Genomic DNA, 115,343 nt, shown 5'->3' with positions numbered 1-115,343 from the left:
GGGATCGCCTGCAGATCCGGCGCGGGCTGGTGGCGCTGGAGCGGGCGCTGCAACTGGGCGGAGCGCAGGGCGCCTACACGCTGCAGGCCGCGATTGCCGCCTGCCATGCGCGCGCATTGCGGGCCCAGGACACCGACTGGCCGCGTATCGCCGCGCTGTATGAAACGCTGGCCGAAGTGATGCCTTCCCCGGTGGTGGAACTGAACCGGGCGGTCGCGCTGGGCAGGGCGACCGGACCTGCCGCCGGCCTGGCGTTGGTGGAAACGCTGGGCGATGAACCGCTGCTGCGCGGCTACCCGCAGTTGCCGGCGGTGCGCGGGGATCTGCTGGAACAGCTGGGCCGTCTTCAGGAAGCGCGCCACGAGTTCGAACGCGCCGCCACGTTGACCAACAACGCACGCGAACGCACGCTGATGCTGGCGCGCGCGCAGACCTGCGCAGAGCGCTCGGCCTGACGCGATTGGGACGGCGGGCCAGCCGGCCCGTCGCGCCGCCGCGGTTGCGCCTGCCCCTCGCCATTTGGCCGCCCGGCGCCCGCTCGGCCACGGACGTCGCCCTGCGCTATCACGTCCACTTTGCGGCCGCTGCGGCATAGTGAGGGCTGCCAATCACGGACAGGCCATGGATACCTACAAGCTGGCATTGACCCTGGTGGGGCTGGCTTTGTTGGGCGCGGCCTGGTTGCCGCATCTGCTCAAGCGGCAACCGTTGACCTTTCCGATGCTGTATGTGGCGGTAGGCGCGGCCCTGTACGCATTGCCGCTGCCGTTGCCGCCGGCCGATCCGATGCGGTTCCCGGTGGTTGCCGAACACCTGACCGAGCTGGCGGTGCTGGTGGCGCTGGTCGGCGCCGGTCTACGTATCGACACCGTATTCGGTTGGCGGCGCTGGCGTCTGACCTGGCGGTTGCTGGCCATCACGATGCCGCTGACGATTGCCGCGGGGGCCGTGCTGGGCCAGCAACTGCTGGGCTATGGCGTGGCCGCCGCAATGCTGCTGGGCGCGGTGCTGGCGCCGACCGATCCGGTGCTGGCGTCGGATGTGCAGGTGCACGCGCCCGGCAAGGGCGGCGAAGACCCGGTGCGCTTCGCGTTGACGTCCGAGGCCGGCCTCAACGACGGACTGGCGTTTCCGTTCGTCTGGCTGGCCGTCGCGCTGGCGGCCGCGGCAACCGGCGGCGAGCCGATGCAATGGCAACGCTGGCTGCTGCTGGATGCGCTGTGGCGGGTCGTTGCCGGGGCAGGCATCGGCTGGCTGGTCGGCTACGCGCTGATGCACCTGATTTTCCGCAGCCAGCGCAGTCCGCGCATTTCCGCCGGCAGCGACGGCCTGACCGCGCTGGCGATCACCCTGTTCGTGTATGGCGTGGCCGAACTGTGCGGCGGCTATGGCTTCCTGGCCGTCTTCGTCGCCGCGGTGGTGGTGCGCCAGCACGAGCGCAACCACGAGTACCACACCACGTTGAACCTGTTCGCCGAGCAGTGCGAACGGCTGCTGATGGCGTTGCTGCTGATTCTGTTCGGTGGCGTGCTGGTCAGCGGCCAACTCGGCATGCCGACGTTGCGCGAATGGGGATTCGCACTGGCCTTCGTGCTGCTGGTGCGGCCGCTGGCGGGCTGGCTGGGCATGGCGGGTTCAGGCCTGCGCCAGGGCGATCAATGGGCCATTGCGGTGTTCGGCGTGCGCGGTATCGGTTCGCTGTACTACCTGGCATTCGCCATCAACCACGCGGATTTCCCCGAGGCCGAGAGGCTCTGGTCGGTGGTGTGCCTGGTCGTCCTGCTGTCGATCCTGCTGCATGGCATCAGCGCCAAGCCGGCGATGGGCTGGCTGGACCGCCGCCGCCAGCGCAGGCAACGCGCGTCGGGCTGAGCGCGACCGGCGATCCGGCGTTCCAGCCGCAACCGCCTACTTGGCTTCGCGGAACCAGGCTTCCACGGTGCCCTTGACCTTCAGCGTCATCGGATTGCCGCGGCGGTCCTTGGACTTGCCGACCGGCACCCGGATCCAGCCCTCGCTGATGCAGTACTCCTCCACGTTGTCGCGCTCCACGCCGTTGAAACGGATGCCGATGCCGCGCTCGAGCATTTCGGCGTCATGGAAGGGGCTGCGCGGGTCGGTGGCCAGGCGGTCGGGAGGGGTCTCGCTCATCGTCGGATTTCAGGTCATGCGGCGCACCGCGTGGACGACTAGGATAAACGGCGCAGCGGTCCGGTCCAAACCCGGTGCAGGCATGCGCCGCTTCCCTTGCCGGGCGCAAACCGGCAGGATCCGCGCAACCGCCGCGCGAGAACGACGATGCAACTGCCCGATGACGATTTCGAAAGCGACGATGGCTACGACGAGCCCGGCGACGATGAGGACGGCGCGGACGCCGACGATCAGCAGGCGCTGATCTGGAATCTGCTGCTGCTGATCAACCCGGGCGACGAGGAAACCGCGCTGCGCCAGTTCGCCGCCTATCGCGATGCGCTGGCCGATGGCGAGGCCGAAGATCCGGTGTGGATCCTGAAGGATGCCATCGATTGGACCTCCGGTTTCTATGTGGACTGGAAGGACACCGAATCGCTGATCGACAGCCTCAACCAGCTGGCCGCGCGCTGGAACATCGTCATCGACTGGGGCGGCGACCCCAGCGATGAGGACTTCCTGGACGATGTCGACGTGCCGATGCTGATGGCCAGGGCCTACGACCGGTTGCGCGAGCATGGCTATACGCTGTGGACCTGGAACACCGATGGCGACGCGTACGCCGGCTGGATCGCGCTCAGCCGCGACGACGAAGGCATGCAGCAGCTGGCGGTCATGCTGGGCATAGAGATACGCCCCGGCAGCGACGCGTTCTGAGGTGGGGGGCGCCATCCCGGTCCTACGCAGGGTTGGCAGAGGGCGGAGGGAAAATCCGCCCGCTACGGGCTCTCTCCGCGCCCCTGCGCCTTGGCCCGGCGGATGATGGCGCGGACAAGCTCGCGGTCGCGGTGCCGCGATATCGGCACCGCTCCCAGCGCGATGGCCTGTTCGCGCAGCGGCGCCGGCACGTCATAGTGCGCGCCGCTGGTCTTGTTCTGGAACGCGCGCCTTGGAATGCCCAGCCGCGCAGCGAAGGCATGCAGTTCCTCCAGCGTATCGGCCATCAGATGCGCCCAGCGCTGGCCGCGCCACAGCACCACCGCATCGTCGACATAGACGCTCATCGCCCAGCCTTCGCCGGAGCCACCCGCACCATGCGCTGCATCAGGTGCTCCATGACGGCGTCCATGTCGCCGCACTTGCCCATGTGGGTCGGCGAGGTCTGGATGATCGAACTGCGCCTGGCGGTCAGCCAGTGGAAACGCGCGCGCTGCGGCAGCAGGCCGATCGGCCCGGCCTCGGCGCCGCCGCGGCAGATGCGCGGAATGCTGTCCAGGTGGCGTTGCAGCGATTCCAGATCCAGTTGCGGATCCAGCGCCAGCAGCCGTGCCGGGTCCGCTTCGATGCGCGCTTGCAGATAGCCGCTGCGCTCGCAGGAAAGGATGATGCCGACGTTGACGAACTCCTCGCGTTCGACCCGCGGCACAACCCGGATCACTGCGTAGTCGTAGCTGTCATGCGCGTGCACGGATGGCCTCCTCGACGAAGGTCTTGCGCTGCGCCAGCCGGCGCTGCAGGTAGGCGCGGTAGGCCTGCCGCTGCGTTGGCGGGTCGGCGAAGGCGTCGGGCCCCTGCAGCCAACTGTCGGGTATCGCCTCGACGATGGCGGCGACTACCGGCTCGGGCAGCTTTGCCGCCAGCTCGGGATCCGCTTCGGCCAGCCGTCCGGCCCACGGCAGCAGTACATGGTCGCGGATCAGCGCAAAGGCGCGGTCGGCGCCGTCGATACTGCCGTCCCAGCCATGATGGAAGTACAGCGCCGCGCCGTGATCGATCAGCTGCAGCTGGCGGTGCCACACCAGCAGGTTGGTGTTGCGCGGGGTGCGGTCGACATTGCTGACCAGCGCATCGAACCAGACGATGCGCGAGGCCAGATCCGCGTCCACCGGCTCGGCCACGGGGTCGAAGTTGATCGCGCCGGGAAGATAGTCCAGCGCCAGGTTGAGTCCTGCGCTGGCGCGGATCAGATCCTGGATTTCCGGATCGCCTTCGGTACGCGCCAGCTCGGGATCCAGCTCGACGAAGACGATCTCGGGAATGGGCAGACCCAGCGCACGGGCGATCTCGCCGGCCACCAGTTCGGCAATCAACGCCTTCGGCCCCTGGCCTGCGCCGCGGAACTTGAGCACGTACATGCCGTCGTCATCGGCTTCGATGACGGCGGGCATCGACCCGCCTTCGCGCAACGGGGTGACATAGCGGGTGGCGGCAACGGTACGGATCGGCATACGGCAAGGATAAGCCCTGCCCATCGAACCGGCTAACCGGATGCGAACTCAGGGCGGCGGCATCGCGCCGGACGGATTCACCGGCAGGGCGGCGGCGGGCGGCATTTGCACGTCGGCATCGGCCAGGCTGGGCCCCAGCGCCAATGGCAGGCCATCCTGCGTGATGGCATCGGCGGCAGCATGGGTCATCACCACGATGCTGATGCGGCGGTTGATCGGATTGGCCGGATTGCTCTTGTCGAACAGCACCGACGAAGACAGCCCGACCACTCGCGAAACCCTGTCTTCCTGCAGACCGCCGTCGACCAGCGCACGGCGCGCGGCGTTGGCGCGGTCGGCGCTGAGTTCCCAGTTGGAGTAGCCGCGCTTGCCGGTGTAGTGGCTGATGTCGGTATGTCCGGTGATGCTGATCGTGTTGGGCACCTGTCCGACGAAGCCGGCCAGCTCGTGCAGGATCTCGGAGGTGTAAGGCTTGAGCGCCGCGCTGCCCAGGTCGAACATCGGCCGGTTGTGCTTGTCGACAATCTGGATGCGCAGGCCTTCCGGGGTCAGGTCCAGCAGCAACTGGTCCTTGAAAGGTTCCAGCGCCTGGCTTTTGCTGATGGCTTCCTCCAGCGCCTGCATCAGCGATTCCAGCGCCCTGCTGTCGTCGGCCGCATCGGATGCGGCAGCGCCGGCCTTGCCGTGCGGGTCCTCGCCGCTGCCGCGCGGGATGTCCATGGTGCCGCCCAGCGCGATCATCGACGTGCTGGCGCCGCCCGGGCCCAGCGCGCCGGTCGCCGGGGTCATGTTCTTGCCGGCCACCGGGCTGGGGTTGCGGAAGTACTCGGAAATGGCCGCGCGCTCCTGCCTGGAGGTGGCCGCGACCAGCCACATCACCAGGAAGAACGCCATCATCGCGGTGACGAAGTCGGCGAACGCGACCTTCCACGCGCCACCGTGATGGCCGCCGCCGGCGACCTTGCGCACCCGGCGGACGACGACGACGGTTGGTTTGTCGGCCATGGTTTCCTACCGAATGACTTTCAGGTGATTCTCGAAATCGCTGAACTGCGGGCGCACCGCCGTCGGCAATGTCTTGCGCGCGAATTCCAGCGCCACCTTCGGGTTGTAGCCGCGCAGACAGGCCAGCAACGCGGTCTTGACCGACTCGTAGATGCGGCCGTCCTGCTCGGCCTGGGCCTCCACCGCCGCCGACAGCGGACCGACAAAGCCGTAGGCCAGCAGGATACCCAGGAAGGTGCCGACCAGTGCGCCGGCCACGTGCGCGCCAACCGCTTCGATCGGGCCGCCGATCGAACCCATCGTGATGACGATGCCCAGCACCGCGGCAACGATGCCGAAACCCGGCAGCGCATCGGAGACCTTGGCCAGCGCATGCGCCGGCGCCATCATCTCGTGGTGGTGCTTTTCCAGTTCCAGCTCCAGCAGCGGTTCCAGCTCATGCGGCTCGATATTGTTGCCGACCATCAGGCGCAGGCAGTCGGTCATGAAGTCCATCAGGTGGTGATCGGCCAGCACCTTGGGGTACTTGTTGAACACGTCGCTGCCGGCGGGCGCATCGATATGCGATTCCAGCGCGATGAAACCTTCCCGGCGCGCCTTGTTCAACACTTCATAGACCAGGGTCAGCACGTCCAGATAATCGCTGGACTTGTAGCGCACGCCCTTGAGCGTGGCGGGAATGGCCGCAAAGGTCGCCTTGACCGTCTTCATCGGCGTGCCGATCAGGAACGCGCCCAGTGCCGCGCCGCCGATGATCAGCAATTCGTAAGGCTGCCATAGCGCGCCGAGCTTGCCGTGCGCGGCGACGTAACCGCCCAGCACGCTGACGATCACGACAATGAAACCCACGATGATGAGCATGACAGCGGACGAAGCAGGGAGATATCCCGGTTTCGGCAGCCGCAACCGATACTTGAGCGCTGCCGGCGCAAGCCGCCGGCCAGGTCGGTTCAGTCGGCGTTCGCGGCCTCGGCGCCACCACGTTGCAGCGGGTCGGGCAGGCGCTGGCCGCGTTCGGTGAAGGCCAGCGACACCGAGTTCAGGCAGTGGCGCTCATGGGTCGGCGGCGGCCCGTCGGGGAAAACATGACCCAGATGGCTGTCGCAGCGCGCACAGACGATTTCGGTGCGGACCATGCCGTGACTGGTGTCGCGGATGGTTTTCACATGCGCCGGATCGTACGGCGCGAAGAAACTCGGCCAGCCGGTGCCGGAATCGAATTTGGCGCTGGAACGGAACAGCGGCAGCCCGCACAGGCGGCAGGTGTAGACCCCGTCCAGCTTGTTGTCGAGGAACACGCCGCAGAACGGCGCTTCGGTGCCGTGCTGCAGCAGCACCCGGCGTTCTTCGTCGCTGAGCTGCGCGGCCAGCGCCTGGCGCTGGGCCTGGCTGGGTGGGGTCAGATCGAAAGCATGCATGGCGGGCTCCAGAGGGACGGCCCGGAGGATACAGTAGCCGCTCGCGGCGGGACGCACCCGCCGGCTCTTCCCCAGATGGAGAGCCTCCTGCACGGCCGGCCGATGCGCGCCGTGCAGGAGCAGGTGTCAGCTGTCCTTGGCGCCGAACTCGTTGCGCATCCAGTCGTCCAGCATGCGCTTCTCGTAACGCAGCGGATCGGTGTCGTTGATGCTGGCATTCATCAGGAAGCTGCTGTCGCGCAATTTGCGTTCGCCCTCGGACAGCACGTTGCCGTTGGCGTCCGACAGCCTGAAGTTCAGCGTCATCCGCGGCGGGTACAGATCCTTGACGATGCGCACGTCGTTGTGGACCCGCGGGCCGGCGACCGGCAGATAGGTACCGGCGCGGCTGATGTCGGTGATGGTGACCTGCAACTGCTGCCCGGCATCCAGGCGCTTGGCGGCCTGGGTCTGGATGTACTTGGCCAGATCCACCACCCAGTTGCCGCGCTGCGCCTCCCAGCGGTTGCCGCTGTAGCGCAGCTCGGAGAACTCGGCCGGATCGGTCCATTGCACGCTGACCGGGCCGCTGGCCGGCAATTCGCGCGGGATATCGGGATCGGTGACATTGCGGCTCTTGGCCTGCGCCGCGGCGCTGAGCGCCATGGCCAGCGCCAGAGCCACCATCAGGGATAAGCGTTTCATCGGTGTCTCCTCACGTTGCCTGAAGCCCGACTCCGATTCTGCGCCCGCGCCATACGCCCGGCAACGCGTTGCGGGCCTGGCGGCCGCAACGCGTTGGGCGGCATTCATCCGGCAGCGCTGCTGCGCAACCGCTCTACATCGCGCAGCGGCGGCGCGCCGAACATGCGGCTGTATTCGCGGCTGAACTGCGAAGGGCTTTCGTAGCCGACCCGGTGGCTGGCGGTGGCCGCGTCCAGCACTTCGCTGAGCATCAGCCGGCGCGCTTCCTGCAAGCGCAGCTGCTTCTGGTACTGCAACGGGCTCATTGCGGTGATGGCCTTGAAATGATGGTGCAGCGCCGAAGGACTCATATGCACTTCGCGGGCGATGTGCTCGATCCGCAGCGGCTGGTGGAAGTTGCGCCGCAGCCAGCCGATGGCCTTGGCCACGCGATGGCCCTGGCTGTCGGCGATGCTGATGTGGCGCAGCATGCCGCCCTGTCCGCTGCGCAGCAGGCGGTACAGGATTTCGCGGATGACCAGCGGCGCAAGCAGCGCAATGTCCTGCGGCGCTCCCAGCAGGCGGGTCAGACGCAGCGCCGCGTCCAGCAGCTCGGGGTCGCACTGGCTGACGGACAGGCCGCGGGAGGGCGGAGGCAGCGGTGCCGACGCAGTCTCGGCCTGGGTGACCAGGCTGGCGATGTCGCCGGGCGACAGCCTCAGCACGAAACACAGGTAAGGCATCTCCGGGCTGGCAACGGTGACCCGGCCGGTGACCGGCAGATCCACCGATGCGACCAGATAGCGCGAAGCATCGTATTCGTAGATCTCGTTGCCCAGCATGGCCTGCTTGGCGCCCTGCACGATCAGGCACAGCGAAGGCTCCTGCACGCCGCGCATGGGTTCGCTGGGGGCGCCTATGCGCGCGAACCGCAGGCCCTCGATGGGCGTCTCGTGGATGCCGTCGCCGTCGGTGAATCGTTCAATCAGCGCCGCCAGTTCGGCGCGCTTGGCCGATAAGCCTTGATCGTCGGTGCTCATGGATTCCTCGGATAATCCGCCTTGGGGGTGGGGTTGTCCCTGATGGCGAGTCTACGCCAGCAGATTGCAGCCAAAAGCGGGGAACCGGGGGCCGTGCAGGATCGGGCAAGAACCGAGGAGGAACCGGATATCGGCGAAGACCGCGCCGTCCGCAGACTGGCCACATGCCGGCCTTCCGTGCCGGCCTCATCCCGCGAGAAATCATCATGTCCGGAATCGAAGAAAAAGTCGTCGTCGTCACCGGTGCCAGCAGCGGCATCGGCGAAGCCACCGCACGCCTGCTGGCGCAGCGCGGTGCGCGCGTCGTACTGGCCGCGCGCCGCACCGACCGCCTGCAGAAGCTGGCCGCGGACATCCAGGCCCAGGGCGGACAGGCCCGCTACAGCGCGGTCGATGTGACCCGGCTGGAAGACGTGCAGGATCTCATCGCATTCGCGCAGGAGCAGTTCGGCCGCGTCGATGTCGTCGTCAACAACGCCGGGGTGATGCCGCTGTCGGTGCTGGATGCGCTGAAGATCGACGAGTGGAACCGGATGATCGACGTCAACATCCGCGGCGTGCTGCATGGCATCGCCGCCGGCCTTCCGCTGATGAAGGCGCAAGGCGGCGGCCATTTCGTCAATCTGTCCTCGATAGGCGGCCACGCGGTCTATCCCACCGCCGCCGTCTACTGCGCGACCAAGTACGCGGTACTGGCCATTTCCGAAGGCCTGCGCCAGGAAAGCCGGGACATCCGCGTCACCGTGATTTCGCCGGGCGTCACCGCATCCGAGCTGGCCGACAGCATCACCGACCCGGCTGCCAGGCAGGGCATGGAAGAATTCCGCAAGACCGCCATCCCGGCCGAAGCGATCGCCCGCGCGATTGCCTATGCCATCGAGCAGCCGGATGAGGTGGACGTCAGCGAAATCATCGTCCGCCCGACCGCCAGCGCCTACTGAACCGGCAAGCCGCTGCGGGCGTGCCGTCACCGCGAACGAGGTGTCACGATGAAATCCAGCAAGCTACCCAGCCTGAAGAAATGGCGGATCGCCGCCACCGTGGTGGCGATCGCAGCCGGCAGCGCCCACGCCCAGGCGCCTGAAAGCGAGCGCATTCAGCGCGGCGAGGCCATCGTCGCCACGCTCAATGCCGGCCAGCCGCAGCCGACGCTGGAAGCGCTGCGCGGGGAATTCCCCTTCCTGGCCGATGCCATTGCCGGTTATGCGCTGGGTGAGGTGTGGGGCCGTCCGGTGCTGGATCCCCGCACCCGCCAGCTGGTCACGGTGTCGGCGTTCGCCGCGCAGGGCAATCTGGCGTATCTGAAGATCCACGCCGGCTATGCGCTGAACCTGGGCGTCAGCGAGGACGAGCTGAAGGAAGTGGTCTACCTGACGACGGTGCATGCCGGGTTTCCGCGCGCGATCGACGCGGCGCAGGCATTGAGCGAGCTGTTCGCCGAGCGTAGACGGGACAGCGCGCGACAATGAGGCTCCGGCGCGCTGCGTCGGCGTAGCGGAGGGCGAGTCGCATCACCCTGGCAGAAGCTGGAGCGCAACGGAGGCCCCACAACAGAGCATTCCATCGCCCGCGCTTGCGCTGCATGCGCAGGCGGAGGTGCAATAGCCCACTCCCCCGTTCGGATCCCGCATCATGGAACATCGTTATCTTGGCGCCTCCGGCTTCCGCGTTCCCGTCCTCTCTCTCGGCACCGGCACGTTCGGCGGCCAGGGCGCGCTGTTCAGCGCCTGGGGCAGCACCGATGTGGCCGAAGCGCGCCGGCTGGTCGATCTGTGCCTGGATGCCGGCCTCAACATGTTCGACAGCGCCGATGTCTATTCCAAGGGTGCGGCCGAATCGATTCTGGGCGAGGCCATCAAGGGCAGGCCGCGCGATTCGCTGATCGTTTCGACCAAGGCGACCTTCCGCTTCGGCGATGGCGAGAACCAGGTCGGCTCCTCCCGCTACCATCTGATCGATGCGGTGGATGCGGCGCTGAGGCGGCTAGGCACCGACTACATCGATCTGTTCCAGCTGCACGGTTTCGACGCGCGCACGCCGGTCGAGGAAGTGCTGTCCACGCTCAACGATCTGGTGCGCGCCGGCAAGCTGCGCTACCTGGGCGTATCCAACTTCTCCGGCTGGCACCTGATGAAGTCGCTGGCGGTGGCCGACCGCTACGGCTGGTCGCGCTATGTCGCGCACCAGGCCTACTACTCGCTGATCGGCCGCGACTACGAATGGGAGCTGATGCCGCTGGCCGCCGACCAGGGCGTCGGCGCGGTGGTATGGAGCCCGCTGGGCTGGGGCCGCCTGACCGGCAAGATCCGCCGCGGCCAGCCGCTGCCGGAAACCAGTCGCCTGCATTCGGCCGCCAGCATCGAATCCGGCCCGCCGGTGAATGAAGAGCATCTCTATCGCGTCGTCGATGCGTTGGACGAAATCGCCGCCGAGACCGGCAGGACGCTGCCGCAGATCGCATTGAACTGGCTGCTGCAGCGTCCCACCGTGTCGACCGTGGTGATCGGCGCGCGCAACGAGGAGCAACTGAAGCAGAACCTGGGTGCGGTGGGTTGGAACCTGACGCCCGGGCAGGTGGCCAGGCTGGACGCCGCCAGCGCGGTCACCAAACCGTATCCGTACTGGCATCAGGCCGGCTTCAAGTACCGCAATCCCACGCCGGTGTGATGTTCGAATCGCCGCCGATCCTCATCGGCTACCACTTACTACCGGAAACTTCCGATGCCGCAGTCCGTCAAAATCGATTTCGTTTCCGATGTGGTCTGCCCCTGGTGCGCCGTCGGCCTGAGTGCGCTGGAACAGGCCATCGCGCGGGTCGGCGATGACCTGCAGGTGGAGCTGCACTTCCAGCCGTTCGAGCTCAACCCGCAGATGGCGGCCGAAGGCGAGGATGTCACCGAACATCTGACCCGCAAGTACGGCATCGCCGAAGCTCAGGTCGCTCAGAACGGCGAAGCCATTCGCGTCCGCGGCCTGGCATTGGGGTTCGTCTTCGATATGGACCGCCGGCGCCGCATCTACAACACCTTCGATGCCCATCGCCTGCTGCATTGGGCCGGCGAGCAGGGCGCTGCCCGGCAGCGTGCGTTGAAGCATGCCCTGCTGCGCGCGTATTTCACCGAAGGCGAAGATGTGTCTTCGCACCAGGTGCTGGCGGCGGTGGCCGAACATGCCGGGCTCGATGGCGCCCGCGCCCGTGCCGTCCTGGCCGCGGACGACTACGCCGACGCGGTGCGCGCGCAGGAGGCTTTCTATCGCCAGCAAGGCATTCAGGCGGTGCCGTCGGTGATCTTCAACGGCCGTCACCTGGTGCAGGGCGGGCAGCCGGTCGAAGTATTCGAACAGGCATTGCGGCAGCTGTCGGGTATCGCCGCATCCGCCTGATGCCGAGCCGGGCCGCTTGCTTGTAGGAGCGACGTGAGTCGCGACCGCATTCCGCTAGCGGTCAATGATGGCTAGCGTGGCGCAGTCGCGACTTACGTCGCTCCTACAAGGACAGATTGGAATGCGGAGATCCGAGCAGGCCGGGCCAAGTTCCCCGCGCAGCGGCCATGCACGGCGGGGTGCGTCGGCAGCTGAAGCGGATCCGTGGGTGTTCTTATCCGATACGGCGATAGCGGGTTTCCACCGCCTTGGCTTCTTCGCCCGCGGGCGTGATGTTGAACATGGTGATGACCAGCGTGTCGTCGTCCGGTTGTTCAAGCCGCGTGCGCCAGCCCCAGGGCGGACCGCCCTGGCCGTCGCCATAGCTGCCCAGCACATTCAGGCGCGGGTCGTCGCCGGAACCCGCGCAGAACATCAGTTGCGTGCCGGTGCCGAAGCTCTCCACCCACGCGGTCTGCCACGCGTTCTCGTCCAGGTGGAAACCGTATAGCGCGATGCCCTCGATCGGTTCGTCGTTGAAACGGCTCTCATACTCGTGCAGCAGGAAGCGCCCGCCCAGCACGGAACGGATGCGGCCGCGCTGCGGCGCCTCGCAGGCCGGTTCGTCGGGCGTGAACCATAACCGGAAGCTGCCGGACCAGTCGCCCGCCATGCGTGCCAGATCGCGATGGCGGCCTTCCGCCAGCGATGCCTCGAATGCCTGTTTGCCCATCGCCAATCGCTCCGTAGCCGATGCGCCGATGATGGCATGCCCGGGAAGACAGCGGACAGCAGCCCGTCGGACTGCCCCGGGACCTGTTCAACCCCTGTCGCATGCGCAGCCAGGCGAGGCTGGCTGCGCGCAGAGCGTAGGTAATGGCAGAGCGCGCAGGTGTACCTGCGGGGACATCGGCACCCGGGGCACGGCGCGCCGGATGGCAAGCGCAGCGGGGCCTTGGACGGATCCTCAGCCGTGCCGGGCCAGCAGCACCGATTCGCGGCCCATGTCCATCACCACCGCGGTGGGGATGCCGTGATGCTCATGCAGCGTGGCGGCCAACAGCTTGGCGTTCTCGCGGGCATCGCCCAGGTGCTCGAACCACGAGCGGCCATGCTCGCCCTCATACAGCTGCCAGCCGCTGGTCCGGGCGGCGATGGTAAACAGAAGACGTGACATGGTTTTCCCTCTCCTACGGTACGAGGCCCAGGAACGGGAGCTCGCGCGGTGGGGATAGCCTGACCGCATGTGCCGGAAATCACATTAGGGAGAGCCCGCATCATCGTGTAGGAAAAATCCTACGGCGCGTTCAGTTCAGCAGCGGTTCCAGCGCCTTCCATACGTGATCGCGCAGCTTCGGCTGCGCGCTGGCCACCGGGTGCAGGTTGTCGGCCTGGAAGGCATCGCGGTCCAGCGCCACCGGTTCCAGCAGAAACGGCAGCAGCGCGACCTGGCGCTGCTTGGCCAGGGCCGTGAAGTTTTCCTCGAACCCGCGGGTGTAGTCCGGACCATAGTTGGGCGGGATGCGCATGCCGATCAGCAGCACGCGCGCCTTGGCCGATTGCGCGGCCTGGATCATCCTGTCCAGATTGGCCCGGCTCTGTTGCAGCGAAAGCCCGCGCAGGCCGTCGTTGGCGCCCAGTTCGATCACCACTACCGCCGGGCGGTGCCGCTGCAGTTCGGCAGCGATACGCGATGCGCCGCCGGCCGTGGTTTCGCCGCTGATGCTGGCGTTGACCACGCGCCAGCCGGGCTTGGTCCGGCTTACGCGTTCGGCGGTCAACGCCACCCAGCCCTGCGAGGCCGACAGGCCGTAGGCGGCCGAGAGCGAATCGCCCATCACCAGAATGGTGCGGGCCGGCGCGGTGGCGGCGGCGGCAGCCGCAGCGGTCTGCGCCATGGCCGGCAGCGCGGCCAGCGCAAGCAGGACCAGCGCCAGCCAACCAATGGCACATTGCACGCGGGCGCGGTTGCCCCCATACCGAAGTTTATTAAAGAACATTTAATCCGTTCTCCCGATGATGATTGGGAAAATAACCAGAGGAACATCATGGCCGATTCAAGCGGGCTGCGCACTGAACTTCCCCAACCGCCGGTGAACCCGGCGCTGCAGGTGTCGGCATTGGGCAAACGCGTGCCGTTGCCCGGTGGCGAGTTGACCATCCTGGATGGCATCGGTTTCCGCATCGAGCATGGCGATACCGTTGCCATCGTCGGCGCCTCCGGCTCGGGCAAGAGCACGCTGCTGTCGTTGCTGGCGGGATTGGACGCGCCCAGCAGCGGTACGGTGGTACTGGATGGCGAAACCCTGTCTGCGCTGGACGAGGACGGACGCGCGCGGATACGCGGCGACAAGGTCGGCTTCGTGTTCCAGAGCTTCCAGCTGTTGCCGTCGCTGACCGCATTGGAGAACGTGATGCTGCCGCTGGAGCTGCGCGGCGATGCCGACGCGCAGACTCCGGCGCGGCAAATCCTGGACAAGGTGGGGTTGTCGCAACGGCTGGGGCACTATCCGCGCCAGCTGTCCGGCGGCGAACAGCAACGGGTGGCGCTGGCACGCGCCTTCGTGACCCGGCCGTCGCTGCTGTTTGCCGACGAACCGACCGGCAACCTGGATACCCACACCGGGCAGGCGATCATCGAGCTGCTGTTCGCGTTGAACGCCGAAAGCGGTACCACGCTGGTGCTGGTCACTCATGACGAACACCTGGCGGTACGCTGCCGGCATGTGTTGCGGTTGGACAGCGGTCGACTGGTACCGGCCGCGGATGTTCCCGCATGAGGATCCTGGCTCTGGCCTGGCGGCAACTGCGCCGCGATCTGGCGGCCGGCGACATCCGCATCCTGTTTGCCGCACTGGTGCTGGCGGTGGTGGCGGTGACCGCGGTGGGTTTCGTCACCGACCGCGCCGAGCGCGCGCTGGCCATCGAAGCCAACCGGTTGCTGGGCGGCGATGTGGTGATCCGCGGCGATGCGCCCATCGCCGGCGCAGTGCGCGATGCCGCCGGCGCGCCCGGATTGCGCGTGACCCAGACGCAGGAATTCCCCAGCATGATTCGCGCCGGCGAGGAACTACGGCTGGGCGATCTGCGCGCGCTGGGCGAAGGATTCCCGCTGCGAGGCAGTTTCCGCGTCATCGACAGCGATGCCGGCAGCGAACGCGATGCCGCCGGCGTTCCCGCGCCGGGTACGCTGTGGATGAGCCAGGCCGGCGCCGATACGCTGGGCGCCAGGCTGGGCGACAGCATCGGCATCGGCACGTCGCAGTTGCGGCTGACTGCGCTGGTGACGCAGGAGCCGGATGCGGCGCTGGACTATTTCAACGTCGCGCCCAAGGTATTCCTCAATCTGGCCGATCTGCCGGCCACCGGCCTGGTGCAGGAAGGCAGCCGCATCCGCTACCGGCTGGTGGTGGCCGGCGATGCCGATGCGGTGGAAACCTTCACCGCCACCGCGCGCGATGCGCTGGCGCGCGGGCAGCGGCTGGAAACGATCCAGGACGCGCGTCCGGAAGTGCGCTCGGCATTGGACCGCGCCGGCCGTTTCCTCGGACTGGCGGCGCTGGTGTCGGTGGTGCTGGCGGCGGTGGCCGTGGCCATGGCCGCGCGCCGGCACAGCGAGCGGCATCTGTCCGGCACTGCGGTGATGCGCTGCCTGGGCGCCAGCCAGCGCACGCTGGTCGGGATTCATGTTGGCGAACTGATCCTGCTGGGGCTTGCCGCCTGCACGGTCGGCGTGGCGATCGCGTTCGCGCTGCAGTGGGCGATCGGCGGCTGGTTGCAGCAGGCGATGAAGATTTCCATTCCCGCCGCCGGTTGGTTGCCGGCGCTGCAGGGCTACGGCGTGGGTCTGATCGTGCTGCTGGCATTCGGTGCGCCGCCGGTGCTGGCGCTGCGCCGGGTGCCGGCGTTGCGCGTGCTGCGGCGCGACCTGGACCCGACCGAACCCAGCGCCTGGCTGGTGGCGCTGGCGGGATTCGTCGGGCTGGCGGCGCTGCTGTGGTGGAAGGCCGGTTCGGCGGTGCTGGGCACCGCGATGCTGGCCGGCATTGCCATCACCCTGGCGGTATTGGCCGGGCTGGCTTGGTTGCTGATCGTGGCGGTGCGGCGCCTGCGTTCGCGCCTGCGCGGCAGCCTGCGCTACGGGCTGGCCAATGTCAGCCGCCGCGCCGGCACCAGCATCGCGCAGATTTCCGCGCTGGGGCTGGGGTTGATGGCATTGCTGCTGCTGACGTTCGTGCGCACCGATCTGCTGGACCGCTGGCAGCTGGCGTTGGCGGCCGACGCGCCCAACCGCTTCATCATCAATGTGCAGCAGGATCAGCTGCAGCCGGTGCGCGAGTTCATGCAGGCGCAGGGCCTGGGCGAGCCGGCGCTGTTCCCGATGATCCGCGGCCGTCTGATCGAACGGAACGGCCAACCGGTCAGCGCCGCCGACTACGAAGGCGAAGATCCACAGCGCCAGCGCCGCGCCGACCGCGAGTTCAACCTGTCGGTGGTCAGCGAACTGCGCGCGGACAATGTGGTGACCGCCGGCGAGTTCTGGGGCGATCGGGTGCCGTCCTCGCCGGAGCTGTCGGTGGAGGAGGGTTTTGCCGAATCGCTGGACTGGAAGCTGGGCGATCGTATCGCCTTCGATATCGCCGGGCAGACATTCGAAGGCCGCATCACCAGCCTGCGCAGCGTGGACTGGGAGAGCTTCCGGCCCAACTTCTTCGTGGTCGCCTCGCCGGGCTCGCTGGACGGCTATCCGGCCAGCTACATCACCGCGGTCAGCGTGCCGCCGGAACGCACCACGTTCACCCGCGAACTGGTCGGGCAATTCCCCAACCTTTCGGTCATCGATGTCGATGCGGTGCTGAAGCAGGTACGCAGCACCGCCGATCAGGTCTCGACCGTGGTGCAGGTGGTGTTCTGGTTTTCGCTGCTGGCCGGCGTGCTGGTGCTGTTGGCGGCGATCAGCGCCAGCCAGGACGAGCGCCTGCTGGAAGGCGGAGTGATGCGCGTGCTCGGCGGCAGCCGCCGGCAACTGCGGCTGGCGCAGGCTTCGGAGTTCGCCGCGATCGGTTTGCTGTCCGGACTGGTGGCGGCCATCGCAGCCTCGGTGCTGGCAGGCGTCATCGCCACCCGGGTCTTCGATCTGCCCTGGCAGGCCAATTGGCAGCTGGCCGCTGTCGGCGGCGGGCTGGGCACGCTGGCGGCGCTGGCCGCCGGCCTGTTCGCCACCCGCAAGGTGCTGGATGTGCCGCCATCGGTGACGTTGCGGGAGCTGCAGGGTTAAGGGTTCTCACCCTGTAGGAGCGACGTAAGTCGCGATGAAGCTTTCATGGGAAAGCCTCATCGCGACTTACCGGTGCCGGCATGCCGGCACCACTCCTACAGGGAAAAGCCCGGATGGCGAAACTTGACTGTTCGCCATCCGGCGCGTGCTGCGGCGCGCTCTTCATCGTGCGCACAACGGCTATCGGGGCGCCATCGCGACTTACGTCGCTCCTACGGGGGCGGAAAAAAAAAGAACCGCCCGTTGCCGGGCGGCTGGCAGGTTGGACATCTTCTGGGCGGTGTCGCGTTGCCGTCCCTGGCGCAACGTCGGCGGCGTCGGAAAGCCCGGCCCGGCCATCCATGGCCGGGCGTTCGCCAAGGCTGCGCGGCGGTGCCGGGCAAAGCGTGCCTTGTCTCACCCCTTGATGCAGACCACCTGGCGCAGCGTGTGCACCACTTCCACCAGATCGCTCTGCGCAGCCATCACCGCATCGATCGGCTTGTAGGCGGCCGGCGATTCGTCGATGACCGCCGCGTCCTTGCGGCACTCCACATGCGCGGTGGCTTCGCGGTGCTGCTGCAAGGTGATCTGCTGGCGCGCGGCGGTACGGCTCATCACGCGGCCGGCGCCGTGGCTGCAGCTGTGGAAGCTGTCCGCATTGCCCTTGCCGCGCACGATATAGCTGCGCGTGCCCATGCTGCCCGGGATGATGCCCAGCTCGCCTGCGCGCGCGCTGACCGCGCCCTTGCGGGTGACCAGCAGTTCCTCGCCGCCGTGCGTTTCCTTCTGCACGTAGTTGTGGTGGCAGTTGACCGCCAGCTTCTCCAACTGGAACTTCGGCAAGCGGTGGCGCATCTCCGCCAGCACCCGCGCCATCATCGCCTCGCGGTTGGCGCGGGCGTAGTCCTGCGCCCACGAAACCGCTTCCACATAGTCCTCGAACAGCGGCTCGCCTTCCATGAAGAAGGCCAGGTCCTTGTCCGGCAGGTGGAAACCCAGCACACGGTGCGCCAGTTGCTCGCGCGCCCGCTCGATGAAGTAAGTGCCGATCAGATTGCCGGTGCCGCGCGATCCGCTGTGCAGCATCACCCACACCGCATCGGTCTCGTCCAGACAGATCTCGATGAAGTGGTTGCCGCCGCCCAGCGTGCCGATCTGGCAGTCCAGCTTGTCGGTGCGGATGCGGCGGTGCCTGGCCTTGATCGCCTCCAGCCGCGGCACCAGTCCGGATTCGGCGATACGGGTCTGGATGCTGTCCGGCAGCTTGCGGTGTTCGCCGCCACGGCCGTTGCCGACCGGCACGCTGCGCTCGATGCTGTTGCGCAACTGCGCCAGGTTGTCGGGCAGGTCGCTGGCGCGCAGCGTGGTGCGCACCGCAGCCATGCCGCAACCTATGTCCACGCCAACCGCGGCCGGAATGATCGCACCGCGGGTCGGAATCACCGAACCCACGGTGGCGCCCTTGCCCAGGTGCACGTCCGGCATCACCGCCACCCACGGCCCGACGAAGGGAATGGAAGCGATATTGCGCAATTGCTCGTGCGCCTGCGCTTCCAGCGGCACGCCGCGCACCCAGCCCTTGATCGGCGTGGCGCTGCCTTCGGCGTGCAGCAGTTCGAAATTCTGTGCGTTCATGATGTTTTCTTCCGTTGCTGTCAAAACTGCCCCCTCTCCCGTTCACGCGGGGTGAGCGGGGAAGGGGCAGGTGCTATTGCTTCAAACTCACCAACTGCTTCAGCACGCCATCCAGGCCGCCGAACACGGTCAGCTTGTCGATCCTCTCGGTGATCTTCTCCAGCGCTTCCAGTTCCTTCAGGCGCATCAGTACCGGGCTTTCCTCGATCAACCTGGCGGTGTTGAGCAGCGAACGCGTGGCGTTGGCTTCCTCGCGGCGGCGGATCACGTTGGCCTGGGCCGTCTTCTCCGCCTGCACCACGCCGTTGAGGATGTCCTTCATCTCGCCCGGCAGGATCACGTCCTTCACGCCCACGCCCAGCACCTCCACACCCAGGCCGGCCAGCTGGCCACGCACGTAGGCGAAGATGTCGGCGTCCAGCGATGCCTTGTCGCCCAGCAGTTCGTCCAGCGTCTTGGCGGAAACCGCCTTGCGCAGGCCGTACTGCAGCTCGCGGTACAGGTGATCGCCGTACTTGGCCACCTGGGTACGCGCGGCGACCGGGTCGGTCACGCGCATGCTGGCGGCCAGGTTGACGCGCAGCGACACCTTGTCCCTGGTCAGCAATTCCTGGCCGGAGACTTCCAGCGACTGCACGCGCAGGTCGATCACTTCGGCGAATACGTTCTTCTGGAAATTCCAGAAAGCGTACGCACCCGCGCCCAGCGTGCGCACCAGCTTGCCGTCGATGAACAGCAGGCCGGCCGATTCCATCGGCACGTCCACCGCCACGGCGACCTTGGCCAGCGAACCGAGCTGACGCAGGCGCTTGACCACGGCCACCTCGACTTCCAGCGAGTCGGCCAGCGACACCATCCGCACGTCCACCTGCACCACGCCCCGCCAGTACAGCTTGCGGGTACCCGGCGCCAGCACGTCCTCAAGCTTGCCGTTCTTCGACACCAGGCCGACCTGCTGCATGCCGGTATCGGCCAGCGTGAAGTGCGCGGACAGGTCGGCGCCTATCAGCGCAATCAAGACGTCGGCGTCGTTGCCGGCGTATTCGGGCCTGGCGATGGCGTGCACAACCACGGCGATCCGGTTCAGCGGATCGAACAGCTTGTGGACGCCCGGCGCGAGCACGCGCTCGAAGCGACGGTTGCGAAATACCAGGCCGCGCTCGCCGTCGCCGATCACGACCCTCTTGGTCCAGAACATGGTTATCTCCTTGTTGGCTCTGGTGGTCCGATCCGTTGGCTGAAGCTGCCCGCGGCGGATCGGTTGCCGCGTAGCTCCCTCCCCTGCGAAGGCAGGGAAGGGTTGGGGGAGGGGTTGCGTGGTCGCAGGCGCATGCCTGATTCGACGGCACCCCTTCCCAACCTCCCCCTGCCTTCGCAAGGGGAGGGGTCGAAAAGGCGGAAACGCCCCTTGACGCCGATGCGGCGGCTATCGCGCGCCGTCCGCGGGGAGTCCGGCATGCCCGTCGATGCGGCGATACTCCACCGCGACGACTTCGATACCGTTCCGCCCGCATCCGGGACGCGGCTGCGGCCGCACCGCCGCTGCCTTGCTCCGTGCCGCACATTCCGTTGCGCGGATACGGAACGCCGCATGGGGCGTTTCCTGGTTGGGACTTTCGTCCCTGTGTCATGACGTGACAGGTCATGGTTTGGAGCGGGAGTCGAACCCGCGACCGACAGATTAGAAATCTGCTGCTCTACCCAACTGAGCTATCCAGTGGTGGACGAACCGGATTCGAACCGGCGCCAACGGCTTTCGCCGCTGCTCGACCGCTGAGCTTTCGTCCGCTCGCGAAACACCTTCTCCCACGTCTCGGCATACGCCACGGCAGCGCCGCGCGCACCGGACGGGCCCGCTCCGCGAAAGCGGGAACCCGCACCGCTGAAACGTGTTCGATCGATGCTCCGTATTGCCGGCTGTCGCCAACCGGCAATGCATGTAGGCGCAACGCGCCCTATCTCTTCGCCAATCCATTCGCGCCGCTCGCGTCGAAGCATCACAACGCGGCGCATTGCGCCCGTTGCCGCTGCGCCTCTGCTTCGGCAGGCGCTCAGGCACACCGGAGGCGGGAGAGCCTGCGACTCTGGCGCAATCGCGTGGTCGCTTTGCGACCACCCTGCGGGCCGGGTCTGCCGCCACGCAGGCCGGCGTCATCGCTCAGTCGCGTATCGGCATACGCTCCCTCGCTCTTCCTTGTCCTGCATGCCGGCAGTTCCCGGCGCGACTTCACCAGAATCGCGACCAGGCTCTCAGGGCGGAAACTGGATTCCGTTGATTGGACTGGCTGAACTCTTTCGATGCATGCGCATCCCTTGCGAACGCCAAAAAAAAACGCCCCCGGGACTTGCGACCCGAGGGCGTTCGCGTTGCCTCGGGAGATCGGGGTGGCCGATCTCCCAGGGAGTTCAGCCGTAGCAGGTGTCCAGGTACCGGTTGCGTTCGCCGCGCAGGCAGGACTGCCGCGCACGCGCATCCGCGCCGTGGCGTGGCCACAGGGCAAACAGGATCGCGGTGACGAAGTTCGGTTTCATGGATTGATTTCGATACTGGAAAAAAACCGCCCGCAGGGGCGAAGGCCGCGCACGATACGCGGGTTGTTTTGTTTGCGCAACTATTTTTTAACAACGGTATCGCGATCCCGACCAGCGGTCGGATTGCGTCGCCAAGCGCGCGGTGAGCTGCGTATGCGATGCCGCGGGTAGAATCGTCGCCAGCTTTTAACCCTGTGATGCGCCTTGGCCTCTTCCCATTCCGACCCCGCACTGGATTCGCTGTTGCTGCCGTTTACCAACGGCGCTCTTTGCTGGCCCGACGGACCGGTGCTGTTCCTGCGCGCGCGCGACGGCGCGGCGTTGCGGCAGTTTCCGCTTTCGCAACTGGTTTGCGAGCAGAGCTTCAAACCGTTTGCCGATGAACTCCAGCGCTCCGGCCTGCAGGTAGTGCCGGAAGCGAGTCCGGCCACCGCAACGCGCTATCCGCTGGTACTGGTATTGCCGCCCCGGCAGCGCGACGAAGCGCGTGCATTGTTGGCGCGCGCAGTTGCGCTGGCCGCTCCTGGCGGCATCGTCGTCGCCAGCATCGGCAACAACGAAGGCGCCAAGTCGGGCGAAAGCGATCTGAAGCAGCTTGCCGGCCTGGGAGGTTGCCTCAGCAAGAACCATTGCCGTGTGTTCTGGACGCGTCCGCTCGACGGCAGCCACGATGCGGCGCTGCTGGACAGGTGGTTGGCGCTGGACGCGCCGCGTCCGATCCTGGGCGGGCGCTTTATCAGCCGGCCGGGGGTATTCGCCTGGGATCGCATCGACCCGGCTTCGGCGCTGCTGGCTGAGCACCTGCCTGCCGATATCGCCGGCCATGGCGCCGATCTCGGTGCCGGTTACGGCTATCTGTCGGCTGAAGTGCTGGCGCGCTGCCCGAAGGTGCAGGCGCTGGACCTGTACGAAGCCGAAGCGCGCGCGCTGCAACTGGCAAGGCAGAATGTTTCCGGCCATGCCACGCTGGCGCAGGTGGACTACCGCTGGCACGACGTCACCAGCGGATTGCCGCAACGCTACGATTTCATCGTCAGCAATCCGCCGTTCCATACCCAGAGCCGCGCCGACCGCCCCGATATCGGCCGCCGGTTCATCGCGGTAGCCGCCGAATCGCTCAAGCCCGGTGGCCGCCTATGGCTGGTGGCCAATCGCCATCTTCCCTATGAGGAAACCCTCAACGCCGGTTTCGGGCAGGTGCGCGTCCTGGCCGAGCGCGACGGTTTCAAGGCGATCGAGGCGCTCAAGGCCAATCCGGCGGTCAACCGGAGGCCGGCGCGGTGAAGATCGTCAAGCACATCGCCAACCTGGGCTATGGCAGCCGCAAGCAGGTGGCGTCGATGTTCCGCGAGGGCCGGGTGACCGATGCCCAGGGCGAAGTGCTGTACGCCGACGATCCGGTCGATCACGACAACATCCGCGTCGATGGCGAGCCGCTGGACCCGCCGCCGGGCCTGCTGATTCTGCTGCACAAGCCGGTCGGCTATACCTGCTCGACCAAGGACCCCGGCCGCATCATCTACGACCTGCTGCCGCCGCGCTTCCGCCTGCGCTCGCCGCTGCTGTCGCCGGTGGGCCGGCTGGATCGCAATACCAGCGGCATGCTGCTGATGACCGACGACGGCGCGTTGCTGCACCGGATCGTTTCGCCCAAATCCAAACTGGCCAAGGTCTACGAAGCGACCCTGGCGCAGGACCTGCGCGGCGACGAGGCCGCGCTGTTCGCCAGCGGTACGCTGATGCTGGAGTCCGAGCAGACCCCGCTGGCGCCGGCGGGCCTTGAAGCCATCGACGCGCGCCACGCCCGGCTGACCCTGACCGAAGGCCGCTACCACCAGGTGCGGCGCATGTTCGCCGCCGTCGGCAACCATGTGGAGGCGCTGCACCGCAGCCGCATCGGCGGCCTGGAGCTGGGGGACCTGCCGGCGGGGCGGTGGCGGGAGCTGGATGAGGCGGATCTTCGCAATTTGTTCGCTGCCGGCTGATTGTTACGGTCGCGACTGACGTCGCTCCCACAGGATTGACGGACGTGTGGGAGCGACGTCAGTCGCGACGGTTTCAGAACATCCTGACAATGAAACGGGTCGATACCCGATAGAAGCTGATCGGGTCCCCACCGAAAATGCGCTGCATCGTCCGTAATCGAGATGCCTGCATGCAGGGCTACGCCGCGCCAAGGAAAGGCCGGGTTTCCGTCGCTGGCCAGATCTACCTGGTGACATTCATCACCGCAGCCCGTATCAGGCTGTTTGAAGAGCATGATATCGCGCGACAAGCCGCGCAGGCTCTGACCGATCGCCGCCTCTGGTACAGGTCGCGATTGCTGGCCTGGGTACTCATGCCCGACCATTGGCACGGCCTGATTGAACTGGGTGCCATGGACAGCCTTTCGATCGTCGTGCAAAAGCTGAAGAGCACCAGCGCGCGCCGTATCAGGGCGGAACATCCAGCCATCCAGGCGGTGTGGGAAAAGGGGTTTCATGATCGTGCCATCCGTACCGAAGCGGTAGTACGGCCTGCGGCCAGATACATCGTGGCAAACCCGCTCAGGGCGGGGCTGGCAGCCAGTATCGGCGACTACCCTTACTGGGATTCGATCTGGTTGTAGGCAGTCGGTGATCGAGTATGGGAATCGTACCGGCATGCCGGTACGGCTGAGTCGCGATAGACAACTCGGCCGCGGCGACTGGGTGCAGTGGTAAAGCGTCGCGACTTATGTCGCTCCCACAGGAAAGTCTGCGGCGCTCAATCGGCGAACAACTCGCGCCAGCCGCTATGGCCCAACTTGTCCAGCGTCTGCAGATTGCGTTCGATGATCGCGTCCGGGTCGGGGTAGGCCTCCACCGCGCGGTCGATGCTGGCTTCGCGCAGCAGGTGCAGGGTGGGGTAGGGCGAGCGGTTGCTGTAGTTGCCGATATCGTCCGGCGCGGTGCCGGCGAACCGGTAATCGGGATGGAAGCTGGCCACCTGGAGTACGCCCTGCAGATCCAGCGCCTCGATGGCGGCGTCGGCGTTGTCGAGAAAATCGTTGTAGTCCAGGAAATCGGTCAGCACGTCAGGATGCACCAGCAGCGTGGTATCCACCAGATCCGGGTCGGCATCGCGCAGCAGCACCAGCTCTTCGGCCAGTTCCTCCAACAGCGCCTCGGGCGTGGTGGCATCGCTCAGCACAAAGCGCACCTGCTGCTTCACGTACACCGCCTTGGCGAACGGGCACAGGTTCAGGCCGATCACCGCCCGCTCCAGCCAGCGGCGGGTGGCGGCGATGGGATCGATGTCGGTACCGGCAGTCACGGGCGCGGGCGGCAATGGGGCCACGTTCAATCGCGGAAGTTGTCGAATTGCAGCGGCAGCTCGAAGTCGCCCTTCTTCAGCAGGGCGATGGCCTCCTGCAAGTCGTCGCGCTTCTTGCCGTTCACCCGCAACTTGTCGCCGTTGATCTGGCTGTCCACTTTCAGCTTGGCCTCCTTCAGCGCGGCGGCGATCTTCTTGGCAATCTTCTGCTCCAGCCCCTGCTTGACGGTGATCTTCTGCCGCGCGCCGGCCAGATTGGTTTCCACCTCGCCTTCTTCCAGGCAGCGCACGTCGATACCGCGGGCGATCAGGCGCGCCCGCAGGATGTCGGACATCTGCTTGAGCTGGAAGTCGCTGGGCGCGGACTGGCTGATGATGTTCTCGTCCAACACGAACTTGGCGTCCACGCCCTTGAAGTCGAAGCGGGTGGACAGCTCACGGTTGGCCTGGTCGACCGCGTTGGTCAGTTCATGGCGGTCGACTTCTGAAACGACATCGAAAGAGGGCATGGCTCGGATCCGGGGGATGACTGGCGGCGATTTTACCGCGCTGCGCTGGTTTGCACCGGCCAGATTGCGATAATGGCGCATGAACCGCCGCCACCCCCATGTCTACGCCTCCATCCTGATGCTGCTGGCGGTACTGATGTTCGCATTGATGGATGCGGGCCTGAAGCTGCTTTCGCCGCGCTATCCGTCGTTGCAGTTGGCGGCCCTGCGCGGGCTGTCGTCGTTGCCGCTGGTGTCGGCCTGGGTGCTGGCGACGGTTCCGCTGCGCAGCCTTTTGCGCGTGCATTGGCCGTTGCACCTGCTGCGCGGGGCATTGGGTGTGGCGATGATGGTCGGGTTCGTCTACGGGCTGCGCACGATGCCGCTGTCCACCGCCTATGCCATCTTCTTCGTCTCGCCGTTACTGGTGACCGCGATGGCCGGACCGTTGCTGAAGGAAAAGATCGGCGGCGGACGCTGGGTCGCGATCGTCATTGGCCTGGCGGGCGTGCTGGTGATTCTGCGCCCGACCGGCGAAGGCATGATGACCGCCGGTGGCCTGGCGGTCCTGATCGCCGCGATCTGCTATGCCGTCGGCGCCATCACCGTGCGGATGCTGGCCCAGCGCGACAGTACCCAGGCGCTGGTGTTCTGGTTCATGGTCCTGTTGTCGCTGGGCGCCTGCCTGCTGGCGTTGCCGGGTTGGAAGCCGCTGGCCGGCAGCGACATCTGGGTCATTGCCGGGGTCGGGGTGGCGGGATCGCTGGCGCAGGTCGCGCTGACCGAAGCGTTCCGGCGTGGCGAGGCATCGTTGATTGCGCCGCTGGAATACACCGCGCTGCTTTGGGGCGTGATGCTGGATGTGGCGCTATGGGGCGTGTTGCCAGACGGGGTGACCTGGATCGGCGCGGGCATCATCGTTGCCAGCGGGTTCTATCTGCTGCGGCGCGAAAAGGTCCACGTCGAGGCGGAGCATCCGTGAGTTGCCGAAACGAGCCAGTCACCGGCTTTGCGGCATGATGGCGGCATGCCGCTGCTGCTGATTCCGCTGTTGTTGCTGATCCTGCTTGCGCTGTGGGTGGTGCTGTTGCCCTTGTCGCTGTGGCAACGCTACCGCTATGGCAAGGCGCGCCGGCTGGCGCGGCCGTGGCTGGTCTCGGTCAATGCATGGGTGCTGGCGCTGTCGGTGGCGATTTTCGTTGCCGTCAGCGCCATCGGCGGCTACTGGTGGCCCGGCAGCCTGCTGCATGCTGCCGGCGGGCTTGCGCTGGGCAGCGTGCTGGGGCTGATCGGGCTGTGGATCAGCCGGTTCGAAATCACCCCGCATGGCCTGTACTACCAACCCGACCCGTGGCTGGTACTGGCGCTGACCGCGGTGGTGGCCGGCCGCATCGTGCTGGGTTTTCTGCAGTTGTACTGGCATTGGCAAGGTGCCGACACGGCCATCGCCGGCCTGGATGGCCATGGCAGCCTGGTCGGTGTGGCCGGACTGTTGTTGGGCTACTACCTGGCCTATCAGTGGGGACTGAAACGGCGGCTGGCGCGCTGGGCGCGGCACTGGCGATAACCCGATTGACGGTAGCGCCTAGAACTCCTCGACGATCTCGATCACCAGCGATAGCTGATCTGCCGCGCGTTCGACCAGATCGTGCACGCGGCGCACGCCCTCGTCGTTGGGCGCTTCGATTTCGAGTTGGTGGTAGCCGGGCGAAGCGTCGTCGGGCAGGCCGGCCGAACTGGAGTCGTCGTCGTCCAGATGCGGCATCAGATCCGCAACCTCCTCGACATGCTCGATGCCTTCGATGGCCAGCAGCGCATTCATCAGGGCGCGGTTGTCGTCTTCGTTGGCGGTGACCCGCAGGCGCACGGTAGGCATGGCGATCTCCTCGTGAAAGGGACTCCAGCCTAGCCGCCCAGGCGCGAAGACCAGGTTATCGTCCAGCGGACGGCAAGCGCCAGTGGCGCGCGGCGCCGCATACGGCAACGGGCGGCGGATCTACTCCGCCGCCCGTCGATTAATAGATCCCGGGCCGGCAGCCCGGGCTGCGGATCAGAAGCGGGCGCCGATGCCCACGCCGACCGTCCACGGGTCCATCGTCAGTTCCTCGCCGGTTCCGACGCCGGCTTCGCGGAGCTTGGCGTCGCCCTTCATGTAGCGGGCATCGGCCCGGGCGAACCAGCGGCTGTTGATGTTGAAATCCACGCCGGCGGTGGCGATGGCGCCCTTGGCCGTTTCCAGGCCCACATGCGGGCCGTCGCCGCCGATGCGCTCGTTGCTGAAGTTGGACTCGTAATAGCCCAGGCCAACGAACGGACGCATCACCTTGTCCGGCGCGCCGAAGTGGTACTGGCCGCTCAGCGCGATCGGCTGCTGATCGACGGTGCCGATCTTGCCGCCATCGCCCTTGACGCGATGGTTGAACTTGTCGGCGGCGCCCCACAGCTCGATGGCGATGTTGTCGGTGGCGTACCAGCTGGCGCTGATGGTCGGCGCCACGTCGCCATCGATGTCCAGTCGCGAACCGGGCAGCGGGTCCGAATTCGGTTGCAGGATGGTGGCGCTGCCGACGACGGCAAAGCGCTTGCCGGCGGCTCTGTCGCCATCGCTGTCCTGCGCGAAGGCGGCTGGCGAAACGGCCAGGACGGAAACCAGGGCAATGCCGAGGGAACGAAGAGAAGTCATGGGGGAGCTCCTGATTGTGTTTTTAGTTCGAAGCCCGGAGAGGGCGAGCGCACCGTAACCATCGGCGCATGAACCCCGCCCCCCGGGTGAAGTGAACGGATCCCAACCCTCGGCATGATCAGTCGCCGGGTTCATCCTTCTTTCACTGATGTGGCGGCAACGGACACGAACGGCAAAGGTCTGCGCCCGGCTTGCCGCGGGCGGCAAACTGCAAGGTGAATGGGCGGAGCTTCCGTCGCCGCGCATCCGGGCGCCGCTGAAGGCCGCGGCATGGCCGCGGCGACTCGGGACTATGCGTGGCAGGAAAACGCCGGACAGCGCATGCGGTCCGGCGCGTTGCTGCTTACCACCGGTAGGCGGCGGAGAACTGGTACTGGCGGCCGGCGATGGGGCGCCCCATGAACACGCCGCCGGTGGCTGCGCCGGGCACGCGCACGTTGCCTTCGGTCAGGCCCAGTTCGTCGGTGACGTTGCTGCCGCTGAGGGTGAACTCCCAGTTGTCGCCGACATGCAGGTTGGCGCCGGCATCGAGCGTGTCGTACGCCGGCAGAACCTGGGTGTTGGCCAGGTCGGCGTAACGATCGCCGATATACGAGTAGGTGGCGAACAGTTTCAGATCGCCGAACGGCAAGGCCCAGTAGTAGCTGGGAGTGACCCGGTACTGCCGCTTCGGCTGGCGCATCACCTGGTTGCCGGTGAAGTTCTCGTAGTTCTTGTACTTGGCGTCCAGCCAGACACCGGTCATCGCCAGTTCGAAACCGCCGAACGGACGGATGGCGCCTTCCACTTCCAGCCCGTAGGCGCGCGAATCGCCCACGGTGGTGAAGTTGGTGCCGTCGTCGAGGAACGCCTGGAACGGCGAGTTCTTGAAGTCGTTGTAGAACGCGGTCAAATACAGGTCGTAGAGCGCGCTGCCGGACTTCAGGCCAAGTTCGTACTGATCCACTTCCTGCACCGCATCCTGGCCGTCGCGCAGGTTGTCGAACGCCGGGAACTTGTAGCCGGAATTGATCCGCGCGAACAGGCTGTTGTTGTCGTTGAGGGCGAAATTGAGGCCCGCCGTCCACGAGAGCTTGCTGTCGTTCTGATCGATGCGGCGCGAAGTATCCAGCGAGATCGAGGTCTCGTTGTCGTACAGCGTGTTGGGGTCGCCATCCAGATCGATGCTGGCCACGTCGTACACGGTGCCGTCGATCTCCTGCCGCTCGTAGCGTGCGCCCAGGTCCAGCCGCAGGCGCTCGTTGAGCTGCCACTCGTCGGCGACGAATAGCGCGGTGTTCTGACCGTCGTAGTTGGCCCGCAGCGAGAAGAACGAGGTGCCGACAAAACCGTTGCTGCTGACCACGCGACCGTCGTCCAGGACCAGATCGATGCGCCGGGCGTTGTTCTCGGCGGTCAGCAGCATGTTGTTGCCCAGGTACCAGGTATCGCGCGAGGAGTACCTGGCGTAGTAGGCGCCGAAGGTCAGCGTATTGCCTGCGAACAGTTCGCGGCTGAAGCGCAGATCGTTGGTGAACGAATTCAGTTCCTTGTCCACCACCCACCAGCCGGCGGTCAGCACCTGCTGGCCGGGGGCGACCGCGCCGCCGCCGTTGCTGAAGGTGGCGGTACCGGTGCTGCCGAAGCCGGCGATGTAGGCGTCCAGCGTCTGCGGCAGAGCGCCGGTGAACAGCGCATTGGTGGGCGCAGAACCGCTGAGCACGTTGAAGCGGTCGCTGATGGTCCAGTCGCCGACGTTCCAGTCCAGCGAGCCGCCGAACACGTCGATGTTGACGCCGCGGCCATCGGCCAGGTCGCGGGTGATGGTTTGGCCATCGGGTCCGACCGGCAGGGTGACGTGGCGGAAGTCCGGCCCCATCAGTGTGCCGGTCTGCGCGTCCAGGCCGGGGAAATCGGACAGGTCGTTGCCATTGTTGCTGGAAAGCAGCGGGATGGCGGTATAGAAGGCGTTGTTGTCGTCGGTGTGGCGCGCATACAGGTTGAATTCGCCGCTGTCCCAGCGCTTGGTCAGGGTGGCGCTGAACTGGCCGCCGTTGTCGGCGTAGAAGCCGGGGTCGCGTACGCCGTCGGTGATGCGGTAGAAGCCGCCGACGCTGTAGTACCAGCCATTGCCCATCGGGCCGCTGTTGAAGATGTCCACCCGGCGCAGGCTGTCGGAACCGACGGTCAGGCGCACGCTGCCCTCGGCCTCGTCCTGGCCGCGCTTCTGGATGAAGTTGACCGTGGCGCCGGCCTGGCCGTTGGAGAAGATCGGGCTGGAGCCGCCGCGCAGCACTTCCAGCCGCTCCACCGTGTCGTCGGTGCGGAACAGCGTGGAATTCTCGAGGAACGACAGCGTTGGCGGCGGAAACAGCGGCGAGCCATCCAGTTGCACGGTGACGAACGGGGCATCGCCTTCGGACGGCATGCCGCGCACGAAGATGTTGGCGCCGGTGCCGCCGCCGGTGGATTCGGCCCAGATGCCGGGCACGATCTTCAACAGGTCGGCGGTGCTCTGCGGCACCGCTTCCTGGATCTGCTCCGGGGTGGCAGTGGTGATCGAGAAGCTGGCATCGCGCTTGCGCACGCCCTTGAACTGGGCGGTGCCGCTGACCACGATGGCATCCAGCGTGGTCGCCTGGTCCTGGCTTGCCGGCGCGGCTGCGGGTGCCGTGTCCTGGGCATGGGCGGGCGCCAGCGCCAAGGCGATGGCCATCGACAGGGCATAGCGGATCGGTTTCGTCGGTTGCATGGTGTTCCCTCCACTCTGGTTTGACCGTTTGCTGCGGCTTTCTACGGCGGCTTCTGCGGCCGCGTGCGGCTGTGCGGTGAAACTGAATCCTGAAGACAGAATCGGGCGATACGCGCTGCGGGGTATTGCGGGGTATTGCCGGCGCGGGACCGGAAACATGCGCCGACTGAGGGCCGCGCTCAATCCGACTCCAGCGCCGCCAGGTAGCGCTGCCGCCATGCGCCGATGTCGTTCTTCTGCAGATGTTCCATCATCGTCCGCCAACGCTCCATGCGTTCGTCCCTGGGCATGGTCGAGGCCGTGGCGATGGCATCGGCCACGCCGTCCAGGTCGTGCGGATTGACGATCAGCGCCTCCTTCATCTCATCGGCGGCGCCGGCGAGGATCGACAGCACCAGCACGCCGGGGTCGTCCGGGTCCTGCGCTGCCACGAACTCCTTGGCGACCAGGTTCATGCCGTCGCGCAGCGGCGTGACCAGACCGATGCGCGCCATGCGGTAGAAACCGGTCAGCGTGGCGTGGGCGAAGTTGCGGTTGACGTAGCGCAACGGCGTCCAGTCCGGCGCGGCGTGGTTGCCGTTGATGTGGCCGGCCATCTGTTCCAACTGGTTGCGCAAGGTCTGATATTCGGCCACCTCGCCGCGCGAAATCGGCGCAATCTGCAGGTAGGTCAGGTTGCCCTTCTGTTCCGGATAGCGTTGCAGATAGCGCTCAAAGCCAAGAAAGCGTTCCGGTATGCCTTTCGAGTAGTCCAGCCGGTCCACGCCAATGGCCAGCTGCCGCGGCTCCAGGCTCTTGCGCAGAGCGCGCACCGCCGCCTTGCCGGTCGCCGCCTTGGCCTGGCTGGCGATCAGCTGCGTGTCGATGCTGATGGGAAACGCCCCGGTGCGAACACGGTGCCCGTCCGGGGCCTCCAGCAGATCGTCGCCGACGATGCGTCCGCCGCCGAACAGACGCACGTACGAGGCGAACCGATCGCAATCGCGCCGGGTCTGAAAGCCGACCAGGTCGTAGGCGTACAGCGACGAGAACAGCCGCGCGTGCTCGGGCATGGCCACCACCAGGTCGGCCGATGGCATCGGCACATGCAGGAAAAAGCCGATCCGGCAGCCGATGCCGCGCTCGCGCAGCATTGCCGCAAGCGGAATCAGATGGTAGTCGTGGATCCAGACCGTGTCGCTGTCGCGCAGCAGCGGCGCCAGCTTCTCGGCAAACAGCGCATTGACCCGGCGATAGCCTTCGCGTTTGCCGCGATCGTAGTCGACCAGATCCAGGCGGAAATGCAGCAGCGGCCACAGCGTGCGGTTGGCGAATCCGTTGTAATAGTCGTCATGGTCGCTGCGGCTCAGGTCCATGGTGACGAAGCGGATGTCGCCGTCGGTCTGCTCGTGCAGGGTGCCGCCGTTCCTGGCGATCTTTCCGCTCCAGCCGAACCACAGCCCGCCGCGTTCGCGCAAGGCCGCCAGCAGGCCTACGGCCAGCCCGCCGGCGCGGTTCTCGCCTGGTACTGCGACCCGGTTCGATACCACCACCAATCGGCTCATGAGGCCTCCTGCCAGGAGCGCGACAGCCGCATCGCGGCGATGATCAAACCCACATGCGAATAGGTCTGCGGAAAATTGCCCCAGGCTTCGCCATCGTCGAAATCCAGATCTTCCGACAGCAGGCCCAGGTGATTGCGGCGCTTGAGGATGCGCTCGAACAACTCGCGCGCCTCGTCCTTGCGGCCTATCGCCGCCAGCGCGTCGATATACCAGAACGTGCACAGCGTGAAGCTGGTTTCCGGCGCGCCGAAATCGTCCGGGGCGATATAGCGGAACAGCGCGTCGCCGCGCTTGAGCACGCGGCCGATGGCTTCGACGGTGGCGATGAAGCGCGGGTCTTCCGGTGCGATAAAACCCAGGTCGGCCAGCAGCAGCAGCGACGCATCCAGCCGCTCGCCGGCGAAAGTGTCGGTGAAATGGCCGTGCTTCTCGCTCCAGGACTCGGCGATGACCCGTTCGCGGATGCGGTCGGCGCGCTGGCGCCAGTGCGCGGCGCGATCGCCCAGTTGCAGCCGCGCGGCGATCTTGGCCAGGCGGTCGCAGGCGGCCCAGCACATCACGCTGGTATAGGTATGCACCTCGGCGCGGCCGCGGAATTCCCACAGCCCGGAGTCGGGCTGATCGTGCAGCGCGTAGGCGTGCTCACCCAACGGTTCCAGCCGGTGGAAGGCATTGGCATCGCCCGGATCGGCCAGGCGCTGATCGAAGAACAGCTGGGTCGAGGCCAGCACCACGCTGCCATAGACGTCGTGCTGCTTCTGCACCCAGGCCAGGTTGCCGCGCCGCACCGGCCCCATGCCGCGGTAGCCGGCCAGGCTTTGGACTTCGTGCTCATGCAGCTGTTCGGAAAAATCGATGCCGTACAGCGGCTGCAGCGAACCGTCGCTGGTGGCGATGTTGAAGATGTAGCGCAGGAACTCTTCCATGCTGCGGGTCGCCCCCAGCCGGTTCAAGGCCCGTACCACGAACGCGGCATCGCGCAGCCAGCAATAGCGGTAGTCCCAGTTGCGCGGCGTATTCGGCGCTTCCGGAATCGAGGTGGTCATTGCCGCGATGATCGCCCCACTGTCCTCGTACTGGCACAGCTTGAGCGTTATCGCGCTGCGGATGACCGCTTCCTGCCAGTCCAGCGGCACCGACAGGTAGCGTACCCATTCGCGCCAGTAGGCGGCGGTGCGTTCCTGCGCCTCGCGCACGAAGCCGGCCACGCCGCGGGTCAGCGATTCGTCCGCGCCCAGCACCAGGTGCACCGGATGGGTCAGTACGAACGGGGATTCGTCGCGAATGAAGCGCACCGGCACATCGCTGGTCAGGCGCAGGGTGAAGTCCGGCAGCAGCCAGCGGATATGGTTGCTGCCCCAGGTGGTTTCCGGCAGTCGTGCGCCCCAGTCGGCCAGCGGACGCGCGCGTACGCGGATGCGCGGGCTGCCGGCCAGCGGGCTCACCTGCCGGATCAGCATGACCGGGCGGTAGAAACGGTCGTGCTGGCGCCAGCGCGGGGCGAAATCGATGATTTCCACCGCACCGCCGTGGCGGTCGCGCAACACGGTGCGTAGGATGGCGGTGTTGTTGAGATAGTTCTGTTCGCTTCCGGCGAAGTCTTCCAGTTCGATGGCGAAATCGCCGCCGTCGTGATCGCGCGGCGACAGCAGGCTGCAGAATGCCGGGTCGCCATCGAACGCGGGCAGGCAGCTCCAGACCACTTTTCCGCAGGTATCGACCAGGGCGCCGAAGCTGCCGTTGCCGATGACGCCGAGGTCAAGGCTGGATTCGATCATCAGGTCTGCTCCGTTGGGGGACTGAAGGCCGACGCCGGATTTTCCGCATTCGCGCGTAGCCATGCGTGAACGGCGCCGGGGTCGGCCAGGCCGTAGTTGGCGTGGCTGTCGTCGCGCCGGCCGACCAGCACGCTCCACCCGCCGTTGGCATTGACCGCGGCGAATCCGTACTCGTCGGTGAGGTCGTCGCCCACGAACACCGGCGTGCGGCCGAGAAACGGCCGTTCCCGCATCAGTGTCCGCACCGCGCCTCCCTTGTCGACGTCGGCCGGGACCAGTTCGACGACATGGTCGCCGGGTTGCAGGCGATAACCGGCGATGTCGCCGATGCGGGCAGCGGCTAGCGCGCGCACCTGTTCGGCGGCATGCGGCGCGCCGCGCCAGTGCAGGGCCAGGTGGCTGCCCTTGTCCTCGACCATCACACCCTGGTGGCGCCGCGCCAGCGCCAACGCCTCGCGTTTGAAATGCGACAGGGCTTCGGGGACCGTACTGCCGGGAGAAGTTTCGCTACCGCGGAACTGATGGCCGTGCAGGCCGGCTGCGGGCAGCTGCAACGGCCAGAACAACCGGTCCAGCTCGTGCAGCGGACGGCCGCTGACCAGCGCCAACGCGCCTTGCAGGCGATCGCTCAGCGTCTCGATGACCGCAAGCGCCTGCGGCGGCAGGCGGACGCGGTCCGGCTGGGACGCGAATTCGAGCAGAGTGCCGTCCACGTCGAGGAACAATGCGCAGGCATCGTCCAGCAGTGGGGGCGGCGGACGGTACAGGGGGGTTCCGGCTGCCATCGCGGTATTGTGCCCCAATCGGCCGGACGGTTCGTGCAGACATCATCACATCCGTCATGCTAGGGGCTGTTGCCGTTTCCCGAGCAGGTCGCGCCGGATTTGCGCGCGTTCGGGGCAAGGAAGAGCGAGGAAGTGGACGTTGGTCCACGCCCGAGCGATGACACCGTCCCGGGCGCGCGCAAATCCGGCCCTTCGGGTTGGGTCTGGTAAGCCGCCAGCGGCCGCCGCGCGGCTTGACCCCTGCCTTCGCAGGGGCAGGCTCTGACGGCCAGTCAGGCGCTGCGCCGCGCAACGCCCACTGACGGCTTACCAGACCCAACGCGGCCTACTCGGGAAATGGAAACAGCCCCTTGGGCGCGCACCGCACAGAGAGCATCGGATGCATTCGCGGCCGCGGCTGCCATTGGGTATTGTGCGGACTGGTTCGCACAAGGGCACAGACATGAAACTGGCAAGCTTCGGCCTGGCGGTCTTCATCGGCGCGTTGCTGCCGTTGCAGGCGCTGATCAACGCATCGCTGGGTAAGCAGACCTTCGGCGCGGTGTTCGCCGCACTGGCGTCGTTTTCGATCGGCACGCTGGTGCTGCTGGCGTGGTGGCTGTTGTCGCGGCCGGGTTTCCAGTTCGAAGCGTTGGCGAAAGTGCCGTGGTGGGCATGGACCGGCGGCGCCATCGGCGCGGTCTATGTGGCCGCGGCGACGTTGCTGATTCCCCGCACCGGCGCCGCTTCGCTGATCTGCCTGATCGTGTTCGGCCAGCTGCTGGGTTCGCTGCTGCTGGATCACTACGGCGTGCTGCACGCACGGCAACCGGTGGACGCGATGCGGGTGATCGGGACGGTGCTGGTGGCGGCCGGTGCGCTGCTGGTGGTCCGGCCATGGCAGGCGGCGGCCGGTTGATGCGATGAGCAACTTGCTGTTGGGATTGCCGCCGCATATCGCGGCCGATTGCCGCGTCCTTGTCCTGGGCTCGATGCCCGGCGACGCATCGTTGTCGGTGCAGCAGTACTACGCGCATCCGCGCAACCGGTTCTGGCCGTTGCTGGCGCAGATCTGCCGCTTCGATCCGGCGCTGGCCTATCCGCAACGGTTGGCGGCGCTGCAGGCGGCCGGGTTCGGACTGTGGGACGTGATTGGCCAGTGCCGGCGCGCCGGCAGCCTGGACTCGGCCATCGTCCGCGGCAGCGAAGTGATCAATCCGATCGGCGCACGCCTGCCGGCATTGCCGCGGCTGCGCGCCATCGCACTGAACGGCGGCAAGGCCGCACAGGCATTCGCCAGGCACCTGCAACCGCAGTTGCCGGCGGACGCGCTGGCAGGCATCGACGTGTTTGCGCTGCCATCCACCAGTCCGGCCAATGCCGGCTTCAGCCTGGAGCGGCTGTGGCAACACTGGCGGGTGCTTGCCGACTATTGATTGCTTGCGGGTGTCGGCGAACCGGTCCGCAACCAGTGGCTTTTTCGGCGGGAGCGGCGGGTCGGCCGCTCCCGCACCATCTGCCGGTCGGAGCCGGCTCGATGGTCTACCCAAGCAACCGATCCTGGGACGGAAGTCATGCCCTCCTTCGGCACGGCACGTCGGCAGCGGGAAGATGGCATGCTGGCGTCCGTCCTTGTACCGGGAGCCGGGTCATGCGCCATCGCCTTTTCCGCCGCGCCGCCGTTGCCGCCGTTCCGCTGCTGCTGGCGGCGACCGCGCAGGCGCGCAATATCAGCTGCGACATCGAAAGCGACTACGATCTCACCATCAACGACAAGAGCGTCATCTTCACCCGCGACGGCGGCCAGCCGAAGTGGGTGGTGCTGCGACAGGGCAGGCTGTTCGTCGACGACCGCTGGGTGCAACTGGACGCCGCCGACCAGCGGCGTATCGCCGAGTTCGAGCGCGGCGCGCGCGCGGCCATGCCGCTGGCGCAGGAAATCGGCCGCGATGCCGCCGACATCGCTTTCACGGCACTGGGCGAAGTCGCGGCAGGGTTCAGCAGCCACCCGGACCGCACCCGCGCTTCGCTGGACAAGGCCCGCAAGACGGTGGATGCGCGGCTGGCCAGCTCGATTCGCGCCAATCGTTTCAGCAGCAAGGATCTGGGCGACGGCATCGGTGAGGCGGTGGCCGAAGTCGTGCCGCTGCTGATCGGCGACATCGTCGGCGGCGCGATCAGTGCCGCTTTCAGCGGCGACGCCGAGCGGCTCAAGAAGATGGAAAACCTGGACAAGGAAATCGAGGCGCGGGTCGAACCGCGCGCCAAGGCGCTGGAAAAGCGCGCCGAGCGCCTGTGCGAAGCGTTGTCGGGGCTTGATCGCCTGGACAATGCGCTGGCGTATCGTCTGCCCAACGGCGGCGCGCTGAACCTGCTGGAGAACAAGCCGGACGACCAAGACGCGCAGGACTAGGGCGCCGGACCAAAACGATACCAGTGCCCGATAGCATCGCTGGATCTGGCCGTTCTCCGCTCGCCCGTGGCCGTCAAGGTTGCGGGCGTTGTCGTTTTCAGCGAGCGATGTCCCGCGCCAGGACAAAAATAATTGCCGCCAGAGGTTGGCGCATAGCGCGCGTATGGCCACAATAGGGGTTCCCCTTATCGAATCGAATCGCTGGAGTTCCGAATGGCCGAAATCAAGGAAGCGCGTGTTCCCGACATCGGTGACTACAGCGACGTACCCGTCATCGAAGTGCTGGTCGCCGTCGGCGATACCGTCAGCAAGGACCAGGGCCTGATTACGCTGGAATCGGACAAGGCCACGCTGGAAGTGCCGGCGCCGTTCGCCGGCGTCGTCAAGGAACTGAAGGTCAAGCTGGGCGATGAACTTTCCGAAGGCGCGGTGGTTGCGCTGATCGAGACCGGCGAAGCCGCCGAAGCCAAGCCCGCCGCCGCGCCGGCGGCGCCAGCCGCACCGAAGCCCGAACCGGCGGCCCCCGCGGTCGAGCCCGACCGGGGAGTCGAGCCGGTGGCCGTCGCCGAACAGCCCGACAAGATCGCCCAGCGCGAAATCGAGCAGGCGCAGCCGGCCGCCTCGCGGGTGCTGGACAGCAAGCCCGGCATCGATCCGGAAGCCTCGCCGCCGCACAGCCCGCCGGTCGAATTCAACGCCGAGCGCGTGATGCCGGACAAGGTGCCGCACGCCAGCCCGGCGGTGCGGTTGTTCGCGCGCGAGCTGGGCGTGGACCTGAACCAGGTCAAGGGCAGCGAACGCGCCGGCCGCATCAGCAAGGAAGACGTGCAGCGCTACGTCAAGGCCGCGTTGGCCGGCGGTGCGGCGGCAGCAGCTTCGCCCGCTGCCGTTGCCGCGGGCGGAGGTCTCAATCTGTTGCCGTGGCCGAAGGTCGACTTCGCCAAGTTCGGCGAGATCGAAGTCAAGCCGCTGCCGCGCATCAAGAAGATCTCCGGCGCCAACCTGGCGCGCAACTGGGCGATGATTCCGCACGTCACCCAGCACGACAATGCCGACATCACCGATCTGGAAGCCTTGCGCGTGCAGCTCAACAAGGAAAACGAGAAGGCCGGCATCAAGCTGACCATGCTCGCGTTCCTGCTCAAGGCCAGCGTGGCGGCACTGAAGAAATTCCCCGACTTCAACGCCTCGCTGGACGCCGGCGGCGAGAACCTGACGCTGAAGAAGTACTTCCACATCGGCTTTGCCGCCGATACGCCCAACGGACTGGTAGTGCCGGTGATCCGCGATGTCGACAGGAAGGGCGTGATCGAACTGGCGCAGGAAACCGGCGAACTGGCCAAGAAAGCCCGCGACGGCAAGCTGGGGCCGGCGGAAATGTCCGGCGGCTGCTTCTCGATTTCCTCGCTGGGCGGCATCGGCGGCACCGCGTTCACCCCCATCGTCAATGCGCCGGAAGTGGCCATCCTGGGCGTGTCCAAATCGTCGATCCAGCCGGTCTGGGACGGCAAGCAGTTCGCCCCGCGCCTGTTGCTGCCGCTGTCGCTGAGCTACGACCACCGCGTCATCGATGGCGCCTCGGCCGCCCGTTTCACCGCTTATCTGGGCCAGGTGCTGGCCGATATGCGCCGCGTGCTGCTGTGAGGCGCCGCGTTGCCGCTGCGACCACGCTGCTGGCGGCAGCGGTACTGATCTCATCCGGCGCGCAGGCGCGCCAGTGCCAGGTCGATCTGGGCCGGGGCTGGCCGCCGGCCACCGACAACTACGGCAATGCGGTCGAGCAGCTGTTTCACGAGCAGGCGCAACCGGCGCTGTCGCTGGTCTGGCTGCCCAGCCGCGGCAAGGAAACCGGCCTCTCGCTGACCCCTGGCGTAGCCGGCGCGCAATGGATGCTGCGTCACAGCCAGGCCGAAGAACGCGTCTACAACTGGAGCAACAGCGGCAGTCGCGGCGGCGTCCAGCTGCGGGTCGAACAACCCGCACGGCAGCACGAAGCGCCTATCCCGGCGGAACTGGCCCAGCGGCTGGTCGCGCTGTGGCGGCAATCGCTGGAGCAGGCGGTGCCGGCGGAATTGGCGGCCGGCGTGCAGGAAGGCAATGTGCTTTCGTTCGTCGTCGACGGCGAGCGCTTCAGCGGCGCCATCCCCGGCTGCGGGCCGACCGAGCGCATGCTGGAGCAGGCCGCGCTGATGATCGAGGCCACGACGGACAAGCAAAGCAAGCGCGAGCGGCGCTGGCTCAAGCTGGAAGCGTCGCTGGAAAATTTGCAGCAATCGCTCGCCGACAGCAACGGCTGAGCGGCATCAGGAGAATCGAATGGCAGTGATAGAAGTCAAAGTCCCCGACATCGGCGATTACACCGATGTGCCCGTCATCGAAATCCTGGTCGCCGTCGGCGACACGGTGCAGAAGGATCAGGGCCTGGTGACGCTGGAATCGGACAAGGCCACGCTGGAAGTGCCTTCGTCTGTCGCGGGCGTGGTCAAGGAGCTGAAGGTCAAGCTGGGCGACACACTGTCCGAGGGCAGCGTGGTGGCGGTGCTGGAAAGCGAGGGCGCTGGCGCTGCGCCGGCGGCACCGGCCGCTCCCGCGCCGGCCGCGGCCGAAGCGGCCAAGCCGGCGCCGGTGACGCCTTCCCCGGCCGCGCCTGCCGCACCGCCCACCTCGGCGCCGAAGCCGGCGTTGGGCACCGGGAAAACCGCGGATATCGAATGCCGCATTGTCGTGCTGGGTTCCGGTCCCGGCGGCTATACCGCCGCGTTCCGCGCCGCCGATCTGGGCCTGGACACGGTGCTGGTGGAACGTTACGACACGCTGGGCGGGGTCTGCCTCAACGTCGGCTGCATTCCGTCCAAGGCGCTGCTGCATGCGGCGGCGTTGATCGAAGAAGCATCGCATTCGGCCGACATCGGCGTGGACTTCGGCAAGCCGAAGATCGATCTGGACAAGCTGCGCGATTTCAAGCAGAACAAGGTGGTTGGCCAGTTCACCAAGGGCCTGGCCGGCATGGCCAAGCAGCGCAAGGTGCGCACCGTGCAGGGCGTGGGCAAGTTCGTTTCGCCCAATGAGCTGGAAATCGCCGGTGCCGACGGCAAGACCCAGCTGCTGCGTTTCGAGCAATGCATCATCGCCGCCGGCAGCCAGGCGGTGAAACTGCCGAATTTCCCGTGGGACGATCCGCGGGTGATGGATTCGACCGACGCGCTGCAACTGCAGGACGTACCCAAGAAGCTGCTGGTGGTCGGCGGCGGCATCATCGGCCTGGAAATGGCCACCGTGTACCGCGCGCTGGGCAGCGAAGTGACCGTGGTCGAATTCATGGATCAGCTGATGCCGGGCGCCGACAAGGACCTGGTCAAACCGCTGGCCGACCGGCTGAAGAAGCAGGGCGTGGCCGTGCACCTGAAGACCAAGGCGGCCAAGGTGGAGGCATCGAAGAAGGGCATCGCGGTGTCGTTCGAAAGCGCGACCGAAGGTCAGAAGCCGGAACTGGAATCGGGTACCTGGGATCGCGTGCTGGTCGCGGTCGGGCGCTCTCCCAATGGCGGCAAGCTGGACGCCGACAAGGCCGGCGTGCAGGTGACCGACCGCGGTTTCATCCCGGTGGATCTGCAGATGCGCACCAACGTGCCGCACATCTTCGCCATCGGCGATCTGGTCGGCCAGCCGATGCTGGCGCACAAGGCCACCCACGAGGGCAAACTGGCGGCGGAAGTGGCGGCCGGGGAAAAGAAGGAATGGGTGGCGCGGGTGATCCCGTCGGTGGCCTATACCGATCCGGAAATCGCCTGGGTCGGGGTGACCGAGAACGAAGCCAAGGCCAAGGGCCTGAAGGTGGGCGTCGGCAAGTTCCCATGGGTGGCTTCGGCGCGCGCGGTCGGCATCGGCCGCGGCGAAGGCTTCACCAAGCTGATCTTCGACGAAGCCAGCCACCGCATCATCGGCGGCGCCATCGTCGGCGTGCACGCCGGCGATCTGATCAGCGAGATCGCGCTGGCCATCGAAATGGGCGCCGAAGCCGAGGACATCGGCCACACCATCCACCCGCATCCCACCCTCAGCGAATCGGTCGGCATGGCCGCCGAAGTCTACGACGGCACCATCACCGATCTGTATATCCCGAAGAAGAAATAAGTCTGCAGCGTAGCGCTGCAGGTGCTGTTATGACACCGGCCCGCATTGCGGGCCGGTGTCGTTTGTGGGGGCATATAGCGCTTCCATGTCGTGTAGGAGCGACGCAAGTCGCGACGGGGCTTTACCGGTAGAGTCTCATCGCGACTTGCGCCGCTCCCACAAGTATTGCCATTCCTTTTGCCTCACAACATCACCGCCGCGGCGGTCTGCTGAGCGCGCTGGGCCCGCCGCTGCTCGATCCGCTTCCACACCTTTTCGTGGAAATGGAATACCACCGTGTTGCAGGCCGGTTCCACCAGCGCCAGCGCGCCGCCGACCAGCCAGCTGCCGGTGAACAGCCAGCCCAGCAGAAAGGCGACCGTGAAGTGCAGTGCGGCAAAGCTGAGGGTCTTGTTCACGGCAGGACATCAAATGAGAGTTGTTCTCATTATGGGGATGGTCGGCCCCGAGTCCAATGCAAGTTTTCGGGCCAATCAATAGGTGTTGGCTATCGCTTCGGGCCGCAACCATAGCGGCAGCCCGAAGCGGGGGCTGGGCCTGGGAGGCTCAGAATGCCAGCGTGATGCCGGCCACCGGGCCCTTGAAGCGCTGATCCAGGCCCAGCAGGCCGTCGCTGCCGCTGCGTTCGACATCCAGCTTGAACCAGTCATAGCCGACGAAGGCGCCAAACCGGGGCGTGAAGCGGTACTCGGCAATCGCATTGGCGCGGGTGATATCGCCCTGGTAATCGCCGAAGTCGCCCCAGTCCGCATCCAGGTACTGGCCTTGCAGATTGAACAGCCACCGCTCGTTCGGAGTGGCGGTAAGGCGCACACCGACCACCGGCGCATAACCGTCGTCGCTGGAGCGCGCCTGGTAGCGGTCATCGCCGGCCTCGGCATAGACGCGGCCTTCCAGCTTGGCCCATTCGGCGCCGATCTGCAGGCCCAGGTTGAAGGTCGGCGTATCGACCACCGCAAAGTCGTACATCAGGCTGGCCAGTTGGAACTTGACCTTGCCCTTGGCGAAGCTGCCGGCGGGAATGGTGACGCCGTCGTAGGAAAGGTCGCTGCCCAGCGTGGCCCGTTGATCCTTGTCGTACTGGAAGTAGTCGAAGATCAGCCGGTTGCGCTGCCCGAAACGGAAAACGCCGTCCACGCGCGGCACCACTTCCTTGCTGCCGAAATCGAAATCCTCGGAAAAGCTGAAATCTTCGCCGGCAAATCCGGTGACGCCGCTGAGTTCGCCTTGTGCGTCGACATTCATTGCGCCCAGGCGCAGGGTGAAACGATCGTCCTGCTGGGCTTGCGCAGGTATCGCAATCGATGCCGCCAGGCCGGCGATGACGGAAAAAAACAAACGCATCGTGTGCATCTCCTTGTTTTGATGGCGGCAGCCCGCGAGCGATGTGCCGGGAATGCCGCAAACGGTAAGTGCGATTACCGTGCGGGACTTCCGGTGGAGATGAAGTGAACACGCGACGCGCATTGCGGTAGCCGATGCTGTCGGTGGCGCGACCTGGCGAACCGCAACGACTCGCCGCTTCCCGCCCCGAGGCGCGCAACGCGCCGGGAAGCGAACGATTACCTGGCAGGTAATTCCGCGGCCGTGCAGCCGCGGCGATCATGGCGGCCGGTGAAGGCGAACCGGCCATTGCGCAGGAGACCCAGCATGGCGAGCCATGAAAGCGAGCGTCACGTCATGATCGTGGCGGAAAGAACGAAGCCCCGGGCAGGGCCGCGGGGCTTCGGGAGGTCTGCAACGGAGCATCGGACGAGGAAGTTGATGGCAGACCTTGCAGAAACTGACAGGGCGGATTCGTCAAAGTTCCGGAAAATTCCCGATAAAAAAATGAACAGGGAAAACGCGTGCCCAGCCGGGCCGTCGAGCCTGTCCTTGCGACATCCTGGCCCCGGCGGGTGGCCGGATCCCGGTTTCTGCGACCTTTGGCGGTTGTCGCTGAAAACGGCGCCCTGCTATACTTTTGCGGCTCGGCGAGGCGCTTTCGGGCCTTGTACCCCGCCATTCCCAGGACTTACGTGTGCTGAATTCCGTCGCTGTGGGCCGGCGGCTGGCATTGCGCGCCGCAGCCTACCAGCTGCTGGCGGTGGGGCTGGTCGCGGCGCTGTTCCTGCTCCGGGGGCTGCCCCAGGCGCTGGCGGCGGCGCTGGGAGGCCTGGCGATGCTGGCCGGTGGCCTGGTGGCCGCCAGGCTGGCATTGGGGGGCGGGGTGATTCCCGCCGGTGCCGCCATGCTGCGGCTGCTGGCGGGCGTGGTTCTGAAATGGGCGGTGGTGTTTGCCGTGCTGTTGGTCGGCCTGGGGGCCTGGAAACTGCCGCCCCTGCCGCTGATGGCCGGCCTGCTCACCGGTCTTGCGGCACAGGTGCTGGCTGCGGCCAGGCGACAATAATTTCCTACTAACGAAGGTTCAGGACACATGGCGGGCGAGGCGGAACTGACTCCCACCAGCTACATCCAGCACCACCTCCACAACCTGACGTTCCAGGTGCAGGAAGGCGGTTTCTGGGCGATCCACGTGGACACCATCGTCACCTCGGTGCTGATGGGCCTGCTGGTCGTTTTCGGCTTCTGGCTGGCGACCCGCAAGGCCACCGCCGGGGTACCGGGCAAGTGGCAGGCCTTCGTCGAAATCCTGCTGGAATTCGTCGACAAGCAGGCCCGCGACACCTACCACGGGACCAGCAAACTGGTGACGCCGATCGCGATCACCTTGTTCTTCTGGATCCTGATGATGAACCTGCTGAAGATGATTCCGGCGGACTTCATCGCCCTGCCGCTGGAACTCATCGGCGTGCCGTACTGGAAGCCGGTGCCCACCGCCGACGTGAATGCCACGCTGGGCATGTCGATCAGCGTGTTCTTCCTGATGTTCTTCTTCGCGCTGCGTTCCAAGGGCCTGGGCGGTTTCGCCAAGGAATTCCTGACCGCGCCGTTCGGCAAGTGGATGCTGCCGTTCAACCTGATCCTGAACATCGTCGAGTGGCTGAGCAAGCCGATTTCGCTGGCGATGCGACTGTTCGGCAACATGTTCGGCGGCGAAATCGTGTTCCTGCTGATCTGGGTCCTGGGCGGCGCCGGCATCGTCGGCGCGCTGGCCGGCGGCGCGTTCGGCCTGGGCTGGATGCTGTTCCACCTGCTGGTCATCCCGCTGCAGGCGTTCATCTTCATGATGCTGTCGATCGTCTACCTGAGCCTGTCGGAAGACAGCCACTAAAGTTTCCGTTTCACCTTGTCCTACCCTTCAACATTCAATCCTTAAGCAATTCGTTCCGGAGAAAACCATGGAAATCGCACTGACCACCCTCGCTCAAGTCCAGGCTTCGACCGTTCTGGCCATCGGCATCATGATTGGCCTGGCCGCGCTGGGCGCCGGTCTGGGTCTGGCCATCATGGCCGGCAAGTTCCTGGAATCGGCCGCGCGCCAGCCGGAACTGATCCCGGTGCTGCAGGTCCGCATGTTCATCACCGCCGGCCTGATCGACGCCGCGTTCATCATCAGCGTCGCCGTCGGCCTGCTGTTCGCCTTCGCCAGCCCGTTCGTTGCTCCGTTCCTGGCGCAGCTGGGCGGCTGATGAAGCCTCGCGGAAGGGTCGCCATCGGCTGACCCTTCCCGGAGACGGAAGGGAGGGGCGCCGCATGCGCCCGTCCCTGGCAGCACCACACGTAGAGCGAATCCCATGAACATCGGTCTGACTCTTATCGCCCAGGCGCTGGCTTTTGCCGGTTTGATCTGGATTATCGCGACCAAAATCTGGCCGCCGCTGCTGAACGCCATCGAAGAGCGCCAGCAGAAAATCGCCGAAGGCCTGGCCGCTGCCGATCGCAGCCAGAAGGATCTGGCGCAGGCGCAGGAAAAGGTCAACGAGGCGTTGAAAGAGGCGCGCGCCAAGGCCAACGAAATCATCGATCAGGCGCATCTGCGCGCCAACCAGATCATCGATGCGGCCAAGAACGACGCCATCGCCGAAGCCAATCGCCAGAAGGCGCTGGCCGAAGCCGAGATCGAAGCCTCGACCACCCGCGCCCGCGAAGATCTGCGCAAGCAGGTGTCGGCGCTGGCGGTCAGCGGCGCCGAGAAGCTGCTCAAGCGCGAAATCGACGCCAACGCCCACAAGGCGCTGCTCGACGAGCTGGCCGCAGAGATCTGATCGATGAGCCAGGCCCTCACCGTTGCACGTCCCTACGCCCGCGCCGCCTTCGCGGTTGCGCGCGATGAAGGCAGCTTCGCCGCGTGGTCGGATGCGCTGGGCTTCGCCGCACAGGCCGCGGCCGACCCGCGCGTGGCCGCGCTGCTGCCCAATCCGCAACTGGCCCAGGCCGATGCGGTGGCGCTGCTGGCGCCGGCGGGCGCCAGCGAATCGTTCACCCGCTTCCTGACCGTGCTGGCCGACGGCCGCCGCCTGTCGCAGCTGCCGGAAATCGCCGGCCTCTACGAAGATCTGCGCGCCGAATCCGAGCGCCTGGTCAAGGCCAGGATCATTTCGGCCACGGCATTGCCGGCGGGCGAACTGGAGGCCATCAAGGCGGCGCTGAAAAAGCGCTTCGGCCGCGAAGTCGAGATCGACACCGCGATCGACGAGTCGCTGATCGGCGGCGCGGTGATCGATGCCGGCGAGGTGGTCATCGACGGCTCGTTGAAGGGCAAGTTGAACCGGCTGCAGACGGCGCTGGCGAATTGATGAAGCGGGGAATAGGGAATAGGGAATAGGGAATCGTAGAGGCACGGCATGCCGCTTTGACCATTCTCCATTCTCGATTCTCCATTCCCGAAAGACCTTTAAAGAATCCGCGCGCCGCAGGTTGCGGCGCACGAAACAGGAACCAGACAAATGGCTACCACGCTCAACCCCTCTGAAATCAGCGAACTGATCAAGACCCGCATCGAGAAGGTCAAGCTGGCTGCGGAAGCGCGCAACGAAGGCACCGTGACCAGCGTGTCCGACGGCATCGTGCGCATCTTCGGCCTGGCTGACGTGATGCAGGGCGAAATGATCGAACTGCCCAACGACACCTATGCGCTGGCGCTGAACCTGGAGCGCGACTCGGTGGGCGCCGTGGTGCTGGGCGACTACGAGCACCTGCGCGAAGGCGACGTGGCCAAGACCACCGGCCGCATCCTGGAAGTGCCGGTCGGCAACGAGCTGCTGGGCCGCGTGGTCAACGCGCTGGGCGAGCCGATCGACGGCAAGGGTCCGATCGACGCCAAGCTGACCGCGCCGGTGGAGCGCGTGGCCCCGGGCGTGATCTGGCGCAAGTCGGTCGACCAGCCGGTGCAGACCGGCTACAAGTCGGTCGACGCGATGATCCCGATCGGCCGCGGCCAGCGCGAGCTGATCATCGGCGACCGCCAGACCGGCAAGACCGCACTGGCCATCGACGCCATCATCAACCAGAAGGGCACCGGCATTAAGTGCGTGTACGTGGCGATCGGCCAGAAGGCTTCGTCCGTCGCCAACGTGGTGCGCAAGCTGGAAGAGAACGGCGCCCTGGCGCACACGATAGTGGTCGCCGCCACCGCCTCCGAATCGGCGGCGATGCAGTACATCTCCGCGTACTCGGGCTGCACCATGGGCGAGTACTTCCTGGACCGCGGCGAAGACGCGCTGATCGTCTACGACGATCTGTCCAAGCAGGCCGTGGCCTACCGCCAGATCTCGCTGCTGCTCAAGCGCCCGCCGGGCCGCGAAGCCTACCCGGGCGACGTGTTTTACCTGCACTCCCGCCTGCTGGAGCGCGCCGCGCGCGTGTCCGAGGAGTACGTGGAGAAGACCACCAATGGCCAGGTGAAGGGCAAGACCGGTTCGCTGACCGCGCTGCCGATCATCGAAACCCAGGCCGGCGACGTGTCCGCGTTCGTGCCGACCAACGTGATCTCGATCACCGACGGCCAGATCTTCCTGGAAACCGACCTGTTCAACGCCGGCATCCGCCCGGCCGTGAACGCCGGCATCTCGGTGTCGCGCGTCGGCGGCGCCGCCCAGACCAAGATCATCAAGAAGCTCTCCGGCGGCATCCGCATCTCGCTGGCGCAGTACCGCGAGCTGGCGGCGTTCGCGCAGTTCGCCTCGGACCTGGACGAAGCCACCCGCAAGCAGCTCGAACGCGGCCAGCGCGTGACCGAACTGATGAAGCAGAAGCAGTACGCGCCGATGTCCATCGCCAACCAGGCGCTGTCGATCTACGCGGTCAACGAGGGCTATCTGGACGACGTACCGGTCAACAAGATCCTGGCCTTCGAGGAAGGCTTGCACGCCCATTTCGCCAACACCCAGGGCGCGCTGATCGAGAAGATCAATGCCACCGGCGGCTGGGACAACGACATCGAAGCCGCCTTCAAGAACGGCATCGAAGAGTTCAAGCAGACTGGTAGCTGGTAAAAGGCGCCGGGACTCGGGATTCGGGACTCGGGACTCGCGCAAGCGGGATCCTGAAGATCCGAAACCCCTGTACCGGAAACGAGCAACAAAGGCGATTCGTGAGCGGGCTCTTCCGAGTCCCGAGTCCCGAGTCCCGAGCCCCGGATTAAAGAGATGGCAGGCGGACGCGAAATCAAAACCAAGATCAAGAGCGTGCAGAACACCCGCAAGGTGACGCGCGCGCTGGAGATGGTCTCGGCCTCCAAGATCCGCAAGGCGCAGGAGCGGATGAAGACCTCGCGCCCGTATGCGCGCGCGATGAAACAGGTGATCGGCCATCTGGCCCAGGCCCATACCGATTACCAGCATCCGTTCATGGTCGAGCGCCAGGACGTCAAGCGCGTCGGCTACATCATCATCTCTTCCGATCGCGGCCTGGCCGGCGGCCTGAACAACAACCTGTTCCGCAAGACGCTGGGCGAAGTGCGCGGCTGGCAGGACAAAGGCGCCGAAATCGACGTGGTCACCATCGGCCAGAAGGCCTCGGTGTTCTTCCGCCGGATCAAGGTCAACATGCTGGCCAGCGTTTCGCACCTGGGCGACGACCCCAAGCTGGACCAGCTGATCGGCGTGATCAAGGTGATGCTGGATGCCTACACCGAGGGCAAGCTGGACCGCGTGTATCTGGTCTATAACGACTTCGTCAACACGATGACCCAGCGAGCCGCCTTCGACCAGTTGCTGCCGCTGCCGGCCGCTGGGACCCAGGTCGCGCGCCACGACTGGGACTACATCTACGAACCCGATGCCGCGACCGTGCTTGAGCATGTGATCACGCGCTACATCGAATCGCTGGTGTACCAGGCGGTGCTGGAGAACATCGCGTCCGAGCACGCGGCGCGCATGGTGGCCATGAAGGCCGCCAGCGACAACGCCAGCAAGCTGATCGACACGTTGCAACTGGTCTACAACAAGGCCCGGCAGGCGGCGATCACCCAGGAAATCTCAGAAATCGTCGGCGGCGCGGCGGCGGTCTGAGGAGCGACAAAGGGTAAAGAGTGAACCGTAAAGAGTGAGAACCGGAGCCAGGTGCCCTTCTTCACCCTTCACCATTTGCCCTTTACTGAATGAACGCCGAGGTCGCGAAAGCGGGTGCGGCAACGGCAAACAAATTCAAGAACATCCGGAGTTACCAAAATGAGTCAGGGCAAGATCGTTCAGATCATCGGCGCAGTGGTCGACGTCGAATTCGCACGTACGGACGTGCCGAAGATTTACGACGCACTGAAGGTCGATGGCACCGCCATCACGCTGGAAGTGCAGCAGCAGCTGGGCGATGGCGTCGTGCGCACCATCGCGCTGGGTTCCACCGATGGCCTGAAGCGCAACCTGGTCGCCAGCAACACCGGCAAGGCCATCTCGGTGCCGGTCGGTGCGGGCACGCTGGGCCGCATCATGGACGTGCTCGGCACGCCCATCGACGAAGCCGGCCCGGTGCAGGCCACCGACCATTGGGAAATCCATCGTGCCGCGCCGAGCTACGAGGACCAGTCCTCGGCCAATGAGCTGCTGGAGACCGGCATCAAGGTCATCGACCTGATGTGCCCGTTTGCCAAGGGCGGCAAGGTCGGCCTGTTCGGCGGCGCCGGCGTCGGCAAGACCGTCAACATGATGGAGCTGATCAACAACATCGCCAAGGCGCACTCGGGTCTGTCCGTGTTCGCCGGCGTGGGCGAGCGTACCCGCGAGGGCAACGACTTCTACCACGAGATGAAGGACTCCAACGTCCTGGACAAGGTGGCGATGGTGTACGGCCAGATGAACGAACCGCCGGGCAACCGCCTGCGCGTGGCGCTGACCGGCCTGACCATGGCCGAGTACTTCCGCGACGAGAAGGACGCCTCGGGCAAGGGCAAGGACGTGCTGCTGTTCGTCGACAACATCTACCGCTACACGCTGGCCGGTACCGAAGTGTCGGCGCTGCTGGGCCGCATGCCGTCGGCGGTGGGCTACCAGCCGACCCTGGCCGAGGAAATGGGCGTGCTGCAGGAGCGCATCACCTCCACCAAGACCGGTTCGATCACCTCGATCCAGGCCGTGTACGTGCCCGCGGACGACCTGACCGACCCGTCGCCGGCGACCACGTTCGCCCACTTGGACGCCACCGTCGTGCTGAGCCGCAACATCGCCTCGCTGGGCATCTATCCGGCCGTGGACCCGCTGGACTCGACCAGCCGCCAGCTGGACCCGAACGTCATCGGCCACGAGCACTACGACACCGCCCGCCGCGTGCAGGCCACGCTGCAGAAGTACAAGGAACTGAAGGACATCATCGCCATCCTCGGCATGGATGAGCTGTCCGAAGAGGACAAGCAGGCCGTCTCGCGCGCGCGCAAGATCGAGCGCTTCTTCAGCCAGCCGTTCCACGTGGCCGAAGTGTTCACCGGCTCGCCCGGCAAGTACGTCTCGCTGAAGGACACCATCCGCGGCTTCAAGGCGATCGTCGACGGCGAATACGACCACCTGCCGGAGCAGGCGTTCTACATGGTCGGCGGCATCGAGGAAGCGGTCGAGAAGGCCAAGAAGATGGCCGAGAAAGCGTAAGAGCGAGTAACGAGGGTAGAGAAGTGAGGCGTGAGTAGAAGCCTTCATTCACTTCTCACTCCTCTCCACTCACTCCTCCTATCGCAACAAAGCGAGACAGATCCATGACCACCACCATCCGTTGCGACATCGTCAGCGCCGAGCAGGAGATCTTCCACGGTGAAGCCACCCTGGTCGTGGCCACCGGCGAACTGGGCGAACTGGGCATCGCGCCCAAGCACGCGCCGCTGATCACCCGCCTGAAGCCGGGCAAGGTGGTGGTGACGCAGGCCAATGGCGAGCAGCTGGATTTCGCCATCTCCGGCGGCATCCTGGAAGTGCAGCCGCAGGTCGTGACCGTGCTGGCCGACACTGCCATCCGCGCGCAGGACATCGACGAAGCCTCGGTTCGCAAGGCCAAGGAAGAAGCCGAACGCGTGCTGGCCCACCGCGACCCGAAGATGAGCGCCGAGGAAGCGCAGGCCCAGCTGGCGATGAGCATCGCCCAGCTCAGCGCCCTGGAGCGCCTGCGCAAGAATCTGAAGCACTGAGCCTCGGACAGCTGCGCATTCGAAGACGCCGGCCAAGTGCCGGCGTTTTCGTTTGGACGGTGTTCGCAGGAGCGCCGTATCTGACAGTAGGTGCGCCGTCCTCGATGGGCAGAAGCGCCGCCTCGGCGATAGACGTGCCGTCCCCAACGCGAGCTCCTGCTTTTTCCGTATGTGTCCGCCGCCAAGGAGCCCGGAGGCCGTTCCTACGCGGGTCCGGTTTCCGGCCGAGTCAGCGGTAGACCAGGTGCCGCCACAGGAAGAACGCGATCACCGCCAGCACTCCTTCTACCAACGGCTTGGCCAGCCAGGCCTGCTGCATCCCCAGCCCATGGGCGACCCAGGTCACCGCCACGGTGCTGATCAGGGTCAGTGCCAGCCAGACGGCCAGGAAGCGCGCAAAACGGCGCCATCCCAGCCGCGGTTTGCCCTGTGCGGCAAACGTCATCCGGCCGTTGAGCCAGAAACCCAGCAAGGCACCGCAGACGCGGCCGGATAGATTTGCGGGCCCTGCACCCATCCCCAGCCAGGTAAGCGCTACAAAAAGAGCCCAGTCGAGCGCCAACTGCAGCAGGCCGACAAGAATGAAATGGCCTCCCTGGCGAAAAAGCGTCATGTCACGAGATAGCGAGTCGGGATGGACCTGCATGCTAACCGTTGTCGTGGCTTAGAATCAGCCGAATCCAGCAAGAGCATTGGAACCATCGTATGGCCCAACCACTACACGTCATCATCCTTGCGGCCGGCGAGGGCAAGCGGATGAAGTCGGCGCTGCCCAAGGTGCTGCAACCCATCGCCGGACGGCCGATGCTGGCACATGTGGTTTCCGCGGCGCGCGCGCTGGACCCCGCGGGCATCCATATCGTTTACGGACACGGCGGCGAGCAGGTGCTGGCGGCGTTTGCCGATCAGCCGGATCTGCTGTGGGCCGAACAGGCGCAGCAGTTGGGCACCGGCCACGCGGTCGTGCAGGCGATGCCGGGCGTGCCGGATGCGGCCACGGTGCTGGTGCTGTACGGCGATGTACCGCTGACCCGGCCGGAGACGCTGCGTCGGCTGCTGGAAGCGCCGGGCCGACTGGCGGTGCTGGTGGCCGAACCCGAAGACCCCAGCGGCTATGGCCGCATCGTCCGCGACGTGGAAGGGCGCGTAGCGGCCATCGTGGAGCACAAGGATGCCAGCGACGAGCAGCGCCAGATCCGCACCGTCAATACCGGCATCATCGCCGCCGAGTCCACCGCGCTGAAGCGCTGGCTGTCGGCCCTGTCCAACGAGAACGCACAGGGCGAGTATTACCTGACCGACGTGTTCGCGTCGGCGGCCCGGGAATTCACCCCGGCCGAGATGGTGCTGGTGACCGATCCCATCGAGGCCGAAGGCGCCAACGATCCCTGGCAGCTGGCGCAACTGGAACGCGCCTATCAGCAGCGCGCCGCCCGTGCGCTGTGCGTGCAGGGCGCGCGCCTGCTGGATCCGTCACGCTTCGATCAGCGCGGTACGGTGACGGTGGGCCGCGATGTCGAAATCGACGCCAATGTGGTGCTGGAGGGCACCGTGGAACTGGCCGATGGCGTCCGCATCGGACCATTCACCCGCCTGAAGGACGTGAAGCTGGGACCCGGCACCGAAGTGCGCGCGCATTGCGACCTGGACGGTGTGGTGACCGAAGGCGCCGCGCAGATTGGCCCGTACGCGCGGCTGCGCCCGGGCACGGTGCTGGCCGACGGCGTGCATATCGGCAACTTCGTCGAAACCAAGAAGGCCAGGCTGGGTGTTGGCAGCAAGGCCAATCACCTGAGCTACCTGGGCGATGCGGAGATCGGCAGCAAGGTCAACATCGGCGCCGGCACCATCACCTGCAACTACGACGGCGTGAACAAGTTCACCACCACCATCGAGGATGGCGTTTTCGTCGGCTCCAATTCGTCGCTGGTGGCGCCGGTCACGCTTGGCAGGAACGCGACCATCGGTGCCGGGTCGGTGATCACCAAGCATGCGCCGGCGGAAGAACTGACCGTGGCGCGCGCGCGCCAGGGGACCATCGAAGGTTGGCGGCGGCCGGTGAAGAAATAGCGGGCAACGGAGCAGGCAGTTGCGGGAGCCAATGGGAAGGCCTTGGTAGGAAACGACGGGAAGGCCCTCTGTAATTCCGCGGCAACCACATGTCCGAATGTACGACGGCGGGCTGAAGCCCGCCCTACGCGGGTGAATCCGGCAACTGGATGGCAACGCACAGCCCGCCGCCTTCGCGGTTGTGCAGCGACAGCCGGCCGCCGTGGGCTTCGACGATCTCGCGGGTCAGCGCCAGGCCCAGGCCGGTGCCGTTGCGCTTGGTCGAATAGAACGGCACCAGCGCGTTCTGCAGCACGGACTCGTTCATGCCGCTGCCGCGGTCCATCACCTCCAGCCGCAGCCATTCCGGCAGCCGGCTCAGGCGTACGCTGACCTGGTGCGGCTGCTGCATGTCCGCATCGCCGCTGGCCTCGTGGGCGTTCTTCAGCAGGTTCAACAGCGCCTGCTCCAACTGGGCCGGGTCGATGCGGCTGCTCAGGCCGGGTTCGCAGGGCTCCAGCGTGAACGCAATCTGGCGCTGCAGTCCGGCCAGATAGTGGTCCCACTGCACGGTCTGCAACTGCGGCTGCGGCAGCTTGGCAAAGCGCGCGTAGCCGCGGATGAAGCCCTCAAGATGGCGCGCGCGATCTTCGATGGTGGAAAAGACTTCCTCCAGGCGCTCATGGCGCCCGCGCCGCACCAGTTCCGAACCCGAGTGCGCCAGCGAAGCGATCGGCGCCAGCGAGTTGTTCAGTTCGTGGCTGATGACGCGGATGACCTTTTTCCAGGTCATCACTTCCTGCCGGCGCAGTTCGCTGGTCAGCAGCCGCAGCAGCAGCAGCTCATGGCGGCGGCCGTTGAGGCGGAAATGCCGGCGCGCCAGATGGTAGACCTGCTCATCGCCTTCGCTGTCTTCCTGCCCGACCGCGAACAGGCTGTCGCCGCCGCGCTGCAGGGCCTCGCGCATTTCCACCGGCGCCTTGCCCAACAGCGCCTCGAAATCCTGGCCTTCCAGTTTCCAGCCGCCGTGCAGCAGCTTGCGCGCGGCCAGGTTGGCGAACACCACCCGGCGCACGCCATCGCCACCGGGTGCCACCAGCAGCATCGCCACTGGCGTGTTCTGCACCATCGTATCGAGCAGCAGTTCGCGCTGGACCAGGTTCTGCCGCTGCTCGCGCAGCACATCGCCGAGTTCGCCATGCGCGCGCACCAGTTCGGCCAGTTCGTCGCTGCCGCGCCAGTGGATGCTGAAGTTGTATTCGCCGTCGCGGTAGCTGTTGACGCTGCCGGACAGCGCGCGGAACAACGCGTTCATTGGCTTCAGCGCGCGCCGTACCGCCAGCATCAGCAAAGGCAGCGTCACCAATGCCGACAACAGGAAAGCCAACCGCGAATCCTGCAGCCACGCGTGCAACAGCAGCGGCAACGCGATGGCCGCCGCCAGCGAAGGCAGCAGCCACAACAGCAGGCGGCCGGCAAGCGAACGGCGCATCATTCTCGCGGAATACCAAAGCGATCCATGCGCCGGTACAGCGCCTGCCGGCTCATGCCCAGCTCCGCCGCCGCCTGGGCGATCACGCCGCGCGCGCGATTGAGCGCCGCTTCCACCGCGGCGCGATCCGGCTCCTCGCCGCCGGCCGGCCTGGCTGGGGCAGGCTTGGGCAGGTTCAAATCCGCCGCCTCGATGCGTTCGCCCTGCGCCAGCAGGCCGGCGCGCTGGATGACGTTGCGCAGCTCGCGTACATTGCCGGGCCAGGCGTGCCGCAGCAGCGCGGCGCGCGCCGTCTCGCCGATAGGCTTGTCTTCGGGGCAGAAGCGCTCGGCCAACGGCAGGATGTCGCCCGGGCGTTCGGCCAGCGGCGGCAGGTTCAGTTCGATGGCGTTGAGCCGGTAGTACAGATCCTCGCGAAAGCTGCCGTCGCGGATCATCGTGGTCAGGTCCGCATTGGTGGCGCTGATCACGCGTACCGACACCGTGCGCTCGCGATTGGAACCCAGCCGCTCGAAGCGGCCGGTTTCCAGCACGCGCAGCAGTTTCATCTGTCCGGCCAGCGGCAGATTGCCGATCTCATCCAGGAACAAGGTGCCGCCGTCGGCGGCCTCGAACTTGCCTTCGCGCGCCTTGTTGGCGCCGGTGTAGGCGCCGGCGTCGGCACCGAACAGTTCGGCCTCGATCAGTTCCGACGGCAGCGCGCCGCAGTTGAGGGTGACGAACGGTCCGTTCCTGACCGCGGAATTGGCCTGGATGATTTCGGCGATCTTTTCCTTGCCGGCGCCATTGGGGCCGGTGATCAGCACCGGCAGGTCCGAACGCGCCACTTGGCAGGCCAGCGCGATCACCCGCTCGCTGGCCGGGTCTTCGAACACCAGGTTGCGCAGGTCGTAGCGTTGGGCCAGCTGATCGCGGCTGCGGCGTTCGCGCGCGCGGCGGCGGTCCAGTTCGTTGCGCGCTTCGGCCAGCTCCAGCAGATTGTTGACCGTGCCCAGCAGCTTGCGGTCGTCCCAGGGTTTGGCCAGGTAGTCGACCGCGCCGGCCTTGATCAGGCCGATGGCGCCTTCCAGATGGGTCCACGCGGTCAGCAGGATGATAGGCAGGTCGGGGTGGCGCTGGCGGATGGCGGCAAACAGCGCTTCGCCTTCGGCACCGGAAGTGGTGTCGGCGCTGAAGTTCATGTCCTGGATTACCAGGTCGACTTCGCTCTGCTCCAGCAGCGCCAGCCCGGCCTCGGGCGATTCGGCATGCAAGGTATTGATGTCGTGCAGCGAGAACAGCACTTCCAGTGCGGTGCTGACCGCGCGATTGTCATCGATGACTAGGATGGTTGGCATGCCTATAGCCTAACCGATGGGCTGCGGCTGACGAGGTGGGGCGGAATTTTCCCGATCCTGCGGACGGTCCATGTCACCACCAGTTGGACCAGCGCGACCAGCAAGACGGAAGCAGGTATGGCGAGCTGGGAAGATGCGCCAAACATCGAGGGCAAGGAGCTGGCTGGTGCCAGTCGTGACAATGCGAAGCCGACGGCGATACCCGCGCCGCTCACCAGTAGACATTCCACCCTGAGTTCGCTGGTGATCTGACGCAGACTAGCGCCGAGCGCGCGCCGTAGGCCCAACTCCTGTGAATGGCGTTGCAGCCACCACTGTCCGGCCACGATGAATGCCAACACCGTCAGTACCATCCATCCTGCCATGGTCAGTGCGGATAGCTGAAAACGCTTCCTGTCCAGCAGAAGATCTTCGGCACGGAGTGAAGACAGAGTCACCGGGGAAGTGACAACCCAGGACGGATAGGCAGTGCGAAGCGCATGTTCGACATCGAGCGCTACCTGTTCGCGATCGTCAGCGGCCGCCCGAAGAAGGAAGTGGGCACCAGCCGCGCTTTCCATGCGCATGGGCAAGATCAAACCGAGCGTGCCTTGATTGAGGTGGCGGCCATTCATCGGTAACGGGATGTCTTCGATGACGCCGACGACATAAGCCGGAAACCCAGGATGGAGATATACGGAACGCTGCAGCGGATCCTGGCCAGGGTACAGGCGATGCGCAAGCGAGGCAGTCAATATGACTGGAAGGGGCGAGTCGTACATCAGGAACGGGTCGCCGCCAAAAGCTTTGTATTCGCCGGGTAGGAAATCGCGACCGCTATGCATTGAGGCACCGATCGTTTCCAGCCAGTGATCGCCGGCCAGATAGATGGATGAAATCAACGGCGATGCCGGGCGTGGGCTGATTCCTATCGACGAGTTCCAGGAGCTGTATCCAAGCGGGGACTGATTGGCGACGGCCACGCGCTCTACACCGTCGATTCTGCGCATCGACTCCAGCGCATCCGCTGTACGGACATGCTGACCATTCGCAAGTCGCAACGGATATACCAGCAACAGCTCATCATGCGCGATGCCGCTGGGCGCCGATTCTGCCCTCTTGAACGAGACAAGCGAAGAGCCGGCAGCACAGATGAGCAGATATCCGATACTCAGCTGCGCAACCAGTCCCATCACCAGAACAGGGTGACGAGCCAGCAGAAGAAGCCGTGGTCGCACGCCCGTGGTCTCCTGCTGTCTGCTCGCGCGGTCGTGCGCAATATCCAGGGTCACGCCGTACGCGTCGCTACCGCCGGGGGTACCGACGCGGCTTTGCGGGCGGGCCCGTAGACGGCGATCTGGCCCAGCAGCCACAGCAGTACCGCGCCGACCGGCAGGTAGAACAGCGGTAGCCGCGGCAGCTCGTACTTGCCCATCAGCATCTGGTTGATGGCAAAAGCCAGCGCCATGCCGATAACGATGCCGATGCTGGCCAGCAGGAAGTTCTCGGTCTGGAAATAACGCAGGACCTGGCCCTTGGTGGCGCCCAGCGCGCGGCGGATGCCGATCTGCTTGGTGCGCTGCTGCACCCAGAAGCTGGCCAGGCCGACGATGCCCAGTGCCGTCACCACCAGCAGCGCCAGGATCACCGCCACCAGCAACCAGGCCATGGCGCGGTCCTGCCGGTAGTAGTCCTGGATGACATCGGTGAACGTGCCTTCGCGCAGGATCAGCCGTCGCGCGCTGTTCTTCTCCAACTGCGCCACGGCGGCCTTCAGAACTTCCTCACGCCGCTCCGGCGAGGTGCGCAGCACGAAGCGGCCCATCGTCAGGTCACGGACCGGCAGGATTATCGTGTACCCGGATTGGGCAGGGCCGCCGAAGTCGTTGGTGCGGATCAGGCGATCCACTACGCCGACAACGCGATGCGGAACGTCGTCACTGTTCCAGGAATAGATGTTCTTGCCGACTGCGCTTTCGCCGGGGAACAGCTTGTTGGCGACATCGCGGCTGAGGATAACGGAATGGATGTAGTTCTTGGTGTTCGGTTTGTTCAGCACAGTCCAGTTCTGGTATTCGTCCGCAGTGAAATCGCGCCCTTCCACCAACGTTAGTCCGAAGGTGTCGATCACGCCTTCGCCCAGATAGACGTTGGCGCTGAGGTTGGGCATGGGCTGGTTGGGCTGCAGGCTGACCGAGCTGTTCCAGGACGAGTTGTCGAACGGAACATGGTTGATGCTGTTGGCCGCCTTGACGCCTGGAAGGGCACGCAAGCTGGCAACGTCCTGCTTGACCCGTGCATCGGCGTCCTCATCCTGGCCGATGCCTCCGATATTGATGCGCACGATTTCGTTGTCGGCCAGGCCGGTCGGACGTTGCATGCGCTCAAGGCGGTTGTTGATAAGGAAAACCGCGTTGCAGATGATCGCGCACGACAGCGCGACTTCCAGCACGATCAGCGCTGCGGCGGTCTTGTGCCGGGCCAGGGTGGAAAGGATGGGGCGGATGTCCATGGGTATCTCCGGATTCGTGTGGGGCGGAGCATTGCTCCGCCCGGTGCTGATGGCGTAACGGAGCGGGCGCGGGGCTACTGGCTCTTCAGCTGGATGGCGGGGGTCACCTGCATCGCCCGCCAGGCCGGCAGCATGCCGGCCAGCAGGCTGGCCAGAATGGCCAGGGCGAAGGTGGTCAGCAGCATCTGCATGTCCATATGCGCCAGCTCCGCATAACCGGCCGGTTGCTGGCGTACTGCCCATAGCCCCAGCCACGCCAGCACCAGACCCAGGACACCGCCGACCAGGCCAATCGTGCCGGCTTCGACCAGACACTGGCTGAAGATGGCCGCGCGGGTGGCACCGAGCGCGCGGCGTACGCCAATTTGCGAGGAGCGGCCCAGGAACTTGGCCAACAGCAGGCCAACGGTGTTGAGCAGGCAGACTGCCAGGAAGCCGAAGGCCAGCCACAGCTGCAGGCGCACATCGCCCGGCACCGCGTTTTTCTCGTCCAGCCACTCCATCACGCTGTGCAGGCGCACGTTGGTGGGCCGCTCGAATCGGCCGGCCGCGCGCTGCTGGTCCGAGTAGTTGGCCAGGTACTGCTTGTAGGTGTCGACCTTCTCCGCCGAACCCAGCTCCACCCAGTACTGCAGCCATGAGCACGGTGCGTTTGGACCGTAGGCGCCTTCTTCCTCGGTGCTGGTGTCGCCCCAGCAGTTCATGTTGCCCTGGGTACCCAGCTTCAGTGCACGCGAAGTCCAGAACGGCACGAAGATCTGCTCGACCTCGGTGAAGCGGTCGTTGGTCATATCGTAGAATTTTGGCGTGGGCCGCCATTGGTCCATCACGCCTACGATGCGGAACGTATGCCCTGCGGCATGCAGGGTTTTGCCCACGCTGTTGCCGCCCTCGAACAGCTTGTCGTTAAGCGCCCTGGAGATCACCGCCACGCGGGCGCGCGCTTCGTCATCGGCCGCGTTCCAGCCGTTGCCGTAGCGGAACGGCACGTCGAACATCGGGAAGAAGTCGGCAGAGGTGTAGCGCGAATCCACCGAGAAAGGCGCAATCTGGCCTTCTTCCGATTCCACCGCCACCTGCCCGCCACTCATCACTGCCTGACGGTCGGCCTTGTTGTCGCGCAGCAGCGCCTCGGCATCGAAGCGCGTCATCTGTTCTTCCGGATCGTCGCCGGGGCTGAAGCCGTTCATCGTGCGTGGGTCGATGCGCGGGTAGAACAGCTTGTCGCTCTTGTGCGGAATCGGATCGCCGGACAGCACGTAGAACACCGTCAGCGTGGTCATGCTGGCGCCGATGCCAAGCGCGATGGCCAGCACCATCAGTGCGGTGAGTGCCCGGTTGCGCTTGAAGCTGCGCAGAGCAAGGTTGAAGTAGTAGCCGAACATGGCGGTCTCCATAGGGTGCGCCCTGGCGCACCGGATGATTCGTCGGGGTGGGGAACTGCGCGCAGCGGCGCGTGCGGGTGCCGCCGCTACGCCGACGCGCCGGCTTCGGCCGATTGCGCCGCACGGATCAGCGCCGGCTCCACCGACAGGTCGGTGGCCATGCCATCGACGATGTGCACATTGCGCTGCGCGCGCGCGGCCAGTTCGGGATCGTGGGTGACCATGACGATGGTGGTGCCCTGGCGGTTGATTTCCTCCATCAGTTCCATCACGCCACGGGCCATCTGCGAATCCAGATTGCCGGTGGGTTCGTCGGCCAACAGCAGGCGCGGGCTGCCGGCCAGCGCGCGGGCGATGGCGGTGCGCTGTTGCTGGCCGCCGGAAAGCTCGGCCGGGAAATGCTTCATCCGCGAACCCAGTCCCACCCGCGCCAGCGCTTCCTCGATACGCTGCCTGCGCTCGCTGGCCGGCATGCCGCGGTAGCGCAGCGGCACGTCGACGTTGTCGAACAGGTTCAGATCCGGAATCAGGTTGAAGCCCTGGAAGATGAAGCCGATCTTCTGGTTGCGCAGGCGCGAGCGCGCATCATCGTTCAGGCCGCTGACGTCCTGCCCGTCCAGCAGGAACTGGCCGCCGGTGAAGGTCTCCAGCAGACCGGCGATGTTGAGGAAGGTGGTCTTGCCGGAACCGGATGGACCGGTGACGGCGACGAACTCGCCCTCGCGGACGTGCAAATCCAGCGAGCGCAACGCGTGCGTTTCCACCTGTTCGGTGCGGTAGACCTTGGATACCTGGCGCATTTCTAGCATGGCGGTTTTCTCTTTTGGGATGGGTGGGGAGCTAGGAACGAGAAACGAGGAACGAGTAGTGAGGAGTGAGGGATTGCTTTTGCTTTTACTCGTTTCTCGTTCCTCTCCACTCGTTTCTAGTTAACGGATACACGCTCGGCATCGCCGAACAGATCGCTTCCGGAGACGACGACCTTGTCGCCGGGTTTCAGGCCGTCCAGCACTTCGACTGCGCTGAGGCTGCTGACGCCCAGTTGCACCGGGCGGCGTACCGCGGAACCGCCTTCCATGACGTAGGCGTAGCGACCGCCGCCCTGTTCGACGAACGGGCCGCGCTCGACCATCATCACGTTGCGGCGGGTATCCATCATCACCCGCGCCGACAGGCGCTGGTTCTGGCGCAGGCCGGGCGGCTGCTTGTCGGAGAAGCGGATGCGGGCGGTGACTTCGCCGTTGACCACTTCCGGCGACACCGCCGAGATCTCGCCGGGGAACGGCGCGCCGTTGCTGGTCAGCGTAGCCGGCATGCCGATGGCCAGATCGCGGGCAAAACTTTCCGGAACGCGGATTTCCACTTCGAACACCGACAGATCCACCACGGTCAGCACCGGTGCGTTGAGCGCCAGGTTGGTCCGCTGCGGCGCCTGTACCTGGCCGACCTGGCCATCGAAGGGAGCGCGCAGGGTCAGCGCATCGACCTGGCGTTGCACTTCGGCCACCACCGCGCGCTGGCGTTCGGCAAGCAACTGCTTGTTGCGCGCATCCAGGCCGGCGCCGCGGCCCTGCAGGCCGGCATCGTTGCGCGCATGACTCAGTCCGATCTCGGCCTTCTTGAGCTGGTCCTGCGCTTTCATCAGATCGATCTGCGGCAGCGCGCCGGCTTCAAAGGCGCGCTGGTAGCGCTTGAGATCGCGTTCGGCGGCCAGCCGCTCGATTTCGGCCTGATCAACGGCCTTGCGCGCGCTGGCACGGGTGACCGCCGCGTCCAGACCGGTGCGGTCGGCTTCGGCCTGCAGGCTGGCCAGCGTGGTCTGTTCCTGCGCCAGTTTGCTGCGCAGCTCCGGGCTGTCGATCTCGGCCAGCACCTGGCCCGCTTCGACCTTGTCGCCGGCCACCACCTTCAGCGTGACCACGCCGCTGGCAACGGCGTACAGGGTGGGGCTGTTGGCGGCGATGACCCGGCCATCGGCGGCGATGTCGCGGACCAGGTCGCCGCGCTTGACCTCGGCGATGCGCACGCGGGAGGCATCGAACGAGCTGGACCCGGACAACCAGCCGCGGGCGACGAATACGATGCCAAGCAGCAACAGCGCCGCACCGGCGGCCGGCAGCAGCCAGCGCTTCCAGCGCGCGCTGGCGGCGGGGGTGGACAACGGACGGTCTTGGGCGGAGGTGTCCCGAATCATCGATGGCATGCGTTATTAGAGTGACCTGCTGAACAAAGCAGAATGCGTGCCAAACGCAAGTTGATGATTTAAATGGGGTTGTTGACTGCGGACAGGCTGTCCGGGCGTCCGCGGACACCTGCCGGACAGTCCGTGTCCGCAGCGGACAAGTAGAATTGCGTTTTTCGAACTGAAGGATGGATTGCAGCCTATGTGCGGCATTGTCGGTGCGATCGCGGATCGCGATGTGGTTCCGGTCCTGATCGAGGGACTGAAGCGGCTGGAATACCGCGGCTACGATTCGGCGGGCATTGCCGTCATCGATGGCCGCGACGTGCGCCGGGTGCGCCGTACCGGCCGGGTCGCCGAAATGGAGGCCGCGGCCGGCCAGGAAGGCTTCAATGCCCGGCTCGGCGTCGGCCATACCCGCTGGGCCACCCACGGCGGCGTCACCGAGGCCAACGCCCATCCGCACATCAGCCACGGCGTGGCGCTGGTGCACAACGGCATCATCGAGAACCACGAAGAGCAGCGCGAGCGCCTGCGCCAGCTGGGCTATGAATTCGAATCGCAGACCGATACCGAAGTCATCGCCCACCTGATGCACCATTACCTCAAGCAGGGCAACGATTTGCTGGCCGCCTTGCAGCGCACGGTCAAGGAACTGACCGGCGCCTACGCGCTGGCGGTGGTCAGCCGCGCCGAACCCGAACGCATGGTCTGCGCGCGGATGGGCTGCCCGCTGCTGATAGGCCTGGGCGAAGGCGAGAACTTCGTCGCCTCCGACGTTTCGGCCATCATCCAGGCCACCCGCCAGGTGATCTTCCTGGAAGAGGGCGACACCGCCGAACTGACCCGGACCTCGGTACGCGTGTTCGATGGCGACGACCAGCTGGTGCAGCGCGAAGTGCATCTGTCCGACGTGTCGCTGGCCTCGCTGGAGCTGGGCCCCTACCGCCACTTCATGCAGAAGGAAATCCACGAGCAGCCGCGTGCGATTGCCGACACCATCGAGGCGACCATCGACGGCGGCTTCCTGCCCACCTTGTTCGGCGCCAATGCCGAAGCGGTGCTGAAGGATGTCGAAGGCGTGCAGATCCTCGCCTGCGGCACCAGCTACTACGCCGGCATGACCGCGCGCTACTGGATCGAGGCCATCGCAGGACTGCCCTGCAGCGTCGAAATCGCGAGCGAATACCGCTACCGCGCCGCCTACGCCAACCCCAAGCATCTGATCGTCACCATCTCCCAGTCCGGCGAAACCCTGGACACGATGGAAGCGCTGAAATACGCCAAGTCGCTGGGCCACCAGCACACGCTGTCGATCTGCAACGTGCCCGAAAGCGCCATCCCGCGCGCCAGCGAACTGGTCTGCTATACCCGCGCCGGCGCCGAAATCGGCGTCGCCTCGACCAAGGCCTTCACCACCCAGCTGGCCGCGTTGTTCCAGCTGACCGTGGTGCTGGGCAAGCTGCATGGGCGTATTTCCGAAGAGGAAGAAGCCGGCTATCTGGAAGAACTGCGCTTTCTGCCCGGCAGCGTGCAGCATGCGCTGAATCTGGAGCCGCAGATCGCGCTATGGGCCGAACGCTTCGCGCCCAAGTCCGACGCGCTATTCCTCGGCCGCGGCCTGCACTACCCGATTGCGCTGGAAGGCGCGCTCAAGCTGAAGGAAATCTCCTACATCCACGCCGAGGCCTATCCGGCCGGCGAACTCAAGCACGGCCCGCTGGCGCTGGTCGATGCCGACATGCCGGTGGTGGTGATCGCGCCCAACGACAAGCTGCTGGAGAAGGTGAAGTCCAACATGCAGGAAGTGCGCGCGCGCGGCGGCGAGCTGTTCGTGTTCACCGACCAGGACAGCAACTTCAGCGAGTCCGAAGGCGTGCACGTGATCCGCACTCCGCGCCACGCCGGCGTGCTGAGCCCGATCATCCACACCATCCCGGTGCAACTGCTGGCCTACCACACCGCGCTGGCGCGCGGCACCGACGTCGACAAGCCGCGCAACCTGGCCAAGTCGGTGACGGTGGAGTGATTGCCGACGGCGCTTTATGGTTGGCGTTTGGGAAGAGTTGATCCAACGATTGCTCTGGCCTGCCAGTAGCCGCTTCTTCTGTGATCGCGGTTTCAGCCGCGATCATCCGCGACGGGGCGTCGCGGCTGAAGCCGCTCCCACAATTCACCGCTTTGGGGGCGGTCGATACGGGCATGAGGTTTGACGTTACATTAGGTCAGCAGTCTATCCGTCCCGGCACCTGCCGACATTGATGACTCACCCTGCAGCGAACGCCAATGCCAGGTGCGTGCCGGGTAGGCGCCTGCCGGTCTTTTCGTGCATTTCACTAACCGCAGGTTCTGCCGCCGCCGCACGGAACTGTCTGACCTGTTCGGCAGCGGTACGTGCACATAGTCGTTGTTGCCGCAGATGACGCTGCCGCCGTGGGACGGCGGCGACAATCGCGCCATGGTGCCGATATCGCTGTATCAAAGCCTCGGCGACGGTTGGCGTCACTGACTTCTAGTGATGCGGAGGTGCCTGACACCTGGCGGAGCTTTCACAATGACTTGTCGGGTGCATCTATCGCACCCGCGTCCCTTGGTCCACCGTTCGGATGGAAACATCGCGGTCAAGGTTCAAGGTCAAGCAGTCCGGCACCCGCACACGCCGCGCGGACGCATGTGGGTGCCGGGTGTGCTGTGCCGGTCAGAACTGCGGCGTCACCGCGTCCAGCCGCAGCTGGCGGGAGGGCAGGCCTTCGGTTTCGATATCGATGACGATGGGGCCGGCCTGGGTGCCGGCGCGGACCACGGCAACCGCGCGCCCGTGGAAGGTCTTGCGTTCGCCGGACTGGAAGCTGGAAACGTCGATCGGATTGCCGTTGCCGATGCCGGCCAGCGTGCCCGCGCCGCTCACGCGCACGCGCACCTGGCGGTCATCGTTGCGGGCATAGATGGGCGTGCCGTCAGCGTCGTGCAGTTCCACGGTGACGTAGAGCAGATCCTCGCCATTGGCGGAGAGCTGCGAACGGTCCGCCGTTGCGACGGCAACAGCCGGCGCGCCCGCCGTACGCAGTTCCCAGCGCCCGGCTTCGCGCCCATCGCGATAGCCCACGGCGAGCAGGCGCCCGGGCGCGTAGGGCACGTCATAGGCGGTCTTGTATTCGCTGCCCTCGTCGACCGGTTTGCGGCCCAGGCTCTTGCCGTTGAGGAACAGTTCCACTTCCGGGAACTCCGAATAGACCACCACTTCCTGGCGCCGGCCTTCCTGTCCCGGCCAGGTCCAACTGGGATGGACGTCGTCCAGCGACCAGTCCAGGTGCGGCGGCGTAGTCGGGTAGAAGTCGCGGTCGGGCAGGTCTTCGCTGCCCTTGGGCTGACGGACGAAGGCGGAGATCGGCGTGGTGCCGGTCTTCCATACGACCTGGCGGTAGTAGGCCGCCGGGCGCAGCCGTCCGGTCGCGTCGATCTCGCCGCAGTACGCCAGATGCCAGGGGTAGGGGCCAAGCTTCTGCCAGTCCTGGCTGTAGCCCATCCAGCCGATGCCGGCTTCGCCCAGGTAGTCGACCGCGGTCCAGACGAAGTCTCCGATCACCCACGGCATGGTTTCTACGGCGCGCCAATAGGCAAACAGATCCTTCGGCAACGATTCGGAGGTGTACATGGTCAGCTCGGGGAGTCGCTGGTGCTCCTCGGCGAAGACGTGGGCGTGATAGTTGTAGCCGACCACATCCAGGACCGCGGCCTGGGCCGTGCTCCTGGGCGGATCGGCATTGATGCCCTGGGTGACCGGCCGGGTCGGGTCCAGGCTGCGCACGCGCTCGGCGAGCTTGCGGCCGGTTGCCACGCCCTCGGGCGTGCCGTCCTCGGGAATCTCGTTGCCGATGCTCCAGAACAGCACACTGGGATGGTTGCGACCGCTGACGACCATGCTGTCGATGTCGTGCTGCCAGTTCTCGGCGAAGAAGCGCGAATAGTCCAGCGGCTTCTTGTGCTTGTTCCAGCTGTCGAAGGCCTCGTTGATGACCAGCATGCCCAGCTCGTCCGCGGCATCCAGCGTGGCCTGGCTGGCCGGATTGTGCGCGCTGCGGATGGCGTTGTAGCCGGCGGCCTTCATCAGCGCGACCTTGCGCGCCTCCGCGTCGGGCGCGCCGGCAGCGCCGATCATGTAGTTGTCGTGGTGGATGTTGCCGCCGCGCAGCAGCACCGGCTGGCCGTTGATGCGCAGACCATTGGCGGCGTCCAGGGCGATTGTGCGGATGCCGAAGCGGGTGCGCCGCTCGTCGACGGTTGCGCCACCGATGCGAACCTCCTGCACCAGCGTGTAGAGATTGGGGGAATCCGGCGACCACAGGCTTGGCCTGGCCACGGTCAGTTCCAATGAAGGCTGCACGCGCGCACCGGCGGTCACCGTATGCGTCTGCCGCGCCTCGGCCACGGTCTGGCCGTTGGCCGCCACCACCCGGGTCACCCATTCGGCCGATTGCGTCTTGCCCGATCGATTGGCGATGGCGGCGCGCACCGCAACCACGCCACGGTCTTCGGCCGCCACCGGCGTTGCGACGAATACGCTCTCGGGTTCGATATGCACCGGATCCAGGATTTCCAGCGCGACAGGCCGGATCAGCCCGGAGCCGGCATACCAGCGCGATGACGGGTCGGCATGGTCGACGCGCACGACGATGGCGTTGTCGCCGGCGCGAATCTTGCCGGTCAGGTCGACGCTGAAGGCGGTGTAGCCGTAGCGGTGCTTCTTCAGGTGCTCGCCATTGACCCAGATGTCGGCATCCATGTACACGGCCTCGAAGTTCAGCCGCACGATGCGCGACGCTTCTTCCGCCGTGAGGGTCAGCTGGCGGCGGTACCAGCCGATGCCGCCGGGCAGATAACCCGAGTCCTGGCCGCTGATGGCGTTGGCATCGAACGGCGCGCTCTTATCGAGGCCGCCCCCATCGGCCCTGTCCATGATCGAGAAGTCGTGCGGCACGGCCACCCGTTGCCAGGCCTGGTCGTCGAAGGCGCTGCGTTCCGCGCCCTGGGCCTCGCCGGCATGGAACCGCCAGTCCTGCGACAGGCTGCGGACTTCCGCCCAGGCCGGCGATGCGGCGATTGCCATGAGCAATGCGGCCACGAGGCGCCGTTTCGGGGGCTGAAACATTCTCATAGTGGCCTCCTGATCGCCCATCGACGCTTAGCGTCCTGATGCTACAAGGCCTATTGATACTTAGAAAATAACAATATCGCCGGATTCTATATCGATTCTGATATGGATCTCTTCCACTCGGTGGATTTCAACATGCGACGCAGGTCTTCGCGCTTCAGCCGGTGGTGTCAGGCGGCATGGGCACGGTCAGGTACTTCAGGCTCTTGAGCGACTGATACCCGCTGCTTGCGACCTTCAGCGATCCGCGGCGGGATGAGCGCCGCCGTCCACCTATATCAATTCGTATATAGATGATGGTGTTTCATGCATTTGTGGCATATCCCCGCAGCCAGCAGAATCGGCGGGGCGCCCCCCCCCAGGCGCCCCCAAGGCGGCCCTCGCCGCCACGCCGCATGACAACGAGCAAATGGTGAGGAGAAAACATCATGGTAAGCAGGCGATCCTTGTTGGGAGCACCGTTCTGGGCTGCGGTCGGTATGAACGCCGCCGCACAGGCACATCAGGATCGCGCGGGTCAAGGCAGCCCAGCGCCCACGGCTGCCGATCAGTTGCCGATCGCCAGCGGGCCGTTTCAGCCGAGCGTGGAATCGCTGAAGACTTACCAGACGCCGGCGTGGTTCCGCGACGCCAAGTTCGGCATCTGGGCGCACTGGGGGCCGCAAGCCGTCCCGCGTTCGGGCGACTGGTACGCGCGCTTCATGTACGTCCCCGGGCATCCGCACTATGCCCATCATGTGAAGCATTACGGACATCCATCCGAGTTCGGTTACAAGGACATCATCCCACTGTGGAAGGCGGAGAAGTTCGATCCGGAAGCGTTGATGGATCGCTATGTCGCTGCCGGCGCGAAATACTTCGTCAGCATGGGCGTGCATCACGACAACTTCGATTTATGGAACTCGCGCCATCATCGCTGGAACGCTCTCGCCATGGGGCCCAAGCGGGATATCGTTGGCGCATGGCGCGATGCTGCCCGCCGGCGTGGGCTGCGCTTCGGTGTGTCCGAGCACCTGGGCGCCAGTCACAACTGGTTTTGGCCGAGTCACCAGTACGATCAGTTCTGGCCCAAGCTCGGCGTCGACTATGACGGCGCCGATGCCCGATACGCGGATCTCTACCACCCGAAGCACGACGAACCGTACAAGGGGCATGAGACCTGGTACACGACCAGTCCCGCGTTCCATCAGATCTGGTTCAACCGCGTCCGCGATCTGATCGACAACTACGAACCGGACCTGCTCTATTCCGATGGCGGCATACCGTTTGGAGAAGTGGGGCGCTCGCTCATCGCCCACTATTACAACAGCAACATTGCGAAGCAGGGCCGCCTTGAGGCGGTTTACAACTGCAAGGCGCTGGGTTCCGGGGAGTTCTATCCCGAAGCCTGCGTGCAGGATGTGGAACGCGGGGTGATGAGCGGAATCAATCCGCGGCCCTGGCAGACCGATACATCCAACGGCGATTGGTTCTTCGCCGACGACGATAAATACAAGACCGCGCCCGATGTCATTCGCATGCTCGCCGATATCGTCAGCAAGAACGGCAACATGCTCCTCAACGTCGCGCTCTATCCCGATGGCAGCCTGCCGCTGGAATCGCAGACCTTGTTGTCCGATCTGGCGCAATGGATGGGCACCAATGCCGAGGCGATTCACGGGACGCGTCCCTGGGCCGTCCATGGCGAAGGGCCCACCGAGACCGCCAGTGGCGCTTTCAACGAAAGCGCGGCGTACACCGCCGAGGACGTCCGCTTCACCGCCAAAGACGGCGCGCTGTATGCCATCGTGATGGGCTGGCCGCGCGACGGCGTGCTGCGCATCCAGACGCTGGCCGAGGAATCGGCGCTGGCACCGGGCAGCATCGAGCGCGTCGAAGCGCTGGGCTCGGCGGAAAGCCTGTCGTTCGAGCGCAGCCGCAAGGGGCTGGAAATCAGGCTGCCGGACGGCCTTGCCGGACAGGCGGCGATTGCGCTGAAGCTGCGGGGGCAGGGACTCGCGTGAGCATCGGTCTGGGAGTATCGAGGATCCGTTCGGCCGGCCGTCGCGCGCTGGTCGGAAGCCTTGTCGGTGCCGCATTGGCCGGCGCTTGGACGGCGCACGCGGCAGAGCCGCCCAGCGCGCTGGATGGCGCGGGACAGTTGCAACGTCTGCCTATGGAGGCTCATGCCGGATTCGGCTGGCTGCGGGTGGCCGGCGGCGTGCAGTTCCAGACCGGCGGCATTACCAAGAGCGTGCTCTTCTACGGCGACGGCGTCGTGCGCGTGTCCGCGCACAAGGGCCAATCGCATACCCGGCAGCCCAGCCTGGTGGTGGTGGCGTCGCCGCAGGAACCGCATCTGGACATCGCGGAGTCCGCCGACGCGCTCACCGTCGCCGGGCCCGGGCTGCGCGTGGTCGTCGACAAGCGCGCCGGGACTGTCGCGTTCCAACGCCCCGACGGCACGCCGCTGGTCCGCGAGCAGGATGCGCCGGTGCTCACGCCGGCCACCGAACCTTCGGGAACCGAAACCTATGCCGTCGAGCAGCGCTTTGCGCTGACGGCCGACGAATCGCTCTACGGCCTGGGCCAGTACAACGAACCGTACATGGACTACCGCGGCCGCGACGTGCTGATGGTGCAGACCAACATCGGCATCGTCGTGCCGTTCATGGTGTCCACGCGCCGCTATGGGCTGCTGTGGGACACGTATTCGAAGATGACGTTCTCCGACGGCCCGCAGGGCGCTGCCTTCGGTGCCGAGAACGCGCCTGCCGGCGTCGACTACTACCTTGTGGCCGGCGACACGATGGACGAGGTGATCGCCGGCTACCGCCACCTCACCGGTGCCGCGCCGATGTTCCCGAAGTACGCGTTCGGGCTGTTCATGAGCAAGGAACGCTATGCCACGCAGCAGCGTCTGCTGGAAGTGGTGCGGCGCTTTCGCCGCGAACGCTTCCCGCTGGATGTGATCGTGCAGGACTGGCAGTACTGGGGCGGACAGAAGGACGGCGAGTGGGACGGCAACTGGAGCGGCATGGTCTGGGACCCCGAGCGCTATCCCGACCCCGCCGGCATGGTGCGCACGCTGCATGATGATCTGAACACCCGGCTGATGGTGTCGATCTGGCCGTCGGTCGGCAACGACACCGCATTGGCGCGTGAACTCGATGCCAAGGGATTGCGCTTCGAGCCGCTGCACTGGATCTCCAAGCGGGCGCGCATCTACGACGCCTTCAGTGAGGAAGGCCAAGCCATCTACTTCAAGCATGCGAAGAAGGGCCTGTTCGACATCGGCGTCGATGCGCTGTGGATGGATGGCACCGAAGTGGAGGTGGGCGGTGCCGCGCACGACCCGGCCGAGGTGGAGGCCGACATCAAGCGCCTGGGCCGCAATGCCATGGGCGACTTCGGGCGCTACCTCAACGTCTACAGCCTGCCGACGACGCGCGGCGTCTACGAAGGCCAGCGCGCCAGCGCCGATCTCGGCGACAAGCGCGTGTTCACCCTGACCCGTTCCGCCTGGGCCGGGCAGCAGCGCTATGCCGCGATGCCATGGTCGGGCGACACCACCGCCGGCTGGGACGCGCTGCGCGCGCAGATCGCCGGCGGCCTGAACGTCTCGATGGCGGGCCTGCCGTACTGGACCCAGGATGTCGGCGGCTTCTTCGTCAACGCGCCCGGCGGCGAACGCGACCCGGCCTACCGCGAACTGTTCGCGCGCTGGAACCAGTTCGGCATCTTCAATCCGATCTACCGCATCCACGGCACCTCGATCGAACGCGAGCCCTGGGCATTCAAGGCACTCGAGCCGGCGGTGTACCGCTCGATCCGCCGCGCCGCCGAGCTGCGCTATCGCCTGCTGCCCTACATCTACAGCCTGGCCTGGGCCAGCACGCACGACGGCTACACGATGATGCGCGGCCTGCCGATGGATTTCCCGGACCAGCAGGCGCTGCGCCGCGTGGACGATACCTATATGTTCGGCCCGGCGTTCCTGGTGCAGCCGATCACCAGGCCGATGTTCCATGCCGAACTGCCGCCGCCGCCCACGGTGCCGGCGACGCAGCTGCGCACGCCCGGCGGCCAACCGGGCCTGGAGCTCGAGTACTACCGCGGCATGGAGTTCGAAGAGCTCGCCAGCCGTACTGTCGACCTGCAGGCCGAACACCATTGGCCCGGCCCGCCGCTGGACAGCGTGCCGGCTGGCCTGGACGGGTTGCAGAATTTCTCGGCGCGCTGGCAGGGCCAGATCATCGCGGCCGAGGATGGCGAGCACGAGATCGGCGTCGAGGGCGACGACGGCTTCCGCGTCTGGCTCGACGACAAGCTCGTCGTCGAGGACTGGAAGGAATCCGGTGCGCGTTTCGCCGGCGCGCGCGTCGACCTGCGCAAGGGCCAGGCGGTGCGCGTGCGCATCGACTATTTCCAGAAGGGCGGCGGCCGGTCGATGCGGCTGGCCTGGCGCACGCCGAGCGAGCGCATCGCCCTGGCAGAGCACCAGCGGCGACTCGATCCGAGGCAGGCCACGCTGCTGCCGGCCGGTACGGACTGGTACGACTTCTGGACCGGCCAGCGCCATGCCGGCGGCGCCAGCGCGGCGCGGCGCTATGCGATCGACGAGTTTCCGCTGTTCGTGCGCGCCGGTTCGATCGTGCCGTTGGGGCCGGTGGTCCAGCACGTCGACGAGAAGCCGGACGCGCCATACGAAGTCCGCATCTATCCCGGCGCCGACGGTCGCTTCACGCTGTACGACGACGACGGCGAGAGCTACCGCTACGAGAAGGGCGAGTACGCCACCGTCGCGCTTGCCTGGGATGATGCGCAGCATACGTTGCGTATCGGCGCCCGCGAAGGCGGTTTCCCCGGCATGACCGGGCAGCGCACGTTGAACGTGCGGCTGATGCCCTCGCGCCCCGGCGGCCGCGCCCAGACCAGGACTGTGCGCTTCCATGGCGAGCCGGTCGAACTACGTTTCACGCCATGAAGAATGAGGGCTATTCCGTGAAGATGCAGAAGAGGCTGTTTGCGGCGACTGCCGCAGTGTGCTGGGCCGCCATGACGGGAACCGCCGTGGCAGGCCCGCAGTCGGTCGCCTCGCCGAGCGGCGATGCCGTCATCCGCATCGACGACGACGGCAGTGGATTCTCGGTACTGCGGCGGGGGGAAACCGTCATCGCCACGTCACCGCTGGGACTGGACCTGGACGGTGCGCCTGCGTTCGGCGCGCTGGCGCTGGAAAGCCGTCAAGACACCGAGGAGGACCGCGACATTCCCCTGGTCGCGACCAAGGCATCGGTGGCGCGCGACCGTTACCGCGGCGCCACGCTGACGTTCCGCGAAACGGACGCGCCCGCGCGCAGGCTCATCATCGACGTGCGCGCCTACGACGATGGCGTTGCGTTCCGCTACCGCATCGACGACCCGGCGCCGGTACGGCTGCGCGGCGAGCGCACCGCCTTCGTGCCGGCGGACGATCCGTCGTGCCTGGCCACCGAGTTCGACCCTTCGCACGAAAAACCCTTCGAGCGCCAGCGCATCTCGGAACTGGCCACCGACAAGGGCTACGACGTGCCGCTGGTGTGCGCCACCGCCTCGGGCCGTTCGCACTACGCCATCACCCAGTCCTATCTGCAGGGCTACACGGGTGCGTCGCTGTGGCGCCAGGGCGCGGCCATGCAGGTGCGCCTGTCGGCGGTGCCGGGGCGAGAGGGGCCGGCGTATGTCTCCCGCGGCGGGCTGAGGACGGCCTGGCGCGTGGTGATGATGGCTGACCGCGCGGGCGACCTCATCGCCTCGCCGCTGGTGGGCAACCTCAACCCGCCGCCGCAGGGCGACTTCAGCTGGGTCAAGCCCGGCAAGGCGGCCTGGAACTGGTGGTCCGGGCCCAGCGAAGGCGCCACGGCGGAGATGGACGCTTTCCGCCGTTACATCGATTTCGCCGCCGAATCCGGCCTGCCCTATGCGCTGCTGGACGCCGGCTGGGCCTGGGGCAGCGGCCCGTGCTGCGAAGCGCACCCGGAAACCGATCTCACCCGTCCGGTCGATGGCGTGGACATGCCCGCCCTGGTGCGCTACGCCGAATCCAAAGGCGTGGGCCTGCTGTTGTGGGTGCACTGGCAGCACATGGCCGCGCGCATGGACGAGGTACTGGATACCTGGGTGCGCTGGGGCATCCGCGGCATCAAGGTCGACTTCATGGAGCGCGACGACCAGGAAATGGTCGACTTCCACGAGCGCATTGCGGCGGCCACCGCCGAACGCAGGCTGCTGCTGAACCTGCACGGCGCCTACATGCCTGCCGGCCTGCAGCGCACCTACCCGAACTTCATCACCCAGGAAGGAGTGATGGGTGCGGAGTGGAACAAGTGGACCCCGCTCATCACCGCGCGCCACAACCTGATGCTGCCGTACACGCGCATGCTTACCGGTCCGATGGATTACACGCCGGGCGGTTTCCGCAACCGCACGCCCGCGACGTTCGAAGTGCGCGACGTGCTGCCGTTCACCCAGACCACCCGTGGTCAGGCGCTGGCGATGTTCGTGGTCTACGACAGCCCGCTGCAGATGGTGGCCGACGATCCGGATGCCTATCGCGACGCGGCCGGCTTCGAATTCATCCGCCGCGTGCCCACTGCCTGGGACGAAACCCGCTTCCTGTCCGGCGAGCCGGGACGCGACATCGTGCTGGCGCGGCGCTCGGGCGCGGCCTGGTATGTGGGCGCGATGACCGCCGACGACGCGCGTACCGCGCGCGTGCCGTTGGACTTCCTGCCCGAGGGCCGCTACCGCGCGACGGTGTGGGAAGACGGCGAGGCACCCGACGACGTGCAGCGCAGCGAACGCATCGTGACCGCGCGCGACGCCCTTGCCTTACACCTTTCGTCTGCTGGTGGTGCTGCGGTGATCCTGGAACCATTGGGCCAATGAATGCGACGTTCCGGGCCCTGGTCATCAGCATCTCTGCCGCGGCGCCGTCTCAACCCCATGACTCATCTCCTGCAGCGAAGTGGAGTAAGCGATGACACAGCGATATCTGCGGGGCATGGTGGCCCTGTCCGTTCTGTTCGGCCTGGTGGCCGGCCTGCCGGCCTGCGGAGGTGGCGGCCGGACCTCGTTGCCGTCGTCATCGCCTGCATCCAAACAGGCAGCAGTTGCCGCGACCGCTGTCGCAACCACAGCCGCGGCTGCGCAACCCGCCACTTCGACACCGCGGATAATGGCAGGCCCCCTTCCTGCGAGGTTGATCCCGACCCGCTATCGCTGGGGCAACGTCGCGATGGGTGGCGGCGGCTATGTGTCGGCGGTAATCCCGAGCAAGACCCAGCGGAACCTGGTCTACGCCCGCACCGATGTGGGCGGCGCCTACCGATGGGACCACGCCACCGGCCGGTGGATCCCCCTGCATGACTTCCTGTCGGAAGAGGACGTAGGCCTGATGGGAATCGAGTCGCTTGCGCTCGATCCCAAGGACCCGGCCGTGGTCTACGCGCTGGCCGGCACCTCGTACTTCAGCGGCGGCAAGACCGCGGTGATGCGCTCCAGCGACTACGGCGCCACCTTCTCGCGCGTGACCGACGTGACCGCGCAGTTCCGCGTCCACGGCAATGGCATGGGCCGCGGCAACGGTGAGAAGATGCAGGTCGACCCGGGCAACAGCAACGTGCTGTATGTGGGCTCGCGCAACAACGGGCTGTTCAAGAGCACCGATGCCGGCGTGAGTTTCGTGCGCGTGGGCTCGCTGCCCGTTACCACCACACCCAACGAGGCCGGCATCAGCTTCGTGCTGCCGGATCCGTCCAGCGTCGCCGGCGGCGTGGCGCAGCGCATCTTCGTGGGCGTGTCGCGCTACGGCTCGGTGGGTCCCAACCTCTATCGCAGCGACAACGCCGGCAGCACCTTCACTCCCGTGGCCAGCGCGCCGGCGAACTACATGCCGCAGCGCGCGGCGCTGGCTGGAGACGGCAACCTGTACCTCACTTATGGCAACGGAGCCGGCCCGCACGGCAACTGGAGCCAGCCCGAGCCCATGGATGCCGGCCAGGTGTGGCGATACAACGTTGCCAGCGGCGGCTGGACCAATGTGACGCCCGCCGGCATCAATGGCGCGTTCTCCGGAGTGTCGGTCGATCCGAACAATCCGCAGCGCGTGCTCGTTTCGACCATCAACACATGGATGCAGCAAGGCAACAACTGGGGCGACCAGTTTCTGCTCACCACCAACGGCGGCAGCAGCTGGACTAACGTCGTGCAGCGCGGCTTCACGCTCGACACCGACGGCGTGACCTGGATCGGCGGGAACAGCATCCACTGGGCGAGCAGCATCGAATTCGATCCGTTCGACACCCGGTCGGCGTGGGTGACCTCGGGCAATGGCGTCTTCCGCAGCGCCAACATCGAAGCCAATCCGGCGACCTGGACGTTTGCGGTCAGGGGACTGGAAGAGACCGTGCCTCTCGGGCTGGTCAGCGTGCCCGGCGGGCCGCTGCTGTCGGTGATCGGCGACTATGACGGTTTCCGCCATGCCAACATCGACGCCTATGCGCCGATCCACATGCCGCGCATGGGCACCACCACCGGGCTGGCGGTGGCTCCCGCCAACACGCCGGTCGTGGTGCGCGCCGGCATCAAGCAGGTGTTCCGATCGAGCGACACAGGCGCTACCTGGACCGAAGTGTCGACGAAGCTTCCGAGCGACAGCAGCAACACCAGGGACAGCGTGGTCGCCCTTTCGGCGAACGGCGGCACGCTGCTGCACGGCATCCGGATCGGCGACACCACGACGACCTACCGTTCGACCAACTTCGCCAGCGCGAGTCCGACCTGGACCACGGTGACCGGCCTGGGCACGAACGCCCTGCGCCCGGTGGCCGATCCGGTCAATGCGAACAAGTTCTATGCCTACGACAACAGCAACGGCGTCGTTCTCGTCAGCACCGACGGCGGTGCCAGCTTCGGCGTGGCGGCCACGCTCGCGGCCGGTGGTTCCACCTTGATACGCCCGGCCCCTGGCCGCGAGGGTGACGTGTGGGTGGCGCTGCGTTCGGGCGGGCTGAGCCGTTCGACCAACTCTGGTGCATCCTTCGTCAAGCTGCCCAATGTCACCGACTGCAGCGCGGTGGGCTTCGGCAAGCCGATGAGCGGGGCAAGCTACCCGACCGTGTTCATTTGGGGAACGGTTGATGGCGGCAAGCGCGGTCTGTATCGGTCGGCCAATCAGGGCGCGAACTGGATCCGCATCAACGACGATGCCCACCAGTTCGGCGGCCCGGGCAACGGGCAGTTCGTGGTCGGCGACATGAACATCGAAGGTGTGGTCTATATGAGCACCGTCGGGCGCGGCATCGTCTACGGAACACCGGTGGCGCCGCAGGTAAGCGGACTGAGCCTGCCCAAACCCGTGCAGCTCCGCAGCGAGTCGCTCAAAGTCGAGCGCGGCAGGTGAACGGGGCGATGCCCGCTATGAACACGCGAACCGACCCGCCATTTCCGCTTTGCGGTGGCCATATGCATCGGCCTGCCACTGACGTTCGAGTGGCCGGCGGAGTCCGTCGCAGTTGTAAGCGTGCAGTGCTAAACCATCACCGGATCGCCTGTCCGAGGTTTTCCTTATCGCCCGACATCGATGTGGAGTAAACAGTGACGCAACGATATTCAAGGGATACCGCAACCCTGTCCGTTCTGCTGGCCATGGTGGCCGGCCTGGCGGCCTGCGGAGGTGGCGGCCGAACCCCGTCGCCGTCGTCAGCGCCCACAGCCGAGTCCAAACCTGCAGCCGCGGCCGCAACAGCGGTAGCGCCCGTAGCCGCCGCTGCGGAACCGGCGACCTCGACGCCCCGAATCATGGCAGGCCCTCTCCCCCCGATGCTGACCGGCCTCGTGGGCAACGGTCCGTTCATCGTGGTCGATCAGTTCGGCTATCTGCCCGGCCTGAAGAAGGTGGCCGTGCTGCGCAACCCGGTGAACGGCTTCGACAGCGCGGACCAGTACATTCCAAGCGCAACGCTGCAGGTGGTCAATACGGCGACGAATACCATTGTGTTCAGCGGTTCGCCCACGCCTTGGAAGAGCGGAGCGGTCGACGCCTCGTCCGGCGACAGCGTCTGGCACTTCGACTTCAGCGCCGTCACCGCGCCCGGCAGCTACCAGGTGGTGGATGCGGCGCGCAACGTCCGCTCGGCCCGCTTCGAAATCGGCGCCAACGTCTACCGGCCGGTGCTGGTGCAGGCGGTGCGCACCTTCTTCTACCAGCGTGCCGGCCACGCCAAGCTTGCGCAGTACGCGGGCAGCAAATGGGCCGACGGCGCCAGCCACATGGGCCCGCTGCAGGACACCCAGGCACGCCGCTACAACGCGGCCGGCGATGCATCGACCCAGCGCGATCTGCATGGCGGCTGGTACGACGCCGGCGATCTCAACAAGTACACCAGCTGGGGCGCAAGCTACGCCATCGACCTGCTGCACGCCTACACCGAGAACCCATCGGTGTGGACCGACGACTTCAACCTTCCCGAATCCGGCAACGGCGTGCCCGACATTCTGGACGAGGTGAAGTGGGGCATGGACTGGCTGGTGCGGATGCAGAACGGCGATGGCTCCGTGCTGTCCATCGTGGGGCTGGCGTCGGCCGACGGCGGCGGCCGGCCTTCGGCCGCCACCCGGCAGAGCCTGTACGGCAATGCGAGCACCTCGGCGACGCTGGCCTCCGCAGCGGCCTACGCCTATGGCGCCCGGGTCTATGCATCGTTGAACAAACCGGCCTACGACACCTACGCTGCCGATCTCAGGCAGCGCGCAAAGCGGGCCTGGGACTGGGCCATCGCCAATCCCAGCGTGCTCTTCTACAACAACGATGCGGCCCACGGCACCGCCGGCCTGGGTGCAGGCCAGCAGGAAACCAACGACGAGGGCCGCGCCCGGTTGCGCCTGGTGGCGGCGATCTATCTGTACGCATTGACCGGCGAAGCGGCCTACCGCACCTACGTCGACAGCAACTACACCGAAACGCCGATGATGAAGTCGTGGTGGCTGTCGCCCTACGATACCGGCGTGAACCGCCCGCTGCTTTACTACGCATCGCTGCCGGGTGCGACGGCCAACGTGGCGCAAGCTATCCGCAGCCGCTACACGGAGTTGTGGGACCGCCCGGACTATGCCGGCTGGGGCGCCGTCGCGGATCGGCGCGACCCTTACCGCGCCCACCTCGACTCCTACCATTGGGGCAGCAACGGAATAAAGGCGCTCTTGGGCGGCATGTTCGCCGACCAGGGGCTGTACGGCCTGAGCCAGCACAGTCCCGCGGAGATCGCCGACGCAGGCGCTGCCTACTTGCACTATCTGCACGGCGTCAACCCGCTGGGCAAGGTGTACCTGTCCAACATGGGCGCCTGGGGCGCGGAGAACTCGGTCGACCAGTTCTTCCACTCGTGGTTCGCCGACGGCAGCGCGTGGGACAGCGTGCGCGATTCGCAGTACGGCCCCGCGCCGGGCTTCCTGGTGGGCGGTCCCAACAGTACCCAGTACGACTGGGACGAACGCTGTCCTGGCATATCGCCCAGGTGCGGCCCGGCCCGGCCCTCGCCGCCGTACGGTCAACCGGGGCAGAAGGCGTACAAGGATTTCAACGACGGCTGGCCGCTGAACTCGTGGCCGATCACCGAGAACTCCACCGGCTACCAGACCGCCTACATCCGGCTGCTGGCGCGATATGCGAAGTAACGCGCCACGATCCGGCCGGCATGTGCGCCGGAAGGTCCAGGCCGGCTTCGGCGGCGTTCGCAAGCGCCTGGCTGACGCTGGCCGGTTCGGCTCCCGCCCGCTGCGAGTTGACCCGTAAAGCACCGACGAAACGACGACGAACGACTGACGCAATGAGGATGAAGATGAAAGCGAAACTGCTGCATGCCGCAATCCTGGCACTGTCCGTGTGCACCGCCGCGGCCACCGCCGCCGAACCCGCGCAAGTGCGCCTGACCGTCGCGACCGACGCCGCCGGCGCCCGCATCGAGCCGGAGATCTACGGTCACTTCGTCGAGCACCTGGGTACCGGCGTCTACGACGGACTGTGGGTGGGACCGGAATCGAAGATCCCCAACACCCGCGGCTGGCGCAACGATCTGGTCGAGGCGCTGCGCCGTCTCGAGGTGCCGGTGATGCGCTGGCCCGGCGGCTGCTTCGCCGACGACTACGATTGGCGCGACGGCATCGGCGATCCGGCCAAGCGGCCGGTACGGCTGAACAAATGGTGGGGCAAGGTGCCCGAGAGCAACCGCGTCGGCACGCACGAGTTCATGGACCTGGTCGAGCTGCTCGACAGCGAGGCCTATCTTGCCGGCAACATGGGCTCGATGCCGCCGCGGGCGATGGCGCAGTGGCTGGAGTACATGACCTCCGACAGCCAGTCCACGCTGGCCCAGGAGCGCCGCCGCAACGGCCGCGACCAGCCGTGGAAGGTGAAGTATTTCGGCGTCGGCAACGAGAGCTGGGGCTGCGGCGGCAACATGCGGCCGGAGTACCAGGCCGACCTGCACAACCAGTACGCGACCTTCCTGCATGCGCCGGTGGTGCGCGCGGCCTCCGGCGACGGCACCGGTGACGACCACGTGACCGAGGTGATGATGGCGCGGTCGGCCAAGCACATGGACGCGCTGACGTTGCACTACTACACGGTGGCCGGCACCTGGGAGAAGAAGGGCGGCGCCACCGGTTTCGACGCCGGCCAATGGGCCAAGGCGCTGCAGGTGGCGATGGACATCGAGAAGCGCATCGTGACCACGGTCGGCATCATGGACAAGCACGATCCGGACAAGCGCGTCGCGCTCTACGTGGACGAGTGGGGCACCTGGCACGATCCGGAGCCGGGATCCAATCCGGGCTTCCTGCAGCAGCAGAACACGCTGCGCGACGCGTTGGTGGCCGCGTTGTCGTTCAACGTGTTCCACCGCCATACCGAGCGGGTGAAGATGGCCAACATCGCGCAGATGGTCAACGTGCTGCAGGCCATGGCGCTGACCGACGGTCCGCGCATGACCCTCACGCCCACCTATCACGCCTTCGATCTGTACAAGCCGTTCCGCGGCGCAACGCCGCTCAAGGCCGAACTGCAGGCGCCGCGCTGGCGCGAGGGCGACATCGAGCTGCCGTCGGTGGATGTCTCGGCGGCGCGTGCGGCCGACGGCAGCCTGGTGCTCGCGCTGGTCAACCTGGATCCGCAACGGCCGGCGCGGGTGCAGACCAACCTCAGCGGCGTCGCCCAGGGCCGGGTGCTGACCGCCGGCGCGATGGACGCGCACAACACCTTCGCGCAGCCGGATGCGCTGGTGCCGGCGCCCTACCAAGCGGGAACGGACGGCACGCCGCTGGCGCTGGAGCTGCCGCCGAAGTCGATCGTCGTGGTGAGCGTGCCGAAATGACTGTCTCTACGGCTAGCGCCGTGCATGCCTGGCGCGCTGCGGCGCCTGACTGCACTCCGGCCCATCACGTCCAAACCCACAAACCATGAAGAAAACAGCCTTGTCCCTGTTGCTGGCTTTGCTGGCGGCCACCGCCCAGGCCGAAGTGCGCCTGTCCCCCGTGTTCGGCGAGCACATGGTGTTGCAGCGCGATCGCCCGCTGCGCCTGTGGGGCCAGGCCACGCCCGGCCAGACGCTGACCGTGGAACTGGCCGACCGCAAGGCCAGTACACGCGTCGGTGCCGACGGCCGCTGGCACGTGCAACTGGCCGCGCTACCGGCCGGCGGCCCGCACCGCCTGCGCGTCAAGGGCGACCAGACCGTTGAGCTGCGCGACGTGCTGATCGGTGACGTCTGGCTGCTCGGTGGCCAGTCCAACATGGAGTGGCCGCTGGCGCAGACCGACACCGGCCCTGAAGAGGTCGCGTCGCCGCAGAACCCGCAGCTGCGCCACCTGCGCGTACCGCATCGCGCCAGCGTGAAGCCCGAGGCCGAGATCGCGCCCGCGCCCTGGGTCGTGGCCGAGCCCGGCCGGGTAGGGGAGTTCAGCGCCATCGGCTACCACTTCGCGCGCCAGATGCAGGCAGTACAGGGCGTGCCCATCGGCCTCATCAACACCGCCTGGGGCGGCTCCATGCTGGAGACCTGGGTGCGCCGCGATGCCGCCCTGCAGGACCCCGACCTCGCGCCAGCGGTGCGTGCGCTGTCGGCCGACAACGCGGCCTACGCTGCCGTGGTGCGCCGGCAGTTGCAAGAACGCGTGGCCACCTGGCAGCCGGGCCTGCCACTGCAGGGCGTGGACGCGAGCCGTTGGTCGGCCGCCGAAGACATCGACGGCAACTGGCCGAAGCTCGACGCGCTGCACGAGTGGGAAGGCCAGGGTCTGGCCAACCTTGACGGCGTGGTCTGGATGCGCAAGCGGGTTGAGCTGAGCGCCGCCCAAGCGGCCGGCGCGGCCGAACTGCACCTGGCCAAGGTGGATGATTGCGACGAGACCTGGGTCAACGGCCAGCGCGTCGGCGGCCAGTGCGGCTGGGAGCAGCCGCGCCGTTATGCGCTGCCCGCCGGCGTGCTGCGCGAGGGCGCCAACTGGATTGCCGTGCGTGTGACCGACAGCGGCGGCGGCGGCGGTATCCACGGCGAGGCCGCCGCGCTGCGGCTGGATACCGCGGCCGGCGCCGTCTCCCTGGCCGGCAGCTGGCGCGCGCGCGTCGAGCAGGTAAAGGCCGCGGCGGGACCCGCCGCCAACGATGCGCCGACCTTGGGCCACAACGGCCTGATCGCGCCGCTGCATGGCCTGTCGGTGCGCGGCGTGCTCTGGTATCAGGGCGAGGAGAACTCAGGCCGCGCCGCCGCCTATGCCGATGGTTTCCAGCGCCTGATCCAGGACTGGCGCGGCCAGTTCGGCGACCCCGATCTGCCCTTCCTGTTCGTGCAGCTCGCGGCTTGGCTGCCACTGGCCGAGAACATCCCTGGCGCGGGTGGCTGGGCCGAACTGCGCGAAAGCCAGGCCGCGGCCCTGGCATTGCCGCACACGGGCATGGCCACGGCGATCGACGTCGGCGATGAGGTCGACATCCATCCGCGCAACAAGCGCACCCTCGGCCATCGGCTGGCCGCGCTGGCGATGCACCAGTTCGGCCTGCGCGCCGCGCCGGCCGGCGGCCCACGCCTTGTGGGTCACGAGGCCCGGGACGGCGAGATCCACCTGCGTTTCGGCGACACCGCCGGCGGCCTGCGCACCGCCCGCGCCGGCGAGCCGCTGCGCGGCTTCCTCCTGGCCGGCGCCGACCGCCGCTGGGTGTCGGCGCAAGGCCGCTTCGACGGCGATCGCATCGTGCTGCACAGCCCCGCCGTGCCGACGCCTGTGGCGGCGCGCTATGCCTGGGTCAACAACCCGAGCGAGGCCAATGTCGTCGGCGGCGACGGCCTGCCGCTGCCACCGTTGCGCACCGACGACTGGCCGCTGGAGTCGGCCGGGCGGCGGTATGGGCGCTGAGCCGCGATCTCATGCGACATCGGCCACCGCGCACCCGCTTTCGTTGATGGATCGAGGAGCCTGAATGACATCGCCCCCCTTTGGCCGTCTGTTCCCATCGCTGGCCGTGCTCGGCGCCCTGCTGCTGCAGTGCCTGACCCCAGTGCATGCCGGCGACGCCGCGCCAGCGCCATTGCCGGCGGTCGCGCCGAAAGCGGCCGGGTTTTCGCCGCAGCGGCTGGACGCGCTTCACCGCCGCATCGAAGATGAGGTCGCGGCCGGCCGGTATTCCGGCTGCATCGTGCTGATCGCGCGCGACGGCAGGATCGTCGACTGGCGCGCGCACGGCTGGCAGGACATCGACCGCCGGAAGCCGCTCGAGAAGGACTCCATCGTCCGCATCTTCTCGATGTCCAAGATCGTGACCTCGGTGGCCGTCCTCACCCTGCTCGAGGACGGGCGCCTGAAGCTGGACGATCCGGTGGAGAAGTACCTGCCCGGGCTGAAGGACAGGCAGGTGGTGGTCGGCGGCACCGCCGACGCGCCGCGGCTGGAGCCCGCCCGGCGCTCGATCACGATCCGCGACCTGCTCACGCACAGCTCGGGCTATTACTACGACGAGAGCTGGTCCGCCGATGCCTTGCCGATGGCGCTGATGCAGCGCGCCAAGCTGTGGGAGGCGGCCGATCTGGACGACTTCATCGCACGCCTGGCGGCGGTACCGCTCAGCGAGCAGCCCGGCACGCGCTTTCGCTACGGCATCAGCACCGACATCCTGGGCGCGGTCGTCGAGAAGGCCTCGGGCCAGCGCCTGGACGCCTTTCTGCGCGAGCGCATCTTCGCCCCCCTCGGCATGGTCGACACCGGCTTCTGGGTGCCGGCAGGCAAGCTCGCGCGCCTGGCGACCGTCTACGAGCGCGACAACCAGGACCGGTTGGTGCCGAGCGGATGGGCCAACGCCATCGAAGCAGGGCCTGACCACGGCATCCTGAGTGGCGGCGGCGGTCTGTATTCGACGGCCGCCGATTATGTGCGCTTCGCGCAGATGCTGCTCAACGGCGGGCAGCTCGACGGGGTTCGCATCCTCGGCCGCAAGACGGTGGCGTTGATGGCCTCCAACCATCTAAAGCACCTTGCCGACCCGCATCCCTCCGGCGCCCCGGGTCAGGGCTTCGGTCTCGGCGTGCGGGTGCTGACCGACCCAGGCGAGGGCTTCACGCTCGGCTCCCCCGGCGCCTTCGGCTGGGAAGGCGCGGCAACGACCTTCGTGCAGATCGACCCGCAGGAACGCACGGTCGCGTTGTTGCTGCTCCAGCATCTGCCATACAACCAGGACGACGTCATCGCCAGTTTCACGAACGGCTATTACTCGGCGCTCGACGACATGCCGCGCTGAACGCCAAACCGACACGCATTCCCTCCAAGCCACTCCTTACAGAGAACCTGTCATGCATTCCCTGATCCGACGCGCTGTACACGTCATCGCCTTGTCCGGCGTGGCCGCCGCTGCGCCTGCCCATGCCCACGAGACGCTCAAGCTCGACGCGCCCAAGCCGGTCCTGGCGGCCACGCCGCCGATGGGCTGGAATTCGTGGAACAAGTACGCCTGCGATATCGACGAGGCGCTGGTGCGCCGGCAGGCCGATGCGATGGCCGCTTCGGGCATGAAGGACGCCGGCTACCAGTACATCATCATCGACGACTGCTGGCAGAAGAGCCGCGATGCCGACGGCAACATCGTCGCCGACCCCGAGCGCTTCCCCAGCGGCATCAAGGCACTGGCCGACTACGTGCACAGCAAAGGCTTGAAGTTCGGCCTCTATTCCGACGCCGGCGCGCTCACCTGCGGCGGCCGCCCCGGCAGCGCCGGCCACGAGTTCCAGGACGCGCGCCAGTACGCCAAGTGGGGCGTGGACTACCTGAAGTACGACTGGTGCTACACCGGCACCCGCAACGCCGAGGCCGCCTACACCCTCATGGCCAAGGCGCTGCGCGAGTCCGGGCGCGACATCGTGCTGTCGATATGCGAATGGGGCGACAACCACCCCGAACGCTGGGCGCAGCCGGTGGGCCACCTGTGGCGCACTACCGGCGACATCTTCGATGCATGGGAGGGCAAGAAGGACTATTCGCTCGGCATGACCAACATCCTCGACCTGCAGGTCGAGCGCTGGCGCCATTCCGGGCCCAACGCCTGGAACGACCCGGACATGCTGGAGGTCGGCAACGGTGGCATGACGACCACCGAATACGAATCGCATTTCTCGCTGTGGGCGATGCTGGCGGCGCCGCTCATCGCCGGCAACGACCTGTCGGCGATGGACGCGGACACCCGCCGCATTCTCACCAATGCCGACGTCATTGCCGTCGACCAGGACCCGTTGGGCCAGCAGGCGCGGCGCATCTGGAAGCAAGGCGAGCTGGAGATATGGGCGCGCCCGCTGAAGGGCGGCGAGCATGCGGTGGTGTTGTTCAACCGCGGCGACGCACCGGCGGAAATGAAGGTGAGCTGGGACCAGCTCAACCTGCCCGCCGGCCTGACGGCTGACGTGAAGGACCTGTGGAACAAGCAGGTTTCGAAAGGCGTGCGCGGCAGCTACGGCGGCACGGTCGCCTCGCATGGCGTGATCATGGTGCGGATCACGCCGGTGCTCTGACGAGGCATACACCATGAACCAGCTCAGGAACATCGTCGCCGCCTGCGCCCTTGCCGCAGCCACGCTGACCTATGACGCCATAGCCCAGGACGCCCAAAGCCCGCAAGGCCGCACCGACTGGCCCGGCGCTGGCCAGCTGTTCGCCGGCGTGAACTACCAGCCGGTGGACCGCACGCTGGCGCAGGTCAAATACGACGTCGCGCTGATGAAGCAGTCCGGCTTCAAGGTCGTGCGCGTGGGCGACCTGGCGTGGGACTACTTCGAGCCTGAGGAAGGCAAGTTCGACTTCAGGCATTTCGACGCCGTGATGGACGAAGTGCATGCCGCCGGTATCCAGGTCATCCTCGACATCCCCGGCCAGCCGGCGCCGATGTGGCTGCACCACAAGTACCCGGGCGTGGACATCGTCAACCAGGCCGGCACGCGCCTGGCGCCGGCCGAGCGCTACATGGACAACACCGCCGACCCGGACTACCGGCGCCTGGCCACGCGCATGGCCGACACGCTCACCAAGCGCTACGCCAGGCACCCGGCGCTGCTGGCCGTGGGCTACGACAACGAGATCGGCAACGGCTTCATGTCGTATTCCGAGGCCGACCGCGAGCGCTTCATCGAATGGCTGAAGCAGCGCTACGGCAGCATCGATGCGCTGAACAAGGCCTGGGCCACGCAGCGCTGGTCGCGCCGCATCGGCCAGTGGGACGAGGTGCGCCTGCCCCTTGCCGACGGCCCCGGCCCGGCCGAGCGCTACCTGGACCTGCGACGCTTCTGGTCCGACATGACCCTCGCCGTTTTGAGCGACCGGGAGGCGGTGCGCCGCAAGAACACGCCTGACAAACCGGTACTGTCGAACTACTGGGACTGGTCGTCGCGCAAGGGCTTCGACTTCCTGGGCAGCTACCGCCAGCACACCACGTTCGGCGCCATGGGCTACTACGCCGGCGACGCCGTCAGCGGTGGCTGGCAGGCCTCGCTCATCAAGGGCGGCATGGCGACGCCCACCTGGTTCAACGAGTTCACCGCCGGTGGCGCGGGCTCGTACGGCAGCAAGGGCTGGTCGCGCATGTGGGCGCACTTCGTGCTGCTGATGGGTGGCCAGGCGGCGCTTGCCTGGACCTTCAACAGCCACCTCGGCGGCGAGGAGCAGGCGCTGTGGGGCCTGATCGACCACGATGACCGGCCATCCTGGCGGCTGGCCGAGTGGGCACGCATCGCCGGGGACTACGCCAAGCTGGAGAAGCTGGGTTTCCCGCGCAAGGTGGAGCCGAAGGTGGCCATCGCCTACTCGTTCGAGAACGTGCACGCCACCAGCCCGAACGGCCCCACCAACACCGTGCGCCAGTACATCAAGGCGCCCTATCTGAAGCAGGCCCATGGCGCCTTCGAGCCGCTGCTCAAGGACAACGTCGACGTCGCCGTCATCAAGCTCTCGTACGAAGACCTGAGCCGCTACCGGCTGATCATCCTGCCCGGCATGTACCTGCTGGACAAGGCCTCGACCGAGGCGGTGCGCAAGTTCGTCGCCGAAGGCGGCACGGTGATCATGACGGCGCAGTCGGCCAAGGTGGACGAGAACAACCAGTGGTACGCCACACCCAAGCCCGGTGGCCTGACCGACGTCTTCGGCCTGCGCACCAACGAGTTCTACGACCGGAACGGCACGTTCAAGCTGGGCGACGAGGAGATCGAAAGCACGGTCGACCACTTCGAGGTCCTGGAGCTCTCCACCGCCCAGGTGCTGGCGCGCTTCAGCAACTTCGACGGCAACCCACCGGCCATCACGGTCAACAACTTCGGCAAGGGCAGGGCGATCTACGTCGCCACGACGGCGCAAGCGCAGATCATGCGGCCGCTGCTGGGCCAGCTGTACGCCAGCGTCGGCATCGAGCCGGGGCCGCAGACGCCCGATGGCGTGTACGCGCGCACGGTCGAGGGCCGCACGCTCTACGTCAACACCAACTGGTCGCCGGTGGACGTGCCGATCGACGGCACGATGAAGGGCGTGCTCGGTGGCCAGCGCTGGGAAGGCGAACTGCGCCTGGAGGCGCTGGGCGTGGAGCTGCTGGAAAAGTGACCCACCGATGCCTTCAACACCTGCAATCTCCTGCCTTCCCATGAGCAAGCACTTCCTGCTGAGCGCCGCGCTCGCGATCGCGACCCTCATCGCCGGCGCCCCCGCGGCGGCGGACAGTCAGCGCCAGCGTACGCGCGTCGACGATGGCTGGCGCTTCGCCCTTGGCCATGCTTCGGATCCAGCGCAGGATCTCGGCCACGGCACCCGGGCCTTCTTCCTCGCCAAGGCCGACGACGATCCCGCGGCACCTGACTTCGGCTGGAACTCGTGGAATAAGTACGCCTGCGATATCGACGAGACGCCGGCGCGCCGGCAAGCCGATGCGATGGCCGCTTCCGGCATGAACGACGCCGGCTATCGGTACATCGTCATCGGCGACCGCTGGCAGAAGAGCCGTGATGCCGATGGCAACATCATTGCCGGCCACGAGCGTTTTCCCGGCGGCATCACGGTCGCCGCGCACGACGCGATCATGGCGCGGATCGCGGCGGTGCTCTGATGCGGCAGGCCAACGGCATGAAGAACTTTCTGCAGCTTGCGATGGCTGTGTGCATCAGCCTTCTCGCCAACCTTGCCTGCGCGGATCCGCGCAGCAGCGAGGTGATCAACCGCGACTGGAGCTTCACGCTCGGCAACCCGGCGGGCGCGCAGGCGGTGGACCACGACACGGCGGCCTGGCGCCGCGCGGACCTGCCGCATTCGTTCTCGGAGCCGTACTTCCTGGGCACCGGTTTCTATGTCGGTCATGGCTGGTATCGCAAGCAATTGGAAGTGCCGGCCAGCGCCATCGGCAAGCGCATCACGCTGGAGTTCGACGGCGTGTTCCAGGACGCCGCGGTCTGGGTCAACGGACAGAAGGCGGGCCGCCACGTCGGCGGCTACACCGGCTTCAGCGTCGACATCACTCCCTACGTGAAGGCAGGCGACAACCTGCTGGCCGTGCACGTCAACAACGAGTGGAACGCCCGTGTGGCGCCGCGCGCCGGCGAGCATGTGTTCTCCGGCGGCATCTACCGCAATGTGCGCCTGGTCGTCACCGATCCCGTACATGTGGCCTGGTACGGCACCTTCGTGACCACGCCGCAGGTGTCCGACGAACGCGCCACGGTGCGCGTGCAGACCGAGGTGAGGAACGACCGCGCCGGTGCGCCGGTGACGGTGGAACTGGTTTCCGAAGTGCTCGACGCCGACGGCAAGCGGGTCGCGGTGCAGCGCAGCGAGCGCGTAGTGCCGGCCGCTGGCACCGTGATCTACGAGCAAACGCTTCCCGAAATCGCCAGGCCGCGGCTGTGGTCGCCCGACCGGCCCTACCTCTACACGCTGGTGAGCCGCCTGCACGTGGACGGCAAGCCGGTCGATCGCTACCGGACGCCGTTCGGTATCCGCACCATCGAATTCACCGCCGACCGGGGCTTCTTCCTAAACGGCAGGCACCTGTACATGATCGGCGCCAACGTGCACCAGGACCATGCCGGCTGGGGCGACGGCGTGACCGACGGCGCGGCGCGGCGCGACGTGCAGATGATCAAGGACGCCGGCTTCAACTTCATCCGCGGCTCGCACTACCCGCACTCGCCTGCGTTCTCCAAGGCCACCGACGAGATCGGCCTGCTGTTCTGGTCGGAAGCGCCGTTCTGGGGCATTGGCGGCTTCGGCGCCGACGGCAGCTGGCTGTCCAGTGCCTACCCGCCCGACCCGGCCGACCGGCCCGAGTTCGAGGCCAGCGTGCTGCAGCAGACGGCGGAGATGATCCGCATCCACCGCAACCATCCATCCATCGTCATCTGGAGCGCCAGCAACGAGCCGTTCTTCACCGTGGGCGAGGCGATGGCGCCGATGCGCGATTTCCTCAAGCGGCAGGCGGACTTCATGCGCCAGCTCGACCCGACGCGGCCGGTGGCCATCGGCGGCGCGCAGCGTGGCGAAATAGACAAGCTGGGCGATGTGGCCGGCTACAACGGCGACGGCGCCACGTTGTTCCTGGACCCCGGCATTCCATCGATGGTGTCGGAGTACGGCTCGACCATGGTCGACCGCCCCGGCGCCTACGAGCCCGGCTTCGGTCTCATGCCCGAAACTCCGGATCAGAAGGCCAGCGGCAAACCCTATTCGTGGCGCTACCCCTGGCGCTCGGGCGAGGCGCTGTGGTGCGCTTTCGACCATGGCTCCATTGCCTCGGTCGAGTTCGGTTCGATGGGCTTCATCGACTACTTCCGCCTGCCCAAGCGCCAGTACCACTGGTACCGCGAGCACTACCGCGGCATTGCGCCGCCGACCTGGCCGGTGGAAGGCAAGCCGGCGCAGTTGCACCTGGCCGCCAGCCAGACGCGGATCCGCGGCACCCAGGGACTGGACGATGCGCATCTGGTGGTGACCGTGCAGGACGAGGCGGGCAGGGCGCTGAGCAACTCGCCCGACGTGACCCTGACCATCGTCAGCGGTCCGGGCAAATTTCCCACCGGCCGCAGGATCCGCTTCAGCAACACGTCCATGGTCGCCATCCGCGACGGCCAGGCCGCGATCACGTTCCGATCCTACTTTGCCGGCGAAAGCGTGATCGAAGCCACCTCGCCGGGCCTGAAGCCGGCGCGCATCACGATCACGACGACGGGGCCGGATCCCTTCGTGCCAGGCGTCTCGCCGCTGGCTCCGGACCAGGCGGTCATCAGCTACCCGCCGATCACCCGCAAGGCGCTTGCGGGCGACCCGATCAACGTGACCAACAGCCGGCCCACCGCGACCAGCGGCGCCGAGCCCGGCCATGCCGCGCCCTTGGCCAACGATGGCCAGGACGGCACATGGTGGCGGGCCAGCGCCAAGGACGGCCCAGCCTACTGGCTTGTCCATCTGGAGAACGTGTACGCGCTGCATTGGCTGTCGGTGACGATGCCCGACGACCGAGGGCCGGATTTCGTTGTCGAGATCAGCAAGGACGCCAGCGACTGGCAACAGGTGGCCGAAGCCAAGGGCGGGCGCAAGAAACACGAGATCGCGCTGTTCGAGGGCGGGAAGACGGCGGCCTTCCTGCGCATCCGCTTCCCCGCCGTCACGCCCGAGCACCCGGCCATGCTCAGCGAGGTGCAGGTGTTTGCCAAGCCAGCGCATTGACGATGCCGCCGCCGGGCGCGGCCGCGGCTGTCCGCGACCAACAGGCACTTCATTCCCGTACCGGGCCGCGCCGATGATTGTGCGGGGAACGTCTTCTGCCGCAACGCCACCGCTGATGGCCGCGGCTGACGCTGCGCCCATGGGCAATGCGATTCTGCGGGCCTGAGCAGTATTCATCGCTGCGCGCCGCAAGTCGAAATTTCCGGTCAGCAGCGCCCCGGTCTTTACGTCTTGCGGTCCTGTTGCCGCAGCACCTGTCATGCCAGGGCAACAATCGGAGCGGAGAATCATCGCAGCAACGCGGCCTCTCTCCTCCCACGTTGTGCGCCAAGCCCGGTTGCCTGCCGGGCTTTGCGCTATCTGAGCGATGGTTGTCGTGGTTGCGGAATCGGCGTCCGGAGATCTTCATGTTCCTGCTTCGCATCATCGTCCTGGCCGCTGCTATCGTGATGGCCATGCCTATCGCCGCGGACACCGTCCATCCTTCTGCCCAGCCCCAGGTGCTGGTCATCGCCCATCGTGGCGCCAGCGCGCTGCGCCCGGAGCACACACTGGCCGCCTATCTGCAGGCGATCGAGGACGGCGCGGATTACATAGAGCCGGATCTGGTGTCCACCCGCGATGGCGTGCTGGTGGCGCGCCACGAGAACGAGATCGGCGGCACCACCGATGTCGCGCAGCACCCGGAATTCGCCGGCCGCCGGCGCAGCGCGACCATCGACGGCAAGACGCAGGAAGGCTGGTTCAGCGAGGACTTCACCCTGGCCGAACTGAAGACGCTGCGCGCACGCGAACGTCTGCCGCAGCTGCGCAGCACCGCCTACGATGGCCGGTTCGAGATTCCCACGCTGGCGGAGATCATCCGGTTGCTGGCCGACGAATCCGCACGGCGCGGCCGGGTCATCGGCCTAATCCCGGAGATCAAGCATTCGACCCATTTCCGCCAGCTCGGACTGGCGATGGAAGACCGCCTGCTGCAGGAGCTGGCGGCGCACGACTACACGCGTCGCGCGCCGGTGGTGCTCCAGTCGTTCGAAAGCGGCAATCTGCGCTACCTGCATGAGCGCATGGCCGATGCGCATTCCAATATCCGCCTGCTGCAGCTGATCGATGAGCCCGGCGGTAAGCCGGCGGATGCGATGGACGACAGCGATGCCCCGAGTTACGGGCAGATGCTGACGCCGGCGGGGCTGCAGCGGATTGCCGGGTACGCCAGCATCATCGGGCCCGATGCGCGCTTGGTCATCCCGCTTGACGGCGAAGGCCGGCTGGGCGCACCGACCGATCTGGTGCGCGATGCGCATGCCGCCGGCCTGCAGGTGATGGCGTACACCTTTCGCCCGGAGCAGGCGTTTTTGCCGCGCGCGCTGTGGACGGACGACAAGCCCGCTACCCGCAACCCGGCCGCTTCGATTGCCGAAATCCGCGCCTATGTGGCCGCCGGCATCGACGGATTCTTCACCGATGATCCGGCGCTGGGGCGGCGCGCGGTTTCGCCCTGAGGCGATCCGGGAGACTTCGGCTATCGAAAGGCGCGGGAAAGGAGGCGTGCATCAGGCAACACGGAAAGCACGCGCTGCGCCCGCCCCTCTCCCACCCGCTGCGCGTGTGCCCTCTCCTCTTGCGGGAGAGGGGAACGCAGCGCCAGCTGCGTCCTGTTTCAGTCGATCAGCCCGCGCTGTCGCGCGATGCGATGGATGCCGGTGGCGGCCAGTTGTTCGGAGTGCCGTTGCACGCCAACGCCCAGCGAGACCAGCGCATGCGCATACGCCGACAACAGCCGGTCGCTGCCGATCAGGTGCACCTGCACCGGCCGCGGCACCCGCTGGAACAGGTCCGAGGCGCGGATTTCATGGCCTATCAGCAGGCCGGACAGATACGACGGCAATTCGCTGGCCGAGAGCTGGTCAAACAATGCGGCCGTCCGCACGCCGAACAGATGGTGCAGCAACCCGCCCGCCATGCCGCTGCGGCGCAGGCCGGCATCGAAGGCGAAGGCGTCAAAGCGCGTCTCCTCCTGGTTCATCGACCTGCCCAACAGGCTGTGCTGGCGCATCACCGCGTAGACCTCGCCGGTCATGGCGGTGCTGATGCCGTCGATGCGGCCCTGGTTTACGGTGACCCATTTGCTGTGGGTGCCGGGCAGGCAGATCATGTGGCTGCCGTGATTGAGCGCTTCGATCAGCGCGCAGATCTGGGCTTCCTCGCCGCGCATCACGTCGGGCGTCTGGCTGTTGCTGCGGTCGGCAACGCCGGGGACGAACCAAAGCGTGCGGCCCGGCAGTTCCGGCGGCTGCAGGCTTACCACGCCCGCGGCCAGCGTTGCCGCGTCGGCGGGGCAATCGACGTAGGGCACCTCCATCCAGCCCTGGCGGCTGCCGACCATGCCGGACAGGACGATGCACGGATCGTCCCAACCTTCGATCTGCGCCAGCAGGGTGGCGGCGAACTGCCCCTGGCAGGCGGCGATACCGAGGTCGGCGCGGCGCTGGGCGATAACCGCGCCGCCGGCATCGAGCCGGTAGACGCGCAGGCTGCTGGTGCCCCAGTCGACGGCAATCATGCGGTCAGGAACCTGCTTTCCGGCAGCCCGAGCGCGCGCCCAAGCGGCCATTGGAAGATGCCGCCGGAAGCCGGCATGGCCGCCAGCTCATCGGCTTCCAGTTCCGCGCGCGCGCTGCTGATGTAGAGCCGGTCCATCGCATCGCCGCCAATCGCGCAGCAGGAAGGATTTTTCACCGGAACCGCGACCACGCGGTCGGTACTGCCGTCGGGGCGGTAGCGCACCACCTGGCCGGCGCCCCATTGCGCGTTCCACAGGCAGCCTTCGGCGTCGATGATGGAACCGTCCGGCGAGCCATCCGGGTGCTCCAGCGCGACAAGGACGCGCGCGTCGGAAACGCCGGCGCCGGCCGCGTCGTAGTTGCAGCGGAAGATCGCCGGCTGCACCGAGTCGCAGTAGTACATCGTCCGGCCGTCAATGCTGAAGCAGATCGAGTTGGGGATGACGGCGTGCGGCAGCGGCAGGCGGCGCAGGCCGTGTCGCGTGGAAAACTGGTAGAACGATCCCGCCGGCGCCCGATCGGAGCGCTCGCTCTTGGTGCCGAAGACGAAATTGCCGTCGCGGTCGCAGCGGCCGTCGTTGCTGCGGGTATGGGCCAGATCCGGTTCGATATCGGCCAGGTACTGCAGCGGCAGCGAGTCCGTCGCGCCGTCCACGTCCGCCAGCGCCAGCCGTTTGGCCAGCGCCAGCAGCAACCGGCCGTCGTCGCACAGCGCCAGGCTGCCCAGTTTTTCAGGCAGCGACCACTGCCGGGTTACGCCGCTGCCGGGCGTATGCATCCACAGCTGCGCGGCATCGATATCGGTCCAGAACAGCGTCTGGCGGCGCTCGCACCACAGCACGCATTCGGCCAGCACGCAGCGGCTGTCGATGGCCAGCGTGGCCAGCGCGGAGCCGCTTTCGTCGAGGCGGCTCACCGGCTCACCACTCGGCAATGCTGCCATCGGCGTGGCGCCACAGCGGATTGCGCCAGGCCGGGGGATGGCGGCTGGCTTCCAGCAGCCTCTGCTCGTCCATTTCCACGCCCAGTCCCGGCTTGGGCAATGCGGCGATGTCGCCGTTGTCGCAGCGGAAATCCTCCTTGTTCAGCACGTAATCCAGCAGATCCGCGCCGTTGTTGTAGTGGATGCCGATGCTCTGTTCCTGCAGCACCGCATTGTGGGCGACGAAGTCGACCTGCAGACAGGCCGCCAGCGCCACCGGGCCCAGCGGGCAGTGCGGCGCAAAGCCGACGTCGTAGGCTTCGGCCATCGCCGCAATCTTGAAGCATTCGGTGATGCCGCCGGCATGCGAAAGATCCGGCTGCAGGATCGACAGGCCGCCATCGGCCAGCACCTGCTTGAACTCGAAGCGCGAGTACATGCGCTCGCCGGCCGCCAACGGAATCGAGGTCGAATCGGCCAGCCGGCGGTAGTACTCGGATTGTTCCGGCAGCACCGGCTCTTCGACGAACAGCGGCCGGTACGGCTCCAGTTCGCGCAGCAGCACGCGCGCCATCGGCACGCTGACGCGGCCGTGGAAATCGATGCCGAAGCTGACATCGTTGGCGAACGCGCCGCGGATCTCGGCGACCTTGGCCACCGCCGCATCGATGGCGGCGGCGTTGTCGATCAGGCGCAGCTCTTCGGTGCCGTTGAACTTGAAGGTGTCGAAACCCAGCGCCTTCAGTTCGTGGATCTGCGCGATGATGTCGGCGGGCCGGTCGCCGCCGACCCAGCGGTAGGTCTTCATGCGGTCGCGCACCTTGCCGCCCAGCAGTTCGTACACCGGCACGCCCAGCGCCTTGCCCTTGATGTCCCACAGGGCCTGGTCGATGCCGGCGATGGCGCTCATCAGCACCGCGCCGCCGCGATAGAAGCCGCCGCGGTACAGGGTCTGCCAGAGGTCGTTGATGCGCGACGGATCCTGGCCGATCAGGTAGTCGGACAGCTCGTGCACGGCCGCTTCCACGGTCTGCGCACGGCCCTCGATGACCGGTTCGCCCCAGCCGGTGATGCCCTCGTCGGTCTCGACCTTGAGGAACAGCCAGCGCGGCGCGGCGTGGTAAGTGCTGAGGCGCACAATCTTCATGACAGGGTATCCAGATAGGCTTGCCGGAAGGCGCGCGCGTTTTCCCGCGTGCGCTCGACCGGCTGACCTGGTTTGTAGAGTTCGCCGCCGATGCCGGCGCCGCAGCTGCCGGCCGAGAGGTAGCCGGACAGCGCGCTGGCGCTGACGCCACCGACGACGAACAAGGGAAGGGACGGCAATACCGCGCGCAGTGCGCGTACATGGCCGGTCCCGTAAGTGGAAGCGGGAAACAGCTTGAGCATCTGCGCGCCGGCGGCAATGGCGGCAAAGGCTTCGCTGGCAGTGGCAAAACCGGCCACGACCTGCAGGCCGCGCCGCCGCGCATGCGCGATGACCAGCGGATCGGTGTTGGGGGTGACGATGAAACGCGCGCCCAGATCCGTCAGGGCGTCGACATCAACCGGTGTCAATACGGTGCCGCCGCCGATCCAGGCGCGTTCGCCGAACGCCTTTACCGCATCGCCGATGCTGCGCGCCCAGTCCGGCGAATTGAGCGGAATCTCGATGGCGTCGTAGCCTTCCTCGATCAGCGCCTGCACATGCGCCAATGTTTCCTGCGGGCCAATGCCGCGCAGGATGGCGATCAGCGGCAACCGGAATGTCGGCGTGGCCAGGGTAGCGTCATCCGTCATGGGCGGACCGGCCGCAATGCCGCCGCCGGCGTGCGCCAGCCGCCGGATGCCGGTGTTCGGCCAGCCCCAACGCTGCGGTGGGATGCGGGCAGGCGCAGTGGGTGCGCCGGCAGGCAGCCGGCGGCTTCGACGATGCCGATGAAATACGCCATGGACCCTCCTCCAGGCAGGACATGCACTTGAACGACATTGGCCGCCGCCCTCCTTGTGCAGGACAGTCGTACACGGGTGTGCTGGCGGTGCGTTTTTCCAGGCCGGTCGGGCGCCGGAATCTGCACCGGCGCTTCCTCGCGGAACTGGCATTACACCCCAATAGCCTTGCTCGCAAATATATATTCGACAAATGAAATTTTCGTCATATGCTATTCCTCGTGCGAATACTTGAACGGCACAGCACTGCAATCGAGGAAGGGAAGGTCGCCGTATGGTCCAACCGAGCACCAGCTGGTTCAACGCGTCGCGGTTGAAAACCCGTCACTTGCTGTTGCTGCTGCACCTGTACGAACAACGTTCGGTGCTGCGCGCGGCCGAAGCCGCCAACATGACCCAGCCGGCGGCATCCAAGCTGCTGGCCGAGATGGAGAGCCTGCTGGGAGTGCCGCTGTTCGACCGCCACGCCCGCGGCGTGGAGCCGACCTGGTACGGGCAGGTGCTGATCCGCCGGGCGCGTTCGGCGCTGTCGGAGATCGGCCGCGGCTACGACGAGATCGCATCGCTGCGCAGCGGGCTGACCGGCCAGGCCGCCATCGGCACCGTGGTCAATCCCGGCACCAATCTGGTGCCGCAGGCGATTGCCGCGATCAAACGGGATTTTCCCGGCATCCTGATCCGGGTGGAAATGGACTACAGCCGGCCGCTGGTGGCCAAGCTGCTGGATGGGCAACTGGACATCGTCATCGGCCGCATCATCGGCCCGGAAGGCGCCGGCGAACTGCAGTTCGAGCCGCTGGCGGACGAGCCGCACTCGGTCATCGTGCGCGCCGGCCATCCGCTGGCCGGGCGCAGCCAGGTGAGCCATGCGGACCTACTGGAATACGGCTGGATCATGCCGCCTGCGGCCAGCGTGCTGCGTGCGCGGCTGGATTCGATGTTCCTGGAATACGGACTGTCGCCGCCGCAGAACATCGTTGAGACCGCCTCGCTGCCGGTGATCATCCACCTGCTGCGCCATAGCGACCTGTTGGCCGCACTGCCGGCCGAATCGGTAGCTCCATACCTGCAGACCGCGCAGATGAACGTGGTCGCCATCGATCTGGGCGTGCGCATGGAATCGTTCGGCATCATCCGCCGTCGCGACCAACTGCTGTCGCCGGGTGCCGAGCGGGTGCTGGATGCCCTGCGAACGACCGCCCGTCGGTTGTATCCGGAGCCGTCGGGCCGGTGACTTCCCCGGCGCTACTGAAAACGGCGGCACCCCCCATTGATGGCCCGGCCTAGCCCGCCACAGGCCGGCCGACTCGGCCCACCTATTCCAAAACAGGTATAGAAGTCGACCAATATTTCATTGGTATGGCATGGCATGCCATGCCTATGCTGCGCACGAAGTCGTTGCTTGACGGTTTTGTGACCTCTGACACGACAGGCAGGACAGTCAGATGGCCCATCGGGGCAGTGGCGGCGGTACCGGCGGAAAACCGGCCATCCGCACGCCGGAAGCGAAAACCAACACCAGTTGAACCCAATGGACTGTCGCTGCGCGTAGACGCACACGGTCCGCACAACATAATTCAGTCATCGTTTGAGTCCTGGGAGGGAACAACCATGTCATCGCGTCAGAGCCGCCGCGCGGCGGTCCATCGTGCGGGTCGTCACAACGGCCACAAGCTGCAACCCACTGCGCTGGCGCTGGGCGTCGCCCTGATGCTGTCGGCGCCGGCCTATGCGCAACAGGCCGCGCCTTCGGAAGAAGAGGGAGAGAAGGCCACCACCGAGCTGCAGACGGTCGTCGTCACCGGCATCCGCGGTTCGGTTTACCGCGCCCAGGATATCAAGCGCGACTCCGACACCTTCGTCGACTCGGTTACCGCGCTGGACATCGGCGCGCTGCCCGACCGCAGCATCACCGAAACGCTGTCGCGCATCCCCGGCGTAACCATCGACCGCTTCCTGTCGGTGGGCGATCCGGAACACTTCTCAGCTGAAGGCGGCGGCGTGCAGGTGCGTGGCTTGACCCAGGTCCGGTCCGAACTCAACGGCCGCGACAGCTTCTCCGCCTCCGGTGGCCGCGCCCTGAGCTTCGCCGACGTGCCAGCCGAACTGATGGCCGGCGTGGACGTCTACAAGAACCAGAAGGCCGACATGATCGAGGGCGGTCTGGGCGGCAGCGTGGATCTGCGCACCTTCATGCCGTTCGATTTCGATGGCCAGCGCATCAGCGGCAGCCTCAGCGGGAACTACGGCGACTTCTCCGAGAAATGGAAGCCTACCGCTTCCGCGCTGTACAGCAATACCTGGGACACCGGCGCCGGCAAGGTCGGCTTGCTGGTCGATATCACGCACTCGGAGCTGGCCACCCGCACCGACGGCATGTTCGTGCGCCCGTTCTTCAACAACAGCAATACCGATCTCAACGGCGACGGCACCAACGAGAACCTGTGGCTGCCGCGCGGCGCCGACTGGCGCACCTTGGAATACGAACGCGAGCGCCAAGGCGCCTACGTGGCCCTGCAGTGGCGCCCCAGCGACGACGTCGAACTCTACGCCACCGCCTTCCAGAGCAGATACGACGAACTCTGGAACGAGGATGCCATCTTCGTCTCGAACGATCCACTTGCGGTAGGGCTCGACACCAGCCAGCCCTATGAGCTGGACGGCAACGTGTTCCGCTCCGGCCGGCTCACCCAGCCCGGTGGCGTTCCGATGGGCACGGATATCCGCGCCTCCCACCGCAAATCCAAGACCACCGATTTCTCGCTGGGCCTGAAGTGGTCGCTCAGCGAAGCCACCGAACTGACCACCGACTTCCAGTACATCAAGGCCACCACCAACGTCCTGGATTCCACGGTGTCATTGGGCGTCAACGTGCCGTATATCGATGTCGACCTCAGGGGCGGCAGGCCGTCGATCGGCGTCGACGAGCAGTTCACCGGTAACCCCAACAATTACTATTGGGGTTTCACGATGGACCATCGGGACGACAACGAAGCCGAGCAGTTGACCTGGCGCGCCGACCTCAAGCACAGCTTCGACAACGGCTTTATCAAGGCGGTCAAGTTCGGCGTGCGCGTGACCGAACGCGATGCCACCAGCATCGATACCGGCTATAACTGGAAGCCGGTGTTCCAGACCTGGATGCAGGGATGGGCGCTGACCAATGGGATGCCACCGCTGGACCTCAACAGCGAAATCAATTCCAGCCTGGTGCACCTGAATACGTTCAACAACTTCTATCGCGGCGACGCCAACACGCCGGGGGGCTTCTATGCGCCGGTGCTGGCGACGGCACTTGGTTTTCCGGGCAGCTACCAGGCCATCCACGATGCCGCTGCCCCGTATTACGCCTGCTGCATCTCTTACTCGACCACGGAACTGGATGAGCAGCACACCAACATCCAGAGCGAAACGACCCGGGGCGCCTATGCGATGCTGAATTTCGGATTGGACAATGCACGTCTGGACGGCAACATCGGCGTGCGCGTGGTGCGCACCGAAAACGCCGCCAGCGGTTATCTGATCTACCCGAATGTTGCCTATGCGCCCTACCTGGGTGCAGGCGAATCGGAGCCCGTCAAGGCCAGCAACTCCTATACAGACGTCCTGCCAAGCCTGAATATGCGCTGGGAACCGATCGATAACGTCATCCTGCGTTTCGCCGCGTCCAAGGCCATCGCCCGTCCGGCGTTCAGCGACATGCAGGCCTATCAGGTACTGAACGCCAGCCCGAAGACTGGCATTGAGCAGCCGGGTCCGGATGACCCCATCCAGACGCTGCCGGTCACCGATCTGGATCTGACCGGCAGTTCCTACGACAACCCGTACCTGGAGCCGATGAAGGCCAACCAGTTCGATCTGTCGCTGGAGTGGTATTTCGATCCGGACAAGGGCGGCATGGCCTGGGTCAACTTCTTCCGCAAGGACATCAAGGACTACTTCCGTCGCCAGTCGCAGTTCGTTACCTATCCGGGCGCCGACGGCAACGAATACGAATACCTGATCACGCGCCCGGTGAACGTCGGTACGGCACGCGTCCAAGGTGCGGAGATCGGCTGGACCCAGTTCTTCGACTTCCTGCCGGCTCCGTTCGACGGATTCGGCATGTCGGCCAACTACACCTACATCGACAGCTCCACCAAGGTGCCGAACAATCTGGATACGCAGCCGGTCGACACCGATGGCTCGACATTCGGCGACCTGCCGGCCGATGGCCTGTCCAAGAACTCCTACAACGTGGCTGCGTTCTACGAGAAGGGACCTTGGCAGATCCGTCTGGCCTACAACTGGCGCAGCGAGTACCTGCTGTCGATCGGACCCAATGGCTACAACGGCGGCGACGGCGGCATCGCCTGGAAGCTACCGGTGTACAGCGATGCCTTCGGCCAGCTGGACGGTTCGATCTTCTACAAGTTCAATGACAAGATCTCGCTCGGCCTGGAAGTGAACAATATCAACAACGCCGAGCAGCGCACCATCATGGACCAGAACGGCGCCGGCCGTCGCGTCACCTCCTGGTACGTCAACGACAGGCGCTACGCTGCGACGCTCCGCGTCACGTTCTAAGCGCGATATGGTTGCAAGGGGAGGGGAGGCACAACCCCTCCCCTTTTCTTTGCCGGGTGCTCCGCTGCTGATCAGAGTTTGACTGCCGCAGCACGATTCACCGCTGTCGATGTTGTCTTTGCACGGCAAACCCTGCAATCCACGGATTCCCACTAACATGGTGCGTTGCATCATTCGGTAGAGGTATAGATCGCGGCGAATATTTCATTGGTATGGAATGGCTCGGCCGCCTATCCTGCGGTTGAACTGAGTTTCGTTTTGCTTCGCATGCTGCGTTTCTGCGCCAGGAACTACTCGCACTGTTCCAGCCATCGGGAAGGGGCGCCGATGCTTCCGAAGTAGGGATGCCAATGCGTCTTGGGCGATGGTCGGCGCAGCAGGCATCCGGCATGTCCACCCGCCTCTGTCCGCGCAGTCTCTCCCTCGCATGGGCGCAGGCGGGTGGCTTCTTCGCCCGGTTCGTCGCTTCCGTTGTTACCACGCCTGATGGAGACCGTTTGCCGATGTCGCTGATTTCCGCTTCTGCTTCACGCGCTTCGACCAACAGGATGGTTTCCTTTGGTGCGCAGATGAGGTGGCGCTTGCGACCGGTTCTGCTTGTATTGTTGGGGTGTGCGGCGCCATTGGCGGGTGCGGCGGATGCGCCTTACCGCTGGCAGAACGTGGCCATCGGCGGCGGCGGTTTCGTCACCGGGCTGACCTATCACCCGGGCGAACGCGGGCTGGCTTATGCGCGCACCGATGTGGGCGGAGCCTATCGCTGGGACGATGCGGGCAAGCGCTGGGTGGCGCTGACCGACTGGATCGGCGTCGAGGACGTCAATCTGACCGGTATCGAGAGCTTGGCCATCGATCCATCCGATACTTCGCGCGTGTATCTGGCCGCCGGCACCTATACCAATCCCAAGGTCGGCAACGGCGCCATTCTGCGCTCGCAGGATCGCGGCGCCACATTCCAGCGCACCGATCTGCCGTTCAAGCTGGGCGGCAACGAGCTTTCGCGCGGCAATGGCGAACGGTTGGCGGTGGATCCCAATGATGGCCGCGTGCTGCTGTTCGGCACCCGCCGCGATGGTTTGTGGCGTAGCGAAGACCACGGCGCACGCTGGTCGAAAATGAAGAGTTTTCCCGCCATCGCGTCTTCGTCCGCGGCGGGCGTCCCGGGCTGGAACGGCGAGCAGCGGATCGGCATCGTCTTCGTCGAATTCGATCCGGTCAGCGGCCAGCCGGGTGCGCCGACGCCGCGCATCTATGCCGGCGTTTCCACGCAGGAAACCAGTCTCTACGTCTCCGAAGATGCCGGCCGCAGCTGGAAAGCGGTGGAGGGACAGCCGGTTGGGCTGCGCCCCAACCATATGGCTCGCGGCAGCGACGGTACCTACTACTTGAGCTATGCCGACTTGCCGGGTCCGGACAAGATGAGCGACGGCGCGGTGTGGAAGTTCGTTCCCACCACCGGCGCCTGGACCGACATCACGCCGGCGCCGCAATCCACCGACACCGAGGGCGATGGTTTCGGTTGGGGTGCGGTGACGGTGGATCCGCAGAATCCGCAGGTTCTGCTGGCCAGCACATTCACCCGTTACGGCCCACACGACGACATCTTCCGCAGCACCGATGGCGGCGCCAGCTGGCAGCCGCTGTTCGCACGTTCGTACTTCGACCACAGCATCTCGGCGTGGACGGCGGATCACACGCCGCACTGGATGGCCGATATCGAAATCGACCCGTTCAATTCCGATGAAGCGATGTTCGTCACCGGCTACGGCATCTGGGCCTCACGCAATCTGACCGCGTTCGATGACGGCACGTCGCGCGTGCAGTGGTGGTTCAAGAACACTTACCTGGAAGAAACCGTCCCGCTGGACTTGATCAGCCCGCCGGAAGGTGCGCATCTGCTCAGCGCAATCGGCGACATCGATGGTTTCCGCCATGACGACCTGGCCGTGCCGCCGCTGCAGTTTGCCGGGCCGCGGCTGACAAACGGCGAAAGCATCGCCTATGCCGGACAGGCGCCGGCGATCATCGTGCGCAGCGGCACAGTACGCCATCGCAACAATAACGAGGTGCGCGCAGCGTACTCGCTGGATGGCGGAAAGAACTGGAAGCTGTTCGCCAGCGAACCGCCGGAAGGCGAGGGCGCCGGCCACATCACCATCGCCGCCGACGGCAAGCGCGTGATCTGGCAGCCGAAGAACGCCGGCGCCTGGATCACCGCCGACTTCGGCGGGCGTTGGCAGAAGGTCAAAGGCGTGCCGGGCACCGCGGTAATCGAAGCCGATCGCGTCGACGAAGGCATCTATTACGGATTCGATGGCGCGACCGGCAAGCTGTACGTCAGCGGCAACGGCGGCGTCGAGTTCAAGGAGGTCCAGGGCGCGGTCGGCGAATTCGGCGACTGGTTCCGCCCCGAGCTCCATCCCGACCCGCAGCGCAGCGCCGTGGTCTATCTCACCGCGTCTTGGCGCGGCCTGCTGCGCTGGTCGGCAGGCAATCTGGAGCGGCTGCCAAGCGTCGAAAACGCCTTCTCGCTGGGATTGGGCAAACCCAGGCAGGGCAGCACGACGCCGACGCTGTATCTGTTCGGCCAGGTCGCGGGCAAGACCGGCCTGTTCCGTTCTGACGATGACGGCAACAGTTGGCAGTGCATCGATGACGATGCGCACCGCTTCGGCAAGATCTATAGCGTCACCGGGGACCCGCGGTTGTATGGCAGGGTGTACTTCGCCACCGGCGGCCGAGGAATTGTATATGGCGATCCGCGCTGAGCCATGAAGGAGCCAAATAACATCAGTACGCATTCTGTGGGCTTGAACTTCCCTGACGGGGCTGGCATGCGCTGCGTTCGCAAGTTCACCGCCATTCTTTTGATGTGCTCGCCGCTGTTGGCGCAGGCGCAGGGATACACGGCTCGACCGCAGGATGCCGCTACCACGTCCGCTCCGGTCGTGGAGGCGGCTACCGCGGTTCCGGCGCCGCTGACCAATGTGCCGGCACGCCAGCGGCGCAGCCTCAACGGTGCCTGGCAAGCCATGGTGGATGCCTACGGCTCGGGCATTGGCGAGTGGAAGGCGGCGTGGAAGGACAAGACCGCCACCGGCAAGCACGATTTCTACGAGTACGGTTTCGACGACAGCTTCACCCTGGACGTACCCGGCGACTTCAATACCCAGCGCCCGGAACTGACTTGGCTGGAAGGATCGGTGTGGTACCGCAAAGCGTTCGACTATGACCGAACCGTCGCGAGCAAGAATGGGCGGCGCCTGTTCGTCCATTTCGGCGGCGCCAACTATCAGGCCGATGTCTTCCTCAACGGCGAAAAGCTGGGCAGCCACGAAGGCGGCTTCACCCCGTTCCAGTTCGAACTGACCGACAAGGTGCGCGACGGCGAAAACCGCCTGATGGTGCATGTCAACAACGAGCGTCGCCGCGACGGCATTCCGGCGCAAGGCTTTGACTGGTTCAATTACGGCGGGTTGACCCGCGACGTGGATCTGGTGGAAACCCCGGCGACCTACATCCAGGACTACGCCATCCAGCTGGCGCCAGGCTCACTGAATCAGGTCGAAGGCTGGGTGAAGCTGGCCGGCACCGCGCCGCGGCAACCGGTGCGCGTGCGCATTGCCGAACTGGACGTGGATGTACGCGTGCAGGCCGGCGCCGATGGTGTGGCGAAGCTGCAGTTCCAGGCGCCTTTCGCGCTATGGTCGCCGACGAACCCCAGGCTGTACCGCGTTGCGGTATCCACGCCGCAGGATGCGGTGGAGGAAGACATCGGTTTCCGCAGCATTGCCGTGCGTGGCGACGAGATACTGCTCAACGGCGAGCCCATCTTCCTGCGCGGGGTCAATCTGCACGAAGAGATCGACAGCCGCCGCGCCCATTCGCAGGAAGACGCGCAGCGGCTGCTGGAACAGGCCAGGCAACTGGGCGCCAACTTCATCCGTCTGGCGCACTATCCCTACAGCGAACACCTGGTGCGCCTGGCCGACCGCATGGGGCTGCTGCTGTGGCAGGAAATTCCGGTCTACCAGGGCATCGACTTCGCCGATGCGGACATGCGCGGCAAGATGGAAGCGATGCTGGCCGAGATGATCGGCCGCGACCGCAACCGCGCGGCGGTTGCGCTGTGGGGCATCGCCAACGAAACCGCGCCCAGCCCCGAACGCAATGCCGCGCTTGCGGCGCTGGCGCAGTACAGCCGGCAGCTGGATGCGACCCGCCTGGTCAGCGCCGCCTTCTACGGGCCCGGTTTCCACGGCAATACGCTGGCCTTTGCCGATCCGCTGATCGCGTCGCTGGACGTGGTCGGCGTCAACGAATATTTCGGCTGGTACACGCCCTGGCCGGTCGAACCCGAGCAGGCGGAGTGGAAGCCGTTCGGAAAGCCGCTGCTGATCACCGAGTTCGGCGCCGAGGCGCGGCTGGGCAATCGTGGCGCCAGCGATGTGGCCAGTGCCTGGAACGAGGAATTCCAGGCGGAGTTCTACGACAAGCAGCTGCGCATGCTCAGGCGGATTCCGTTCCTGCGCGGCGTGGCGCCGTGGGTCATGTCGGATTTCCGCTCGCCGGTGCGCCTGCATCCTTTCCAGAACGGATATAACCGCAAGGGCCTGCTGTCCGAGCATGGCGAGCGCAAGCTGGCGTGGCAGGTGATCCGGAACTACTACCAGGAGATTGAACAATGAAGCCCTCCCTTGCCTGGCTGGGGGTGTTGCTGCTGCTGTCGCCATGCGCGCAGGCGCGGGTTGAGCTGCCACTGCTGTTTTCCGATGGCGCCGTAGTGCAGCGCGACCGGCCGTTGCCGGTGTGGGGCTGGGCCTCGCCGGGCGCGAAGGTTCAGGTCGATTTCGATGGCCGCAGCGCTACGGCGAAGGCGGCTGCCGATGGCAGCTGGCGCGTCGAACTGCCCGCGCATGCCGCCGGCGGTCCTTATGCGCTGCGCGTGCGCGGCGACGGCGAAACCGTCACCGTGCAGGACGTGCTGGTCGGCGATGTATGGCTGGCCTCGGGGCAGTCGAACATGGAATGGCCGCTGCGCGAGACCGACGGTGCCGAAGCGGAGATCGCCCGCGCCGACGATCCGCAGATACGGCATTTCAAGGTACCCCAGTCGTGGTCCGAAAAGCCGCAAGCGCGGCTGACCGGCGGCGCCTGGGCCTCGGCATCGCCGCAGGCGGTGGCCGACTTTTCGGCCGTGGCCTATTACTTCGCCCAGGAACTGCGCAAAACCACCGGCGTGCCTATCGGCATTATCGACAGCAGCTGGGGCGGCAGCTCGATCGAGGCCTGGATGGATCCGGACATGCTCGGCCTCGATGCGGCCGCATTGGCGGAGAAGATGCGCCAGAGGCAAGCGAAGCACGATGAGATAGCGGCCAAGACGCAGGCGCTGACAGCGCGTTGGCAAGCGCCGCCCGCACAGGACGCGGATTGGACGGTGGCCGGGCTGGACGAATCCGACTGGGCCGACATCCGCGTGCCGGCCTTGTGGGAAACGCAAGGCTATGCCGGGATGGACGGCGTCGCCTGGTACCGCGCCACGTTCGAACTGAGCGCCCGCGAGGCGAAAGGCGACCTCGAACTCGGCCTGGGCCAGATCGACGACGACGACATCGCCTGGGTCAATGGCCAGCGGATCGGCGGCATGGAGAGGAGCTGGAACGTGCCGCGCGTGTACAAGGTGCCGGCGGCGGTGCTGCGTCCGGGCCTGAACACCATCGCGGTGAAGGTGACCGACACCGGCGGCAACGGCGGCATCGGCGGCAGCGCCGCGCAGGTGTACCTGCAGCCGGCCGGCGGCCAGCGCCGGCCGCTCGCGGACACGTGGAAGTTCCGCACCGCCGGTATCCGCGTCGCATTGCAGGATGGCGTGAACCAGATCGATTCGCTGCTGTACAACCAGATGATCCGCCCGCTGCAGCCGTATCCGTTGCGCGGTTTCATCTGGTACCAGGGCGAGTCCAATGCCTATCCGGGCGGCGACCAACGGTACCGTGAGCTGTTCGCCGCGATGATCCGCGGCTGGCGCGCGGACTGGAATGCGCCGGAACTGCCGTTCCTGTGGGCGCAGTTGGCCAACTGGATTTCCGCCGGCGACACCGCCGACGCGCAGGGCAACGTGCAGAGCCCGTGGGCGGTGCTGCGCGAATCGCAGAGCGCAACGCTGGCGCTGCCGGCCACCGCGCAGGCGGTGATCATCGATGTCGGCGACGCCGACGACATCCATCCGCGCGACAAGCGCACCGTCGGCCACCGCCTGGCGCTGGCCGCCCGGCATCTGGCCTACGGCCAGAAGCTGGTGTACTCGGGGCCGGTCTACCGCGGCATGACGGTCCAGGACCACCGCGCCGTGCTGAGTTTCGAGCTGCAGGGCAGCACGCTGGCCGTGCGTGGCGGCGGCGATGAAGTGCACGGCTTCGAGATCGCCGGCGCCGACCGGGTGTTCCACCCGGCGCAGGCGCGTATCGTCGGCGCCACGGTGATGGTGCACAGCAGCCAGGTGCCGCAACCGGCCGCGGTGCGCTATGCCTGGCGCGACAATCCCACCGACGCCGATCTGAGCAACCGCGAAGGCCTGCCGGCTTCGCCGTTCCGTACAACCGAGTGGTGATTCCGATGACGAAACGATCGTACGCAGATGGTCCCGGGGCGTCGCCGCCGTCGCACGCGAAAGCCTCCCGTCTCGGGGCGGCAGTGCTTCTTCTGTCGGGGCTGCTTGCAGGTTGCGGCGGCAAGCCGTCTGCCCCTGCGGGCGCGGACGTCGATGCCGATGCCGGCAAGACCGCCGCCGCCGCGCCGGCGGCGGCGACTGCGGCCGCGACTGAAGCGCCGATTCCGAAAGTGGTGACCGAAAGCGGCCGCCACGCGCTGCTGGTGGATGGCCAACCGTTCCTGATCCTGGGCGCGCAGGTCAACAATTCCAGCAACTACCCGGCCGCGCTGGAAAACGTCTGGCCGGCGATCGACGTGGTCAAGCCGAATACGGTGATGGTGCCGGTTGCCTGGGAGCAGGTCGAGCCGACCGAAGGCCAGTTCGATTTCTCGTTCGTCGACACCCTGCTGGCGCAGGCACGCGAACGCGACGTGCGGCTGATCCTGCTGTGGTTCGCCACCTGGAAGAACAACGGGCCCAACTACGCGCCGGCCTGGGTGAAGCTGGACAACGCCCGTTTCCCGCGCGTGATCACCGCCGACGGGCGCACGCTGAACTCGCTGTCGCCGCACGCCCAGGCCACGCTGGATGCCGACCGCAAGGCCTTCGTCGAACTGATGAAGCACCTGAAGGCCGCCGACCCGCAGCGCACCGTGATCATGGTGCAGCCGCAGAACGAGCCGGGTACCTACGGCAGCGTGCGCGACTTCTCTCCGTTGGCGCAGCAGCTGTTCGAGGGCCCGGTGCCCGAAGTCCTGCTGAAGAAGTTTGGCAAGTCGCCAGGCACCTGGCGCGAAGCGTTCGGCGCCGATGCCGACGAGTTCTTCCATGCCTGGCATATCGCCCACTACATCGACCAGGTGGCCGAAGCCGGCAAGGCGGCCTACCCGCTGCCGATGTACATCAATGGCGCGCTGCGCGGACCGTTCAATCCGGGCCAGCCGGGGCAGTACGCCAGCGGCGGGCCGACCGACAACGTGCTGGATGTGTATGAAGCCGCGGCGCCGCATATCGACCTGTTCGCGCCGGATATCTACATGCCTGAGTACACGCACTACACCACGGTGCTGGAGCGCTATTCGCGGCCGGACAACCCGTTGTTCGTGGCCGAGACCGGCAACCGCGAGGAGTATTCGCGCTATTTCTTCTCCGCGCTGGGCCAGCAGGCGATCGGCTGGGCGCCGTTCGGCGTCGACTATTCGCGCTATTCCAACTGGCCGCTCGGAGCCAAGCACATGGACGAGGAGACGCTGGCATCGTTCGCGCTGAACTACGCCATCGTTCGCCCGGCGGCGCGCGTGATTGCCCAGGCCAGCTTCGAGGGCAAGGTGCGCGGCACCGCCGAGCAACCGGGCCAGCCGGTGCAGACGCTGAAGATCGATGACCGCTGGAACATGACGGTGACCTACGGCGTGCCGCAGTTCTGGTTCCAGGGCGAGCCACCCGGCAACCCGGAGCCCATCGGCCGTGCGCTGGTGGTGCAGCTGGGGCCGGACGAGTTCCTGGTTGCCGGCGCGCATGCGCGCATCAATCTCCATGCCGCGGATCCGGCCGTGGCCGGGCGCCAGATCTACGATTACGTGGACGAAGGCACGTACGTGGACGGCGAGTGGGTGTTCCAGCGCCGCTGGAACGGCGACCAGACCGACTACGGCCTCAACTTCTCCAGCGCGCCGCAACTGCTGAGAGTGAAGCTGGCAACGTACTGATCCTGATGGCGGAGCGCGCTCCGCCGATGCAGACCGGGGCCGGCCAAGCCGGTCCCGCCAAACGAATCGAGTGGTTACGAAGGGAGTAGCAGCATGCGTTATCTAATCGGGTTGACCCTGCCGCTGGTGGCGTTGCTGGCCGGCTGCGGCGGCGACAAGGCCGGGCAGGCCTATGAAAAGACCGACAACGGCGTCATCGTGCGTCCGTCGCAGGAAGGGGCCGCTCCGGTGCGCCTGCAAGTGGTGGATGCCGGCATCATCCGGGTCAGCGCCGACCCCGATGGCGACTTCCAGCGCAGTCCCAGCCTGATGCGGGTCGGCGACGGCAAGTCGGATGCGGCATTCGAAGTCGACAGCGCCGACGGCACGCTGCGCCTGACCACCGCGGAAGTGACCGCAGAGGTGTCGCTGCAAAGCGGCCGGGTCAGCTTCCTGGACAAGCAGGGCAAGCCGATGCTGTCGGAAGTCGAAGGCGGCCGCAGCTTCGAGCCGCTGGAAGTGGGGGGCAACTCCTACCTCAGCGTCCGCCAGCGCTTCGAATCGCCCGATGACGAGGCCATCTACGGTTTCGGCCAGCACCAGCAGGGCTGGATGAACCAGAAGGGCCGCGATGTCGAGCTGCTGCAACACAATATCGACATGGCGGTGCCGTTCCTGGTCTCCAGCCGCAACTATGGGTTGCTGTGGGACAACAACTCCATCACCCGGATGGGCGACCCGCGCGGCCTGCAGCCGGTATCGAACCGCCTGAAGCTGTACGACGCCGGCGGTGAGGAAGGTGCGCTGACCGCGCGTTACCTGGTCGACGGCGTGCAGAAGGTCGAGCGCCGCGAAACCGAAGTCAACTACCAGTACATCAAGGATCTGGCGAACTTTCCGGCCGAAGGCAAGGGCACGGAGAGCCAGAAGATGCAGGTGGTGTGGGAAGGCGAAATCGAGGCGCAGAGCGCCGGCCGCCACACTTTCTCGCTGTACGCCAGCGAGTACGCCAAACTGTGGGTCGACGGCGAACTGACCATCGACCGCTGGCGGCAGAACTGGAATCCCTGGCACCACGAGTTCGCGCTGGAGATGCAGCCGGGCCAGCGCCGCAAGGTCAGGATCCAGTGGGATCTGATCGACCCCAGCTACATCGCGCTGCTGCACCGGGACCCGCTGCCGGCCGATGAAGCCAGGGATCTGTCGCTGTGGTCCGAAGCCGGGCAGATGGTGGACTACTACTTCGTCGCCGGCGATTCGTCCGATCAGGTCATTGCCGGCTACCGCCAGCTGACCGGCAAGTCGGTGCTGCTGCCCAAGTGGGCCTACGGCTTCTGGCAGAGCCGCGAACGCTACAAATCGCAGGACGAACTGGTCGGCGCGCTGGCCGAGTACCGCAAGCGCAAGCTGCCCATCGACAACATCGTGCTGGACTGGTCGTACTGGCCGGTGGACGCCTGGGGTTCGCACGATTTCGACAAGACGCACTTCCCGGATCCGGACGGCATGGTCAAGCAGGTGCACGACATGCACGCGCAGATCATGATTTCGGTGTGGCCCAAGTTCTATCCCACCACCGACAACTACAAGGAACTGGACGCCGCCGGCTTCATGTACAAGCGCAACATCGAAGTGGGCGAGAAGGACTGGATTGGCGAAGGCTATCTGAGCTCGTTCTACGATCCGTACTCGGAGAAGGCGCAGGCCATCTTCTGGCGCCAGATGAACGAAAAGCTCAACAGCAAGGGGTTCGATGCCTGGTGGCTGGACGCCGACGAGCCGGATCTGCATTCCAACATCGACGTCGGCGAGCGCAAGGCGCGCACCACACCGACCGCCATCGGGTCTTCCACCGAGTTCTTCAATTCCTACCCGCTGCCGCATACCCATGGCGTCTACCAGGGCGACCGTGCCGCCGAACCGGACAAGCGCGTGTTCATCCTGTCGCGCAAGGGCTATGCCGGCACCCAGCGCAACGCCACCGCGGTGTGGAGCGGCGACGTGGTGTCGCGCTGGGACGATCTGCGCGACCAGATCTCCGCTGGCGTGAACATCTCGATGTCGGGCCTGCCCAACTGGACCTTCGACATCGGCGGCTTTGCGGTGGAGAAGCGCTACGAGAACCAGGAGCCTGCGCACCTGGCCGAATGGCGCGAACTGAACCTGCGCTGGTTCCAGTTCGGCGCCTTCGCGCCGATCTTCCGCTCGCACGGCCAGTTCCCGTACCGCGAAATCTGGAACATCGCCCCGGAAGGCACCCCGGTCTACGACAGCCTGGCCTACTACAACCGGCTGCGCTACACGCTGCTGCCGTACATCTACACGCTGGCGGGCGATACCTACCACCGCGACGGCAGCATGATGCGCGGAATGGCGATGGATTTCCCGGGCGATGCCAAGGTCCGCGACATCAACGATCAGTACCTGTTCGGGCCGGCCTTCCTGGTCGCGCCGGTGACCGAGTTCAAGGCCACCAGCCGCCAGGTCTATCTGCCTGCGGGCACGTCGTGGATCGATTTCAACAGCGGTCAGCGTTATGACGGCGGCCAGACCATCACTGCGGCCGCACCACTGACGCGCATGCCGTTGTTCGTGCGTGCCGGCGCCATCGTGCCGACCGGACCGGTGCAGCAGTACGTGGACGAAAAGGCGGACGCACCGCTGACCGTGGTGGTCTACACCGGTGCCGACGGCCAGTTCTCGCTGTACGAGGATGACGGCAAGGGCTATGGCTACGAGAAGGGCGAGTTCAGCCGCATCCCGCTGGCGTGGAACGAACAGACCGGTGAGCTGAGCATCGGCGCGCGCGAAGGTGCGTTCCCGGGCATGCAGGCGCAACGGGAAATCCGCGTGCGCTGGGTCAGCGGTCCGCGCGCCGACGCCGGTGCGCTGGAACCGGCCACCGATGCCACCGTGCAGTACGACGGCACGGCGCTGACGGTCCGCCGCCCGGCCGGCCAGTAAGCGCACGCATGAGCATCGACACGACGCGACGGGCGTTGTTGAAGGCGGTGAGCGCGGGACTCGCGCTTGCCGGCCTGGCGCCGCGGGCGTTCGCAACCGCGGCGGCGCAGCCGGTATCCGGCGGCGCCGCCAGCGCCGATGCGCTCAAGCTCTGGTACCGGCGGCCGGCCACGCGCTGGGTGGAAGCCCTGCCGTTGGGCAACGGCCGGCTGGGGGCGATGGTCTGGGGCGGTATCGAACACGAACGCCTGCAGCTCAACGAAGACACGCTGTATGCCGGCGGTCCGTACGACCCGACGTCGCCGGACGCGTTGGAAGCATTGCCGGAAGTGCGCCGGCTGATCTTCGCCGGCAAGTATGCCGAAGCCGAAGCGCTGGCCAATGCCAAGATGATGGCGCGCCCGATGAAGCAGATGCCTTATCAGCCGCTGGCCGATCTGGTGCTGGACATCCGCGACGTTCCGGATACCTCCGAGTACCGCCGCGAACTCGATCTGGACACCGCGATAGCGCGCACGCAGTTCCACACCTGGAAGACGCTGCACACCCGCGAGGCGTTTGTTTCGCCGGTGGACCAATGCGTGGTGATGCGGTTGTCGACCGACCGGCCGGGCGCCATCGACCTGCGGGTGGCGCTGGACAGCGATCAGCAGTCGGAAGTGGTTGCCGGAGAAGACGGCCTGCTGCTGCGCGGCCGCAACGGATCGCGCCATGGCATCGAAGGCAAGCTGACCTTCGCGACGCGGGTCCGGGCGATTCCGCGTGGCGGTTCGATGCGCGTGCGCGGCGAACGCATCGAGATTGAAGGCGCGGATGAGGTGCTGCTGCTGGCGACCGCCGCCACCAGCTACCGCCGTTACGACGATATCGGGGGCGATCCGGAAGCGATTTCGCAGCGGCAGTTGGAAGCGGCGCAGAAGCGCGGCTTCGAAGCCTTGCGCGCAGCGCATGTGGCCGAGCACCAGCGCCTGTTCCGCCGGGTTGCCATCGATCTGGGCCACGGCGACGGCGGACGGTTGCCGACCGACGAGCGTGTAGAGAACTTCGCCAACGGCGATGACCCGGCTTTGGCGGCGCTGTACCACCAGTTCGGGCGCTATCTGCTGATTTCCAGTTCGCGGCCCGGTACCCAGCCGGCCAATCTGCAGGGCATCTGGAACGACCTGATGTCGCCGCCGTGGGAAAGCAAGTACACGGTCAACATCAACACCGAGATGAACTACTGGCCCAGCGAATCCAACGCGCTGCCCGAGTGCGTGGAACCGCTGGAACGCATGCTGTTCGAACTGGCCGAAGCCGGTGCGCGTACCGCCCGGACCATGTACGGTGCGCCCGGCTGGGTGATGCACCACAATACCGATCTGTGGCGGCAGACCAGTCCCATCGATGGCGCGCAGTGGGGCCTGTGGCCGATGGGCGGCGCCTGGCTGTTGCAGGCGCTGTGGGACCGCTGGGACTACGGCCGCGACCCGGCCTATCTGCGCAGGATCTATCCGCTGTTCAAGGGCGCGGCCGAATTCTTCGCCGCCACCCTGGTGCGCGATCCGGCCACCGGCGAGATGGTCACCAATCCGTCGATGTCACCGGAGAACGAGCACCCGCACGGCGCCGCGGTCTGCGCCGGCCCGGCGATGGATTCGCAGCTGCTGCGCGATCTGTTCGCCCAGTGCATCCAGGCCGCCGGTTTGCTGGGCGTGGATGCGGACTTCGCGCAGCAACTGCAGCAGCTGCGCGAACGATTGCCGCGCGACCGTATCGGCGGCGCCGGCCAGCTGCAGGAATGGCGCGAAGACTGGGACATGCAGGCGCCGGAAATCAACCACCGCCATGTGTCGCATCTGTATGCGCTGCATCCCAGTACCCAGATCAACGTGCGCGATACGCCGGAGCTGGCGGCGGCGGCCAGGCGGTCGCTGGAAATCCGCGGCGACGACGCCACCGGTTGGGGCATCGGCTGGCGCCTGAACCTGTGGGCGCGATTGCGCGACGGCGAGCGCGCGCTGAAGATCCTGCGCATGCTGCTGAGTCCGCAGCGGACCTATCCCAACCTGTTCGACGCGCATCCGCCGTTCCAGATCGATGGCAACTTCGGTGGCACCGCAGGCATCACCGAGATGCTGCTGCAAAGCTGGGGCGGCTCGATCTTCCTGTTGCCGGCGCTGCCGGCCGAATGGCGTGCGGGTTCGGCAAGCGGACTGAAGGTGCGCAATGCCGCCACGGTGGATCTGAGCTGGAAGGACGGCCAGTTGCACACCATGCTGCTGCGCAGCGAACGCGGCGGGCGCTATGACGTAGTGTATGGCGGACAGAATCTGGATATCGAACTGCGCGCGGGCCAATCGGCCGCGTTGCGTCTACGCAATGGCAAGCTGGTGAAAGCATGAACAAGCGTCGTACCCCGGACAGCGCCGGGCAGGCCCGGTGCGGCCGGGCTTCCGCATGAGTCTGGTCGCCGGCCTCGATGCGGGTACCCAGAGCATCAAGCTGGTCGTCTACGACCCCGAACGCCGGCAGGTGGTGGCGGCCACCAGCGCGCCGCTGGAACTCGCCAGCAGCGAAGACGGCAGCCGCGAACAGCTGGCTTCGTGGTGGATCGACGGCGTGCGCGCCTGCTTCGCGCAACTGGATGCGGCCACGCGCGCCGGAATCGCCGCCTTGTCGGTATCGGGACAGCAGCACGGCTTCGTGCCTTTGGACCGCAACGGTGCGGTGCTGGCGCCGGCCAAGCTGTGGTGCGATACCAGCAGCCAGCGCGAATGCGACGAGATCATGGAAGCCGTGGGCGGTGCGCAGCGCTGCATCGGGTTGGCCGGCAATCCCATCCTGGCCGGCTATACCGCTTCCAAACTGCCGTGGACGCGCAAGCACCGGCCGGACGCCTATGCGCGGCTGGCGACCATCCTGCTGCCGCATGACTACCTCAACTTCTGGCTGACCGGCGAACGCTTCACCGAGTACGGCGATGCTTCCGGTACCGGTTGGCTGGACGTGCGCACGCGGCGCTGGTCGCCGGAACTGCTGGCCGCGATCGACCCGCAGCGCGATCTTTCCGAATGCCTGCCGCCGCTGGTGGAATTGGGCACCACGTTTGCCGTGCTGCCCGGCGTGGCGGATACGCTGGGTCTCCCGCAGGGCGTGCGCGTGGCGGTGGGCGGCGGCGACAACATGATGGCGGCCATCGGCACCGGCAGTGTGGTGGCCGGACGGTTGTCGATGAGCCTGGGCACCTCCGGTACGCTGTTCGCCTATGCCGACCGGCCGGTCGTCGACGCTGACGGCGCCTGGGCGGCGTTCTGTTCTTCCTCCGGCGGCTGGCTGCCGCTGATTTGCACGATGAACTGCACCGTGGCTACCGAAAACGTGGCACGCCTGTTCGGTTTGCAGACGCGCGATGGCGACGCACTGATCGATGCCACCCAGCCGGGCGCGGGCGGGTTGACCCTGCTGCCGTTCTTCAACGGCGAGCGCACCCCCGACCTGCCCAACGCCCGCGCCGCGCTGATGGGCATGGATCTGCTGAACCTCACCCCGGCCAATGCCTACCGCGCGGCGATGGAGGGCGCTACCTACAGCCTGAAATACGGCTACGACGCTTTCGTGCGCGCGGGCATGGCCTTCGAGCGCATCGTGCTGACCGGCGGCGGCAGCAAGAGCGCCGCGTGGCGGCAGATGGTGGCCGATGTGTTCGGCTTGCCGGTGGACGTACCGGAGCAGGCCGAAGGCGCCGCGTTCGGCGCGGCGCTGCAGGCGCTATGGTCGCTGCGCCATGAACGCGGCGACGCGGTATCGTTGGCGGCGCTGGCGACGGAGCATGTGGCACTGGAACCCGCGTTGTCGGCCCAGCCCGATACGGTGCGTACGGCCGCCTATGACGAAGGCTACCGGCGCTTTCTCAGTCACCTGGATGCGGTCCGTCGGTGGTACGAAAAGCCGGGACTGGGGGCGGGGGACCCGGGACTGGGAAGCGCATAGGCCAGCAGCCTTCCACCCCTCACTCCTCATTTTTCACTCCTCATTTCTCACTCCTCATTTCTCATTTCTCATTCCCCACTCCCCAGTAGACCAGCCATGACCAGCACTCCCTACATCGGTACCCGCGAATACTTCCCCGGCATCGGCCGCATTCC

The 115,343-nt window shown here is 66.3% G+C and carries 92 protein-coding genes and 2 tRNA genes (1 of these 94 running past the window's edge); 53 read left to right on the top strand and 41 right to left on the bottom strand.

Features of this window, described 5'->3' with window-relative positions; genetic code table 11:
• Both CRO39_RS15710 and CRO39_RS15705 read left to right on the top strand, forming a co-directional pair.
• On the top strand, window positions 1-455 hold the 3' end of the coding sequence (locus CRO39_RS15710) for an RNA polymerase sigma factor (protein WP_097122899.1). Its footprint begins 814 nt before the window's first position; only the last 455 of its 1,269 coding nucleotides appear in the window; its start codon lies beyond the left edge, outside the window; the stop codon is at window positions 453-455.
• A 166-nt stretch (window positions 456-621) separates the two neighbouring features.
• Complete coding sequence (locus CRO39_RS15705) at window positions 622-1,872, top strand: cation:proton antiporter (RefSeq protein ID WP_097122898.1); 1,251 nt, start codon at window positions 622-624, stop codon at window positions 1,870-1,872.
• A gap of 36 nt (window positions 1,873-1,908) precedes the next feature.
• On the opposite strand, the gene CRO39_RS15700 is transcribed toward CRO39_RS15705, so the two are convergent.
• Window positions 1,909-2,151: a DUF3297 family protein gene (locus CRO39_RS15700; RefSeq protein WP_097122897.1), complete on the bottom strand. Its 243-nt coding sequence runs from the start codon at window positions 2,149-2,151 to the stop codon at window positions 1,909-1,911.
• 153 nt (window positions 2,152-2,304) lie between these two features.
• Between CRO39_RS15700 and CRO39_RS15695 the strand changes: the two genes are divergently transcribed.
• The gene (locus tag CRO39_RS15695; RefSeq protein WP_097123005.1) at window positions 2,305-2,847 is read left to right on the top strand and encodes a DUF6630 family protein; all 543 of its coding nucleotides are present in this window, start codon (window positions 2,305-2,307) and stop codon (window positions 2,845-2,847) included.
• 62 nt (window positions 2,848-2,909) lie between these two features.
• Here CRO39_RS15695 and CRO39_RS15690 read toward each other — a convergent pair whose 3' ends face one another.
• From CRO39_RS15690 to CRO39_RS15655, 8 genes are all read right to left on the bottom strand, one after another.
• The gene (locus CRO39_RS15690) at window positions 2,910-3,194 is read right to left on the bottom strand and encodes a DUF4031 domain-containing protein (protein ID WP_097122896.1); all 285 of its coding nucleotides are present in this window, start codon (window positions 3,192-3,194) and stop codon (window positions 2,910-2,912) included.
• A complete protein-coding gene (locus CRO39_RS15685; protein WP_097122895.1) occupies window positions 3,191-3,598 on the bottom strand; it encodes a DUF3037 domain-containing protein in 408 nt (135 codons plus the stop codon). Before CRO39_RS15685 ends, CRO39_RS15690 begins: the two co-directional genes overlap by 4 nt.
• Window positions 3,585-4,352: a HipA family kinase gene (locus CRO39_RS15680; protein ID WP_162125738.1), complete on the bottom strand. Its 768-nt coding sequence runs from the start codon at window positions 4,350-4,352 to the stop codon at window positions 3,585-3,587. Before CRO39_RS15680 ends, CRO39_RS15685 begins: the two co-directional genes overlap by 14 nt.
• Window positions 4,353-4,406: 54 nt before the next feature.
• Complete coding sequence (gene motB / locus CRO39_RS15675; RefSeq protein WP_097122893.1) at window positions 4,407-5,363, bottom strand: flagellar motor protein MotB; 957 nt, start codon at window positions 5,361-5,363, stop codon at window positions 4,407-4,409.
• Between the two features lie 6 nt (window positions 5,364-5,369).
• Complete coding sequence (gene motA / locus CRO39_RS15670) at window positions 5,370-6,224, bottom strand: flagellar motor stator protein MotA (RefSeq protein ID WP_097122892.1); 855 nt, start codon at window positions 6,222-6,224, stop codon at window positions 5,370-5,372.
• 89 nt (window positions 6,225-6,313) lie between these two features.
• A complete protein-coding gene (msrB, locus tag CRO39_RS15665; protein WP_097122891.1) occupies window positions 6,314-6,781 on the bottom strand; it encodes a peptide-methionine (R)-S-oxide reductase MsrB in 468 nt (155 codons plus the stop codon).
• Window positions 6,782-6,907: 126 nt separating this feature from the next.
• Window positions 6,908-7,465 carry a DUF3016 domain-containing protein gene (locus CRO39_RS15660; protein WP_097122890.1) on the bottom strand — a complete coding sequence of 186 codons (558 nt, stop codon included), beginning with the start codon at window positions 7,463-7,465 and terminating at the stop codon, window positions 6,908-6,910.
• Window positions 7,466-7,569: 104 nt separating this feature from the next.
• Entirely contained in the window at window positions 7,570-8,484 is a 915-nt protein-coding gene (locus CRO39_RS15655; protein WP_097122889.1) for an AraC family transcriptional regulator, read from the bottom strand.
• A gap of 206 nt (window positions 8,485-8,690) precedes the next feature.
• Between CRO39_RS15655 and CRO39_RS15650 the strand changes: the two genes are divergently transcribed.
• The 4 genes from CRO39_RS15650 (at window position 8,691) to CRO39_RS15635 (ending at window position 11,868) form a co-directional block, all read left to right on the top strand.
• A complete protein-coding gene (locus tag CRO39_RS15650) occupies window positions 8,691-9,425 on the top strand; it encodes an SDR family oxidoreductase (RefSeq protein WP_097123004.1) in 735 nt (244 codons plus the stop codon).
• A 48-nt stretch (window positions 9,426-9,473) separates the two neighbouring features.
• Window positions 9,474-9,953 (top strand): carboxymuconolactone decarboxylase family protein, encoded by a 480-nt coding sequence (locus CRO39_RS15645; protein WP_097122888.1) that lies wholly within the window; start codon window positions 9,474-9,476, stop codon window positions 9,951-9,953.
• 163 nt (window positions 9,954-10,116) lie between these two features.
• Window positions 10,117-11,151 carry an aldo/keto reductase gene (locus CRO39_RS15640; protein ID WP_097122887.1) on the top strand — a complete coding sequence of 345 codons (1,035 nt, stop codon included), beginning with the start codon at window positions 10,117-10,119 and terminating at the stop codon, window positions 11,149-11,151.
• Between the two features lie 54 nt (window positions 11,152-11,205).
• Window positions 11,206-11,868, top strand: coding sequence for a DsbA family oxidoreductase (locus tag CRO39_RS15635; RefSeq protein ID WP_097122886.1), 663 nt, complete (start codon window positions 11,206-11,208; stop codon window positions 11,866-11,868).
• A gap of 214 nt (window positions 11,869-12,082) precedes the next feature.
• Here CRO39_RS15635 and CRO39_RS15630 read toward each other — a convergent pair whose 3' ends face one another.
• The 3 genes from CRO39_RS15630 to CRO39_RS15620 all read right to left on the bottom strand — a co-directional run bounded on the left by CRO39_RS15630 (window position 12,083) and on the right by CRO39_RS15620 (window position 13,745).
• Window positions 12,083-12,580, bottom strand: coding sequence for a DUF1579 domain-containing protein (locus tag CRO39_RS15630; RefSeq protein WP_097122885.1), 498 nt, complete (start codon window positions 12,578-12,580; stop codon window positions 12,083-12,085).
• Window positions 12,581-12,814: 234 nt separating this feature from the next.
• The gene (locus CRO39_RS15625) at window positions 12,815-13,024 is read right to left on the bottom strand and encodes a hypothetical protein (RefSeq protein WP_097122884.1); all 210 of its coding nucleotides are present in this window, start codon (window positions 13,022-13,024) and stop codon (window positions 12,815-12,817) included.
• Between the two features lie 130 nt (window positions 13,025-13,154).
• A complete protein-coding gene (locus CRO39_RS15620; RefSeq protein ID WP_097123003.1) occupies window positions 13,155-13,745 on the bottom strand; it encodes an arylesterase in 591 nt (196 codons plus the stop codon).
• A 150-nt stretch (window positions 13,746-13,895) separates the two neighbouring features.
• Between CRO39_RS15620 and CRO39_RS15615 the strand changes: the two genes are divergently transcribed.
• Both CRO39_RS15615 and CRO39_RS15610 read left to right on the top strand, forming a co-directional pair.
• Window positions 13,896-14,627 carry an ABC transporter ATP-binding protein gene (locus CRO39_RS15615; protein WP_097122883.1) on the top strand — a complete coding sequence of 244 codons (732 nt, stop codon included), beginning with the start codon at window positions 13,896-13,898 and terminating at the stop codon, window positions 14,625-14,627.
• Complete coding sequence (locus CRO39_RS15610; RefSeq protein ID WP_097122882.1) at window positions 14,624-17,125, top strand: ABC transporter permease; 2,502 nt, start codon at window positions 14,624-14,626, stop codon at window positions 17,123-17,125. Before CRO39_RS15615 ends, CRO39_RS15610 begins: the two co-directional genes overlap by 4 nt.
• Before the next feature lie 396 nt (window positions 17,126-17,521).
• Here CRO39_RS15610 and CRO39_RS15605 read toward each other — a convergent pair whose 3' ends face one another.
• From CRO39_RS15605 to CRO39_RS21310, 5 genes are all read right to left on the bottom strand, one after another.
• Window positions 17,522-18,742, bottom strand: a complete 1,221-nt coding sequence (locus CRO39_RS15605) for an RtcB family protein (RefSeq protein WP_097122881.1) — start codon at window positions 18,740-18,742, stop codon at window positions 17,522-17,524.
• A 73-nt stretch (window positions 18,743-18,815) separates the two neighbouring features.
• Window positions 18,816-19,940 carry a slipin family protein gene (locus CRO39_RS15600; protein ID WP_097122880.1) on the bottom strand — a complete coding sequence of 375 codons (1,125 nt, stop codon included), beginning with the start codon at window positions 19,938-19,940 and terminating at the stop codon, window positions 18,816-18,818.
• Window positions 19,941-20,387: 447 nt separating this feature from the next.
• Window positions 20,388-20,460: transfer RNA gene (locus CRO39_RS15595), tRNA-Arg, on the bottom strand.
• A tRNA-OTHER gene (locus CRO39_RS15590) sits at window positions 20,461-20,529 on the bottom strand.
• 619 nt (window positions 20,530-21,148) lie between these two features.
• Complete coding sequence (locus CRO39_RS21310) at window positions 21,149-21,274, bottom strand: hypothetical protein (RefSeq protein WP_274382256.1); 126 nt, start codon at window positions 21,272-21,274, stop codon at window positions 21,149-21,151.
• Between the two features lie 204 nt (window positions 21,275-21,478).
• On the opposite strand from CRO39_RS21310, the gene CRO39_RS15585 reads away from it, so the two are divergent.
• The 3 genes from CRO39_RS15585 to CRO39_RS15575 all read left to right on the top strand — a co-directional run bounded on the left by CRO39_RS15585 (window position 21,479) and on the right by CRO39_RS15575 (window position 23,882).
• Window positions 21,479-22,558: a class I SAM-dependent methyltransferase gene (locus CRO39_RS15585; RefSeq protein WP_097122879.1), complete on the top strand. Its 1,080-nt coding sequence runs from the start codon at window positions 21,479-21,481 to the stop codon at window positions 22,556-22,558.
• On the top strand, window positions 22,555-23,259 hold the full coding sequence (locus tag CRO39_RS15580) for a pseudouridine synthase (protein ID WP_097122878.1): 705 nt from the start codon (window positions 22,555-22,557) through the stop codon (window positions 23,257-23,259). Before CRO39_RS15585 ends, CRO39_RS15580 begins: the two co-directional genes overlap by 4 nt.
• A 137-nt stretch (window positions 23,260-23,396) precedes the next feature.
• The gene (locus tag CRO39_RS15575; RefSeq protein ID WP_244904265.1) at window positions 23,397-23,882 is read left to right on the top strand and encodes an REP-associated tyrosine transposase; all 486 of its coding nucleotides are present in this window, start codon (window positions 23,397-23,399) and stop codon (window positions 23,880-23,882) included.
• A gap of 137 nt (window positions 23,883-24,019) precedes the next feature.
• Here CRO39_RS15575 and CRO39_RS15570 read toward each other — a convergent pair whose 3' ends face one another.
• Together CRO39_RS15570 and CRO39_RS15565 are read right to left on the bottom strand one after the other, a co-directional pair.
• Window positions 24,020-24,583 carry a DUF1415 domain-containing protein gene (locus CRO39_RS15570; protein WP_425479716.1) on the bottom strand — a complete coding sequence of 188 codons (564 nt, stop codon included), beginning with the start codon at window positions 24,581-24,583 and terminating at the stop codon, window positions 24,020-24,022.
• A gap of 11 nt (window positions 24,584-24,594) precedes the next feature.
• Window positions 24,595-25,077 carry a YajQ family cyclic di-GMP-binding protein gene (locus CRO39_RS15565; protein ID WP_097122876.1) on the bottom strand — a complete coding sequence of 161 codons (483 nt, stop codon included), beginning with the start codon at window positions 25,075-25,077 and terminating at the stop codon, window positions 24,595-24,597.
• A 79-nt stretch (window positions 25,078-25,156) separates the two neighbouring features.
• On the opposite strand from CRO39_RS15565, the gene CRO39_RS15560 reads away from it, so the two are divergent.
• Together CRO39_RS15560 and CRO39_RS15555 are read left to right on the top strand one after the other, a co-directional pair.
• Window positions 25,157-26,038 carry a DMT family transporter gene (locus tag CRO39_RS15560; protein ID WP_425479714.1) on the top strand — a complete coding sequence of 294 codons (882 nt, stop codon included), beginning with the start codon at window positions 25,157-25,159 and terminating at the stop codon, window positions 26,036-26,038.
• Window positions 26,039-26,083: 45 nt separating this feature from the next.
• Entirely contained in the window at window positions 26,084-26,623 is a 540-nt protein-coding gene (locus CRO39_RS15555) for a CcdC protein domain-containing protein (RefSeq protein ID WP_097123000.1), read from the top strand.
• An 18-nt stretch (window positions 26,624-26,641) separates the two neighbouring features.
• Here CRO39_RS15555 and CRO39_RS15550 read toward each other — a convergent pair whose 3' ends face one another.
• The 6 genes from CRO39_RS15550 to otsB form a co-directional block, all read right to left on the bottom strand.
• Entirely contained in the window at window positions 26,642-26,932 is a 291-nt protein-coding gene (locus tag CRO39_RS15550) for a hypothetical protein (protein ID WP_097122875.1), read from the bottom strand.
• 174 nt (window positions 26,933-27,106) lie between these two features.
• Window positions 27,107-27,739 (bottom strand): OmpW/AlkL family protein, encoded by a 633-nt coding sequence (locus CRO39_RS15545; RefSeq protein WP_097122874.1) that lies wholly within the window; start codon window positions 27,737-27,739, stop codon window positions 27,107-27,109.
• 343 nt (window positions 27,740-28,082) lie between these two features.
• Complete coding sequence (locus CRO39_RS15540; RefSeq protein WP_097122873.1) at window positions 28,083-30,470, bottom strand: TonB-dependent receptor; 2,388 nt, start codon at window positions 30,468-30,470, stop codon at window positions 28,083-28,085.
• Window positions 30,471-30,649: 179 nt separating this feature from the next.
• Window positions 30,650-32,014, bottom strand: coding sequence for an alpha,alpha-trehalose-phosphate synthase (UDP-forming) (otsA, locus tag CRO39_RS15535; RefSeq protein ID WP_097122872.1), 1,365 nt, complete (start codon window positions 32,012-32,014; stop codon window positions 30,650-30,652).
• Window positions 32,011-33,792: a glycoside hydrolase family 15 protein gene (locus tag CRO39_RS15530; RefSeq protein WP_097122871.1), complete on the bottom strand. Its 1,782-nt coding sequence runs from the start codon at window positions 33,790-33,792 to the stop codon at window positions 32,011-32,013. Before CRO39_RS15530 ends, otsA begins: the two co-directional genes overlap by 4 nt.
• The gene (gene otsB, locus CRO39_RS15525; RefSeq protein ID WP_097122870.1) at window positions 33,792-34,577 is read right to left on the bottom strand and encodes a trehalose-phosphatase; all 786 of its coding nucleotides are present in this window, start codon (window positions 34,575-34,577) and stop codon (window positions 33,792-33,794) included. Before otsB ends, CRO39_RS15530 begins: the two co-directional genes overlap by 1 nt.
• 442 nt (window positions 34,578-35,019) lie before the next feature.
• Between otsB and CRO39_RS15520 the strand changes: the two genes are divergently transcribed.
• The 6 genes from CRO39_RS15520 to lpdA all read left to right on the top strand — a co-directional run bounded on the left by CRO39_RS15520 (window position 35,020) and on the right by lpdA (window position 41,103).
• Window positions 35,020-35,475 carry a DMT family transporter gene (locus CRO39_RS15520; protein ID WP_162125733.1) on the top strand — a complete coding sequence of 152 codons (456 nt, stop codon included), beginning with the start codon at window positions 35,020-35,022 and terminating at the stop codon, window positions 35,473-35,475.
• Window positions 35,476-35,479: 4 nt separating this feature from the next.
• Window positions 35,480-35,992: a DNA-deoxyinosine glycosylase gene (locus CRO39_RS15515; RefSeq protein WP_097122868.1), complete on the top strand. Its 513-nt coding sequence runs from the start codon at window positions 35,480-35,482 to the stop codon at window positions 35,990-35,992.
• 215 nt (window positions 35,993-36,207) lie between these two features.
• Entirely contained in the window at window positions 36,208-36,969 is a 762-nt protein-coding gene (locus CRO39_RS15510; RefSeq protein ID WP_097122867.1) for a DUF2884 family protein, read from the top strand.
• Between the two features lie 213 nt (window positions 36,970-37,182).
• A complete protein-coding gene (locus tag CRO39_RS15505; RefSeq protein WP_097122866.1) occupies window positions 37,183-38,613 on the top strand; it encodes a dihydrolipoyllysine-residue acetyltransferase in 1,431 nt (476 codons plus the stop codon).
• The gene (locus tag CRO39_RS15500) at window positions 38,610-39,266 is read left to right on the top strand and encodes a hypothetical protein (protein WP_238394567.1); all 657 of its coding nucleotides are present in this window, start codon (window positions 38,610-38,612) and stop codon (window positions 39,264-39,266) included. The genes CRO39_RS15505 and CRO39_RS15500 overlap by 4 nt, the downstream gene beginning before the upstream one ends.
• Before the next feature lie 19 nt (window positions 39,267-39,285).
• Window positions 39,286-41,103, top strand: a complete 1,818-nt coding sequence (gene lpdA / locus CRO39_RS15495) for a dihydrolipoyl dehydrogenase (RefSeq protein WP_097122865.1) — start codon at window positions 39,286-39,288, stop codon at window positions 41,101-41,103.
• Between the two features lie 182 nt (window positions 41,104-41,285).
• On the opposite strand, the gene CRO39_RS15490 is transcribed toward lpdA, so the two are convergent.
• Window positions 41,286-41,501, bottom strand: coding sequence for a DUF2061 domain-containing protein (locus CRO39_RS15490; protein ID WP_097122864.1), 216 nt, complete (start codon window positions 41,499-41,501; stop codon window positions 41,286-41,288).
• 148 nt (window positions 41,502-41,649) lie between these two features.
• The gene (locus CRO39_RS15485; protein ID WP_097122998.1) at window positions 41,650-42,447 is read right to left on the bottom strand and encodes a hypothetical protein; all 798 of its coding nucleotides are present in this window, start codon (window positions 42,445-42,447) and stop codon (window positions 41,650-41,652) included.
• A gap of 676 nt (window positions 42,448-43,123) precedes the next feature.
• On the opposite strand from CRO39_RS15485, the gene CRO39_RS15480 reads away from it, so the two are divergent.
• The 9 genes from CRO39_RS15480 (at window position 43,124) to CRO39_RS15440 (ending at window position 50,593) form a co-directional block, all read left to right on the top strand.
• Window positions 43,124-43,492 (top strand): hypothetical protein, encoded by a 369-nt coding sequence (locus CRO39_RS15480; RefSeq protein WP_097122863.1) that lies wholly within the window; start codon window positions 43,124-43,126, stop codon window positions 43,490-43,492.
• Between the two features lie 27 nt (window positions 43,493-43,519).
• Complete coding sequence (gene atpB, locus CRO39_RS15475; protein WP_097122862.1) at window positions 43,520-44,317, top strand: F0F1 ATP synthase subunit A; 798 nt, start codon at window positions 43,520-43,522, stop codon at window positions 44,315-44,317.
• A 67-nt stretch (window positions 44,318-44,384) separates the two neighbouring features.
• A complete protein-coding gene (gene atpE / locus CRO39_RS15470; RefSeq protein WP_097122861.1) occupies window positions 44,385-44,675 on the top strand; it encodes a F0F1 ATP synthase subunit C in 291 nt (96 codons plus the stop codon).
• 105 nt (window positions 44,676-44,780) lie between these two features.
• The gene (locus CRO39_RS15465) at window positions 44,781-45,251 is read left to right on the top strand and encodes a F0F1 ATP synthase subunit B (protein WP_097122860.1); all 471 of its coding nucleotides are present in this window, start codon (window positions 44,781-44,783) and stop codon (window positions 45,249-45,251) included.
• A 3-nt stretch (window positions 45,252-45,254) separates the two neighbouring features.
• Window positions 45,255-45,782, top strand: a complete 528-nt coding sequence (locus CRO39_RS15460; RefSeq protein WP_097122859.1) for a F0F1 ATP synthase subunit delta — start codon at window positions 45,255-45,257, stop codon at window positions 45,780-45,782.
• Window positions 45,783-45,932: 150 nt separating this feature from the next.
• On the top strand, window positions 45,933-47,480 hold the full coding sequence (gene atpA / locus CRO39_RS15455) for a F0F1 ATP synthase subunit alpha (RefSeq protein ID WP_097122858.1): 1,548 nt from the start codon (window positions 45,933-45,935) through the stop codon (window positions 47,478-47,480).
• A 153-nt stretch (window positions 47,481-47,633) separates the two neighbouring features.
• A complete protein-coding gene (atpG, locus tag CRO39_RS15450; RefSeq protein ID WP_097122857.1) occupies window positions 47,634-48,497 on the top strand; it encodes a F0F1 ATP synthase subunit gamma in 864 nt (287 codons plus the stop codon).
• A gap of 159 nt (window positions 48,498-48,656) precedes the next feature.
• On the top strand, window positions 48,657-50,063 hold the full coding sequence (atpD, locus tag CRO39_RS15445) for a F0F1 ATP synthase subunit beta (RefSeq protein ID WP_097122856.1): 1,407 nt from the start codon (window positions 48,657-48,659) through the stop codon (window positions 50,061-50,063).
• Between the two features lie 104 nt (window positions 50,064-50,167).
• The gene (locus tag CRO39_RS15440) at window positions 50,168-50,593 is read left to right on the top strand and encodes a F0F1 ATP synthase subunit epsilon (RefSeq protein WP_097122855.1); all 426 of its coding nucleotides are present in this window, start codon (window positions 50,168-50,170) and stop codon (window positions 50,591-50,593) included.
• Between the two features lie 229 nt (window positions 50,594-50,822).
• Here CRO39_RS15440 and CRO39_RS15435 read toward each other — a convergent pair whose 3' ends face one another.
• Window positions 50,823-51,206: a GtrA family protein gene (locus CRO39_RS15435; protein ID WP_097122854.1), complete on the bottom strand. Its 384-nt coding sequence runs from the start codon at window positions 51,204-51,206 to the stop codon at window positions 50,823-50,825.
• A gap of 92 nt (window positions 51,207-51,298) precedes the next feature.
• Here CRO39_RS15435 and glmU point away from each other — a divergent pair, with 92 nt between their 5' ends.
• Window positions 51,299-52,663 (top strand): bifunctional UDP-N-acetylglucosamine diphosphorylase/glucosamine-1-phosphate N-acetyltransferase GlmU, encoded by a 1,365-nt coding sequence (glmU, locus tag CRO39_RS15430; RefSeq protein WP_097122853.1) that lies wholly within the window; start codon window positions 51,299-51,301, stop codon window positions 52,661-52,663.
• A 124-nt stretch (window positions 52,664-52,787) separates the two neighbouring features.
• On the opposite strand, the gene CRO39_RS15425 is transcribed toward glmU, so the two are convergent.
• The 7 genes from CRO39_RS15425 to CRO39_RS15395 all read right to left on the bottom strand — a co-directional run bounded on the left by CRO39_RS15425 (window position 52,788) and on the right by CRO39_RS15395 (window position 61,541).
• Window positions 52,788-54,137, bottom strand: a complete 1,350-nt coding sequence (locus tag CRO39_RS15425; protein WP_097122852.1) for a sensor histidine kinase — start codon at window positions 54,135-54,137, stop codon at window positions 52,788-52,790.
• On the bottom strand, window positions 54,134-55,471 hold the full coding sequence (locus tag CRO39_RS15420; RefSeq protein ID WP_097122851.1) for a sigma-54-dependent transcriptional regulator: 1,338 nt from the start codon (window positions 55,469-55,471) through the stop codon (window positions 54,134-54,136). Before CRO39_RS15420 ends, CRO39_RS15425 begins: the two co-directional genes overlap by 4 nt.
• 2 nt (window positions 55,472-55,473) lie before the next feature.
• Complete coding sequence (locus CRO39_RS15415) at window positions 55,474-56,742, bottom strand: FtsX-like permease family protein (RefSeq protein WP_097122850.1); 1,269 nt, start codon at window positions 56,740-56,742, stop codon at window positions 55,474-55,476.
• Window positions 56,739-57,962, bottom strand: a complete 1,224-nt coding sequence (locus CRO39_RS15410) for an ABC transporter permease (protein WP_097122849.1) — start codon at window positions 57,960-57,962, stop codon at window positions 56,739-56,741. Before CRO39_RS15410 ends, CRO39_RS15415 begins: the two co-directional genes overlap by 4 nt.
• 74 nt (window positions 57,963-58,036) lie before the next feature.
• Window positions 58,037-59,347, bottom strand: a complete 1,311-nt coding sequence (locus CRO39_RS15405) for an ABC transporter permease (protein WP_097122997.1) — start codon at window positions 59,345-59,347, stop codon at window positions 58,037-58,039.
• 86 nt (window positions 59,348-59,433) lie between these two features.
• Window positions 59,434-60,156: an ABC transporter ATP-binding protein gene (locus CRO39_RS15400; RefSeq protein ID WP_097122848.1), complete on the bottom strand. Its 723-nt coding sequence runs from the start codon at window positions 60,154-60,156 to the stop codon at window positions 59,434-59,436.
• Window positions 60,157-60,272: 116 nt separating this feature from the next.
• A complete protein-coding gene (locus CRO39_RS15395) occupies window positions 60,273-61,541 on the bottom strand; it encodes an efflux RND transporter periplasmic adaptor subunit (protein WP_097122996.1) in 1,269 nt (422 codons plus the stop codon).
• 190 nt (window positions 61,542-61,731) lie between these two features.
• Here CRO39_RS15395 and glmS point away from each other — a divergent pair, with 190 nt between their 5' ends.
• Window positions 61,732-63,558, top strand: coding sequence for a glutamine--fructose-6-phosphate transaminase (isomerizing) (gene glmS / locus CRO39_RS15390; RefSeq protein WP_097122847.1), 1,827 nt, complete (start codon window positions 61,732-61,734; stop codon window positions 63,556-63,558).
• 669 nt (window positions 63,559-64,227) lie between these two features.
• Here glmS and CRO39_RS15385 read toward each other — a convergent pair.
• Window positions 64,228-66,636, bottom strand: a complete 2,409-nt coding sequence (locus CRO39_RS15385; protein WP_162125735.1) for a glycoside hydrolase family 2 TIM barrel-domain containing protein — start codon at window positions 66,634-66,636, stop codon at window positions 64,228-64,230.
• Between the two features lie 473 nt (window positions 66,637-67,109).
• On the opposite strand from CRO39_RS15385, the gene CRO39_RS15380 reads away from it, so the two are divergent.
• The 13 genes from CRO39_RS15380 to CRO39_RS15320 all read left to right on the top strand — a co-directional run bounded on the left by CRO39_RS15380 (window position 67,110) and on the right by CRO39_RS15320 (window position 91,430).
• Window positions 67,110-68,684: an alpha-L-fucosidase gene (locus CRO39_RS15380; RefSeq protein ID WP_097122845.1), complete on the top strand. Its 1,575-nt coding sequence runs from the start codon at window positions 67,110-67,112 to the stop codon at window positions 68,682-68,684.
• A complete protein-coding gene (locus CRO39_RS15375; RefSeq protein WP_202926277.1) occupies window positions 68,681-71,647 on the top strand; it encodes a glycoside hydrolase family 31 protein in 2,967 nt (988 codons plus the stop codon). Before CRO39_RS15380 ends, CRO39_RS15375 begins: the two co-directional genes overlap by 4 nt.
• 71 nt (window positions 71,648-71,718) lie before the next feature.
• Complete coding sequence (locus CRO39_RS15370; RefSeq protein WP_097122994.1) at window positions 71,719-73,590, top strand: glycoside hydrolase family 97 protein; 1,872 nt, start codon at window positions 71,719-71,721, stop codon at window positions 73,588-73,590.
• Between the two features lie 289 nt (window positions 73,591-73,879).
• A complete protein-coding gene (locus CRO39_RS15365; RefSeq protein WP_176520217.1) occupies window positions 73,880-76,105 on the top strand; it encodes a WD40/YVTN/BNR-like repeat-containing protein in 2,226 nt (741 codons plus the stop codon).
• Between the two features lie 419 nt (window positions 76,106-76,524).
• On the top strand, window positions 76,525-78,378 hold the full coding sequence (locus CRO39_RS15360; RefSeq protein ID WP_202926278.1) for a glycoside hydrolase family 9 protein: 1,854 nt from the start codon (window positions 76,525-76,527) through the stop codon (window positions 78,376-78,378).
• Window positions 78,379-78,542: 164 nt separating this feature from the next.
• The gene (locus CRO39_RS15355; RefSeq protein ID WP_097122993.1) at window positions 78,543-80,072 is read left to right on the top strand and encodes an alpha-N-arabinofuranosidase; all 1,530 of its coding nucleotides are present in this window, start codon (window positions 78,543-78,545) and stop codon (window positions 80,070-80,072) included.
• 100 nt (window positions 80,073-80,172) lie between these two features.
• Entirely contained in the window at window positions 80,173-82,110 is a 1,938-nt protein-coding gene (locus CRO39_RS15350) for a sialate O-acetylesterase (RefSeq protein ID WP_162125736.1), read from the top strand.
• Window positions 82,111-82,174: 64 nt separating this feature from the next.
• Entirely contained in the window at window positions 82,175-83,485 is a 1,311-nt protein-coding gene (locus CRO39_RS15345; protein ID WP_097122842.1) for a serine hydrolase domain-containing protein, read from the top strand.
• Window positions 83,486-83,537: 52 nt separating this feature from the next.
• Entirely contained in the window at window positions 83,538-84,746 is a 1,209-nt protein-coding gene (locus CRO39_RS15340) for a glycoside hydrolase family 27 protein (RefSeq protein WP_097122841.1), read from the top strand.
• A gap of 13 nt (window positions 84,747-84,759) precedes the next feature.
• Window positions 84,760-86,820: a beta-galactosidase gene (locus CRO39_RS15335; protein WP_097122840.1), complete on the top strand. Its 2,061-nt coding sequence runs from the start codon at window positions 84,760-84,762 to the stop codon at window positions 86,818-86,820.
• A gap of 40 nt (window positions 86,821-86,860) precedes the next feature.
• Window positions 86,861-87,319: an alpha-amylase family protein gene (locus CRO39_RS15330; RefSeq protein WP_097122839.1), complete on the top strand. Its 459-nt coding sequence runs from the start codon at window positions 86,861-86,863 to the stop codon at window positions 87,317-87,319.
• Between the two features lie 17 nt (window positions 87,320-87,336).
• On the top strand, window positions 87,337-89,928 hold the full coding sequence (locus CRO39_RS15325; protein ID WP_097122992.1) for a glycoside hydrolase family 2 protein: 2,592 nt from the start codon (window positions 87,337-87,339) through the stop codon (window positions 89,926-89,928).
• Window positions 89,929-90,335: 407 nt separating this feature from the next.
• Window positions 90,336-91,430: a glycerophosphodiester phosphodiesterase gene (locus tag CRO39_RS15320; protein WP_425479712.1), complete on the top strand. Its 1,095-nt coding sequence runs from the start codon at window positions 90,336-90,338 to the stop codon at window positions 91,428-91,430.
• A gap of 158 nt (window positions 91,431-91,588) precedes the next feature.
• On the opposite strand, the gene CRO39_RS15315 is transcribed toward CRO39_RS15320, so the two are convergent.
• From CRO39_RS15315 to CRO39_RS20990, 5 genes are read right to left on the bottom strand one after another with little or no spacing between them, the layout of a single operon-like run.
• Window positions 91,589-92,491 carry a 2-dehydro-3-deoxygalactonokinase gene (locus CRO39_RS15315; protein WP_097122838.1) on the bottom strand — a complete coding sequence of 301 codons (903 nt, stop codon included), beginning with the start codon at window positions 92,489-92,491 and terminating at the stop codon, window positions 91,589-91,591.
• On the bottom strand, window positions 92,488-93,408 hold the full coding sequence (locus tag CRO39_RS15310; protein WP_238394568.1) for an SMP-30/gluconolactonase/LRE family protein: 921 nt from the start codon (window positions 93,406-93,408) through the stop codon (window positions 92,488-92,490). The genes CRO39_RS15315 and CRO39_RS15310 overlap by 4 nt, the downstream gene beginning before the upstream one ends.
• A 4-nt stretch (window positions 93,409-93,412) precedes the next feature.
• Window positions 93,413-94,561, bottom strand: coding sequence for a galactonate dehydratase (gene dgoD / locus CRO39_RS15305; RefSeq protein WP_097122836.1), 1,149 nt, complete (start codon window positions 94,559-94,561; stop codon window positions 93,413-93,415).
• Window positions 94,558-95,193 (bottom strand): 2-dehydro-3-deoxy-6-phosphogalactonate aldolase, encoded by a 636-nt coding sequence (locus CRO39_RS15300; RefSeq protein WP_097122835.1) that lies wholly within the window; start codon window positions 95,191-95,193, stop codon window positions 94,558-94,560. Before CRO39_RS15300 ends, dgoD begins: the two co-directional genes overlap by 4 nt.
• A complete protein-coding gene (locus tag CRO39_RS20990) occupies window positions 95,190-95,345 on the bottom strand; it encodes a hypothetical protein (protein ID WP_162125737.1) in 156 nt (51 codons plus the stop codon). The genes CRO39_RS15300 and CRO39_RS20990 overlap by 4 nt, the downstream gene beginning before the upstream one ends.
• Before the next feature lie 272 nt (window positions 95,346-95,617).
• On the opposite strand from CRO39_RS20990, the gene CRO39_RS15295 reads away from it, so the two are divergent.
• The 9 genes from CRO39_RS15295 to xylB all read left to right on the top strand — a co-directional run bounded on the left by CRO39_RS15295 (window position 95,618) and on the right by xylB (window position 115,188).
• Window positions 95,618-96,577, top strand: a complete 960-nt coding sequence (locus CRO39_RS15295; protein ID WP_097122834.1) for a LysR substrate-binding domain-containing protein — start codon at window positions 95,618-95,620, stop codon at window positions 96,575-96,577.
• Window positions 96,578-96,954: 377 nt separating this feature from the next.
• On the top strand, window positions 96,955-99,909 hold the full coding sequence (locus CRO39_RS15290) for a TonB-dependent receptor (RefSeq protein WP_238394569.1): 2,955 nt from the start codon (window positions 96,955-96,957) through the stop codon (window positions 99,907-99,909).
• Window positions 99,910-100,457: 548 nt separating this feature from the next.
• Window positions 100,458-102,677 (top strand): WD40/YVTN/BNR-like repeat-containing protein, encoded by a 2,220-nt coding sequence (locus CRO39_RS15285; RefSeq protein ID WP_425479711.1) that lies wholly within the window; start codon window positions 100,458-100,460, stop codon window positions 102,675-102,677.
• Between the two features lie 66 nt (window positions 102,678-102,743).
• Window positions 102,744-104,597: a glycoside hydrolase family 2 protein gene (locus CRO39_RS15280; protein WP_202926279.1), complete on the top strand. Its 1,854-nt coding sequence runs from the start codon at window positions 102,744-102,746 to the stop codon at window positions 104,595-104,597.
• The gene (locus CRO39_RS15275; protein ID WP_097122832.1) at window positions 104,594-106,522 is read left to right on the top strand and encodes a sialate O-acetylesterase; all 1,929 of its coding nucleotides are present in this window, start codon (window positions 104,594-104,596) and stop codon (window positions 106,520-106,522) included. Before CRO39_RS15280 ends, CRO39_RS15275 begins: the two co-directional genes overlap by 4 nt.
• Window positions 106,523-106,527: 5 nt before the next feature.
• Window positions 106,528-108,273: a DUF5597 domain-containing protein gene (locus CRO39_RS15270; RefSeq protein WP_141400825.1), complete on the top strand. Its 1,746-nt coding sequence runs from the start codon at window positions 106,528-106,530 to the stop codon at window positions 108,271-108,273.
• Between the two features lie 93 nt (window positions 108,274-108,366).
• Window positions 108,367-111,216: a TIM-barrel domain-containing protein gene (locus CRO39_RS15265; protein WP_097122830.1), complete on the top strand. Its 2,850-nt coding sequence runs from the start codon at window positions 108,367-108,369 to the stop codon at window positions 111,214-111,216.
• Window positions 111,217-111,224: 8 nt separating this feature from the next.
• Window positions 111,225-113,600, top strand: a complete 2,376-nt coding sequence (locus CRO39_RS15260) for a glycoside hydrolase family 95 protein (RefSeq protein WP_097122829.1) — start codon at window positions 111,225-111,227, stop codon at window positions 113,598-113,600.
• A 55-nt stretch (window positions 113,601-113,655) separates the two neighbouring features.
• Window positions 113,656-115,188 (top strand): xylulokinase, encoded by a 1,533-nt coding sequence (gene xylB / locus CRO39_RS15255; RefSeq protein ID WP_097122828.1) that lies wholly within the window; start codon window positions 113,656-113,658, stop codon window positions 115,186-115,188.
• Window positions 115,189-115,343: the final 155 nt, after the last annotated feature.

Origin of the sequence: Pseudoxanthomonas wuyuanensis, from assembly GCF_900215535.1 — a bacterium.
Taxonomy (GTDB): Bacteria; Pseudomonadota; Gammaproteobacteria; order Xanthomonadales; family Xanthomonadaceae; genus Pseudoxanthomonas_A; species Pseudoxanthomonas_A wuyuanensis.
Note: the sequence above shows the minus strand (reverse complement) of the source record. Positions and strands in the feature narration are given on the sequence as shown.

Coding starts and splice junctions, on each gene's coding strand:
- CRO39_RS15705 (WP_097122898.1), top strand. CDS start 622: ATGGATACCTACAAGCTGGCATTGACCCTGGTGGGGCTGGCTTTGTTG.
- CRO39_RS15700 (WP_097122897.1), bottom strand. CDS start 2,151: ATGAGCGAGACCCCTCCCGACCGCCTGGCCACCGACCCGCGCAGCCCC.
- CRO39_RS15690 (WP_097122896.1), bottom strand. CDS start 3,194: ATGAGCGTCTATGTCGACGATGCGGTGGTGCTGTGGCGCGGCCAGCGC.
- motB (WP_097122893.1), bottom strand. CDS start 5,363: ATGGCCGACAAACCAACCGTCGTCGTCGTCCGCCGGGTGCGCAAGGTC.
- motA (WP_097122892.1), bottom strand. CDS start 6,224: ATGCTCATCATCGTGGGTTTCATTGTCGTGATCGTCAGCGTGCTGGGC.
- msrB (WP_097122891.1), bottom strand. CDS start 6,781: ATGCATGCTTTCGATCTGACCCCACCCAGCCAGGCCCAGCGCCAGGCG.
- CRO39_RS15660 (WP_097122890.1), bottom strand. CDS start 7,465: ATGAAACGCTTATCCCTGATGGTGGCTCTGGCGCTGGCCATGGCGCTC.
- CRO39_RS15655 (WP_097122889.1), bottom strand. CDS start 8,484: ATGAGCACCGACGATCAAGGCTTATCGGCCAAGCGCGCCGAACTGGCG.
- CRO39_RS15650 (WP_097123004.1), top strand. CDS start 8,691: ATGTCCGGAATCGAAGAAAAAGTCGTCGTCGTCACCGGTGCCAGCAGC.
- CRO39_RS15645 (WP_097122888.1), top strand. CDS start 9,474: ATGAAATCCAGCAAGCTACCCAGCCTGAAGAAATGGCGGATCGCCGCC.
- CRO39_RS15640 (WP_097122887.1), top strand. CDS start 10,117: ATGGAACATCGTTATCTTGGCGCCTCCGGCTTCCGCGTTCCCGTCCTC.
- CRO39_RS15635 (WP_097122886.1), top strand. CDS start 11,206: ATGCCGCAGTCCGTCAAAATCGATTTCGTTTCCGATGTGGTCTGCCCC.
- CRO39_RS15630 (WP_097122885.1), bottom strand. CDS start 12,580: ATGGGCAAACAGGCATTCGAGGCATCGCTGGCGGAAGGCCGCCATCGC.
- CRO39_RS15625 (WP_097122884.1), bottom strand. CDS start 13,024: ATGTCACGTCTTCTGTTTACCATCGCCGCCCGGACCAGCGGCTGGCAG.
- CRO39_RS15620 (WP_097123003.1), bottom strand. CDS start 13,745: ATGGCGCAGACCGCTGCGGCTGCCGCCGCCGCCACCGCGCCGGCCCGC.
- CRO39_RS15615 (WP_097122883.1), top strand. CDS start 13,896: ATGGCCGATTCAAGCGGGCTGCGCACTGAACTTCCCCAACCGCCGGTG.
- CRO39_RS15610 (WP_097122882.1), top strand. CDS start 14,624: ATGAGGATCCTGGCTCTGGCCTGGCGGCAACTGCGCCGCGATCTGGCG.
- CRO39_RS15605 (WP_097122881.1), bottom strand. CDS start 18,742: ATGAACGCACAGAATTTCGAACTGCTGCACGCCGAAGGCAGCGCCACG.
- CRO39_RS15600 (WP_097122880.1), bottom strand. CDS start 19,940: ATGTTCTGGACCAAGAGGGTCGTGATCGGCGACGGCGAGCGCGGCCTG.
- CRO39_RS21310 (WP_274382256.1), bottom strand. CDS start 21,274: ATGAAACCGAACTTCGTCACCGCGATCCTGTTTGCCCTGTGGCCACGC.
- CRO39_RS15575 (WP_244904265.1), top strand. CDS start 23,397: ATGCGCTGCATCGTCCGTAATCGAGATGCCTGCATGCAGGGCTACGCC.
- CRO39_RS15565 (WP_097122876.1), bottom strand. CDS start 25,077: ATGCCCTCTTTCGATGTCGTTTCAGAAGTCGACCGCCATGAACTGACC.
- CRO39_RS15560 (WP_425479714.1), top strand. CDS start 25,157: ATGAACCGCCGCCACCCCCATGTCTACGCCTCCATCCTGATGCTGCTG.
- CRO39_RS15555 (WP_097123000.1), top strand. CDS start 26,084: ATGCCGCTGCTGCTGATTCCGCTGTTGTTGCTGATCCTGCTTGCGCTG.
- CRO39_RS15550 (WP_097122875.1), bottom strand. CDS start 26,932: ATGCCTACCGTGCGCCTGCGGGTCACCGCCAACGAAGACGACAACCGC.
- CRO39_RS15545 (WP_097122874.1), bottom strand. CDS start 27,739: ATGACTTCTCTTCGTTCCCTCGGCATTGCCCTGGTTTCCGTCCTGGCC.
- CRO39_RS15540 (WP_097122873.1), bottom strand. CDS start 30,470: ATGCAACCGACGAAACCGATCCGCTATGCCCTGTCGATGGCCATCGCC.
- otsA (WP_097122872.1), bottom strand. CDS start 32,014: ATGAGCCGATTGGTGGTGGTATCGAACCGGGTCGCAGTACCAGGCGAG.
- CRO39_RS15530 (WP_097122871.1), bottom strand. CDS start 33,792: ATGATCGAATCCAGCCTTGACCTCGGCGTCATCGGCAACGGCAGCTTC.
- otsB (WP_097122870.1), bottom strand. CDS start 34,577: ATGGCAGCCGGAACCCCCCTGTACCGTCCGCCGCCCCCACTGCTGGAC.
- CRO39_RS15520 (WP_162125733.1), top strand. CDS start 35,020: ATGAAACTGGCAAGCTTCGGCCTGGCGGTCTTCATCGGCGCGTTGCTG.
- CRO39_RS15515 (WP_097122868.1), top strand. CDS start 35,480: ATGAGCAACTTGCTGTTGGGATTGCCGCCGCATATCGCGGCCGATTGC.
- CRO39_RS15510 (WP_097122867.1), top strand. CDS start 36,208: ATGCGCCATCGCCTTTTCCGCCGCGCCGCCGTTGCCGCCGTTCCGCTG.
- CRO39_RS15505 (WP_097122866.1), top strand. CDS start 37,183: ATGGCCGAAATCAAGGAAGCGCGTGTTCCCGACATCGGTGACTACAGC.
- lpdA (WP_097122865.1), top strand. CDS start 39,286: ATGGCAGTGATAGAAGTCAAAGTCCCCGACATCGGCGATTACACCGAT.
- CRO39_RS15485 (WP_097122998.1), bottom strand. CDS start 42,447: ATGCGTTTGTTTTTTTCCGTCATCGCCGGCCTGGCGGCATCGATTGCG.
- atpB (WP_097122862.1), top strand. CDS start 43,520: ATGGCGGGCGAGGCGGAACTGACTCCCACCAGCTACATCCAGCACCAC.
- atpE (WP_097122861.1), top strand. CDS start 44,385: ATGGAAATCGCACTGACCACCCTCGCTCAAGTCCAGGCTTCGACCGTT.
- CRO39_RS15465 (WP_097122860.1), top strand. CDS start 44,781: ATGAACATCGGTCTGACTCTTATCGCCCAGGCGCTGGCTTTTGCCGGT.
- CRO39_RS15460 (WP_097122859.1), top strand. CDS start 45,255: ATGAGCCAGGCCCTCACCGTTGCACGTCCCTACGCCCGCGCCGCCTTC.
- atpA (WP_097122858.1), top strand. CDS start 45,933: ATGGCTACCACGCTCAACCCCTCTGAAATCAGCGAACTGATCAAGACC.
- atpG (WP_097122857.1), top strand. CDS start 47,634: ATGGCAGGCGGACGCGAAATCAAAACCAAGATCAAGAGCGTGCAGAAC.
- atpD (WP_097122856.1), top strand. CDS start 48,657: ATGAGTCAGGGCAAGATCGTTCAGATCATCGGCGCAGTGGTCGACGTC.
- CRO39_RS15440 (WP_097122855.1), top strand. CDS start 50,168: ATGACCACCACCATCCGTTGCGACATCGTCAGCGCCGAGCAGGAGATC.
- CRO39_RS15435 (WP_097122854.1), bottom strand. CDS start 51,206: ATGACGCTTTTTCGCCAGGGAGGCCATTTCATTCTTGTCGGCCTGCTG.
- glmU (WP_097122853.1), top strand. CDS start 51,299: ATGGCCCAACCACTACACGTCATCATCCTTGCGGCCGGCGAGGGCAAG.
- CRO39_RS15425 (WP_097122852.1), bottom strand. CDS start 54,137: ATGATGCGCCGTTCGCTTGCCGGCCGCCTGCTGTTGTGGCTGCTGCCT.
- CRO39_RS15420 (WP_097122851.1), bottom strand. CDS start 55,471: ATGCCAACCATCCTAGTCATCGATGACAATCGCGCGGTCAGCACCGCA.
- CRO39_RS15410 (WP_097122849.1), bottom strand. CDS start 57,962: ATGGACATCCGCCCCATCCTTTCCACCCTGGCCCGGCACAAGACCGCC.
- CRO39_RS15405 (WP_097122997.1), bottom strand. CDS start 59,347: ATGTTCGGCTACTACTTCAACCTTGCTCTGCGCAGCTTCAAGCGCAAC.
- CRO39_RS15400 (WP_097122848.1), bottom strand. CDS start 60,156: ATGCTAGAAATGCGCCAGGTATCCAAGGTCTACCGCACCGAACAGGTG.
- CRO39_RS15395 (WP_097122996.1), bottom strand. CDS start 61,541: ATGATTCGGGACACCTCCGCCCAAGACCGTCCGTTGTCCACCCCCGCC.
- glmS (WP_097122847.1), top strand. CDS start 61,732: ATGTGCGGCATTGTCGGTGCGATCGCGGATCGCGATGTGGTTCCGGTC.
- CRO39_RS15385 (WP_162125735.1), bottom strand. CDS start 66,636: ATGGCAATCGCCGCATCGCCGGCCTGGGCGGAAGTCCGCAGCCTGTCG.
- CRO39_RS15380 (WP_097122845.1), top strand. CDS start 67,110: ATGGTAAGCAGGCGATCCTTGTTGGGAGCACCGTTCTGGGCTGCGGTC.
- CRO39_RS15370 (WP_097122994.1), top strand. CDS start 71,719: ATGACGGGAACCGCCGTGGCAGGCCCGCAGTCGGTCGCCTCGCCGAGC.
- CRO39_RS15365 (WP_176520217.1), top strand. CDS start 73,880: ATGGCAGGCCCCCTTCCTGCGAGGTTGATCCCGACCCGCTATCGCTGG.
- CRO39_RS15360 (WP_202926278.1), top strand. CDS start 76,525: ATGCTGACCGGCCTCGTGGGCAACGGTCCGTTCATCGTGGTCGATCAG.
- CRO39_RS15355 (WP_097122993.1), top strand. CDS start 78,543: ATGAAAGCGAAACTGCTGCATGCCGCAATCCTGGCACTGTCCGTGTGC.
- CRO39_RS15345 (WP_097122842.1), top strand. CDS start 82,175: ATGACATCGCCCCCCTTTGGCCGTCTGTTCCCATCGCTGGCCGTGCTC.
- CRO39_RS15340 (WP_097122841.1), top strand. CDS start 83,538: ATGCATTCCCTGATCCGACGCGCTGTACACGTCATCGCCTTGTCCGGC.
- CRO39_RS15335 (WP_097122840.1), top strand. CDS start 84,760: ATGAACCAGCTCAGGAACATCGTCGCCGCCTGCGCCCTTGCCGCAGCC.
- CRO39_RS15330 (WP_097122839.1), top strand. CDS start 86,861: ATGAGCAAGCACTTCCTGCTGAGCGCCGCGCTCGCGATCGCGACCCTC.
- CRO39_RS15325 (WP_097122992.1), top strand. CDS start 87,337: ATGAAGAACTTTCTGCAGCTTGCGATGGCTGTGTGCATCAGCCTTCTC.
- CRO39_RS15320 (WP_425479712.1), top strand. CDS start 90,336: ATGTTCCTGCTTCGCATCATCGTCCTGGCCGCTGCTATCGTGATGGCC.
- CRO39_RS15315 (WP_097122838.1), bottom strand. CDS start 92,491: ATGATTGCCGTCGACTGGGGCACCAGCAGCCTGCGCGTCTACCGGCTC.
- dgoD (WP_097122836.1), bottom strand. CDS start 94,561: ATGAAGATTGTGCGCCTCAGCACTTACCACGCCGCGCCGCGCTGGCTG.
- CRO39_RS15300 (WP_097122835.1), bottom strand. CDS start 95,193: ATGACGGATGACGCTACCCTGGCCACGCCGACATTCCGGTTGCCGCTG.
- CRO39_RS20990 (WP_162125737.1), bottom strand. CDS start 95,345: ATGGCGTATTTCATCGGCATCGTCGAAGCCGCCGGCTGCCTGCCGGCG.
- CRO39_RS15295 (WP_097122834.1), top strand. CDS start 95,618: ATGGTCCAACCGAGCACCAGCTGGTTCAACGCGTCGCGGTTGAAAACC.
- CRO39_RS15290 (WP_238394569.1), top strand. CDS start 96,955: ATGTCATCGCGTCAGAGCCGCCGCGCGGCGGTCCATCGTGCGGGTCGT.
- CRO39_RS15285 (WP_425479711.1), top strand. CDS start 100,458: ATGGTTTCCTTTGGTGCGCAGATGAGGTGGCGCTTGCGACCGGTTCTG.
- CRO39_RS15280 (WP_202926279.1), top strand. CDS start 102,744: ATGCGCTGCGTTCGCAAGTTCACCGCCATTCTTTTGATGTGCTCGCCG.
- CRO39_RS15275 (WP_097122832.1), top strand. CDS start 104,594: ATGAAGCCCTCCCTTGCCTGGCTGGGGGTGTTGCTGCTGCTGTCGCCA.
- CRO39_RS15270 (WP_141400825.1), top strand. CDS start 106,528: ATGACGAAACGATCGTACGCAGATGGTCCCGGGGCGTCGCCGCCGTCG.
- CRO39_RS15265 (WP_097122830.1), top strand. CDS start 108,367: ATGCGTTATCTAATCGGGTTGACCCTGCCGCTGGTGGCGTTGCTGGCC.
- CRO39_RS15260 (WP_097122829.1), top strand. CDS start 111,225: ATGAGCATCGACACGACGCGACGGGCGTTGTTGAAGGCGGTGAGCGCG.
- xylB (WP_097122828.1), top strand. CDS start 113,656: ATGAGTCTGGTCGCCGGCCTCGATGCGGGTACCCAGAGCATCAAGCTG.